Source organism: Paenibacillus sp. FSL H7-0737 (assembly GCF_000758545.1).
In the GTDB taxonomy this organism is placed as follows: Bacteria; Bacillota; Bacilli; order Paenibacillales; family Paenibacillaceae; genus Paenibacillus_AQ.
The window spans coordinates 1787816-1903158 of the sequence record NZ_CP009279.1; the positions used below are offsets into that span (position 1 = coordinate 1787816).

Consider the following 115343-nt stretch of genomic DNA (forward strand, 5'->3'; position numbering starts at 1 on the left):
GGCACCTAAAGAATGGTTGATATAAGCGTACAGGCCAGAAACAGCGGCAAAACGAACGATAAATCCGTGAAGTAGAAAAACATATAACGTACGGGAGCCCCAGTCAGTCAGCCGGCTAAGCGAATAAGGAATCCACCCCATAAACGCTAGTGCAGCAGTGATTTGTAGCCCGTAAACGCCCAGACGATAAATTCCTGCGTACCATTCTTGAAGCCCAAGCTGCATGTAGGTCATACTTCCGTAAAGCCAGCCTATCGGCAACTCTGATCCCCAAGATGCAAACAGAAGGAATAGAAGGATGGAGACTGCGGCAGCGGTAATTCTAATCCATTTTTGAAAAAAACGAGAAAAGGATTGGAACGAAAAATGATAACCTAATACGAAGAATGGCAGGTATACAAAAGTGCGGCTAATGCTGAACCATACGCCATCAAGCTGTAGGTACCCAACGGTAATTCCAGCGGCGACAGCAAAAATGAATTGAGTGGCAGGCGACCATTTACGCATCCCGATCATCAGTATACGCCAGAAGGCATGACTTGCCAGGAACCATAAGAGCAAATAGGGGGCGAAAAAGGAATGATGGATACCCTGCACCTGATATATGGTGGCGTCCAGCACAGAGTAGAGGCTTTGAAAAATAATATACTGCAATCCGATTTGCATGATAATGCGACGGCCTTGTGTACCTGTAAGGTGTTTATTGGCAAAAAAGCCTGTAACGAGCACGAAGAGCGGCATATGAAAGCTGAAGATCCACATATATAAGCTATGCAAGCTGCTCATTGAGCCTATCAATGGTTCTATGGCGTTTCCAACGATTACAGTAACAATGAGAACAAAACGTAAATTTAGAAAAAAGGTCTTTCCAGGCGTGTCTAGCGAGTTTTCCCCTACCATGACTTCCCCCCAAAGATGCTTGATGCTTTAATTTTAAAATACAAGATTTTCTTCAATTGAATTGTGAATTAACTCACTATTGAAAGCGTTATCATTAGTGCCAAATGTGGCGATGTGTTGAAGGTTGTTAGAACAGTGGGTTTCTACTATAATTTTCTTATATGCAGTAACATCCGGGAGTGGAGCATGTTGAAGAAAAGAATAACTAAGCGTCGTATTGGTTTAATTGTACTAATCATTCTTGTTGTAGCCGGATTGCTGATTTGGAAATATTTAACTCCGTATGCACCGGCTGAAGAAGCCGAAACTGCACTGATTTCAAGTGGTGGAGTTACAGTTGAACAAAATGAAAACTGGATTTCGTTCGAACCCTCCATTACTAAGGGGGCCTCGATCATATTTTACCCTGGAGCTCTGGTGAAACCAGAAGCTTACTCCCCACTGGCGAAGGGCATTGCTGCTGCGGGGCATCCGTTCTACATCGCTAAAATGCCGCTTAATTTAGCAGTAACAAAGGGCGATGCTGCAGAAGAGATTATTCGTGTGCATCCAAAGCAATCTTTTGTTCTAGGTGGGCATTCGCTTGGGGGTGTCATGGCGTCACGTTATGCGATTGAGCATGCGGACCAGCTGGAAGGTGTGTTTTTCCTGGCTTCTTATCCAGATGAAAAAGGTAGTCTGCGTGAGACTGCTTTGTCAGTATTGTCGGTAGTGGGTACAGAGGATCAGGTTATTGACAGAGACAGCTACAACAAAGGACGTTCCTATTTGCCAGATAATACGGTTTATAGTTCAATCGTCGGTGGAAATCACGCTCAGTTTGGAAGCTATGGACCACAAAAAGGAGACGGGAAAGCAACCATTTCCGAAGAAGAACAGCAAAATGACACTGTGCGCGCCATGCTGGATTGGCTTGGGAATATCAGGTAGTCTTCGGTCTTTCCAACAAAGGGAGGACACTTATGCCAGAATTACAGATTAACGATGAATGCATACCCTGTTCAGGAATATTGTTCGACAAAGATGGCACGTTATTGGATCTATTAGCCACTTGGGGGAATTGGGCCGAGCTTGTACTGTGTGGAATGGAAAATCAGCTTGCGATTATGGGAACTGATTTTATCGTGGATCGGAGTAAAGTGCTAGGTACCCAGCATGATGCTGCAGGAAAGTTGATTGGTTATGATCCAGCAGGGCCGCTCACCATGGCTACAGAAGAAGAAAGTTATGGTGTGCTTGCATGGCAGCTGTATACTGCGGGTGTTCCTTGGAATGAAGCGTTGACCCGTGTAAAGAGTATAGCTAAGGACGCTATGTATGAATTACGCAAACGCCGCACGGTACAACCTCTAGAAGGGCTTCTTCCTTTTCTGGAACAGTGCGCGGCTGCATCACTCAAGCTAGGGGTGGTTACCTCAGATGGCGCAAAGACCACTCAGGAGCATCTGGATTGGCTTGGTATTGCTCATTATTTTCATTCGGTAGTTACAAGAGACAGAGTATTAAACGGAAAACCCGCACCTGAAATGGCTGAATTAGCCTGCCGGGAGCTGGGGCTGTCTCCTGAAGTGACGATTATTATTGGTGACAGCAATGCAGATATGCAATTGGGTAAAGGTGCAGGCTTACGCCTCGCCGTTGGAATCTCCAGCATGGGTGATGGAAATCACTTGATTGACGCAGATGTGATTATTTCTAGCTATAATGAGCTAAGGATCACCTACTGATCAGCATATTAATGGAAAGGATGTGCTACAACATATGGATCAATTGCAGACACTTGCTTCTTGGATTAAAGACTGTGACAACATCGTTTTTTTCGGAGGGGCAGGTACGTCAACAGAGAGTGGGATCCCGGATTTCCGCTCGGCAGCAGGATTATACCAGACTCAGCACAATTCACCTTATCCGCCTGAAGTGATGCTGAGCCGAACTTTTTTTATGTCCTCACCGGACATTTTTTTTGATTTTTACCGCAGTAAAATGATTCATCCCGATGCTCGTCCGAATGGCGCACATCTGCTGCTTGCAGAGCTAGAACGGCAGGGCAAGCTTAAAGCAGTGATTACGCAAAATATTGATGGCCTACATCAGCTGGCGGGTAGCCAAAAGGTACTTGAGCTGCATGGTTCCATTCATCGTAACTATTGCATGGACTGCTCACGTTATTACGGGCTGGAGCAGCTCCTAAGTACCACTGAGATCGTCCCTCGCTGCCCCGAATGTGGTGGTATTATTAAGCCGGATGTTGTGCTATATGAAGAAGAATTGGACCATTCGGTGCTGGTGAGTTCTGTCGAAGCGATAGCAGCTGCAGATATGCTTATGATTGGTGGAACCTCTCTTACGGTCCAGCCTGCAGCTAGTCTAGTTACTTATTTCCGGGGCAAACGTACGGTGCTGCTGAATGGCGACCCGACACCTTTTGATGATCAAGCTGATCTTCTGGTTACAGATCGGATTGGGAAAGTACTCGGCAGTGTAAAGGATCTGCTTGGTTAGAAGGGATAATCTCATCGCTTGCCGGTTGCCAGATTATTATTGCGCTTAGTAGTTTAAAGATAGGTAGTACAGAAACAGCGCGTAATGAGAGGCAGGGATAAGCAATGGTATATGTAGCAAATGAAGCACGATATGAAGACATGCGTTATAACCGTTGCGGGAACTCAGGTCTTAAGCTTCCGGCAATCTCATTAGGACTTTGGCAGAATTTTGGTGGAATTGATACTTACGAGAATGGCAGAGAAATGATCACTCGTGCTTTTGATCTTGGAATTACTCATTTTGATCTAGCCAACAACTATGGACCACCAGCGGGTTCAGCAGAAGAGCTCTTTGGGAAAGTGCTTGCAAGTGATATGGCTCCATATCGAGATGAAGTGGTGATTTCTACAAAAGCAGGGTACAACATGTGGCCCGGTCCTTATGGCGAATGGGGTTCGCGTAAATATATGCTGGCTAGTCTGGATCAGAGTCTGAAGCGGCTGGGTATAGATTATGTTGATATCTATTATTCGCATCGGCCGGACCCGGAAACACCTCTTGAAGAAACCATGCAGGCGCTCGACCATGCTGTGCGTTCCGGCAAAGCTCTGTATATAGGATTATCTAACTATACCGCGGAGCAGACGCTCGAAGCGGTTAGAATCTTGAACAGCCTAGGAACGCCGCTCTTAATTCATCAGCCGAGTTATTCTATGCTCGATCGCTGGATTGAGGGGAGTTTACAGGGTGTGCTGGAACAGAGCGGAGTTGGCAGTATCGCTTTTACACCTCTGGCTCAAGGATTGTTAACCAATAAGTATTTAAATGGAATCCCAGAAGGATCAAGAGCGGCCAAACCCTCTGCTGCGTTAAATGAAAGCCGAATTACACCGGATGTGAAGCGCAAGATCCACGCGTTAAATCAGCTTGCTGTTTCAAGAGGCCAGAGTTTGGCGCAGCTTGCACTAGCTTGGACACTACGTGATGGGAAGATTACTTCTGCATTGATAGGGGCTAGCAGAATTAGTCAGATTGAAGAGAATATAGCTGCACTTCAGCATTTGGAGTTCTCGCAGGCAGAATTGGATCGCATTGAGACTATTCTTCAAACGGAGAATGGAACTGGATGAAGACGTAGGTGAAGGGATGAGCTGCATCGATGGAGTTGCTTCAAGATGAGAACAAGGTGAAAGAGTGGGCCGAAGCCAACTCGGAATCTATAGGCTTAAATAGGTCGAAGATTGAGGCTAAGTATATTTGGAATCCTGGAGGGTTTGTAAACCAATCTTATCGCATAACGGATGGTCAAACCTTTCGTCATTTAAAACTCTCACAAGAGCAAAAAGCAGTGGGACTTAAACAGTGGGTTAAGATCAGTGAACATTTGACTTATAATTACAAGGCACCACGGTTGATTAGGGAGATTACACAAGAAATAACATCTGGTTATTCTTATGGTTTAGTGTTTGATTTTATCGAAGGTAAACCATTAAGCTCCATTTCCGATCCACTGCCAGTGGTTGAAAAGGTTCTGAGGTCCCTTCATCAATTACATGCAGATAAAGGAATTAGGATGGCAGTTGTAAGTGAGGATGAGGACTACAATTATGCCGCCGCATTTACTGACGAATACATCAACCGATTTGAAGAAGATCTGCAAATTATTAGAGCGGAAAAGCATTTGCTGGACTTCGTAACGGCGGACACTTTAGATTGGTTCGATACAGAAGTGGAAGCTTTGAGAATTATGGTTAGTCAGCACCCTTCTTTTCAGAGAAAGGCGTCCGACATCGTACACAATGATGTGAATTGGCAGAATATCTTAGTCAATGATAATAATGAATTTTGGATTATTGATTGGGATGACCTTACGGTTTTTGGAGACGCTGCAATGGATTATTCCGTACTACTTTGGCCGCTCTATAAATCAAAAGATTGGACTTACTGTAGGGATCTAGTTATTGATTTAGCAGGCCTTGCAATATTGGAACGGATTGAGTTTTATTTTAGAGCGAAGCTCCTTGATGATGTGATTGATGTTCTTGCTGACTATGTTGAAGCGGAGCAAGTGCCAGAACTGAAGGAAATGGCTCAGAAAAGGGCAAAAGAGATACATCTTCGTGCTTACCCTGAATATCTGAGTCTATATGCAACATAACCGAAGCTAACTGAATGATCAGCTTAATAAAGGGATTCACATATTGGACTTGCCTAATATGTGAATCCCTTTTTCAAAGGCTTCCCTTACTGATTTGTCTTTTTTACATGTCTAGTCGTTGTGAGACGGTAAGCGGTGGGTGACTGAGCACAAAACCGTTTGAATTGGCGTGAGAAGTATAAAGCATCGGTGAGCCCCACGGATGCTGCTACCTGTTCCACGGACAGCTCGGGTCGTTCACGCAGCAGCTGTCTGGACTTTTCAATGCGCAGCTTCAGCAAGTAGGTCACCGGAGATAGTCCGGTCTCTTGCTTAAATACACGGGATAGATAGGCTCGGTTATAGCCAAGAGTATCACACATTTGTTCAATGGATACTGGATGAGCATATTGGGAGGCCATGTAGTGGATCATTTGCTTCACAGTACGCTTAACCTGCGATTCAGCTCCAGGAAGACGGGAGAAGGAAGAGAGTAAATCTGCGGCTTCACCTACAATGAGATAAAGATACCCTAGAGAAGTTAGGTGTGCACTTTCTTTGTTTGCTTTGAAGGCTTGCATGATACTGGAAAGGGCACCTGGGATGACGCTATCACCCGTTGTAGTCACCACAGGTTTTTGAGGTGTAAAGCCTGTCTGCAGCACGAGGCTATCAGCCTCACTCCCAGTAAAAGCTGCCCAGCGATAGCACCAGGGCTGATCTTTATCCGAAACATAACTGACCAGCTGTCCTGGATGAATAAGGAAGCAGTCACCTTTTCCCAGTGCATATTGATGATGTTCAGTACGGAAAACACCTGAGCCAGACTCTATAAAGTGAAGTAAATAATAATCGTAAATCTTAGGGCCAGCTTGATGCATAGGAATCGTCTGACTTTGACCAGCAAACAGTACATGGAGATTTTGTTTATCGTAATATACGGGATTAGATCCTACGGAATAAGTATGCTCCATTTGAGACAGCCTTTCTTGTGTTATTGTCATTTTATGGCTTATAGTTTAGGGTGTATCAATTATTTGTGTAATTATTATATTATGGGAAGTCACATTTATCCATACATTACACACATGATTGCATTATCAGAGGATGACTGATTCTATTATAATGAATACATAAAGAACGCTTTACTTATTCCCACTGGCTGAAGCAGCGAAAGGATGGAGTGGCATTAATGAGCACACAGGAACTTAAAAAGAAATTCATCGAAAAGTACGGGGTAAGCGAGCAAGAAGCTCAAGTATTTTATGCACCAGGCCGTGTTAATCTCATTGGAGAGCACTTGGATTATAACGGTGGATACGTGCTGCCGGCAGCTTTGGAATTCGGAACAACATTGATTGTCCGTCCACGTAGTGACAGCAAAGTGAATTTTGCATCTACTAATTTTCCTTATGAAGCATCTATTGATTATAGTGAAATTGGCAAGGCCAAAACTGGAGAATGGATCGACTATCCGGTTGGAGTAATGGTTGAATTGGAGAAGAAAAACACTCCAGTATCTAAAGGTTACGATCTGCTGTTCCATGGTGATATTCCGAATGGCGCAGGCTTGTCCTCATCGGCTTCTCTTGAAGTCGTGACTGCTTATGCTTTCCTAACTCTCGAAGGCGGCGACACGGATACCGTTGAGATTGCACTCTTGTCTCAGCGTGCTGAGAACCAGTACGTAGGTGTAAACTCCGGAATTATGGATCAGTTCGCAGTTGCTAATGGCAAACGAGATCATGCAATCCTGTTAATGTGTGATACGCTTGAATATAATCTGGTACCTTTCATCACAGGTGCTTACAAACTGGTTATCGGCAACACGAACAAACGCAGAGGACTTGTAGATTCCAAGTACAATGAGCGTCGTCAGCAGTGTGATGAGGCCTTGTCTATTTTGCAAAAAGAAGTTCCTTCACTAGCTTATCTGGCACAGCTCAATCATGAACAATTCGAAGCACATCAAGATAAAATCACAGATGAAATTGTTAGACGCCGCGCTCGCCATGTTGTGGAAGAGAATCAACGTGTACTAGAATCCGTTGAGGTCTTAAAGAACAATGATCTGAAGCAGTTTGGACAGTTTATGAATGACTCACATACTTCCTTGCGTGATTTGTATGAAGTTAGCTGTGAAGAGCTAGATATTATGGTTGAAGAAGCACAGCGTATTCCCGGTACACTGGGTTCCCGTATGACTGGTGCAGGTTTCGGTGGCTGTACTGTATCCTTGGTACATGAAGATGATGTAGAACGTTTCATTCGTGAAGTAGGCGAGGCATATACCACAAGATCTGGTTTGGTTGGTGAGTTCTACGTTTGCGGCATCGGTAATGGTGTCCAAGAATTGAAGGGAGTGTAATCAAATGGCAATTTTAGTAACAGGTGGAGCGGGGTATATTGGATCTCATACTGTAGCAGAGCTGTTGGATCGCGGCGAAGAAGTGGTTGTCATCGACAATCTGCTAACAGGGCATCGTGAGGCGCTACTGGGTGGCAAGCTGTACGAAGGCGATCTGCGTGATAAGGAGCTGCTTGGCAAGCTGTTCGCCGAGAATGAGATTGATGCGGTTATCCATTTTGCAGCAAGCTCTTTGGTTGGTGAAAGCATGAAGGACCCAGTGAAATATTATGACAACAACGTATACGGTACACAATGCCTTTTGGAAGCTATGCAAAAAGCTGGCGTGAACAAAATCGTATTCTCGTCTACAGCTGCAACCTACGGCGAACCGGAAAAGGTGCCGATTGAAGAAACAGACCGTACCGAGCCAGCAAACGTATATGGCGAAACTAAGCTGACTATGGAACGCATGATGGCTTGGTTTGATAAAGTGCTGGGTATCAAATATGTAGCGCTTCGTTATTTTAATGCTGCAGGTGCACATGCTAGTGGCAAAATCGGTGAAGACCATCGTCCGGAAAGTCATTTGGTTCCGCTGGTATTGCAAACCGCTTTGAAGCAACGGGAGAGCATCGCCGTATTCGGAGACGACTATCCTACAGAAGACGGTACTTGTGTGCGCGACTACATTCATGTTAGCGATCTGGCTGACGCCCATGTTCGCGCAGTAACTTATCTGCGTAGCGGAAGCAGCAGTAATATTTTTAACTTGGGAAATGGACTTGGCTTCTCGGTAAAACAGGTTATTGAAACTGCGAAGAAAGTTACAGGACTAGAAATCCCTGTAGTTATTCAAGAACGCCGTGCTGGAGATCCGGCAGTATTGGTAGCTTCCTCCGATAAAGCGCGCTCTATCCTTGGATGGAACCCTCAGCATGCTGACTTAGAGAATATCATTCAAAGCGCCTGGAACTGGCATTCTGCCAATCCGCAGGGGTACGGAGAATAAGGGGCTTTAGCATAGCTTAACTAGAGCATGAGACCCTACTTAAGGAGAATTGAAAATGCACAACGAGAATAAGGTTACGCCTGCTGGCCAGAAAGCCTTACATGCGATTGAGCAGCTAGTTTTGTTCGCACTACGTGAGCAGCTCATTGCTCCATCAGATGAAGACTATAGCCGTAATGTGCTGCTAGATCAGTTCGGATTTAGCGAGCCGTTCGTTGGCGAGATCGATCAAAGTCCACTTACAGGTCCACAGATTCCACTGGATGCACTGATTGATTATGGTTTTGAAATCGGATTGATTCCAGAGAATAGCGACACTTACCGTGACTTGCTGGATGCCAAGATTATGGGACTCCTAATGGCCCGTCCATCAGACGTCAATGCGGAGTTCAATCGTTTAGCTGCTGAAAAAGGTATCTCTGCGGCTACAGATCGCTTTTATAAATTAAGCATAGATTCCAACTATATCCGGATGGACCGGATTTCCAAGAATGTCTACTGGCTGCAAGATTCGCCTTACGGTGACATCGAGATGACCATCAATTTGTCCAAGCCTGAGAAGAGTCCAAAGGAAATTGCTATGGCGCGCTTGCTCCCGCCGCCGGTCTATCCAAAATGTCTGCTGTGCCGCGAGAATGTTGGGTATGCTGGTCGGGTTAATCATCCGCCGCGCCAGAACCTGCGTGTCATTCCACTTCAGCTGAATAATGAGAAATGGCTCTTTCAGTATTCGCCATATGTTTACTACAACGAGCACTGTATTGTATTCCATCATGATCATGTGCCAATGAAGCTTACCAAGGATACCTTGAAGCGGCTACTTAGCTTCGTGGAATCTTTCCCGCACTATTTTATTGGCTCGAATGCTGACTTACCGATTGTTGGCGGATCGATTCTGACACATGACCACTTTCAAGGTGGACGTCACACCTTCCCTATTCAGAAAGCGCCTAAGGAAGATACGTTCACGCATGCATCTTATCCGGGTGTCAGCATTAATATCGTAAAATGGCCTATGTCCGTATTACGTTTGAATGGTGAAGATCGAGCGGTATTGCTGGAATGTGGCAATGCACTTTATGAAGCTTGGAAGGCGTATAGTGATCCTGAAGCAGAAGTGTTGGCGTTCAGCGAAGTTGATGGTGAAGTGCAGCCTCATAATACCGTTACTCCAATCGTTCGTCGGGTAGAAGATGGCAGCTTCGAGATGGATCTCGTGCTGCGTAACAACCGGACTAACGAGCAATATCCTGAAGGGATTTTCCATCCCCATCGGGAGATGCACCATATCAAGAAAGAAAATATCGGCTTGATTGAGGTCATGGGACTCGCAATTCTGCCAGGTCGTCTGAAGGAAGAGCTTGATTCTATTGCGAGCATCCTTGCAGGAGATCAAGCACTATTAGAAGCGGTGAAGAATGACCCTAGTCATCCACTTGCGCAGCACGCTGCTTGGGTTCAGGAGCTTGTAGAGCGTTTCGGAACGGCATTACAGCATGAAGAAGCCGTCAAGATTGTGCAGAACGAAGTCGGCATCAAGTTTACACATATTCTTGAACACGCGGGTGTCTATAAACGGACTCCGGAAGGGCAAGCTGCTTTCCGTCGTTTCGTGAAGAGCTTCGGCGCGATCTAAAGTTTGGAAAGGGGATGTCCTTAAGCCTGTAGGCTTAAGGACATCTTTTTTTAGGTTATATATTTGGGGTCCCTGAAAAGTATCTGAGTTTGCATCGAAGCAAAGCACCACTTTGTGGAAATATTTATGTGGCTTGAAGCTAATCCATTTGAATGCGGCAATTCAGAGGTTTATAATACGAGTGAGCAAAACATTCTGAAATAACTAATGGAGGTTTACACATATGCGTAATTTTGATTTTTATAATCCTACCAAGTTGATTTTTGGACAGGGTACGCTGGAAGCGTTGAAGACTGAGGTTCCTAAGTACGGCAAGAATGTATTGTTGATGTACGGTGGCGGTAGTATCAAGCGTAGCGGTCTGTTCGATAAGGTCATGGCTGAGCTTAGCGCAATAGATGCTGTGGTTACTGAACTCTCAGGCGTAGAGCCGAATCCACGCCTTTCCACCGTACATAAAGGTGTAGAGCTGTGTCACGAGCATAATATCGACCTCATCCTCGCTGTAGGTGGCGGTAGCGTGTTGGACTGCGCTAAAGCAGTTGCTGTTGGGGCGAAATATGATGGTGACATGTGGGACTTTGTTGAACGTAAGGCAGCTGCTCAAGACGCTCTCCCACTCGGTACAGTGCTGACGATGGCAGCTACAGGATCAGAAATGAATAGCGGCTCTGTAATCACCAACGAAGTGACCAAGGAAAAAATGGGCTGGGGCAGTATTCATGCATTCCCTGCATTTTCGATTCTTGACCCAGAGAATACCTTCACTCTGCCACGTGATCAGACGGTCTACGGCATGGTAGATATCATGTCTCATGTTCTGGAGCACTATTTCCATACTGATGGCAACACACCGGTACAAGACGGCTTCTGTGAGACTTTGCTACGTACGGTGATCGAAACCGCACCGAAGCTTATTGAAGATTTGAATAATTACGAACTGCGTGAGACGATCATGTATTGCGGCACAATGGCGCTTAACGGTATGGTTAGCATGGGTTTTGCAGGAGATTGGGCGACTCACAACATCGAGCACGCAGTATCAGCTGTATACGATATTCCACACGGTGGAGGCCTGGCCATTCTGTTCCCACAATGGATGAAATATAATATCGATACTGATCCTGCCCGTTTCCGCAAGCTTGCTGTAAACGTGTTTGGAGTTGATCCTGCGGGCAAGAACGATAAGGAAATAGGGCTGGAAGGAATTGAAGCGCTGCGTAGCTTCTGGGATTCCATTGGTGCACCGAAGACACTCGCTGATTATGATATTGATGACAGCGAGATCGGCAGTATGGCTGATAAGGCGGTTCGTTTCGGACCGTTTGGTAATTTCCGCAAGCTTGACCGTGAGGATGTAGTTGAAATTTATAAAATGGCTTTGTAAGTAAATTCTTCTACGAAAGAGACCCTTCGTCTTTAGTCTAGAAGATGTTATAGAACGTCAAAGAAGTGATTCTTCCATAATGGATGAATCGCTTCTTTGCGTTTATGCTCTACTGTGGATTTCTCCTCAACATCGTCCCTGATCTCCGCTGCTGCTGACCGCATTTTTCGTGCGTTTATCCTCAGAATGGAACTTTTATGGGTAAATATCCAAAGTTTGTGAAACCAATGACCTACTTTATTCGTTTAAAGTAATATGACAGTCCTGAATGAAGACAGGAGGAAGTAAATATGCAAACGCTGTATTTAGGCTGCTTGGCGCTAGGCGTCATATTTGCCATAGTCAGCGTCCTGGTGGGTGATGTGATCGGAGATGCTTTGCATGGAGTCTTTGATTTCGTATCCGTAGATTTTCTGAATCCCACCGTACTGGCAGGAGGAATAACCGTGTTCGGCGGAGCGGGCATTCTTCTAACCCGGTACAGTGCTCTGGAAGCTGGGGCGATCATTGCTTTATCTTTGTTAGCCGCCGCTTTTTTGGGAGTACTTATGTATCTAGGGGTGGTTAAGCCCATGGAAAAAAGCGAAATGTCCAATGGTTTCTCTATGAGTGATCTGCCTGGCAAGATCGGGGAAATCACAATTCCTGTTCCCGCCACGGGTTATGGTGAGATTATGGTAAAGTTTGGCGCCGGCAATAGCCTGCATACGGCAGCAAGCTTTGATCATGAGCTGCTTCCGGCAGGGATTAAAGTTGTTGTAGTGGAGGTTAGAGAAGGCGTTGCATTGGTGTCAGAATTCGAAAAGAGAAGAGGAGTGGATCTTTAATGTTCGGTATTCCTGAGTATTTGTTAGTCCCTGCTGTTGTCGTTGCTGTTTTGTTTGTGCTAGGTATCGCATTCTGGGCACGTTACAAAACTGTTGGACCAGATGAAGGGATGATCGTAACGGGGTCGTTCTTGGGGAAAAATCATATTTCAGACGATGGATCTGGTCGTAAAATAAAGATAGTACGTGGGGGCGGGGCATTTATCCTCCCTATCTTTCAGAAGGCTGAATTTATGTCGCTTCTTTCTCATAAACTCGATGTAACGACCCCGGAAGTATACACCGAACAAGGGGTTCCGGTTATTGCTGACGGTGTAGCGATTATTAAAGTGGGTAGCTCGACTGAAGATGTGGCGACAGCCGCTGAGCAATTTATGGGCAAACCGATTGAAGCGCTGAAGAGCGAAGCACAAGAAGTTCTTGAGGGTCATCTGCGGGCCATTCTCGGTTCGATGACCGTTGAGGAAGTATATCGTAACCGTGACCGTTTTGCGCAAGAGGTTCAAGGCGTGGCGGCACGTGATCTTAAGAAAATGGGTCTGCAAATTGTTTCCTTTACTATCAAGGATGTCCGAGACAAACATGGATATCTTGACGCATTAGGTAAACCGCGGATAGCTGCAGTGAAGCGGGATGCAGAGATCGCTGAAGCAGAAGCAGTGCGGGATGCGAGAATTCAAAAGGCAAACGCTGAAGAGCAAGGGCAAAAAGCAGAACTGCTGCGGGATACGAATATCGCCGAAGCCTCCAAGGAAAACCAGCTTAAGGTGGCTGCGTTTAAACGGGATCAGGATACAGCGAAAGCAGAAGCCGACCAGGCTTATCATATTCAAGAGGCACGTGCAAAGCAGACCGTTGTTGAAGAACAGATGAAGGTTGAGCTAGTACGTAAGGAACGTGAAATCGATTTGCAAGCCAAAGAAATTCAAGTTCGCGAGAAGCAGTACGACGCAGAAGTGAAGAAAAAAGCGGAAGCGGATCGTTACGCAGTAGAGCAAGCGGCGGAAGCTGATAAGGCGAAGAGAATGCGTGAGGCAGATGCCTTGCAATATAGTATTGAAACGCAAGCTAAAGCGACAGCTGAGCAGAAGCGTCTTGAAGGTCAAGCGATGGCGGATGCAGAGCTGGCTAAAGGTACAGCGGATGCTGAGGTTATCCGGTTGCGCGGTCTAGCGGAAGCAGAAGCCAAAGAAAAGCTGGCGGAAGCTTTCCAGAAATTCGGCGAAGCAGCCGTGCTCGATATTATCGTCAAAATGCTGCCTGATTTGGCTGGCCAAATCGCGAAGCCGCTGGCATCCATTGATAAGCTTACGGTTGTAGATACCGGTAATGGTGAAGGTGCGGCACGTGTCAGCAACTATGTAACCCAGTTGATGTCTACGGCTCCTGAGATGCTGAAGAGCGTCTCTGGAATTGACGTAGAGGCCCTGATCAAAGGGCTGACGACTAGATCCTCAGGGTCAACTGGAAGCAAGGCTGTTCCGGTCACACCAGTGACCTCCATACAACCTCCAGCAGCATCGGGGGGAGCGAGCAAAGCTTCAACTTCTGTGGCTGAGCAACCTGAAGACTAGTTAAAGCAATAACTACTATAGAATGATTTAACTTAAGGTAAGCTCGGTGATTGCTACCGGGCTTACTCTATGTTTTGGGTCTTAGCTATAGAATAGGAGAGGTGCGCGAGCGTGCAACTAACTTTAGATCATATCCATAAAAGCTTCGATGGTAAACAGGTGATTAAAGATGCAGACTTCATCTTTGAAAGAGGGAAGATCTACGGGCTGCTTGGACGGAATGGAGCAGGTAAAACTACACTTTTCAATTGTTTGAGTGGTGAGATCCAAATGGATAGCGGAGCTGCCTTTATTGGTGAGAAGGATAGTGCCCGTCCGCTTCGTGACGAGGACATCGGATATGTATTTTCCCTACCCATTTTGCCTGAGTTTCTGACAGGTTATGAGTTCGTAAAGTTTTATATGGACATCAACCGTGAGAAGATCGACACGAATAAAAGCATTGAAGATTATTTTTCAATTATTAAGTTTGAGGAAGAAGATCGGCACCGACTGATTAAGGGTTATTCCCACGGGATGAAGAATAAAATTCAAATGCTCTGCTTTATCATTACTCGCCCGCCTTTGATTTTATTAGATGAGCCTTTAACTTCTTTTGACGTGGTTGTGGCTCTTGAGATCAAGAAATTGCTGCGTGAGATGAAGCAGGATCACATCATTATTTTTTCTACGCATATTTTGCAATTAGCCGCCGATTTATGTGACGAGTTGGTTATTCTAAATCATGGAACCCTCCAAGAAATTCCGCGTGAAACTCTGCAAAGTCCAGAATTTGAGGAGCAAATCATAGCTTTACTTCAGGATGGCAACAATGATTAGTACACTTCGCAGCATTCAGAGGATTAGAGGTTCGTCCGGAGCCAATCGGCTGATTTACTATTTCAAAAAGCTGCCTGTTCTTGGCAAACTTTTAAAAGGGGATATTTACTCTAACATTGCACTAAAACAAGTCTTCGCTGGGATAGTACTTGCATTGAAGGTAGTGTGGGGGTTTTTAGGCAAGTTCGCCTATTTGGGAATTGTGATCTATTTGCCAATCGTCCTTACACACAAAGAATTGCCGCACGCCGAACAATATGCATTGTTCTTACATATTTTTATAGTTCTGAGCTTTATAGTGGCTGCGGTTTCGAATGTATTTATATTAGAGCCCAAACGGGATAAATATATATGTGTGAAGCTGATGAGAATTCCGGCGAAACAGTATATGCATGCTACGCTATTGATTAAAGGTTTAACGTTCTTTATTTATTATGTACCAGCATTAACCGTCTTTGCAGGAATTTTTGGAGCTCCACTTTGGCATGGCGTATGGCTTACACTTCTGTTAACGGCCTGGAGAATAGTCACCGAGGCGCTGAATCTTTGGTTTTTTGACAAAAAAGAAATTGTGTTAGTTAAAAAGATGAGCTGGGTATGGTCCGTGATTGGACTAGGTGGCTTACTTGCCTATGTGCCCCTTTATCTAGGGTACGCTTTTGTAAATGATGCGACAGGATTTAGTGTCCCCGTGAGTCTTGTGATCGTTGTACTTGGAGGAATTGCGGCTGTGTATATTGGGAAATATCCTAACTATCGCAGTGCTGTAGATGTCGTTACCAAGATAGATGATCCATTGCTGGATATGAACCGGATGATGAAAGAAGCAAGGGTGGCAGATGTTCAGACTAAGGAGAAGGACTTTTCGTCGGAAGAACTTATGGGGAAAGCTTTTCAAGGAAAGACAGGTTACGCCTACCTGAATGCTATTTTTTTCTCCAGGCATAAACGCTTGTTGATTCAACCCATACAGAGGCGTTTAACGATCATTTGTGTGCTCTTTATAGTGGCTGTCCTAATGATGCTTATTTCGCCGGAGACTTCGTCCAAGTTTACAGCATATCTGCTCGGTGGACTTCCCTTTTTTGTATTTATAATGAACTATACCTCTATAGGTGAGCGCGTATGCAAAGCGATGTTTTACAATTGTGATTTAAGCTTGTTGCGCTATGGATTCTATCGTGAACAAACTGCGATTCTGGACAATTTTAAGATTCGTCTTATTAAATTGAGTGGCCTTAATCTTATTCCTGCTGTCGCCATATGTTTAGCATGTACTCTGCTGTTTCTGCTCTCTGGCGCAGATTGGGGTTTGATGGATGCAGTGATCTTTTGGGTAACGATTCTTTGTCTTTCCTTGTTCTTCTCAGTGCACCATTTGTTCATGTATTATATCTTTCAACCGTACAGCACGGAGCTAAATATGAAAAATCCGTTCTTTTTTATCGTCAACAGCATTGTATTGGGACTAAGCGTCGCTTGTATCGGATTTCCAAAAGCATCGTCACTATTTACGCTAGTTGTTCTTGCGGGAACGATTGCTTATATGGTTATTGCCGTGACGTTGGTATACAAGTTCTCCAGCCGAACCTTCCGGGTAAAATAGAACGCGAGTGTTCTTCTAATATCGGAATGTTGATGATATGATGGTAGCGAGAGTTTTTTAATCGTACCGTTTCATGTTGCGTTTGCTGCTTGGAAGTCAGGTGTTTAGAAATAAAAGAGGTGTCAAAAATGAGTAGCATAACTGTAGCAAAGGTGTTAAATAACAACGTTATCATTGCGGACCATCCCCAATATTCCGAGGTTGTAGTGATTGGCAAAGGAATAGGGTTTAACCGAAAATTGCATGATCGGATTGATCTATCCTCCGTGGAGAAGATGTTTATTCTTCGCAGCCAGGAAGAGCAGGAACAATATAAACAGCTTCTTCCCCAAGTGGATGAAAAGCTGATTGAGATTGTACATGGAATTTTGTTATATATTATGCATAGCAGTAGTCAACCACTTAATGAGCATGTTCATATTGCACTCACTGATCATATCTCATTTGCTATACGGCGTTATGAACAAGATATCCCAATTCACAATCCGTTTCTGTATGAGACTAAGGAAATTTATCCTGAAGAGTATAAGATGGCAGAGTATGCGATTGAGCGGATTAATGAAGGCATGGGCGTGGAACTGCCTGTAGATGAGGTGGGTTTTGTTGCACTTCATATCGTTAGCGCGCTGAGTAATAGACAAATTTCCGAGGTCAGACAGCATTCTCTTTTGATTGGTGATTTGATCGGAATTGTAGAGAATAATCTCGAATATCGAATTCCACGTGATTCACTTGATTATTCGCGGTTGGTGACTCATCTACGATTTGTTCTAGAAAGACTACGCCGTGGAGAATCAGTGCGGGAGACTTCTACACTGGATGGTCTTATGAAACGAGAGTATCCCGAAATGTATACCTTGGCTTGGCAATTAACTAAGGTGATTGAGAACCGAGTGCGAATTCCTGTGTATCCAGCAGAGGTCAGTTATTTGACAGTTCATTTGCAACGTCTTGCCCAGAAGAAAGAGGATGAAGTGGATATGGAGACGAAGCGAGAAATATAAGGATAATGTATAAAGTGAAACTTATACTTTCTTTTATTTTAAAAAAAGCTTGTCACTACAAAAAAACGGTGCTACAATATCGGTGTCCTAATTAAAACAGAATACCAAGCGTGTAACTGATTCGATCAGGCATGAGTGATTTACAGTATTTTGGTTGCTAGTCCCCATCTTGGGGTAATCTAACCTTACCGTTAGATAACAACCTTTATACTGTGTTGCTCATGCCTTTTTTGGCATCTGTTTTACTGAAAATGTGAATAATGAAAGGAAGTGACCATGATGTTCAAAAAGCTTTTCGGCGTTTTACAAAGAGTCGGTAAAGCGCTGATGCTCCCAGTAGCCATACTGCCAGCAGCCGGTCTGCTCCTTGGAATAGGAAACATGCTGGTAAACCCCGATTTTCTACAATACGTTCCGGCACTTGAGAACGATGTAGTTCAGGCAATTGCGAACGTATTGATGAACTCAGGGCAAATTGTATTTGATAATTTATCCTTACTATTTGCCGTGGGTGTTGCCATCGGTTTATCCGGTGGTGAGGGTGTTGCTGGTCTAGCCGCTATTATTGGTTTCCTCGTAATGAATGTTACGATGGGTACTGTAATTGGCGTCAATGATTATGTCCTGAGCCAAGGCGACTTTTCCTATGCTAGCGTCTTAGGAATTCCAACACTGCAAACGGGGGTATTTGGAGGTATACTCGTCGGTATATTGGCATCGTCCATGTACAAACGATTCTTTAAAATCGAACTTCCATCCTACCTGGGTTTCTTCGCAGGTAAACGTTTCGTTCCGATCATGACTGCGGTAACGTCTTTGATTCTTGGTTTGGCATTGACATTAGTTTGGCCGCCAATTCAACACGGTCTGAATTATGTATCACAAAGTATGATTGATACGAATAAAACGCTCGCAGCGTTTATCTTCGGAACAATCGAACGCTCGCTTATTCCTTTTGGTCTGCATCACATCTTCTATTCTCCGTTCTGGTATGAATTTGGTACCTACGTAGATAAAGCTGGGGAATTGGTTCGTGGTGACCAACGGATCTTCATGCAGCAGCTTCGTGATGGCGTAGAATTCACAGCAGGAACATTTACAACAGGTAAGTATCCTTTCATGATGTTCGGTCTTCCAGCAGCTGCTTTGGCCATTTATCATGAAGCTAAACCTCATAATAAAAAACTTGTCGGAGGTTTGATGCTTTCCGCAGCATTGACTTCATTCCTGACAGGGATTACAGAGCCGCTTGAATTCTCATTCTTGTTCGTAGCTCCATTGCTGTTCGCAGTACATGCTGTTTTTGCAGGTTTGTCCTTTATGACCATGCATATTCTTAATGTCAAGATTGGTATGACCTTCTCTGGAGGTTTTATTGATTACGTGCTCTTTGGTATTATCCCGAACCGTACGGCTTGGTGGCTCGTAATTCCAGTAGGTCTTGCCCTTGCCGTAATTTACTACTTCGGATTCCGCTTTGTTATTCGGAAGTTCAATCTGATGACACCGGGTCGTGAAGAGGATACGGGTGAGGTTGAAGATACGAACACAGAAGCCGTTTCTAAAACGGGTGATGATTTACCACGAAACATCTTGTCTGCGTTGGGTGGTAAAGAGAACATCGCTCATCTGGATGCTTGTATTACCCGCCTTCGTGTGGAGGTTAAAGATAAATCAGGTGTGGATAAGACTCGTCTGAAGAAGTTAGGTGCATCAGGTGTGCTTGAGGTGGGTAATAACATTCAAGCGATCTTCGGCACACGTTCCGATACCATTAAATCTCAGATTCAAGATGTAATTAGCGGGAAGACACCTGCGCCAACGCCGGTAGCGGCTACGCCACAGCCTGAAGAAGAACAGCAGGCAGGTGAAGCTGGTGAAGCGATTATCAAAGAAGATATCGTCTCTCCGGTAAATGGTGAACTAGTGGATATCACTGAGGTTCCCGATGCAGTATTCTCCCAAAAAATGACGGGTGATGGTTTTGCTTTCTTATCCGATGATGGAAAGATTGCTTCACCGGTCTACGGTAAAGTGTTTAATGTGTTCCCGAGCAAGCATGCGATCGGCATTATGTCCGATGGAGGTAAGGAAGTGCTCGTTCATATAGGGGTTAATACAGTTAAGCTTAAAGGTCAAGGCTTTACAGTTCTAGTCGAAGAGGGCGACCTTGTAGCTGCTGGACAGCCGATCATGGAAGTGGATTTAGAATATGTAAAAGCAAATGCACCATCAGTAATGTCTCCTGTTATTTTCTCCAATTTACCAGAAGGCTCTTCCGTAACCTTGAAGAAGCCAGGTAAGGTATCCATTGGCGATAAGGATATTATTACCATTCAGTAAAAGTGCAAGGGTGGACGCTTCCTTTAAACATTAAAGGGAGCGAAGCCTTCACTATAAATTTAAAAATATTCTATTAAAAGAAAGCGAGTTGGATAATATTATGCAAACAACATTCAGAATTATCGATGAAGATGGAATTCACGCACGTCCGGCAACTGCCTTGGTAAATACAGCGACGAAATTCAAAGGTACAGAAGCTTATGCAGAAGCAAAAGGCAAAAAAGTTACATTGAAATCTATCCTTGGCGTATTGTCATTGGGTCTAGAAGCTGGAGACACTTTGTCTCTGATTACTGAAGGTAGCGAAGAAGCTGAAGCTCTGAGCGCACTTTCTGATGTAATGATTAAAGAAGGGCTAGGGGAAATCCATGAATAAAATTTCAGGAATCGCGGCTTCAGCAGGGATTGCAGTAGCCCGTGCTTTTATCCTGAAACATCCGGATTATACAATTACAAAAACTAGTATCAGTGATCCTGAAGCAGAAGTCGCCAAGTTGAATGACGCACTTGCTAAATCAAGTGCTGAACTGCAGACCATTAAAGAGCGTACTTTAGCAGAACTAGGAGAGAAGAAAGCAGAGATTTTTGCATCTCATCTGCTGATTCTTGAGGACCCTGAGCTGATTAATCCCGTAATTGATAAAATTCGTCAGGAATCGGTTAATGCGGACTATGCACTAAACGAAGTAGCTACACAATTCATTGAAATGTTCGAAAACATGAAGAGTGCTTACTTACAAGAACGTGCAGCTGACATGCGTGATGTGACCAAACGCCTGCTGAACCACTTGCTGGGTATTCATTATGTTAGTCCTGCAGAAATAAATGAAGAGGTTATTGTTATCGCTGAGGATTTAACACCTTCTGACACAGCACAGCTAAATCGCAAGTATGTTAAAGGCTTCACAACAAACATTGGTGGACGTACGTCCCACTCCGCGATTATGGCACGTTCTTTGGAAATTCCAGCGGTAGTTGGAACTAAGAATGTCATGACAGAAGTGAATTCTGGGGATCTAGTGATTGTCGATGGTCTGAACGGTGACGTTCTTATTAATCCTAGTGAAGCAGAAGTGGCGGAGTACGTTCGCAAGCAGGAAGCTTACGACTTGCAAATTGCAGAGTGGAAGAAACTTCGTGATAAACCAACGATTTCTTCAGACGGTAAGCACGTGGAGCTGGCGGCTAATATCGGTACACCAAACGATGTCAATGGTGTAATTGAGAATGGTGGCGAAGGTGTAGGCTTGTATCGTACTGAGTTTCTATACATGGGCCGCGATAAGCTGCCTTCTGAGGAAATTCAATATAACGCCTATCGTACTGTGCTTGAGAATATGAAAGGCAAACCGGTAGTCGTACGTACACTTGATATCGGTGGCGACAAAGAACTTCCATATCTGGATCTTCCAAAGGAAATGAATCCTTTCTTAGGATTCCGTGCGATTCGTCTTTGTCTGGATCGTCAGGATATTTTCCGTACACAACTGCGTGCTTTACTGAGAGCAAGTGTTCATGGGGATCTTCGCATTATGTTCCCTATGATCGCAACACTTGGTGAATTCCGTGCAGCTCGTGATCTTCTGCTTGAAGAGAAAGCGAAGCTTCGTGAAGAAGGAAAGGAAGTATCTGACAACATTCAGCTCGGCATTATGGTTGAGATTCCTTCCACTGCTGTACTGGCTGACCAGTTCGCAAAGGAAGTTGATTTCTTCAGTATTGGTACGAATGACCTTATTCAATATACAATGGCTGCTGACCGTATGAATGAACGGGTGTCTTACCTGTATCAGCCATACAATCCGGCCATCCTGCGTCTGGTCAAGAATGTAATTGATGCAGCGCATGCAGAAGGTAAATGGACAGGAATGTGCGGTGAGATGGCTGGGGACGCAACAGCGATTCCACTCTTACTAGGTCTTGGTCTTGATGAATTCAGTATGAGTGCAACGTCAATTCTGCCAGCACGTAGTCAAATTTCTAAATTGTCGGCTGCCGACATGAAGGAACTGGCTGCAAAAGCATTGCAACTTGGCACTGCTGAAGAAGTAGCTGCACTTGTTCAAAGCATCACTAACTAACTATTTCCATATGCATTACTCCGTTAAAACGTTTTATAACGTTCCAACTACTATTACCGACTTCCGATGTTTGGAGGTCGGTTTTTTTGTGTTTATATCGATAATTTTATTTCTTACGTTGGCTTAAGTTCATACGTGAGCGTTATACTCAATTTAGAATAATTAAATTCACTTTTTATTTGCTTTATTGCACAGATGTCTATGCCGATAGTAATAGTGATGAGTATAAAGTCGGTAAGGAACCCAAACCTGTAAATATGTCTTACATATAATAGTATGAATCTATAGAAAGTTTATACTCCTTTACCGACTTGCAGAGCTGTGCAAGTATTAATATGATCTAAATTGGAAATATTTGGACTTATAAGCATCCCTATAAGTTAGCCAGGGAGCCATAGGATGGTGTTAACTCATGAGTAAAAATGTTATAAATACAGAATTAATGTTAGAGGTCTATGAAGGTAAAGACCTGGGCTTGACGTACTCGGTGGAGTACAGTGTATTTAAAGTTTGGGCACCTACTGCTTTTGCTGTATCTCTAGTTTTGTACGAAACAGATGGAAATCAACGTAACATTGGATTTGATCCGAGCTCTACAGATAGTGGGCGTATTATATATATGCAGCGTCAGAACGGCGGAGTCTGGCAGACTAAGTTATCAGGTGATTTAAAAGGGAAATATTATATGTACCGTGCTGTATTTGCTGATGGAAATGTGACGGAAGCGGTAGATCCTTATGCAACAGCCGTATCGGCAAATGGTTTAAGAACAGCAATCGTTGATTTGCGCAGGACCCATCCTGAGCATTGGGAGAAGGACGTTGCTCCTCCATTGCAGCATCCTGCAGACGCGGTTATTTACGAGCTGCATGTGCGTGACTTCTCCTCACATGAGAGCTCTGGCATGTACTATAAGGGCAGATTCAAAGCATTTACTGAATTTGGATTAAGAGATTCGGAAGGAAATGCAATAGGTATTGATCATCTGGTTGAATTGGGTATCACCCATGTACATCTGATGCCCGTGTTTGATTTCCAGACCGTAGATGAGTTAAGTGTAATAAAGCGTGGTTCGTCCATTGAACATACCGACTACAATTGGGGATATGATCCTCAGCATTATAATGTACCGGAAGGATCATATAGCACTGATCCTACCGATCCAGGTCTACGAATCCGGGAATTTAAAGAAATGGTTCAGGCTTTGCATAGTCGTGGGATTTCAGTAATTATGGATGTGGTTTACAACCACACGTATGCTGTGGAGAAGGGCCCCTTCGAGCCGCTTGTACCAGATTACTTCTATCGCCGTGACTACTTGGGGCGTTTATCTAATGGCTCGGGAGTTGGTAACGAGCTGGCTACAGAGCGTCCGATGGTACGTAAATATATTAAGGATTCGTTGTCCTACTGGGCTACGGAGTATCATATTGATGGCTTCAGATTTGATCTTATGGGTCTGATGGATAGTGTGACCATGCGTGAAATAACGGAAGAGCTTCGACTTGAGGTGAATCCTAATCTGCTGTTATATGGCGAACCTTGGACAGGTGGAGATTCTCCACTGGCAACAAAGACGCTAAAAGGTGTGCAGCGGGGGAAAGGATATGCTGTCTTCAATGATAACTTTCGTTCGGCGATCAAAGGTGATAGTGATGGATGGGGACGGGGCTTCATTACAGGGGAATACGGCAAAGAAGGGGCTATTGCAGCCGGAATCAAAGGAGCCATCCACGAATTTACAGACTCCCCAGTGGAATCGGTGAACTATGTAACAGCCCATGACAATTTGAATTTATGGGATAAGGTGCTTACCGTTCAAGGGGGATTTCAGGATGCCGTTTCACGGGCTAATCCTTACGTGAATGTAGATCTGGAGAATATTCTCTGCAATGAGACCGTGCGCCGATCCCTACTTGCAAATGGAATCATCCTGACCTCGCAAGGGATTCCATTCCTGCATGCCGGTGATGAGCTACTGCGCAGTAAATTTGGAGATCATAATAGCTATCGTAGCGGTGATACGATTAACGCGATCCGCTGGAACATGAAGAGTATGTTTAAGCCTGTATTTCAATATTATAAAGGTTTGATCGAACTGCGGCGTACACATCCGGCATTTCGTCTACATGGTCGGCAGGAAATTGAGCGTTCGCTGGAATTTCTGCGCTGTGATGGGGGGATCGTGTCGTACCTGCTTAGAAATCATGCAGGAGGCGACCTCTGGAACAATATAACAGTCATCTTTAATGCCAATAATGATCGAGTAAAGCTATCTCTTCCTGAAGCTAACAACGGTTGGAACGTGGTAGTGGATCATACCCGAGCGGGGACAGAAGCATTCCGGAAGGTCGCAGGTAGCGAGGTGGATATTGAAGGCTTGTCGATGATGGTGCTCTATGATGAATGTGGTGAGCCAGCACCGCGGTCCAAAATTATCGAAGTACACTATGAACGGCCAGATGGGAAATATCAAGGCTGGAATCTTTGGGTTTGGGATACAGGAATTCAGGACGGACAATGCGACTTTCGGTATATGGAGGATGGGCGTGCAGTTGCACGAATTGAGGTGTTGCCAGATACCGATTCTATCGGGTATATATTACGACTAAATGACTGGGAAGAGAAAGATGGGGATGGCGATCGCTTCATTGATTGTTCCAAGGATGAAGAGCTGATCAAGGTCATGGTTATAGATCGTGATCAGGAGAATGATGGAATCTCAGATGATCATCTGCAGTTAACCAGTTAAAAAAATAAAAAAGAGCTGCTTCAGGGTTAGTTGTACCCCGGAACAGCTCTTTTTGTTGATCTTATGGTTTTCCGATGATCTGGTTGGATAAACCTACATCTAAAAGCTCGTAGTAGAGATTAGCTTCATTCCCTCCATGGTCTTTGGAAAGGTACATCGCTAGATCTGCGGCACGCAAAAGTTCATTAATACTGCCTCCATGCTCAGGAAATAGGGCTACACCAATACTTGCGGAGGTGTGGAAGCTAGATCCATTGTCAATAGACCAAGATTTGTTGAATAACTTAAGCAACCGTTGTAGCATTTCATCTAACATTTCTGGAGAAGTAAATCGGTGTAGTACCACTGCGAATTCATCACCGCCAATCCGGAACGCCTGGCCTACACCTTTAACCGTTTGCAAAAGCTCTCGAGAGAGCAGCTGGAGAAATTCGTCTCCAGCCAGATGTCCTAAGGTATCGTTTAACTGCTTGAATCTATCACAATCCAGCAATGCGAGTGCAATATTCTTTCTCCGTTCCTCGGGTTGGTTGATGAGATTCTCCATGTACATTTTGAAATGAGCACGGTTGGGAATCGCGGTTAAATGATCATAGAAGGCTAGCTTATGTAATCGTTCTTCGTATTGCTTCCGTTGTGTAATTTCACGGGACACTAACATAAATTGTGCTGGGAAATTATTGCTTCCCCGAACAGGCGACACCTTCGTTTCCAGCCATACCCATTGCCCTTCAGCTCCACGCATTCGTAGCTCTGAGATACGAGGGGTTCCTTGAACGACACTCTTTAGTTTAGCCCAAGCAATTTCCGGTTCACGAATGTAGTTGGAGAGTGGATCACCCTTTTTAGGAACATAGCCGAGAATACTTGAATGTGAAGGGGAGCTATACAGTATCAACCCGTTAGGATCAGTCAAAATAATAAAGTCAGACATGGTTTCACCGATTAGCTGATAGAGTGTTTGTTCCTCTAGCATTTCATTTTTGAGCCAAATGATTTTGCGACCCAGATAAATAATAACTAGAAGCAGAATAAAGAAGACCAATGAGTATAGCGCAAAGAGTGCACTCTTTTTATCTTGGAATCCATCTGTTACTTGTAAAGCGTAGGTGTCTATCAGGTCTTCTGATTGATCTAGATGAGTTCTGACTTCATTTAACTGCATGTTCAGACTTACAGCATGATATGAAGCAGGGTCCCATCCGATCTGCATTCGTTCAGCTATCAATTTACTCCTTGTACTCTTCCATAGGACTAGGGATGTTTCGAAGGCATGGAGCTCGTTCTCTAATTCAGTAAGAATATTTGCCTGTTTCAAATCACTGTAGGGTTTATTGATAGATTTGATGTCTGAACTTGCTAGGCCTACCCGTTCTTGTGCTTGTTGATTATTGTCCTTAAATTCCTGAATGAACTGATCACGTTCAGCGTCAGTGAGGTTCGAGCTCATGGAGGAGTGGAGAGCGATTGCGGCTTGATACAGATCACGATCAGCACTCAGTATGAGCTCAGAGTTCTCAAATACATCTTCATATAAAGAATCTGACATTCTGTTAATGGTGTGATTCAGATAGAGTAAAGAAGCTACACTAATCCCAACCAGTAGAATGGAGATCGCAGCGAAAATAAAGATTAGTTTGCGTGTTACTTTGATATCGAAAAATCCAGCCACGGTCATCTTCTCCCCGCATAAGATGTTTAACAAATCTTATTGCTGCTAACCTATAACCTGCGGAACTTCCATTTGTGGCAGGCGTGTTTTATTTTCAGGCAAAGATGTTGAGAGTGATTATGTAAAAAAAAGAGGTGTTGTAACATAGTGGGAAATGAGGCATGGGAAAGATAAATTGTGTGTGGATCGCTGTTTGTAGTACAACAAGTATATAGGACGTCCTACTTATAGAGCAATCGCTTCCTCAAATAAATATCAATAATAAAAAATTTAAATGATTATGGTATGGGCCTATTGCCTTATCTATATTCAAATCCATAAATCCTATTACCCAACGCCTTCGTAAATGATACCCAGCTCAGCCCCAAAAATATGAGTTCTGTTATGTTAAAAAAGCTGCCTAGTCATAATAATGACTGTGGCAGCTGACTTGAAGTTACTATTCGTTACGTAGTGCATGAATGGGGCGAAGCCGTGCGGCTTTGTTCGCAGGCATCATTCCGAAAATCACACCGATAAGCAAGGAGAAAACAAAAGATATCAGTACCATATCCCAAGCAATGGATACTGTAAGTGAAGTGTACTTTCCTAGTAACCAACTACCTGCAACTCCAATGCCAACACCGATCACCCCACCCAATCCGCTAAGCACAATGGATTCGATCATGAATTGAGCGAGAATATCGAACTTTTTGGCGCCGATTGCTTTGCGGATACCAATTTCTCTTGTTCTTTCATTAACGGATACGATCATAATATTCATAATGCCGATCCCCCCGACAAACAGAGAAATGCCGGCAATTCCCGCAAGTGCCATTGAAAGCGTAGCTGTCGTAGAATTAACAGTTTCCAGCATCTCTTGAGAGTCAAATACACTAAAAGCATTATCTGCATAATTAAATTTAGCATCCAGTGTACTCTCTAGTTTATCTTTTACGGTAGCTACAGTGTCTGCTGAAGTCGTCGCAATTGTGATGGAACGTACGCCTTTGCTTTTTAACTGACGTTCTGCAGTAGCTATAGGGATCAATAAGATATCATCGTTGGAGCCACTTAGACTAGAGCCTTTCGCTTCCAAAAGACCGACGATTTTATAGCTGATCCCGTTTAGCTGTACCTTTTGGCCTACTGGATCATCTGTGCCGAATAAATCCTCAGCCGTACCTGTGCCGATTAGCGCTACCTTCTGCCGGTACTCCGTATCAATATCAAGCAGGAAACGTCCTGACTGCACATGAAAATCCTTAACGTCCTCATAAGAAGGAGTAATGCCCTCAACAGTTACGCTAACATTCTCAGTATTATGCTTGGCTGTAACGTTGCCACTGATCACAGGAGCTACATTTTCTATCCCCTCTATATCTCCAAGTGCCAAAGCTTCTTCATAGGTGAGGGAGGTGGTAGCCCCACGGCCAGTGATGTTTACCGTCAGTTGATTTGTTCCGAGTCCATTAAGCTGCTCCGTAATTTGAGAAGTAGTTCCCTGCCCCACAGAAACGAGGATGATAACGGATGATACACCAATAATAATACCCAGCATCGTTAAAAAAGCTCTTACTTTACTGCTGTAAATACTTTTTAGAGCCATCCGCATACTTTGAAATAATTTCACCTCGCATTCCTCCGATCTTCTACGAGGTTGCCATCTTGAATACGAATGATCCGCTTTGCTTGCTTTGCAATTTCGAGGTCATGTGTGATTAGGATGATTGTATGACCCTGCTCATTTAATTCTCGTATCATCTGCATGACCTCTTGTCCAGTTCGCGTATCAAGCGCCCCGGTAGGTTCATCTGCAAGTAGAATCGGGGGAGATCCAGCCATGGCTCGCGCAATCGCTACACGCTGCTGCTGTCCTCCTGAAAGCTCAGAAGGTCGGTGATGCATTCTCTCCTCCAAACCAACTTTAAGGAGTGCTTGCTGAGCTGTTTCTCTGCGTTCTCGATGTGAGAGGCCACGGTATATTAGCGGAAGCTCCACATTCTCGACAGCAGATAACTTGGGGAGGAGATTGAAGTTTTGAAAGATAAAGCCGATCTTCTCATTCCGGATAACTGCCAGCTTGTTGTCGGATAACTTGCGAACCTCTTGTCCGTCTAGAAGATAGCTTCCTTCATCCGATACATCCAGGCATCCGAGCATGTTCATTAGTGTTGATTTACCAGAACCGGAAGGACCTATAATCGCTACGAACTCTCCGAAGTCGATTGTAAAGGAAAGATTTTTTAGAACTGTCATAGTTTCTCCGGCCATAGTATAGCCATGGGTCATATTCTGGACTTGGATCAGCGGCGTTAAAGCACTCATCTACTGCCACCTCCGCCACCACCAGGTGCTCCGCCCGTGCCACCAGCACCACCTCCACTGAAGCCACCACCGCCACTAAAGCCGCCACCGCCGAAACCGGCGCCACCCATACCGCCCATGCCACCTTGCATTTGCATCTCAGTACTAGTTGTACCTGTTTTGGTAGAGATGACAGTAGGGATGATCACTTTGTCTCCTTCATTAAGCCCACTGACAATTTCAATACTGCTCTCATCATGGATGCCCACTTCGACGGAAACTGTTCGCTGATTACTATTTCCACGGTTTCTTGTGCCAGCTGCTCCGTTAGGCATAGTACCGCCGCGAGCATCAGGCACTCCACTAGGCATAGCGCCATCGCGAGCATCAGGAGCCCCGCTAGGCCTCGGTGCTTGGCCCTCGCTAGAGGCTTTTGAGGAATCGGTTGAACCCGCTGAACCTGCTGAACCCGCTGTTAAAGGGAGAGAAACTGTGTACTTACCATTTCTTTCTTGAACAGCTTCAATAGGTACGGTTAACACATCTTTTTTCTCAGCTGTTGTAACTGAAACTTCTGCCGACATCCCAACAAGGGCACCTTCGGAGGCGGTTAAGCCAACGGTAACATCGAAGAGGGAGACTCCGTTAGAAACGGTGCCTTCCTTAGCAATCTTAGTAACACTCCCCTTGAATTCAGTATCGGGCAGGGCATCCAATGAAATGGTAGCAGGCATCCCTATTTTCACTGTAGGAATATCAAGCTCATCCACCTGCACTATGACGCTTAAATTAGCATAATCGGTGATATCGATGAGCTCAGAGCCATCCATCGCTTTTTCACCGCTGGCTATGTTAACTGCTGTAACAGTTCCGTCAATAGGGGCGGTTAGGGGATCTGAAGGGATCATATCCTCTTGAACAGAAGCAATTTTTTCGATTTGAGAGGCGATATCCGTTTTCGCTTTTTCAATCGAACGTTTGGCACTGGCTAATTCATCCTCGGAGGCACCTGCCACGGCAAGCTTCTTATACTGCTCCTGCTTGTCCTGAAGATCCTCTTCAAGCGAGGTAAGAGAGGTTTGTTCCTGCTTGAGATTGTCGCTCAAATCATTGCCTTCGAAGGTAATTAATGTCTGACCTTTTTTTACATTGTCGCCTTCTTTGACAAGCACCTCAGCTACGGTTCCAGCGTCCTTCGTTTTCACTTTTCCTGTTTCAGTGGCCGTGACGGAGCCTGCTCCAGATACATTTACTACGATATCGCCCTTCGTAACCGTGGCTGTATTAATGGGCACTTCAGCAGCCTGACTGCTCTTATCAGGTAAAAATGTATACACCAACAATCCGGCTGTTACTACAGCTACTACTCCGATGGTCCAGAGCAACACTTTTTTCTTCTTCATTTCTTTCCTCCATAGATCATCAAATTTCTTTTAACTTAGGCCACCCCTCGCATACTAAGTGTCGGATGGATTGTTAGCACTTGAATCGGTGTTTGAAGTGGAATTGTTGTTTGAAGTCGTTGACGCTGCCTGATAAGTGACAACATAGGTCCCAGTTCCCAGCAAATTTCGATGACCTTGGAATTCGTCGTATACATTCAATCGGATCGCGCCGCCACCTAGAGTTTTGTAAAGATTGCTTGTGAATGTTGTGGTGTATGACTTGAAGTTCCCTAATGGTAGATCTGTGCCCAGTGTTAATGTCTTCTCCATCGTTTGTCCGAAGGGGTCGATTAGCTCTAGTACAAGCTTGTGCTCATAGGTACCCGATTCGTAAAGCGTGCTGCTCGACAGGTTGTAGGTTAGGACAGTGCTTAGCGTATCTTTTCCACCAGTGACGGTGGCGACTGCATTTGTAACGGATAGGGTATAAGGGAACAATTCTACATCCAAAAGATTACTTTTTGACTCCACCGCAACATTATTTAGACCCAGTGACACCGTATTGATATAACCCGTTGATTTCCCGCCAGGAGCCGTAAGTTTTCCTTCGGATACCCCTTCACCGACATAAAGAACAAGCTGAGAAGGATCTACTCCAAGTGGAAGCTTAGTCCAGACGGTAACCAGATTTTTTCCGTTAGGGCTCGTGGAAGTGGTAGACTGGTTGACCTCGGCTTCGTAATATTGATTGTCAGGCGTTTTGTAATAAGCTACGAGTTGAGCCTGCTCCGATTTACGTGTTTCCTCACTGTTCATTTCCAGTTCTGTGTACATGATATTGGAGCTCGCACCCTGATAAACCGTTGTCCGGCGCTCTAACACTTCTGCTTTTTTACTTTCAAGGTCAATTTGGAAGGAACTTAGTGCTGCAACTTCCTGAACACGGCTGTCCAACTGATTTGTACTTAAAGAAAGAAAATTAATTTTGCTTTCGCCGGAGGTTTCTTGCAGCGTTATTTTTAATTGATTGAACTGGTAGGTGTAAGGAACATTGGCCACGACATAAACGTCTGCGGATTCATTTGGCCCGAGTATGGTTTGCGTGCTTTCTGTGACAACTTGGGAAGTGCTGCTAATATCACTCTCACCAGCTTTAATGACGCTTGTAAATGCAGGAAGCTGCACAGAGGTCGATTTCGTGTTGCGAATATTGATTTTAGCTACAAGCTGATCTTTGTCTGCCCAAGGTAGCCGCTGGATGTTCTCAAGCTTGACAGCAAATGTGCCGTAACTGTTCTCCACCGCGTATTCTGTATCCTGCCAATTGTTAGTTTGGAGTGTGTAAGGAATCTGATAATAGGCTGTAGGAAAAATAATCTTACCCTCTACAGCGGGTTCAGTCATTTGCAGCTGTAGCGTTCCTTGAGCGATCGTTAGCGGAACTTCTGCACTGAGCTCAATTATTTTTTCTTCAAGGGGTTTGAGTGTAAGGTTTGCGAAAGCCTTCGTGTCCAACGGAAAGCTATATCTTTCAGCGGCTTTAACGGTAAACTCATAAGCAGGCAAAGTAATCGCCTTGTTGCCACTATTTTTTACTCGAAATTGCAGCGTCCAATTCGCGGTGCCGTTGTCGGCATAGACATTGGCGCTTTTTAACTGCGTCTCGACAGTATTATTGTTAATCGTAAGCTTCTTGATGACATTGCTGGCTACGACAAGATCTGGTGTGGTAGCAGCGGGAAGGTTATAGGTGACGATGGGCAAAGCTAATTTTAATGAGGTATCTTCTGCAGCAAACTGCAGAGTCATATTGTCTGTCTTCATATAAGAGGGAATTTCCGTCATGTAGTAGATCGTCTTTTTTTCCTGTGGCTGTACTTTGTAGTTGCTGCTCGCATCATCAAGCGTTAATTCAAATACAGATCCTCCTGCAGATGCGAGGTATCCCTTAAGTCCAGGATCACTTAGCACTTTGGTTCCTTGATTGGTTAAGCTCACACCTACTTTGGCGTATACCTTACCGTTATATTTGTAAATTTGCAGACTTTCCGTTTTGGTTGTTAGGGGCTGATTATTCAAGGTTATCTTTTTACTTTGGCCTCTAGCGACCGCTTGTGAAAAAGCAACAGGCATGGTGAAGGTCCCCAGCTTTTTTTGATAATCGGTACTGCTGAAATCCCAACCGAATACTGAAATCTTCACTCCATTTAAAGATGTGGATTTACCAACGTTTGCGTAATAGGTTACGGATTGACTGCTTTTGGAGGGGATAGATTTGATGGTTGCACTGCTGGTTACTGGGCTTCCTTGGATAACGGTTCCTCCGGCAGTAGTTACTTTAGAGAAATAGTCCACAAGATTAATGCTGCTTCCGCTCCCATTGTTATAGCTGAGGGTGTATGTAAGAATATTGCCGCCATCCTGAGTCAAAAAGCCAACATCGGTCAGCTTCACACTAAAGTTACTCTTTAAAGCTATAGAGCCGAGTTTATCCAGAGTGGATACAGTGGTGGCAGTTGCTGTTTTGGTGGATGAAGTAGTCGTTGATGCCGCGTATGCTCCATACGCTGAAGCTTGACTCAGAACTGCTGCGCTAAGTATGATCACAGCTACTTTTGTTCTTCGTGCATGCATGTAATTCCCTCCCGGTATGAAAGTCCTTGTATTATGAAGGTGATTTATGATTGAGTACAACCATGCCTTCTTAATAATGGAAATTATCAAGCTCCGCTGAACGTTAGCTGAAAAAAAGTCCTCAAAATGGCTCTGAACCTTAAAGCCAGCTTAAAGGCAGATAAAAATTGCCCTAATTATGCTTGAACTTGTCAAAACGACAGATTTTGCATATAATAAACAGACATATCTCTTGCATAAAAGAGATACCTGACAATTAGATTGAATTGTGAAATGCAGTGATGGAGAAGAGTACACAGTGCCTGACTTACAGGGAGGAGACGCCGGTGATTGAGAGCGTTTCTAGGATACAGAGCTGTCGAAGTTCACTCCGGAGCAGTTCCTTGAATTCCTTAAGATTGCCTTGTAAGGAAGCGTAGGGGAAACCGGTCACAGACCGTTATTTCTGTATAAAGTGAGATAGGTATCTGTCCAGCCAAAAGAGGGAATGAAGCTCTTAAGGGGAACAGATCAGCTTGTCTAACAAGGGTGGTACCACGGTCTTTTCGTCCCTTACCGGGAGGAAAGGCCTTTTTTTGTTGAACTAGACAATGATTGAAGGGGGCTGTACACGGCCATGAAAGAGAAGTTGGAAGCATTGAAGGTTGAGGCGCTGGCTAAGTTGCAGGAGGTTATGGATCCACAGGTTTTGAATGACCTAAGAGTGAAATATCTCGGTAAAAAAGGCGAGCTTACAGAAGTTCTACGTGGTATGGGAGGACTTAGTGCTGAGGAGCGTCCGGTTATCGGGCAAGTAGCGAATCAGGTGCGTAGTGCCATTGAGGAGATTATTGGAGCGAAGCAAGAGGCTTTTCAACAGCAAGAGACTCAGCAACGTCTGCAGGCTGAAAAAGTAGACGTAACCCTGCCAGGTCGCCGCATGCAGCAAGGGGGCGTTCACCCGCTTAGCAGAGTGGTTCAGGAAATTGAGGATATTTTCATTGGTATGGGCTACCGTGTGGCTGAAGGTCCGGAAGTGGAGACCGATTATTATAACTTTGAAGCCCTAAATCTGCCTAAAAATCACCCGGCACGCGATATGCAGGATTCCTTTTATTTAACGGATGACCTGCTTATGCGTACTCAAACGTCTCCGGTACAAATTCGTACTATGCAGGCTATGAACGGTGAAGTTCCAGTTAAAATCATTTGCCCGGGTAAAGTATTCCGCCGCGATGATGACGATGCAACGCATTCCTTCCAGTTCCATCAAATTGAAGGTTTGGTTATCGGAAGCAACATTCGGATGAGTGATCTGAAAGGTACCTTGCAGCAATTCGTACAAGAGATGTTTGGCCCGAATACAGACATTCGTCTTCGTCCGAGCTTCTTCCCATTCACCGAGCCAAGCGTTGAAGTGGATGTAAGCTGCTTCAAATGTGGCGGCGATGGCTGCAGACTGTGCAAGCAAAGCGGATGGTTAGAAATCCTTGGCGCCGGCATGGTGCATCCAAATGTTCTGAAAATGGGTGGCTATGATCCTGCTAAGTATAGCGGCTTCGCATTTGGTATGGGTGTTGAGCGGATTGCTATGCTTAAATACGGCATAGATGACATCCGTCATTTCTATAACAACGATATGAGTTTTGTAAAGCAGTTCAAGGGCGTTTAGATTTTTGGTGGGCGAGCTGGCTGGCGGGTTAGGAGTAAGTAGCAATTGGGTTACTGATCTTGCTTAATAAAAGACTATTAATAGAAGGAACGGAGAGGAATTTTGGAACTGTAGAAGCGCCAGCGTTCGCCTTTATCCTCGGATTTCTACCGCGAGAAGCGGTTCTAATCAGGAAATCTGAGGATAACAGCGATCGGAAGTCCAATATTTTTCGTAGTGACTGCTATAAATAGGACGGGTATGAAGCTTTCATCGAGTAATCCTAAATTGTACTACTCCCACAGGAAGCAGATCGAACGGCAAGTAGATAAATACATCTGAAACATAAAGGAAGTGAGCGGACATGAAAGTATCAACCGGATGGTTGGCTGATTATACATCGATTGAAGGAGTAACCGCCGAAAAGCTAGCGGAGAAGATTACCGCTGCCGGCATTGAAATTGACGGAGTAGAGCGCCGCAATAAAGGGATTTCCGGCATCGTAACCGGCTATGTGAAATCGAAAGAAAAGCATCCTGATGCGGATAAGCTGAACGTATGTATCGTGGATGCAGGTCAAGGTGAAGATCTGCAAATCGTCTGTGGCGCAAAGAATGTAGCTGCGGGACAAACCGTTCCTGTAGCTCTTGTTGGCGCTAAGCTGCCAGGGCTGGATATCAAAAAAGCGAAGCTGCGCGGGGTATTATCACAAGGGATGATCTGCTCGGCTAAAGAATTGGGACTCAATGATAAATTGCTTCCTAAAGAGCAGCAAGAAGGAATTCTTGTACTTCCTGAAGGTACAGAGATCGGTCAAGATATTTCAAAGCTGCTGGGTCTAGATGATGAAATTCTGGAATTCGATCTGACTCCGAACCGTTCAGACTGCCTAAGCATGATTGGTGCTGCTTATGAAGTGAGCGCGATTCTTGGACGCGACATTAAATTGCCTGATCCTGCGAGTGAAATGATTGAGATCAGCGGAGCAGCTGCTCAATCTATTTCCGTTAAGATTGAGAATGAAGAACATTGCAGTCATTACGCAGTTCGTTATATCTCAGGTGTAAAACCTGCAGCATCCCCGCTGTGGATTCAGAATCGTCTCATGGCGGCAGGGATTCGTCCAATTAACAACATCGTAGACATCACTAACTATGTGATGCTCGAATACGGACAGCCGCTTCATGCTTTTGATGCAGATAAAATAGAAGGTGGAGAACTCGGCGTTCGTCTTGCTCATGAAGATGAAGTCCTTACTACACTTGATGGCCAAGAACGGAAGCTTGAGCCACATATGCTCGTTATCGCTGATGGAGCTAAAGCAGTAGCTCTGGCTGGAGTAATGGGAGGTCAGGATACGGAAGTTACTGCTGAGACGGTAAATCTCGTTCTGGAATCCGCTAAGTTTGACGGAGGAACCGTTCGTAAAACCTCGCGTCAACTGGGACTTCGCTCGGAAGCATCGCTTCGTTTCGAGAAAGAAGTGGATCCAAATGCAGTAATCCCTGCATTGAATCGCGCTGCAGTACTTATTGCGCGTTATGCTGGCGGATCTGTGCATGAAGGAATTGTGCAAGCAGGAACAGTCGCAGGAGAAGAGAAGGTACTTACTTTGTCCTTGGAGAAGCTGAACCGTTATCTCGGAACAGATCTGTCCTTGCTAGAAGTGAAGACATTGTTTGGTCGTCTACATTTCAAATGCGGGGATACCGCACAAGGATTGATCGAAGTTCAGGTGCCAACTAGACGTGGCGATATCAGCTATGATGTTGACCTTATCGAAGAAATTGCTCGTCTGTACGGGTATGACAATATTCCAACGACTCTGATTGAAGGTGTTACAACGCCAGGCGCATTGACGCATAAGCAATCACTCCGCCGTGAACTGCGTCGCCTGTTGTCGCATGGCGGTTATCAGGAAGTGATGGGTTACTCCTTCATCCAGCCGAAACAAAGCAAAATGTTCCCTGAGTTATCAGAAGGCTCACAAGCGGTTAAATTGGCTATGCCAATGAGTGAAGAACGCAGTGTACTGCGTACTAGCCTTCTGCCACAACTATTGGATATTGCTAGCTATAATACCAACCGTCGTCAAAGCGATCTAGCGTTGTTTGAAATCGGCAATGTCTTCTTCACAGATGAGGAACAGTTGACTCGTCAGCCGCGTGAACTGCCGGTGCTGGGGTTGTTGCTTAGCGGTAGCCTAACCGTGAAGCAATGGAACGTTTCTGCACAGCCTGTAGATTTCTTTGATTTGAAGGGTGCGCTGGAATCAGTATTTGCTTATTTGGGTCTTACAGACAGAATTATCTACGAGGGAGATAGTCCAGAAGGGTATCATCCTGGACGTTCCGCGTCGGTATATTTAGTCGGAGATGAGGGTCGTGTGAAGATTGGAACTATGGGCCAGCTTCATCCGGAACTGCAAAGAGAGCTTGATCTAGTGGATACTTATGTAGCTGAGATTCTATTGCAGCCGCTGTATGATAACACGCAAAGCCGTCTGCAATATAATGAGCTTCCACGTTTCCCAGGTATGGAACGGGATATTGCAGTAGTTGTAGATTCAACTGTACCAGCAGGCGATCTGCTAGCTTCCATCCGTGCAAACGGAGGAACTTTGCTTCAATCCGTGCAGGTATTCGACGTGTACACTGGTGGCAAGTTAGAGAGTGGAAAGAAGAGTATTGCGATCTCACTGCTGTATCGTCACGGTGAACATACATTGACAGATGAAGAGGTTGGAGAGGTGCATGATAAGCTATTATCAGTCCTTCAACAAACTTTTGGTGCAGAATTAAGAAAATAGCAGGAATTGTGTAAAGCCGCAGCGAATCCATTTAGAAACTGAGATTCGCTGCGGCTTTTTCTGGGTAGAGTGAAATGCGGAGGATATCAGCGAGAGTCTATTGATTACAAGGGATTTTGCCAAATGCTTAAGAAAAAAGCTACAATAGAAACAGTAAGACTAACTTAGAATCCGCACACATACAAAGGAGGGCACAACTGTGGCTATGGACCGGACACGTGTCGCCGTGGAGATATACGGAACTTCCTATAAACTCGTCGGAAGCAGCACTGAATATATGAAACAAGTGGCCCGTTATGTTGACGAACATATGCGCACGATTTCTAAATCACACAACAGACTGGATACGCCGCGCATAGCGGTGCTTGCAGCAGTACATATGGCGGAGCAGGCTATTCAGGTTCAGGATTTTAAAAATGAACTCAACATGATGACAGGTGAACGCAGTGAACTGCGATTGGAAGTATCTCGCCTGCTGGAGGTTCAGCGGGAGCGACAAGAAGAATATGAACGCCTTGAAGCGGCGGCTAAAGAAGAAGCTACACGACTGATTGCTGCGGTTGAAGAAGAGCGCAAGCGTCATCTGGAAATTCAGGAGAATGAGCGTAAAGTACATGCTAACCAGCTGCAAGAGGCAACCCAAGCGGCTGAAGCCGCACGAGAGAAGCTGGAAGAGGAGCTGCTTGCGCGTGAGCTGGAGTTGCAGGAACTGCGGGCAAGTTATGAGGCTGAACAGTCTGCTATGCGTGAGAATCATCGAGAGGAACTAGCGAATGCAGAAGCCATCCGTCTACAGCAGTTGGAAGAGCAGAAGGCAGCGCATTTGCAAGAGCTAGAGAACATCCGTGAGACGCTGACTAAGGAGAATTCAGACTCCTTGTCTGCTCTAGAGCTTGAGTTAACCGAGACCAGATCAACCTTAGAGAAACAGCTTGAGGAAACCAAATCAACATTAGGTAAGGAACTCGAGAAGACGAAGTTGACACTGGGTAAGGAGCTTGAGAGCACGACAACGAAGCTAAGCAAGGAATTGGCTGAAGAACGGGAAGCTTTACAACGGGAGCTTGCTAAGAATAAGGAACTTCGTCAGTCACAAGGTACTCAGGAACATAGACATAAGCAAAACATTCAAGAGCTCGAGAAACAGCTGGCTGAGCTTCGTGGTGGAACAGGACAACTTCAGTCTAGACTCCGTTCGGCTGAAGCCAGTCTTAAGAGTGAACGAGATGCTCGTCAGACGCTGCTCGGACAATATGAAGCGGTGGTTAAACGTGAAGAACAGCTCAGTGAAGAGCTGCGTACTGCTACTGAGCTAGGCACGCTGTTGAATGAAGAGCTGGAAGAATTGCGCCAGCGTTATCAGCAGTCTCAGAATGAAGCATCAGAGCTGCGGAAGTCACTACAGGAAACGAATGACAATCTGCACCGTGTTCAGGAAGAACTCGCTGGATCTATGGCGGAGGCAGCAAATTGGCAGGAGCTCTCGGATAAACGGATGGAAGATATTAGTGAGCTTGAAATGAACCTACTGGAGACCGAAGAGAAATCTTTGGCGCTTCAAAAGGAGATTGAGATCCTTCGTGGTCAAGCGGATGGATTAGTACAACAGTTAGATCGGGAAGCTCAGCTTCGTACAGATGCAGAACACGAAACTACAGCACTCCGTGAACAAGGTGGACAGGTTCAGAAGGAACTGTCTGCACTTCGTGAACGCTATGAGGAACTGATCTCTCAATATGATGAAGTGCTGCAAGATGGAGAACGTCTACAGGAAAGATATCAACTGCTGCAAGAAGAAGGCGAAGAGACAGCTCGACGCTTAGAGGAATTGTCTGAAGCTAGCCTTGAGGCCGCTGCTACGGTTGCAGAGCAGCAGGATGTTCTGAGGGAAGCAGAGGCGTACGGCGCTTCATGGAAGCAAAAGTACGAGGAATTATTCGAGCGACAGCAGCAGTGGAGTGATTTGGAAGCGAAGCTGCGTGAAGAGATAGATATTTGGCAGCAGGAGGCCGGTGAAGCTGAGGCTAAGCAGAAATCTATTGAACGTGAACGCAGTGAGGTGCTTCAGCAGCTTGGTGAAGTCGGCGAGAATTATGAATTGGCCCAAGGACAACTTCGTCTGCTACAGGTCCAGTTTGAGATGCATCAGAATGAGCTACAAAAGATGACGGATGAGCATCGTAATCTTCAAGAGGAATATGCCAAGCTTCAGAATGAATATAATGAATGGATTCAACTGATCGAACAGGACAGTTGAATGTCGGATGCAAGAAAGAGGGCTGTACCTGATGTGTAGAGAGATCTATTTCAGGTCAGCCCTCTTTGTTTAATATATTCGAAAGAATAAGTATCACACCATGTCTTATATTTCTCACTTAAATAAAAAGCCGATCGTCAGGGCAATTCCCTAACGATCGGCTTTTTAATGATTCATCTATTCCACAATGATTTTTGCGTTCATGCCGCTATGTCCGGATCCACACATAATCGAACAGGTCATTTCGAATGTGCCGGCTTCCTCTGGAATAATTACTTTCGAGGACTTTTTGCTATTAAGCTGGAGTTCGAATTCAGGGATAAGGATGCCGTGATTGCCGCTATCGTTTTTAAAAATAATTTTGACGGGTACACCTTTTTTTAGATGATATTCTTCCTGATCAAAGCTGTAATTCGTAGCTGTAATTGTAAGTTCTGTTTCTGCCTCGATCTCCGGCTCCGATGTGTTAGCATTGCCAGCAGCACTATCATTGCTGTTTCCACAGGCTGTAAGTGCTATAACGAACACAATTGAAAGTAGAATTGCAAATTTTTTAATGATCCAAACCTCCTCCCAAGAAGTCCAAGCATAGTGAAAATGTGACAATTATGTAGACATCATAACTTAAAATTTAAGTAAGCGCTTTGATTAAATGTGAAAAATCCGTGAACAAGGGAGAGTGTTCAAACTTTGTCGTAAATTGCAAATAAATGATGAAAATATAACTAAAATTTATTATAATGAAAGCTATTACATTAACGTGCAAAAGTAGGGGATACATATTTCAAGCACTAACGATACGCTAAATACGGAGGTTTGGCACCGTAGAATCTTAAAAGGTTATTGGATGGTAGTTATTCTTTTATTAATCTCACAGTTGCTGTTTTTGTCGAATATTGACCGACTTCAAATAAAAACAACCATGGACACGAATCTATGGCACTTATTTATTGCTTGTAATTTACTAATTGTGGTCCTTATGATTACTGCGGAGCTGTGGCTTCGTTATAGTAAACAATCCCCTAAATATGGGGTGGTTAGTTGTGGATTTTTAGTGTCCTACCTTATGTATTTTGTATTAGAGCCTTTTGTCGATGGTGCTCAGATGACGCTCATGATGCCGATTATGGTCGCTCTTATTTATTTTGATCGTAAGCTCCTGTATCTAATGGGACTATTTAGTATTGTGTTTTATGCGGGAGTATATTTCGGGTTGGAACGGCCATTCCTACATAAACCGCTGCTTGAATTCTTAATAGTAGAGTGTGTGTTTATAATATTTGTAGGGATGGCTCTTGCTGTAATTATTCGTGCGCGGGAAGCGCGTGTAAATCTGGAGAGATTAACGAAGGAAGGCCAAGATCTAATGGTGGAGAGGGCTATTTCGGATAAGCTGCTGAAGATAGATGCACTCACTGGACTATATAATCATAAAACCTTTCATGAATATTTGGATTCATTATTGGAGCAATGTGAAAGCAACAATCTTCAACTACAGCTGGCGCTCTTCGATATAGATAATTTCAAGCAAGTTAATGATACCTACGGACATAGGGTGGGGGACCTTGTTCTTAAGGTAATTGCGGACAAGGTGGGCGGTATGATTGAGTTAAATGATTTTGCGGCTAGGTATGGCGGTGAAGAATTCGCTGTGATTTTTACAGACAAAAGTTTTTCAGAGTCTTATGAGGCTGTAGAGAAATTACGGATCAATATTGCTCAAATCGAGCATTTACAGGCTGGAAATAAGCCGATTACTGTCAGCATTGGAATTTGTGATTATCAGCTTGGGGATGGGAAAGAGCTTCTTTTTCGTAAAACGGACAAAGCGCTCTATACCGCTAAAAAGCAAGGTAAGAACAGAGTGGTCAATTGTGCTGAGAGTCATGAAGCGGAGATTGTGTCATATGGATAAAAACAACACAGAACCCTTATTACCGGAAAAAAACCGGAAATAGGGGTTCTGTGTTGTAAATAGCTTTCGTTACTTTGCTGCCTCAAACGGCGTGGATACCGGCAAAAACAAATCGACAATACCGATGACCAACGCCGCCAGGATAGCTCCTAGAATGGAAACGCTGACTCCACTCACTACGAATTGAGCGACCCAGATGACTAATGCACTAACGATGAACCCGACGATACCGCGCCCGAAGGGCGTTGCTTTTTTGCCGAAGATTCCTTCGACAACCCAGCCGAGTAACGCAATCACCAGTGCAAGGATTAGAGCGCTCCAGAAGCCACCAACCGAGAACTGTGGAACAATCCAACTAACGACCATCAGAACAAGCGCTGCTACAATAAAACGACCCACATGACTCAAGAAATTCACTGTACTAACCTCCTTTGGCCCAAGCTAAGGATATGTGCAGTTCTTATTGTGACCTTAATACTTGTTTTTATGCTTTAACCGATACCAAATAGCGAAATTGGCTTGAATTCTGTATAATGGAAACATCTATGAAGGGAGCTGTGACTGTAATTGGACGACAAAATTTTGCATACGCTTGAATATCGCAAGATTTTAAATAAATTAATGCAATATACGCAAACCTCAATGGGGCGAATGACTGCAGAGCAACTAAGACCATCCGGTGATTTTGAAGGTGTGAAGAAGCTACTTCAAGCCACGGACGAAGCGGCTAATGTAGATCGTCTGAAGGGTATTCCTTCATTCGGCGGGATAAGCGATATTCGAGCAGCACTAAAACGTGCCTCTATAGGTGGAATGTTGGGAACAACTGAACTGTTGGCAGTGGGAACTACCATTGGCGGCGCACGAAGAGTCAAACGATTCCTGGCAGCTATGCATGAGGAGGAAAAGATTGAATTCCTATTTTCACTCAGCGATGTTTTATCGGAGCAAAAACATGTAGAAGATGCCATCCGTTTATGTATAGACGAGAACGCAGATGTACTTGACACAGCTAGCTCTGAATTAGCTACGATTCGCCGTGAATTGCGCGGAGGAGAGACCCGAATTCGTGAGAAGCTGGATTCCATGATTCGTTCTTCTTCCGTTGCTAAAATGCTGCAGGATCAGCTGGTAACCATTCGTGGAGATCGGTTTGTTATTCCTGTAAAAGCGGAGTATCGTGCGCATTTCGGTGGGATTGTACATGATCAGTCCGGATCAGGAGCCACTTTATTTATCGAGCCTGAGTCCATTGTGGCGATGAATAATAAGCTGCGTGAAACACGGCTGCGTGAAGAACGGGAGATCGAGATCATATTGCATAGGTTGACAGCGCTTGTAGCTGATATAGCCGAAGAAATGACTTATGATATCGATATTCTTGGTGAGCTTGACTTTATCTTCTCCAAGGCGCGTCTTGCCCGAGATATGAAGGCTACACAGCCTCGTATGAACGATCGCGGGTATTTGAAGCTGCGCAAAGGACGCCATCCACTTATTCCCGCGGAGCATGTGGTTCCTCTGGATGTGGAGCTCGGCAACCAATATAGCTCCATTATTGTAACCGGACCGAATACGGGTGGTAAAACCGTTACACTCAAGACCATTGGACTGTTGAGTCTCATGTCGATGTCTGGGTTATTCATCCCTGCAGAAGAAGGCAGTCAAATGTGTGTGTTTGATGCCATTTATGCAGATATCGGGGATGAACAAAGCATTGAGCAGAGTCTGAGTACATTCTCCAGTCATATGACGAATATTATTTCCATTCTGCGTAGAATGACTCCCAAGAGTCTTATTCTGCTTGATGAAGTGGGTGCAGGAACGGATCCTGCAGAAGGGTCCGCACTGGCGATTGCCATTCTGGAACATATTCACCGGACTGAATGCCGTATGGTCGCTACCACGCATTATAGCGAATTGAAAGCTTACGCTTATGAGCGTAAAGGGGTCATCAATGCCAGCATGGAATTCGATGTCCAGAGTCTCAGCCCTACCTATCGTTTGCTGATTGGTGTTCCTGGACGAAGCAACGCCTTTGCAATTGCAGAGCGATTAGGTCTGCCAGGTGCGATTCTGGAGCATGCACGCGGCGAAGTGAAGGAAGAGGATCTACGTGTAGAGCATATGATTGCCTCTCTCGAAGAGAATCGACTTGGAGCGGAACAGGAACATGAGCGAGCAGAGAGTATCCGCCGCGAAGTAGAGGAATTACGCGGCAGACAGCAGCAAGAGCTGGAGAAGCTGGAAAGTCAGCGAGATAAACGACTGGAGAAAGCGGAGAAAGATGCCAGCGCAATCTTGGAGAAAGCGCGTAAAGAAGCTGAGGAAATTATCAGTGATTTACGACGCTTAGCTATGGAAGAAGGCGCTTCAGTCAAAGAGCATAAGCTGATTGAAGCACGGAGACGTCTAGATGAAGCCGAACCTTCACCGCGTAAGAAAGCCGCTACTCGTAAGCCTGCTAAGACTCCGCGGACGATTGGTCCTGGTGATGAAGTGAAAGTAGATAGCTTAAACCAAAAAGGTTTTGTAGTGGAATTAAGCGGCTCTAAAGAGGCTATAGTACAGTTTGGGATCATGAAGATGAAGGTAAGCCTGGATGATTTGGAACTGCTCTCTTCGAAAGCAGCCTCTGTACCAACGCCCCTTCGGCAGGCGACAACCGTTAAACGCTCCCGTGATGAGAACATTCGTAGAGAACTGGATTTGCGAGGTACGAATTTGGAAGAAGCGATTATGGAGACGGATCGTTTTATTGATGAAGCCTTCTTAGGAAATCTGGGCCAAATTTCTATTATTCATGGTAAAGGCACAGGTGTGCTCCGCACAGGAATTCAAGAATATTTGCGTAAGCACAGACATGTTAAGAGCTATAGGCTTGGAAATTATAATGAAGGCGGCGCAGGCGTAACCGTGGCTGAGCTGCAATAGCGGGATTGCCCGGCAGAAAGAAGGGAAAAGTGTGCAAGGAGATATTGATCTTTTGCTGGGTCATCCGCTAGGTGCCTTGCTTGGCTACTTTGCAGTAGCAATTCTTGGGCTTGTTGTATTTCTGTCTATTTTTGAAATGGTAACGAAATATAATTGCTGGGAAGAAATTCGCAAGGGGAACTTAGCAGTAGCCATGGCTACTGGTGGCAAAATCTTCGGAATTTGCAACGTACTGCGTTTCAGCATTGAATCAGGTGTTTCGATTTATGAGACGATGAAGTGGTCGGTCGTCGGTTTTTTGCTGCTGCTGCTTGCCTATTTTTTATTTGAATTCCTAACCCCAGTGTTCTCTATTGATGAGGAGATCGCTGCAGATAACCGTGCTGTTGGGCTAATAGCGATGCTGATCTCGGTTTCGTTGTCTTATGTGATCGGTGCAGCTATATTTTAAAAAAATAGAAAGTTTTGCACCTCCCTACAAAGGATTCCAGATGAAGCTGGACAAGCTTTGAAATGAGCAGCTCCACTTTGTGGAGTATTAGGAGGATATCATGAAGATTCTTACCCGAGTTCTGTTTGTGTCAGCTATTGCTTTTATAGCAGCCGGTATTATTTATTTAATGATGAACTAAATTTAAACGTGAAGTATGAAGGAGATTATTAAGATGGAAACAACTGTGTGCCCTTGGTGTCATACCGAAATCGTATGGGACGAGGAATTCGGACCCGAGGAAAATTGTCCTCACTGCAACAATGAACTTAACGGATATCGTACAGTTACTGTAGGGATAGACGGCATTGAAGAAGAGGAAGAAGAAGTTGTAGAAGAACCTAAACAAGAGGTTATTAATGATGATGATCTTTGGGGAGACGTCGACAAAGACAGTGTAGTTCCTATTTACAACACGCTCAACCAATTCGGTGACGATTATGATTTGAATAAGTATGAAGAGCGTGTATCGGGCATTTTAGCGATTCAGGAAGAAGCTCCGGAATGTACACAATGCCATGAGTTAACTATCCTTGCTGGTAAACAGCTTGTTAGCAGCTTCGAGCCATCTGCACCGGCTACACTAGGTGGACCTGTATTAACATCTCCATTCTCCCTTAATGTGTATGTGTGCCCGTCTTGTTTCCATGTACAGCACAGTCTAGCGCAGGAAGACCGTATTCAGCTCGTACGTAATCTGAGTACCGATAAAGCATAAGCATCCTCATAAAAAGCTTAGTCCTCTTATTGACCATAAGGGGACTAAGCTTTTTTTTAAAAACTCAATATTGCTTATTCACGTCCGTTTTCTAAGAAGGAGAAGGTTTGGCTGATCGTGTCAATGAGAATAGATCAAGCTCCGGCCGATGTTTACCCGCAATCGTATCGGTTAATAACTCCGCAGCAATCATGCTGTACACCGTCCCATTGCCCCCATAACCCTCGATGAAGTAGCAATGAGGGAACTTGGGATGAGGTCCGATATAAGGAAGCCCATCACGCGTAGAGCCGAATACAGCACCCCAGGAGTATTCTATCTCAATGCCTTTGATCTCAGGAAATAAAGCTTCCAGCTCTTCCAATAACCTTTGACTTTGTGAAATCACTCTGATATCACGGCGCTTTGGATCCGTCAATGGTTCATCTTTACCTCCTGCAATAATACGTCCCTCCGGTGTTGTCCGAAAATACAAATACGGTCGGGCGGTTTCCCAGAGGAGACTCCGCTCATGCCACTTTGGGAATTCCTTCAGAGGTTTGGTCATCATTGCATACGTATTGATCAGCTCAGCGCCTCGGTCTTTTTTAAACTCCTGCGTTTCATAACCCATTGCAAAAATAACCTTCTTCGCAATAATACGTCCGTTCTCTGTGTGGCAAATTACTCCATCTTCAGTGAACTCATAGTGTTTAGCCTCGGTCTGCTCATAAACGTGTACACCATTCATTGCTGCCTTGGCGATCAGGCTGTGAACTGTCCGGAAAGGGTTCGCTTCTGCATCACTGCGTGAATAAAGTGCAGCAGGTTTAGAAAAAGAATACACCGAAGCAATTTTATCCTCTTCCCAGAAATCAGAATCGAATCCGTGAGCAACGAGGTTCTTATATTCTTCTCGCAGAGCAGGTACATCCTCTAGTGTACTGGCATATAGAAGGCTGCTGCGAGGAATGATCTGGGGATCGATATCGAGCTTGGCTGGCAGATCCAAAATATTTCTAACCCCTGCTTGGCATAACTGATAAAAGAGCAAGCCGTTCTTTTCTCCAAAAGTGTTCATACATGAGGTTAACGATTTATCGTTAGATATCTGTAGTAAACCTGTGTTGGCATGTGAGCTTCCGCTTCCGACTCGTCTTTTTTCGATCAGAACAGCCTCAGCTCCGCTTAAAGACAAGCGATAGGATGCCATTGCTCCACCCATTCCAGCCCCTACGACCAAGCAATCACAGTGAATGGTATCCTCTAGCGCAGGATAAGTTGGTGGGTCTTGTAAAGTGCTTCTCCAAGGTGGGGTGCCGCTATTTAGTCTCATGAAAATGATCGCTCCTTCATTTGTTCCATTATTTAGTATGGGCGGCATTTTACCGTCTCATTCGCAGCATGTTCTTATTTCTGTCATAACTCTCTAGTGCTGTTGGGCAAATAAATGGTGTGCTTTGGCGGTATACTAAAGCCTGTTTGGATCAACTACAAGGAGGGACTACAACTCATGCAATCAATGCAAATGCAGGCACTAAGTGGAAAAGAATTGGAATATATCGCAGACTCCATCTCTAATGAGGACTTGCTCCTTAAGCAATGTGCGGCTACCGCCGCGACAACGCAGAACGAGCAGGTCCGACAAGTTTGTTTGCAGCATATCCAAAATCACACGCAGCACATGGATACACTCACTCAGTTACTCCAGCAGCATCAACAGTACGCACCAACAAGCCCACAATAATTGCATTATTAATCTTAAGGAGGTTATAAAATGAATGCACAGAATCCAGCAGCATTTATGCCAGATGAGGATTTAATGAACACCATTTTGTGTGATTTGAAGCGGACGGTCCGTGAGTATGCGACAGCTGCTACGGAATCGGCATGTCCAGCGGTTCGTCGGGTGTTTAACGACATGACCATGAACACGCTTCGACTTCAGGGCGAGCTTTATACGCAGATGTCCCAACTGAATATGTATCCTGCACCTGCAAAAGCATTGCGCCAAGATGTAGACAAACAGCTCCAAACTGCACAGCAATTGCAGCAAAAAGCCGGACAATTTGTTCAGCAAAAAACCGGACAAGCTGGATCCTTTGCTCACAATGCGAACGCTCATCTTCATTCGAATGGGCAACATCAACCGTCTCATTTAATGTAACCAAGATGGTTATGGGATGAAGCATCCTACCTCATTACCTTAAGGCTGACGCCCGTTTATTCCGGAAAGCTCCGGTGTAAACGGGTGTTTTTTGTATATAAATCCAATTAGCTGAGTAAACACAGTCTTCTATGCGGACATCATATGGGGTTATTTTGTTTGCAGAGATGCTCAATTCATGTCATATTAGTATTAAACTCTTTTCGCGGGGCGACGCATGAATAGCGCAACGTCATTTGCGAACTATCCGGAGGGAAGGCATGAAGGAAATGAACGAACTAAAGAGGAAAGTGCTGGAACTGCTTAAAGAGGACGCGAGAAGATCTACTGCACTCTTAGCTACGCTGCTTGGCGAGGAAGAAGAAGACGTAAAGACGGCGATTGGGCAATTAGAGAAGGACCATGTAATTGTTAAGTATGCAGCCGTTGTAAACTGGGATAAAGTCGATGACGAGAAAGTGACAGCGCTGATTGAGGTACAGATTACACCCGAACGGGGTCGCGGATTTGAAGGCATTGCCGAGAGAATCTACCTGTATCCACAAGTGAAATCCGTTTATCTGATGTCAGGTGCTTACGATCTTCTGGTAGAAGTGGAAGGCCGAAACTTACGTGAAGTGGCCAATTTTGTATCCGAGAAGCTGTCTCCAATTGATTCAGTACTCTCAACTAAAACGAATTTTACCCTTAAAAAATACAAACAGGATGGGATCATCTTCGAGGAGCATGAGGAAGACAACCGTCTGATGATCTCTCCATAAAGGAAGTAATCATATGATCACGAACAAAACGCAGCTAACCGGAGAAGACAGCAAATCAATGAATTCTTATTTGGCCCCGCTGGTACAGCAAATTCAGCCTTCGGGTATTCGTAAGTTTTTTGATCTGGCTGCAGGCAGCAAGGATATCATATCACTCGGAGTCGGGGAACCTGATTTTAAGACCCCGTGGCATGTCAGAGAAGCTTGTGTCTATTCGCTGGAAAGAGGATTTACAGGCTATACATCCAACGCAGGAATGCCTGAACTAAGGGAGGGTATTGCGAACTATTTGCACACCCGTTTTGCAGTGGAGTATGATCCTGCCAATCAAATTATAGCAACGGTCGGCGGAAGTGAGGCTATCGATCTGGCTCTGCGCGCTTTGATCACGCCGGGCGATGAGATCCTCATACCAGAACCTTGCTATATTTCTTATTCGCCGATAACGGCAATTGGTGGAGGTATTCCTGTAGGTATCGAAACCATCGGAGAGAATGACTTTAAACTTACTGCAGAGAGTTTGGAAGCGAAGATTACTCCACGCTCCAAAGTTCTAATTCTGTGCTACCCGAGCAACCCAACGGGAAGTGTTATGACCCGAGAGGATTGGGAGCCGATCGCCAAGGTTGTAGAGAAGCATGATCTTATTGTAATTTCGGATGAGATCTATGCGGAATTAACGTATGGAATTAATCATGTCAGCTTTGCCTCATTACCAGGTATGATGGACCGTACGATTTTGGTCAGCGGTTTCTCCAAGGCTTTTGCCATGACTGGATGGAGAATGGGTTATGCTTGTGGTCACCCTGATTTGATCTCCGCTATGCTTAAGATTCACCAGTACACTGTGATGTGTGCTCCTTCTATGGGCCAGGTGGCTGCACTTGAGGCACTGACCAATGGGATGGAAGAGAAGGATCGAATGGTCGATTCTTATAATCAACGGCGGAGGCTGATTGTTAAGGGTTTGCGTGATGCGGGACTGGAGTGCCATGAACCACAAGGTGCATTTTATGCTTTTCCAAGCGTGCGCAAGACAGGACTGACATCTGATCAGTTTGCACAACGATTATTGCTTGAATATAAGGTGGCAGCTGTACCTGGAAGTGTCTTTGGTTTAGGTGGTGAAGGTTACTTACGCTGCTCCTATGCTACATCAGTAGCTCAACTGAATGAAGCTATAGAACGCATTGGTGCTTTTGTCACACAACTGGAACGAGAGAGAATGGAATAGAGAAAATTGGACTATAGCCTATCCTATAATCCTATGGTATTATTTTACTTTGAGAGTAATTAACCCCTATAATAGAACTAACAAGGACGTATTTTACTCTGGAATTAAGCGTTGCTTTGAAGTTGCTTTTATTACTTTAATGACATTTTGTGGCACGCGCTCAATAATACTTTTAGGAGGGATGATTGTGCTTAGTGCCGATTATTACTTACCTTCCTATGGAGGGCAGTGTTTTTCTGGAAGTGGGAAACTGTCCCCCAAGGGTGATGCTTCTGCTCGCATACTCTCTCTGGAAGATGAAATTAGAATACTCCGTAGCAAAATGGAGCAGCTTTTTTTGCAGGAAAAATCATTCACTTCAGATAATGTGATTGAAATTAGCAGTTTACTGGATCTCAAGATAAATGAATACATGAAGGGGCGTCCAGTTGGAAAATAACGTCGCTACATGCTGTTGAAGAGGACCCTAGGGTCCTCTTTTTGTTGTTCCTTTAAGCCCAAATGTCAGTTGCTAACTATACTCTTCATTTGCCATTTTTATATAAGAAAGCTTAAACTAGCATTATGTGATTTGAAGAATGGATAGGAGGAGTAAGCCATGGTGATCTATACACGCACGGGTGATGCGGGTCAAACTTCAGTGATTGGCGGCCGGGTTGGTAAGGACGATGTCCGAGTTGAAGCCTACGGAACGATCGATGAACTGAATTGCTTTGTAGGTCAGGCAAGGAGCCTGATGGAGGACGATCAGTTTGATGATGTACGCGAGCAGCTGCTGGAAATTCAGCATGAGCTATTCGATTGCGGAACCGATCTGGCTTTTATTAAGCTAGGTGATGGTGGTCAATATATGGTAACAAGTGAGATGGCTAAACGGTTGGAGGGCTGGATTGATGAGCTTCAAGCAGAGAATCCACCACTAGAAAAATTCATCCTCCCTGGGGGCAGTCCGTTGGCTTCGGTTCTACATGTGTGCCGTACGGTTTGCCGCCGGGCGGAACGCCGGGCAGTTACACTTGGACGAAATGCAGACATTAATCCGGAAGCGGTTATTTATTTGAACCGGTTATCCGATTATTTCTTTGCACTGGCTAGGACGGCTAATACACGGGCAGGGATTACTGATGTAGAATACATTCGCAGTAAAAAGGTGTTCCGAGACTAATATGACTAGCTATTATTCACCAATTACTTACATTATACCGCCAGAAGAGGATGACTGGTTGCTGAAGACGATCCTGCATAAACGGATGGATGTCTCACGTAAATTGTTGTCACGCCTTAAGCAAACAGAACAAGGGATTACATTAAATGGAGAGCGTGTTTATATCAGCGTACATGTTAAGGCAGGCGATATTGTACAGATTCGCATGGAAACAGAGACTTCGGATGATATTTTACCGCAGCCGATTCCCTTTGAAATTCTATTTGAAGATGAGCATCTGCTCGTAGTAAACAAGGCAGCAGGGATCATCGTGCATCCCACACACGGACATTACACTGATACGCTGGCTAACGGAGTAGTTCATTATTGGGCGCAAAAAAATGAACGTTTCCGCTTTCGACCCGTCCATCGTCTGGACCAGGAAACCTCCGGTGTGTTAGTCATCGCCAAGAATCCGTATAGCCATCAGCATATTTCTGAGCAGATGATTGCGGGTACAGTGGACAAACGTTATGCTGCATTTGTTCATGGGGCTCCTGTGGAGCCTTTCGGCGATATCGACGGACCTATTGACCGTGATCCTGAGGAGCCTCATCGGCGTATCGTGACACCGGAAGGTTATCCTTCTCTGACCCGGTATGAGGTTAAAACCGTATACGCACAAGGTTCAAAAGTTGAACTGAAGCTGGAGAGTGGTCGTACTCATCAGATTCGGGTCCATATGACCTCTATCGGCTGTCCTTTGATTGGTGACAGCATGTATCGTCATGAGCTGTATAATCTACCGGAATTGACTTTAACTCAAAGTGAACAGTTGGAGTCCGTTACAGCACTAGATGCCTCTATAACCCGTCAAGCACTGCACGCGGTGCGTCTGACGTTCAAGCATCCGGTGCTGCTGCAGGAAATGATTTTTGAAGCTCCTTTGCCGCCTGATATGGCGGCCTTGGAGAATGTATTGGAGCAAGGCCCGAAAGCGAATTTGAGGTAAAAATTATCTTAGTGATGTTAAGCGGAGAGGGTGAATTGGTTCTGGAGAAACGGAGTTTCGCCTTTATCCTCGGATTTCATCCGCAACAAGCGGACTAAATCAAGAAATCTGAGGATAACAGCGATCGGAAGAATAATTTTCCAGCGTAGCGCACTCATCACTACCATTAAAGGAGAACAACATGAGCAAGCTAAAAGTATATCAATATCCAAAATGCAGCACCTGCCGCAGTGCAGTAAAATGGCTACAAGCTCAAGGTCATGAGCTAGAGCTTCAAAACATCGCAGAACAGCCGCCTACCGTTGAGGAGCTGCGTGAATTGCTGGCCAATAGCGGACTTGAGCTGAAAAAGTTTTTTAATACAAGTGGTGAAGTCTATAAAGCATTGGGTCTTAAGGACAAAATGGCACAGCTTAGTGAGCAGGAGAAGCTTGAGCTGCTCGCAAGCCATGGTATGCTAAATAAACGTCCGATTGTCACTGATGGCGTTAAAGTTACGGTAGGCTTTAAAGAAGATCAATATGCTGAAGCTTGGACCAATACTTCCAAAGTATAAATCCGTAAAGGGGATGTCCCAACAGTCATTTCATGGCTGTTGTGGCATCCCTTTTGTTATACTCTATTTGAAAAACACAAGAATTATAGATGGAATTACAGGGAGCTAGGTACTCGGGTAAAGCTAATTATCCCCGCCTTAGGAACTGGCACTTCAAGTAATCCTTTGTTGATTTGCTGGGTTTGTAAGCTGATGAGTTGTCCGCAACAATCTTTAACCTGTATCTTGTAGTACGCAGGGGAAAGGGAGCTTCGGATGACTAGCTTTTCGCTATAGGTTCCGTTCACAATGAATAATTGGGAAGCATCCTGATCTATAGGAACAACAGCATCGGCATAGATAGCGATAATTTGTATGTCGTCTTTTCGTGCAGTCACTAAAGGATATAGTAACTCCGGTTGCTGTGGGTATAACGCTCCTCTGAGCAGAACATCGCTATGCTCCCTGCTGAAAGCTAGCCAGAAACGCAGCATAGCTAAATAATCCTCCCCGATGTCATTAAGACGCAGGGAGATTTGCGGAACAGAGAAGATCACGTTGATCAATTGCATGGCCGCACTCTCTAAAGGTTCATTCGGGTTAAACATGATCATATCGGAATGAACAGCTGTATTTCCTGACAGAAGACGCAGGTCAAGTGTACGGACTCTGTTCTGAATAGAATCATTAGGGCAGTCGTTCGCTCGGAACATGTTGCCGTATTTTCGCATCAGAGGGCCTATATAGGTCTGGCGGAATTCAATCAGAATATCAGGTTTGATGGCTTTTAATCGATCCATAACATCGGAGAGCAAGCGGTCAACTGCTTCCGGCACCGATTCGTAATCCCTACCCTCTGCAGTTCCTTCCTTCTGATCTGGACTGAGTCTGAAGCTGTCCACGAAATCCAACTTTAGTCCGTCGATATCCCAGCCTGTAACGGCCTGTTCGTAGGTGTGGATCAAATACTCCCGTACATCTGGGTAACGAGGATCAAGCACGCCGGCGTTTAGTTTTTCATCTACGCGAAGCAGCTTATTCTCAAATTGACCCCATACCTTGCTGCATTTGCCTACAAACGGAACGGAATACCAAAGCATGTATTTCATGTCAAGTCGATGAACAGCTTCGACATGCGATTTCATGTCTGGAATCTTACCATCATAAACCTCCCAGTCGCCAGTAAAAGCGTAACCCCGATTGTTGTCGTCTGTTTGCCAGCCGTCATCGACGATAATGCTGTCACAGCCGAGTTCCTTAGCAAGTCTACATTGCTCCTCTAATTCGGCGGCGTTCAACGCTTGGTGGAAGGAATACCAGGTAGAGTACATAGGACGTAAGGCTACATCAGGGACTACGGCCGGTTTATAGCCGGGTAAGGTCTCCCACCATAATGTTACATCCTCCAACGCCTTATGGTATGGAATATTTCTATGGTCGATCCGAAGTGTAGCTTCATAATGGTCCATCTTCGGTAGGGCTTCTTCGAACAGGGTTACAGAGCATAGGAAGCTGGAATCCTCTTCATGGATACCGGCTTTAATGGACACATTGTTCAAGGCATCACTAAAAGCAAAGGTCATGCGGTTCTGTCCGCTTAAGTTGAACAGGGAAGCTACTGGCGCGAGAGAAGTGCTTTTGGATTGGAAGCCATCGCCCCAATCTACCTGAAAAGCTTTATTTCGGTCCGTTCCCGGATGCCACAGGGAATGGATGTCAACTGCGGGAATAGACCACTCTATACGGCACACGGGCGGATAATCTTTTTGCAAGGCTGTTAACCGGATATGAATCAGAAAAAGATTCTCCTCGATGGTCTCAACAGTGTTAGTGCTCTCAAAGAAAGGGTTGTCGCTAATAAGAGTTACATGGGGACAGTCGTTGTTGATTAAAGTTTTCATAATGCCTCCTAGTTCAAAAAATAGATATTTACTGTTTACCATTCGTTATGAGTATAATATTTACGAAACGTATAGTAAACAAGAATATATAATCTAAATTATTATCTGATAAAAGCTTCATTAATAGCGAAAATAAATGATGAAAGCGATTAAATATAAGTATTGTCAAACAAAATAATCCCTGTTATATTAGAAACACGCATAAGTTCACTGATGTTTAGTAAACAAATATAATTTAGATTGGCAAATGATTGGCTAAACTATAAAATGATTGTGAGGGGTGTTTCCCAAATATGAAGTGAAAAGGTGATTAGTTTTGGCAACTATTCGTGATATCGCAAGTCTGGCAGGGGTATCTGCATCTACTGTTTCCCGGGTGCTGAACGGAGATCCTTCGTTATCGGTATTGGAGGAAACAAGGAGAAAGATTCTGTCCGCTGCGGAACAACTGCAATATAAAGGGAGTCAGCGACGTCCAGTAACTCATGCGGCACATCTGAAAGATTATAAAATTGGGTTGGTAACCTTTTGTTCGGAGCAATTTGAATCAGAGGACCCCTATTATTTATCCATCAGACTGCAAATCGAGAAAGAGTTCAATCAGCTTGGCCTGCATATTACTCGTACTATCCGCTGGGTAAACCATGAATCCTATGAAAGCCTGTCAGGTTTAGATGGACTTATTGTGATTGGGAAATTCGAGTTTGATCCTTATAATTTATTTTTTAGTCGGATACAGAATGTCGTCTTTGTGGACTACTCACCGGATGAGAATCGCTTTGATTCCGTTGTTAACGACTTCGATAAAGTAACTCGAACAGCATTAGATCATCTTCTTGGACTTGGATATACGAGGATCGGTCTAATTAGCTCGCGTGATTTCATTAATCGTTTTGGCTCCAATTCCGGTACAGATTCATTGGATCAGCGGCAAAGTAGCTTTGAAGCTTATATGAAGCAAAAGAATTTGTACATGCCTGAACATGTCCACATCGGCAATAACTTTTCTATGTCCACTGGATATCAGCTCATGAAGGATGCAATTGAGAAGCAAAACTTGCCGGAGGCCTTTTTGATCGGTTCGGACCCGATGGCTATCGCAGCCGGAAGGGCGCTGAAGGAAGCGGGCTTAAAGGTTCCCAAAGATGTAGCCATCGTCGGTATCGATGATATTGAAATGGCCGCCTATGCCAATCCGCCGTTAACGACGGTGAAAATCTATACAGAACAGATGGGTCAGAGCGCGGTAAAGATGCTGCTGGAACGTATCGGTGGTAGAGAAGTACCGTTAAAGATTGTACTTCCATCTAAACTGATCATCAGAAGCAGCTGCGGTGCAGAAACCCATTCATCTGAAGGTAGTTAAACATTCAAAAGGGGGACAACATGATGAAAAAATGGTCTTTGATTGTTTTATCTCTGCTTGTTGTAATTGCTTTATCCGCTTGCTCCGGTAACGGAGGAAACACAGCCCAAAGCTCCTCAAACTCTGGCGGTAACAGTGGGACTCCTAAAGGGAAAATTACGTTTGCTTATTGGGGGGCCCAGTCAGAGGCTGACGCCATTAAGCAAGCGATAGATAACTTTAAGAAGACTTATCCAGATATTCAAGTAGAAAGTCAATGGATTCAAAAGGATTATCTGACGAAATTACAGACGATGATTGCCGGGGGGACTGCACCGGATGTGATGCTGATCTCCGGAGGGGATTTACCTGGTTTTGCAAACGCTTTCCAAGAATTAGAAGTGGATGGATCCGTCTTCAGCTCACCTACACTGCTTGATTCCATGAGTGTAGATGGCAAAGCCTACGCGGCGCCTTTCATTATTAAGCCTAAGGTTATGGCAATTAATGTGGACCTTTTTGAGAAGAATGACATTCCGCTTCCGAGCAAAACGGAGCCAATGACGACTGATGAGTTCAATGATATCGCCAAGAAGCTAACATCTGGTGAGGGAGCTACCAAGGTTTTTGGTTCTGAACCGCTATACCTGGGCAACTGGATCTATTCGTTCGGTGGGCAATTCTATAGTGATGATCTGACCCAATCAGCATTGGGTGAGCCTGAAGCCATTAAAGCCGCTGAGTATATGGTTGCTTCCAAGCAAGAGGGTATTGTACCGAATGATACAGAAAAACAAGGTCAGAACATGATGAACTGGTATCTTGGCGGCAGAATCGGTATGTTCACCGACTTTGGTCCTTGGTACCTACCGCAGATGGCTGAAGTAGAAAGCTTTAAATGGGATCTAGTACCGTTCCCTGGAGGTGGCGGTTCTAAGGAAGTCAACGGTCTGGCACTTAGCAAAGACAGCAAGAACGCGGAAGCGGCTAAGATTTTCATTAATCACCTGACACAGAATGAAGAAACTCAAAAAATTATTGGCGGCAACAAAAATGCCTATGGAATTCCTGTTCTGAGCAGTGCTACTAGTGCATTTGAAGCCATTTATCCGGATAAGAATCTGAATGCCTTCGTTCTTGCTGCGGAGAAGCAGCATGCACAGGAAGCTCAGAAGCGTACGAATGAGATCGGTAACGAGATGAAAGCTATCGACGATACGACCCCGATCGGAATTGGTCAAAAGGATGTTAAGGAAGTATTCCCGCAGGTAGCAGAGAAGATTAATAAGATCCTACAACAAAACTAACGGGAGAATACTATGAATGGAATAATAGAAGGGATTTACAATTTCTATGAAGGAATGGGGATGCCGGCAGATTTACTGCCGCTTCTCCCTTTTCTGACCGTGATTGCGCTGGTCTTCATTGTTATTTTTGTATTGATGAGAATGCTGGTGAAGAAGAAGATTATGCATACCAAAACGGCTAGCTTTTATATGTTCGTTTCGGTCTGGATTATCGGTTTTCTATTGTTTATGGTAGGCCCGATGATCTTCTCGTTCTATATCAGCTTCAATAAATGGGAAGTGGTCAGTGATCCGCAGTGGACGGGGCTGGACAATTACCGGATGCTGTTCAAAGACACACTTTTCTATAAATCGTTGTCCGTTACTTTTTATTACACATTGGTAAGTGTTCCGCTGCAGGTCATTTTGTCGTTTGCTATTGCAATCCTGATGAATCTGAAGCTTCGCGGTATTTATATTTTCCGTACGATCTATTATCTCCCTACACTGGTGCAGGGTGTTGCACAAATGGTACTGTTCATCTGGATCTTTAATCCGAATGTCGGTCTCGTGAACTCGCTGCTGCGTTTGGTTGGCATTGAAGGTCCTGGTTGGTTCTCCAGTCCGGATTGGTCGATGCCTGCGGTAATTATTATGAGCCTTTGGACCGTTGGCGGTAATATGATCATTTATCTGGCCGGCTTGTCAGACATTCCGCAAAGTTTATATGAAGCGGCCGAAATCGATGGTGCCACTGCCGCGAGAAAAATATGGCATGTTACTCTGCCTCAGATCTCGCCTATCCTTTTCTTCAATACAGTCACAAGTATGATAGGCGCCTTCCAGACGTTTACCCAAGGTTTCATGATCAACGGAGGGCCAGATAATTCATTGCTGTTCTATGCTTATTACCTATATCAAAATGCCTTTATGTGGTTCAAAATGGGCTACGGTTCTGCGCTGGCCTGGGTACTCTTTGTAATTATCCTAGTGTTCACCGCGATTGTATTCCGCAGCAGTGCTTTATGGGTGTACTACGAAACAGAGCAAACCGGAGGGAGGAAGCGTCGTGTCCGTCAAAAAAGAGCGTAATTCTGCTAAGAAAAACTGGCACTGGCTGGCCTATCTTCTGCTGCTGATCGGGAGCGTTGCGTTCCTGTATCCATTTGTTTGGATGGTCTCTGCCTCATTGCGAAGTCTAGAGGAGCTTGCAGTTTCGGGGATGAGTATTTGGCCGGAGCACTGGCGTTGGGCCAACTATGCCAAGGCACTCACCGCCTTTCCATTCCCGCAATATTTGCTTAATACCTTGATTACAACCGTTCTGCCCATTATAGGTACGGTGCTGTCCTGTTCGCTTGTCGGCTACGCGTTTGCTCGGTTAAAGGTTAGAGGAAGCGGATTCCTATTCGTACTCGTCCTCTCAACCATGCTGCTACCCGGTGAAGTAACGATGATCCCACAGTTCATTTTGTTCAAAAAGCTGGGCATGCTCGATACACTTTATCCATTGATCGTTCCGGCTTTCTTTGGCTCAGCATTCTATATTTTCTTATTGCGCCAGTTTTATTCCCGGTTGCCTGTTGGGCTTGAGGAAGCGGCAATCATCGACGGATGCGGTTACTTTAAAATTTGGCGGACGATCTTCCTCCCGCTGTCCAAACCGGCTTTGATGGCTGTTGGCGTCATGGTCTTCATGGGATCCTGGAACAACTTCATGGGGCCGCTGATTTATATTAACAGCGATAAATGGAAGACGCTCACGCTCGGACTCGCTGGATTTCAAGGCACCTATGCCACAGATACCAATTTGTTGATGGCTGCAGCAGTCGTAATAACTCTGCCATGTATACTATTGTTCTTTACATCGCAAAAGGCATTTATGGAGGGTCTGACCTTCTCGGGTTCTAAGGAAAGCTAAACAGAATAACAGGAGTGACTTTGAGATGACTCATCTGAATGAAATAAAGTCTAAAGCAGGTGCAGTAACTTTCCAATCCTCTGACAAAGAGTTGAACGAAGGTTTTGTCTGGGCCAAACAGCAGGCACTAGCATATGCCCATTTTGGTGAAGATGACGTTGGGCTATGGTATGAGGCAGCATTGCCTGAACGTGAAGCTTTTTGCATTCGTGATGTTATGCATCATAGCAATGGAGCTGCTGTACTGGGGCTTCGACTTCATACTAAGAATATGATCATGCGTTTTGCTGAGAACATTGCGGAATCGCGGGACTGGTGTACATACTGGGAGATCACTAAGGACAATGTGCCTGCCCCAGTTGATTATGATAATGACCAGGACTTCTGGTACAATCTCCCTGCAAACTTCGATATTATCGACACAAGCTGGCGACAATACCAATGGACGGGCGATAACTATTATTTAAACGATAGCAAGCTGCTGGAATTCTTCGAATTAACATTAAATGAATATACGAAGACTTGGGATAAAGATGGCGATGGTCTATTGGAGTATTATCCGGAGTATGGCCGAAGAGGTTTGGCGACTTTCAATGAAGCTGGACTTCATCCGCTGCTCGGCGGTGATATGATCGGCGCACAGATTTCTGGATACCGAGCGTTTGCCCATCTCGCTAGTCTTAGAGGCCAAGCTGGAGAAGCGAAGCAGTATGCCGACAAGGCGAAAGAACTGGAACAGCTTTACGAGAAAGACTGGTGGAATGAAGCAAAAGATCGTTTCTACGGTGCGATGCTGCAAGACCGGTCCTTCGTAACGGACTACCATGCTGAGGGCAACTTTCTTCCACTCTATTACGGTTCGATCAGTAATCAGGAAAAACTGCGTATGGCGCTGGAGGATGTCAAAGTCAATCGTGTAGCCAATGTCGAGGGGAAAACCTATCTGCCGGATATTTTCTATCGGTATGGAGAGAAAGAGGAGGCCTTCAACGAGTTGAAGGAGCTGGTTGACCCTACTCTAGATCGCCGGGATTACCCAGAAGTGTCTTATTGCGTGATTGGTTCCATAGCTACCGGATTGATGGGAATTGCGGCGAATGGAGCATCTTTAATCAGCACACTGCCTGCCCTTGCACATTCTCTGGAATGGGCGGAGATGGGGGAGATCCCAATTCTCGACCGTACTCTCACGGTTAAACACAATGGCAACACAGAAAGTGCAATTACGTTGCAATCTGGAGAGCCTTTTGTCTGGAAAGCGGCCTTCCCTGGAAATGTTAGTAAGTTATACCATAACGGCACTGCCATCACAGCAAAGCAGGAATCAACTGATGGTAGAGGACTAATTAGCTTTATTACACTTGAAGTAGCTGAAGGTGAGACACACCGTGTGTCCGCTGTGCAATAATCGTATCTAGCTAAACAACAAAAGGCCATGCTTCTCATTTTGAGAGCGTGGTCTTTTATATTAATTTCAAGGGATAAGAATAAGCTCCCATATGTGTAACTATATGATCCCTTATCAGATCAAGTATTTTCTGATAGAATACTCTTTGTGCAATAACATGGACAAGCGCTTAATAACAATACAATGAACGATTAAGGGAGAGGTTTATACATGAGAGCAGAAACAACGGGCCGTGTAATGCTTGTAGATGGAATGGCTCTGCTGTTCCGGGCCTTTTATGCGACCTCTTATGGAGGATATATTCGCAAGACAAAAGCTGGATTGCCGACGAATGCGGTGTATGGTTTTTTGCAGTATTTTTTCGATGCGGTAAGCACATTTGAGCCTTCTCACGTCGTATGCTGCTGGGATATGGGCAAAGGAACGTTCCGCACCGAGAAATACGATGGATACAAATCGAATCGGATTGAAGCCCCGTTAGAGCTGATTCCACAGTTCGATCTAGTAAAAGATGTAGTAGCTGAGCTTGGGGTGCCGAATATTGGACTTGCAGGCTATGAAGCGGATGATTGCATTGGTACGCTGGCTTCTTGTTACAGTGAAAACTCTGAGGTATATATTTTGACGGGTGACCATGATATGCTTCAGCTCATTGATGAGAATGTTAAGGTCGTCATTATGAAAAAGGGACGCTCTAACTATAAAGTGTATGACCTTGCAGAATTGCTGGAGGAAAAGGGTCTAACGCCTAGACAGGTGATTGACCTGAAAGGCTTTATGGGCGATACCAGTGATAATTATCCCGGCGTAAAAGGGATTGGTGAGAAGACTGCGCTGAAACTGCTGACCGAATACGGAACAGTTGAAGGTGTAATTGAGAATTTGCATTTGCTCCCTAAAGGTGTGCGTACCAAAATCGAAGCAGATCTGGATATGCTGCATTTATCGCGAGAGTTAGCGGAAATTCGATGCGATGTGCCGGTGGTTTGCGAGCTGACGGAAGCCTTGTGGCAACTACAACGGGAAACAGCTGCACGCAAATTTCAGGAGCTAGAGTTCGGCAGCTTGATGCATTTGATTGCTGAGGTGCAGGACGAACGAGGAATTGTACAGATTGAGTTAGGCGATTTGGGTTAAAGAAGACACCCTTCATGCAAAGATGCATGGAGGGTGTTTTGTTAAACTATAAGAACGTATAAGTTTCAAGCTATACATTATCCTTATCTTTCTCTCTTAAACGCCTTTTGCGTCCTTATAAGGACGCAAAAGGCGTTTATACTTGTTGTGATAGCGCTTCATTCGACGTATAATTAGGGCTGGTGATTGCTTTTTTTAATGATATTATTCATTTGTGTATGGGTAGCGTTTCAACTTCTAACTAGAGAAAGGGAGAGAATTGCTGTGAAGCTATTGGGAGCGATTGAAGCAGGCGGAACAAAGTTTGTATGTGGGATTGGTTATGAGGACGGTACCATTGTTGACCGAGTTAGCTTTCCGACAACAACACCGGAAGAAACGATGGGACTAGTAATAGACTATTTTAAAGAGAAGAATGTAGAAGCATTCGGAATCGGATCTTTTGGACCGATTGATCCCGTACTGGACAGCCCTACTTATGGTTACATAACAACGACACCAAAACCTCACTGGGGACAATATAATCTGGTAGGCACAATGGCTGAGCAATTTAACGTTCCGATCGGCTTTGACACGGATGTGAATGGTGCAGCGCTTGCGGAAAGTAAATGGGGAGCGGCTAAAGGTTTGGACAGCTGTCTTTATATTACGGTTGGGACAGGCATTGGAGCAGGAGCGGTTGTTGGCGGCCAGATGGTCCATGGATTGTCACATCCTGAGATGGGACATATTCTAGTTCGTAGACATCCAGAGGATACGTTTGAGGGTTACTGTCCTTATCATGGCGATTGTCTTGAAGGATTAGCCGCAGGTCCGGGGATCGGCAAACGCTGGGGACAACCGGCAGGAGAGCTACCAGTGGACCATCCGGCTTGGGAAATGGAAGCTCACTATCTTGCACATGCACTCATGAACTATGTGCTGATTCTGTCTCCTCAAAAAATCGTAATGGGCGGTGGTGTTATGAAGCAAAGCCACCTGTTCCCGTTAATTCGCACTAAGCTGCAAGAGTTATTGAGCGGATATGTTCAGCATCCATCGCTTAATATTGACATCGATAATTATGTTGTCTCACCAGGTCTTGGAGACAATGCAGGGCTTGCTGGAGCGATTGGATTGGCTACATTAGCTCTAGCTAGAAGCTAGTATAAAAAGACATTGACTGTTCGGTAATATATGGTATTCTAGGATCTAACAGTATAGCATTTAATGAGGGAGCACCTCTTTCGCGTTTATCGTGAGAGAGGTGCTTTTTTGCGTTCGGGGTCGGATTGAAAAAGGATTTGTTCGCTCCGAAGGAGGCTCTTCCCGGAAGGTTATTGTGCTTGCTGTAATGTTGAGAAAGGTAGGGATGAATATGCAAATTGTGTTTATGAACCGTTTATCCAGAATATCTGGAGTGGATCAAGAGGTGTACGCCCAGCTGTGGATTGGAGAGGAAGAGGGGATCTGGAGTTTGGGCTGGCGTGATTTTTCAGGTGGGGAGAATTACATTGAGAATTTGTGGTATGAAGGTGGTTCATGGAATGAGATGCTCTGTGTATACAGGCATGAGCTAGCAGTGAAGATGGGAGATGGCTATCGACCCTTAATCGATGGGATATTCCACGAGGAGGATAGTCTTACTGGGCGTAATCAGGAACAGCTGAAGCTTCAATATTACAGCGAACATTATGGCAATGAAGCCATTTATGAAGAGTTATGTGCTTGGCGCCGTGGTAAGGCTTCGAGTGAACGGAAGGCGCCCTATATTCTCGCCAGTAATCGTCTGTTGCGCTTGTTAAGTACATTTCTACCGCATACGCCAGAGGAACTGATGCAAATTCCGGGTGTTGGAGAAGGCAAGATAGCGCAGTTTGGGGCTGATTGGCTGGTTATAACTACTGCGGTGGCAAGGGAACATGCTTTCCCTCTAAATTGGGTGCATGAAGTAATTGAAGAGGAGTCTTTCGTCTCTTGGCTTTATAAACAGAAAGAAGTCAAATATAAGAAGCAGCTAGAACGACTGCGCTTGCGGAGGATTTTGCTGCAGGGGATCGAGAATGGGTTGGGCTTGGAACAGCTTAAGGTGAATAGTGGAGTGAACCGGCGTGAACTTATAGAAGCGGTAGAGGAGCTAGAAAGAGAAGGTTATTCCGTCGAGAAGCTAATCCATGTAGAGCTTGGCAATATGCCGCAGAATGAGCAGGATGCGATATGGAATGCCTATGTGGAGCTCGGGGATCTCTTCCTAAAACCGGTGTTACATAAGGTGTATGGTGACGACTTTTCCGCTGCTGAAGGATTGGATATTTATTATGAGCGTCTGCGATTGATCCGCATCCGTTTCCGTCGAGAGCAAACGCATAAAGTGGGCATAGCGACCAGTTTTTAAATTTGCGCATACCAAAAAGACGAAGGCTTCCTTATACCTTACGGTTACAGGTCCTTCGTCTTGCTTATTCGTCCGGTTCGTTTCATAGCCATTCCTTCTTGCGGAAAACATACAGCATCCCACAGCCTAACGTCAACATAACGCCTATAACGCCATAATAGCCATATTTCGTATGAAGCTCGGGCATATGATCAAAGTTCATACCGTAGATTCCGGTAATTACGGTCAGGGGCATGAATATTGTTGTAATCGCAGTAAATACTCTCATAATTTCATTCGCGCGGTTGGCGATACTGGATTGGTATGCCTCTCGTAAGTTGCCCATGAGATCGCGATACGTCTCAAAGGTTTCAGATATTTTAACCGCATTTTCATAAATGTCGCTAAAATATTTCTGCAGCTGATCATCAATCAGACGGAGGTCTTTTTTATTTAGGGTATTGATCACTTCTTTTTGTGGCCCCAGCATTTTCTTCAACCATAGAATTTCACTTCGCAGACCGATAATTTCACTGAGATGTGACTTCTTGGTATGCATGAGGATATCTTCTTCCAGCTTCTCAATCCGAGCTTCAATTCGGTCGCCGACGGAGAAATAGTTATCAACGACAAGGTCAATTAGCAAGTAAAGGAACATATCCGGTTCACTTACTTCTTGCTCCCAGAGCATAGGCTTCAGGATTCGTAGTTCATTGATCTTTTGTTTCGTGACAGTGATGATGTAATGTCTTCCAAGGAATACATTGAGCGCCCGTAGGAAAATTTCTTCATCGTCAAAGCGGATGCTATTTACAACTATAAAGTAGTGACTTTCGTATATTTCGATCTTTGGACGCTGATCCTCTTCGCTAAGGCAATCCTCAACAGCAAGATCATGTAGGTTGAACAAGGGCTGAAGCAGCTCCAAATCCTCAACATCGGCGTCAATCCAATAGAACCCTTCCGTTGGGGGTGTTAGTGTTTCATCAATTTCATCAATAGGTGTAAAAACCCCTGCATTTACCAGCCGGATTTTCATCTGATTTCACTCCTCCTATCCCCAGGTCTTCACTAGGGACTGCTAAATTAAGCACAGAGAAAAAAATCAGCTTGGCCGGCGGTACAATCAATACATAGGGCCAAATGACGTTTCGAGGGCATGAAGAAGAACTGCTCCCGCCGCCGGCAAGCTGATGATTATCCTGTGTGGTTGCTCATTCTGTACACATATTTGCGAGCTCGGGTCGCCTTCCATCCTTCTTCTCACCTCTTCTTTTCGTTCAGGTATGAAATACTTGTCTAGTATAACAACGGAGTATGCCTCTTTCAAGCAAATTTATTGTGATTTTGAGGCTTCTTCAGCATTGTATGGACTTGACGAAAAGGAGGTTCATGATTTAAAGTGAATTTTAAAGTAATTTAATTGAATACAGCTAAATCTTATCAAGAGCAGGTGGAGGGACTAGCCCTATGAAACCCGGCAACCGGCGTGTAAACGCACGGTGCTAATTCTTGCGGAATTTCTGCAGACGTCTAATCGTTTTCAGGAACATTCTGGCAGATGAGAGAGGCGCATATGACTGTAGATATGACCTTTCTCGATTTCCGAGGAAGGTCTTTTTATGTTCAGCAAGCCGCAGTGCGGCAAAATAACTAAATTCAGCTAAGGAGTGGAAAGACAATGCCAATTAAAATTCCCGACAGTTTACCGGCGAAAGAAGTACTATCCGGAGAAAATATTTTTGTGATGGACGAAAGTCAGGCTTTCCATCAGGATATCCGTCCACTACGGATTGCTATTCTGAACCTCATGCCGACTAAAGAGACGACAGAGACTCAATTGCTGCGTTTAATTGGAAATTCGCCACTACAAGTTGATGTTACTTTATTGCATCCGCGTTCCCATATTTCCAAGAATACTTCTGCTGAACATTTGAAGAGCTTTTACAAAACCTTTGACGAGATCAGCCACCGCCGTTTGGATGGTTTAATCGTTACAGGTGCTCCTGTAGAACAAATGGAGTTCGAGGAAGTATCGTATTGGGAAGAACTGAAAGAGATTTTTGAATGGAGCAAGGACAATGTGACTTCAACCATGCATATTTGTTGGGCGGCACAGGCAGGCTTATATCATCATTTTGGTGTTCGTAAAGTGGCATTGCCTGAGAAATGTTTTGGCGTCTTCCCTCATACGATTAATCAAAATAACATTAAACTGTTGCGCGGCTTTGACGAGGTATTCCATGTACCACACTCTCGTCATACCGATGTCTCCCGTGAAGATATTGAGAATAATCCAGATCTGCAGATTCTGGCGGAATCCGAAGAAGCTGGTATGTATCTAGTGGCTACAAACGACGGTAAACAAATATTTGTGACCGGACATTCCGAATACGATCCTCTATCCTTGAAATGGGAATATGACCGTGATGTGTCTAGAGGGATGGAGATGGCTTTGCCGAAACATTACTTCCCTAAAGATGATCCAGAACGTACACCTCCAGCAGTGTGGCGTGCGCATGCTAATTTATTATTCTCTAACTGGCTCAATTACTATGTATATCAAGAAACGCCTTATGATATCGACCCGATTGTTTACTAATAATAGCGCTACAATATAAATTAGGAGGCATTAATCATGGATGACAAACTTAGGATTGAAAGTAGACTGGCTCAAATAGGTTCTCAAGAAGATCCAGCCACAGGAGCAATTAATTTTCCGATTTATAATGCAACGGCATTTCGTCATCCAAAACTCGGTCAGAGCACAGGGTTTGATTATAGCCGTACCAAGAGTCCGACCCGTTCAGTGCTTGAGAATGCAGCTGCAGAACTGGAATCCGGAGATGCAGGATTTGCTTGTAGCTCAGGGATGGCAGCGATACAAACGGTGCTTACCTTGTTTGCTCAAGGCGACCATCTGATCGTTTCGCTGGATCTTTACGGCGGTACCTATCGTTTGTTGGAACGGATTATGTCCAAGTTTGGAATCACTGCTTCATATGTAGACACGAATGATTTGGATGCACTGGAAACTTCGCGTCGTCCAAATACGAAAGCTGTATTTATTGAAACGCCAACGAACCCACTTATGATGATCACGGATATTGAAGCCGTGTGCACTTGGGCACGTCATCATGGGTTACTTAGCATTGTAGATAATACGCTGCTGACTCCATTCTTCCAACGGCCTATAGAATTAGGTGCGGATATTGTAGTTCATAGCGCTACTAAGTATTTGGGTGGTCATAATGATGTACTGGCAGGCCTGATTGTATCCAAGGGTGTAGAATTATCAGCTGAATTAGCTATTCTACATAACTCTATTGGCGCCGTGCTCGGACCAACAGACAGTTATCAGTTGATGAGGGGCTTGAAGACATTGGCGCTGCGTATGGAGCGTCACGAAAGCAATGCATTAGCGATCGCTCACTACTTATTAGAGCATCCAGCGATTGCGGAAGTGTTTCATCCAGGATTGCCTGATCATCCAGGACATGAAATCCAGAATCGCCAATCTTCAGGCAATACCGGTATTTTTTCTTTCAAATTAAAAGATGCCAGATACGTAGAGCCGCTTCTTCGTCATATTCGTCTTATTGCATTCGCAGAAAGCTTGGGCGGTGTAGAGTCACTGATGACTTATCCGGCTGTACAAACGCATGCTGATATTCCTGTGGAGATTCGAAATGCTGTGGGTGTAGATGATCGTTTACTGCGCTTCTCCGTCGGTATTGAACATGCAGAGGATTTGATTGCTGATCTTAGCCAAGCACTAGAAGCCGCTAGGGCAGAAATTGAGTCCAAGTAACAGGAAGAAATGTTCAATCGAGTGTTAGTGGAGAAATAGAGTATAACTAGCAGTATCGCTTAGTGCGATGCTGCTTTTCTTCTGGATAGGAATTTGCGAAGAATGTAAAAGCATTTTTCAAGCTGTTCAGATTGTGATACGATGAGGAAATGAACTGTTCAATTGTATGAGAAAGGGTTGTCACCTTGAAAAAAGAGACAACGTTTTTTCTTCCTGTAATTTTGTGATTCTACCATACCCCTAAGGGTTTAGAAGGAGGATGCGAACGATGAGTGCGATAGATCTTATTTTGGACAAAGCCCTACGGGGTGAACGTCTCCAATTGGAAGATACCATCCGGCTGTTCGAGAGCAACGAAATTGAGAAAATGGGTGCAGCTGCAAACACCATAATGGAACGCTGGCATCCAGACCCGATGGCCACGTTTGTAATTGGTCGTAATATTAACTATACGAATGTATGTGATGTCTACTGCCGTTTCTGCGCATTTTATCGCAGACCGGGCTCTGATGAGGGTTATGTATTGCCGGATGAGACGATTTACCAAAAAATCGCTGAGACTATCGCTGTAAATGGTACAGAAATACTGATGCAAGGCGGTACGAACCCAAATCTTCCTTTCAGCTATTATACCGATATACTTCGCGGAATTAAGCAACGTTTTCCTGAGATTACAATGCATTCCTTCTCTCCTGCTGAGATTATGAAGATGAAGGAAGTATCTGGATTATCGCTCGAGGAAGTTGTGCGTGAAATCCATGCTGCTGGCCTGGATTCACTACCAGGTGGTGGAGCGGAAATTCTCGATGATCGCACACGCCGCAAGATCAGCCGACTTAAAGGCTCATGGCGCGAGTGGATGGATGTCATGCAGACAGCGCATAAGATCGGTATGAATACGACAGCTACGATGGTCATTGGACTTGGTGAAAGTATGGAAGAACGGGCATTACACTTACTTCGTGTGCGTGAGGCTCAGGACGAGTGTATTGCCAACAAGTATGATTCAGAGGGTTTCTTGGCCTTTATCTCTTGGACCTTCCAACCGGACAATACCAACCTGAAGCTGGATAGACAAACGCCTGAAGAATATCTGAAGACGGTAGCCATAAGTCGCCTTGTTCTAGACAATATTAAAAACTTCCAGTCCTCTTGGGTAACAATGGGACCAGAGGTCGGTAAGCTTTCCCTTCAATATGGCTGCAACGATTTCGGTAGTACGATGATTGAAGAAAACGTAGTATCTTCTGCGGGCGCGACCTACAAGGTCAATATCGAATCGATTACTCAGCTGATCCGCGAAGCAGGCAAAATCCCGGCACAGCGGAATACACGCTACGATATTCTGCGCGTGTTCGATGATGCTAATGCGAAGATTGATAATGATTTCATCATGCAGAACTAATATATAAATTAAATCAACGCTTGTTGCTCGTTAATCCGTTTAGTGGATGATTGAGCAGCAAGCGTTTTTTGTATGGTTAAGATTTCGAAGGTTTATTTTACCTGTGAACATAAATTCATTATTTTATTACATTTCTGTATACACATTATTATCCAAAAATGATATCATAATCATATCAAAAGAATATCTTATGGGGGTGCTTTTTTATGAAGGAGAAAACGCTTCGTCCTGTCAGCGGATTTTGGGTTATCGCATTAATTGCAGTTTGTTTGGCTGGTGGAATCTATGGTGCTGTTCAGGAGTATATTGCAGTACCGGTCATTCTGTTCGTTGTATCAGCAATACTATGTACGAGTATTACGGTTGTACAACCTAATAAGTCGGTTGTAGTCACCTTTTTCGGCAAATATGTAGGGACTATTGCAACGAGTGGACTGTTCGCAGTTATTCCGTTCAGCGTACGTAAGACGGTTTCCCTACGCGTTCGTAACTTTAACAGTGTGAAGCTCAAGGTCAATGATGTTGAAGGTAATCCGATTGAAATTGCTGCAGTTATCGTCTTTAAGGTGATTAACTCCGCTAAAGCCCTCTTTGATGTAGATAAATACATGGCTTTCGTAGAGATTCAGAGTGAAACGGCGCTGCGTCATGTGGCCAGCAAATACCCTTATGATAACTTCAATGAATCTGGGATGTCTCTGCGTGCCAATGCAGATGAAATTGCTAAAGAGTTAGCGACTGAGCTTCAAGAGCGTTTGTCCTTATCTGGTGTAGAAGTCATTGAAGCCCGGCTTACACATTTGGCTTATTCAACAGAAATTGCCAGCACCATGTTGCAGCGGCAGCAAGCTTCTGCCATTCTGTCTGCTCGTCAAATCATTGTTGAAGGTGCAGTTGGTATGGTCGATATGGCGATTAAACAGCTTAAAGAGAGCGGTGTAGTGGAGCTTGACGAAGAACGTAAAGCGGCCATGATTAATAATCTGATGGTGGCGATCGTGTCGGAGCGCGGAGCGAGTCCGGTCATTAACGCCGGCTCGTTGTATTAAGGCGGTGCATCATGGCGGCCAAGAAAAGCTTTCCATTGCGGATCGATCCGGATCTGCATGAGGCGTTGGAACGTTGGGCGGGAGAGGAATTTCGCAGTGTAAACGGACATATCGAATACTTGCTGCGTGAGTCTTTGAAACGTGCAGGCCGCTTACCTGGGAAACGCCGAGAAGAGTAACCTGTTAAGGACAGTTCTAGCGCTATTTCCTGGCTGCAGAACTGTCCGTGTAGGTGACTGTTTCCGCTGTTTACAAAATTTTGCCCCCTCTACAGACTTGACTGTCAGAGAGGACAGATTTATAATTACTCCATAATTCACGTTAACAGCTTTGACAAAGATATGAATGGATTGTTCTGGACCGTATCAGAGAGAGGGAACATAGGCTGTAATTTCCTCCGGTATCCTACTATCGATTTACCCCTTTGTAGCTGCGGTTATGAATTCCCTGAAATGGGATAGTAAGAACCGCCGGTTCATGGTCGTTATTCCATGCTTACGAAGGATTCTGACTCGACTCTGCTTTAGAGCAGATTGAGAGAATCGAATTTGGGTGGAACCACGGGTGCAAACGCTCGTCCCTTTGCGGGACGGGCGTTTTTTGTATGCGTGGATATTTCCGTTTCGAAAAATTTAAAATTGTTGTTTGGTTTAAGGAAATGAAGGAGGAAATTAAAATGGTAAGTATTAAACTTCCGGACGGCTCCGTTCGGGAATACGCAGAAGGTAGTAATATTGATGATGTAGCGGCTTCTATTAGTAGTGGACTTCGCAAGAATGCGGTGGCAGGGAAATTGAATGGTATTGTCGTGGATCTGTCCACTCCGCTAGAGGAAGGCGCATTGATAGAAATCGTAACTTTGGATTCACCTGATGGCTTGGAAGTTATGCGTCACAGTACTGCCCACTTGATGGCGCAAGCTGTAAGACGTTTATATGGAACAAAGGAAGTTAAGCTTGGTGTAGGTCCTGTTATCGAAGATGGCTTCTACTACGATATGGATTTGGAACATCCGCTTAATCCTGAGGATCTGCTAAAGATTGAAAAGGAAATGGATCGCATTATCTCTGAGAACCTTCCAATCGTACGTAAGGAAGTTAGCCGTAAGGAAGCGCTCCAAATATTCGGTGAGCTAGGCGATCCTTACAAACTTGAACTAATCGAAGCATTGCCTGAAGATAGTGTGATTTCGATCTATGAACAAGGTGAATTCTTCGACTTGTGCCGTGGACCACACTTACCGTCGACTTCTAAGATCAAAGTCTTTAAATTGATGAATGTAGCTGGTGCTTACTGGCGCGGCGATAGCAAGAATAAAATGCTTCAACGCGTATACGGTACAGCTTGGATTAAAAAAGCGCAGCTCGATGAGCATCTTCGTCTGCTTGAAGAAGCGAAGAAACGCGACCACCGTAAGCTGGGTAAAGAGCTTGAAATCTTCACATTTAATCAATTGGTAGGCCAAGGCTTGCCGATCTGGCTGCCTAAGGGTGCTAAACTGCGCAGTATTCTGGAACGATACATTGTGGATCTGGAAGCAAGTCTAGGATACCAGCATGTATATACTCCGGTTCTTGGTAATGTTGAACTATATAAAACTTCTGGACACTGGGAGCACTATCAAGAGGACATGTTCCCTAAAATGACTATTGATAATGAAGAATTTGTACTTCGCCCAATGAACTGCCCGCATCACATGATGATTTATAAGAGCTCCATGCACAGCTATCGTGATCTGCCGATCCGTATTGCTGAACTGGGTATCCAGCACCGTTATGAAATGTCAGGAGCATTGACTGGCTTGCACCGTGTGCGTTCGATGACTCTAAATGACTCCCATATTTTCTGCCGTCTGGATCAAATTAAAGGCGAGTTCATTCGTGTAATCGAGTTGATTAAACAGGTATACAGTGACTTTGGTATTAATGACTACCGTTTCCGGTTGTCTTATCGTGATCCTAAGGATACAGAGAAATATTACGCTAATGACGAAATGTGGGAAACTGCACAGCGTATGTTGCGTGAAGTTGTAGAAGAAGCTGGTCTGCCATTCTACGAAGCAGAAGGCGAAGCTGCCTTCTACGGTCCGAAGCTGGATGTGCAGATCAAGACTGTACTAGGCAAAGAAGAAACTCTCTCCACTGTACAGATCGACTTCTTGCTGCCTGAACGCTTTGAATTGGAATATATCGGTGACGATGGTCAGAAACACCGTCCAGTCGTTCTACACCGCGGTATTTTAGGTACAATGGAGCGCTTTGTTGCTTTCTTGTTAGAGAACTTTGCAGGATCACTGCCGCTTTGGCTGTCTCCACAGCAGGTTAAAGTTATTCCTGTTTCGACTGCCTTCGACGATTATGCTAAGGAAGTTACAGACAAGCTGCGTCGCCGTGGTATCTCTGCTGAGGCAGATTTACGTAATGAGAAGCTTGGCTATAAGATCCGTGAAGCTCAGCTGGAGAAGCTACCATACATGTTCGTAGTTGGAGAGAATGAGATGAATGCCGAGACAGTTTCCATCCGTAAGCGTGGAGAAGGCGATATGGGAGCTAAGCCACTTCAAGAAGTGATTGAACTGCTGGCCCAAGAAATTGCTGACCGTGTAATCTCCTAATTACTTGTAATAACCAACACCAAAAGTACGTCTAATAATGACCTCTGTCATATGCCCATAAGGATTGAAAATTGATCTTTATGTATAAAATTTTGTGAATCGGGAAACCTTCGCTAATAAGGGGGAGGTTTATCACATGAACAAAATGGGCATATTTCAGAGGTTTTGGTGTCTTTTCGTCACAATAGTCCTACTGTTGACTGCTGCAGGTATCATTCCTGAATCCAAGCATCAAGCAGTTGTGGCCAATGGGACAGGAGACACATTACAGCACACAGATATTAGCAAAACGCTTTCGAACGAATTGCAACATACTCAGGCTAATTCTGGTTCAATGAGAATCAAAGATCAACAAGCTATTCTCACCACTGGCCGTGCTACCTTGTTATCAAACGAGCCATATTCCAGCGTACCGATCGTTCCTGCGACAACAAAAAATAAACCAGTAGCTACAAAGTCACCACAGAGCACTAAAGCTCCAACTACCAAAGGGAGTGGGGGCACGGGCTCTTCAAAATCGCCGAATTCTGTTCCTGTAGCTGCACCAGCTCCTGACCAGATTATTACTTCAATGAAAGTGATGGCGACGGGTTATACTGCGGGTTATGAATCTACAGGTAAAACATCTAAACATCCCGAATACGGAATCACCTATTCAGGTGTTAAAGTACGTAGAGATAAGAACACAGTCTCGACTATTGCTGCTGACCCTAAGGTAATCCCGTTAGGGAGTATACTTTATATACCTGGTTATGGATACGGCATCGTCGCTGATACAGGATCTGCCATTAAAGGGCGGAAGATTGATTTGTATTTTGCTACTACGAAACAGGTGTATAAGGAATGGGGCAAAAAATCAGTTGTAGTTCAGCTCATTAAGCGAGGAAACGGTACATGTACAGAAGTGATGCTGAAGAAGCTCACTCAGGCAATTGAGACTTATAATGCTGTACCGCAATCCCTGCTGGAAGAATCCATTTAAGATCTAGCGGTTATACTTCAATGAATTTGGTGGATTGAACTTAATTTCACTTGGTCATGCATAATAGTGACATCACCTTGCCATAATACGGACTGGGGCAGAGCATTAGCCTCATCCGAGATTTTCTCTTAGTAAGCATTATCTATGCTGCATAAGGGATAAGGGAGGTGAATTACGTGGCTAATAATAAAAAATCTAAAGTTCAAGAAAACTACAAAACACCGAATGAAAAATACAATGCTGAGTTTGCTGTTGAGAATGACGGCGCAACTAAGCAAAGTGGAAATACTTCTAAGCCAGCTCAGAAACCGCAACAATAATGCGCTTCTGAAGCAGAAGACTGCTGAATAAAGAGACTGTCCCAATCAGTTTATAACTGAGGGACGGTCTTTTTTTCATTTTTCATATATAATGAAGTAAATGGAATATTACCCCATTCGTCTCCGTCTAGAGACTGAGTGGAAGTTCCTTCTCTCGCCGCTGTTTATGAGCGCTTCCTTCCTGTAGACTAAGGCTATAAGATTGAAGAAGAGAGCGTTCCACTAATTTAAAGGGGAAATGGAATATGAAAAGAAGGTTCACCAGTCAGATTTTTGGCGGCTTGATCCTGATAGGGATTGGAGCCATGTTTCTACTTAGACAATTGGGTTACACCGATTTCAGCTTAGGTTATTTAATCTCAAATTATTGGCCTGTTATCTTGATCCTCATGGGGATGAAGCGACTCCTGGGTACGGGAGACGAACATCAAAAAGGTGGATCTTCACCTATCGGCGGTTTTTTCTTTCTGGCGATCGGAGTGTTCTTCCTTGGACGAAATTTGGACTGGTTCGATATTTCAGCCGGGGATTTTTTCAAAATGTTCATTCCAATCATGCTTATTGGTGGCGGTCTTTATGTGATCTTTAAACCACGAGGTTCAGTACCACCAGTGCCACCTGCGCCACCGTCACCACCTGATTACTTTCCTCCAGGAAAAAGCTCACTGGATGTGGAGCCGCCAACGCCGCTGGATTCCACGCTTGATGAACAATTCGAGCAGAAATTCGGCAAACCTTCTGGAGAGCGAGACTGGAATATTAATCTTCAAAAAGATGAAGAAGAGGATGAGGACGGAACTGGAGCTTTTAAGTCCACCGCTGAATCACGTTGGCAGGAGAAACAGGAGCGTCATGAGCGCAGACGCCAAGAACGTCATGAGCGTCATGCTAGAAGACATGGGGAATGGCATGAGGAGTTCCATAAGACAGAGAGTAGCAGCAAGGAGTCAACTAATCGCTCTGCTTTTATTGGGGATGTCCACATGGGTCGCGAGCATTTCCAACTGAAGAATACAAATGTCTCGCAGTTTATAGGTGATACTGTACTGGATCTGACGAACGCGCAGATTGCTTATGGAGAAACGAAAATTAATATCTCCGCTTTTATAGGTGACATCAAGGTGTACATTCCGAATGATATGGATCTTGGAATCTCAGTGAACAGTAGTTCATTTATCGGCGATATGGAAGTTTTGGATCAGTCTCGGAGTGGATTTATGAGCAGTGTTCAATGCAAGACGCCTTATTATAAAGAAGCGGGCAAAAAGGTCCGCATTAACGTAAGTGCTTTTATAGGTGACATTAAAGTTAAAACGGTGGGTTAGATGGGAACAATCTTTAGTAATACCAAATGGTTGTTGTTGTTTTACTTTTTGCTCACTGGAGCCGTAAGCGCCGGGTTGATGTATGCAGGCACTTGCCTTGGGTATATCGAAGTAATGGATTATCGCATGTGGCTGTACTTATGTCTGGGGATCGTGTTGTTCACTGTTGTAATCGGCTATATGGCAGGTCAGCGCATTCAGCGCCGGATTGATCATCTGGATCTAAATATGCTGCAGGTGGCAAAAGGGAATCTGTCCGTTCGTATGCCAGAGAGTGATGACCAGTCTTTTGCGAGAGTGTACCATGAATTTAATGTCATGATGGATACGGTTGAGAACAAGATGCAGCTTCTGCAGCGATTGGGTGAACAAGAGGTTATTGAGAAGGAACAGGCAGCGGAGAGTGCGGTGTTGGAGGAAAGAAGGCGTATGGCCCGGGATTTGCATGATACGGTGAGCCAACAGCTTTTTGCCATCCATATGTCGGCTTCTTCGCTGCCTAAAGTGCTGAAGGTTAATGAAGCTCAAGGTCAATTGGTAATGGATCAGTTAATTGCAATGTCACAGATGGCACAAAAGCAGATGAGAGCACTTATTGCACAGTTGCGACCGGTGGAGCTGGAAGGCAGGAATCTTTTCGAAGCACTGGAAAAATGGTTCCCTGATTATTGCCGCCAGAACGGCTTAAAAGGAATGAAGGAGCTTGAGCTGCAAGGAGAATTATCTGAGGCTATTGAACATCAGTTATTCTTGATTATCCAGGAGGCTATGGCGAATATTGTGAAGCATGCTGAAGCTAGACTGGTCAGTTTATCACTGCGTGAAGGGTCAAGACAGGTTGTGCTGAGTATTAGCGACGACGGTCAAGGTTTTGAACATATACAGCAAAAACAGGGATCATACGGTCTTACCACCATGCGCGAACGTGCGGAGAAACTGGGTGGACAAGTGGAGATTATTAGCCGTAAAGGTGCGGGAACGACCATACGCGTACATATCCCTAAGTTTGTGCAAGGGAACTCTGAGTTAGAGGAAAAAAGAGCATTAGGAACAGATACAGAGGACGAGGAGGAATAGAGCATGAGCGTCATAAGAGTGTTGCTCGTGGATGATCATGATATGGTGCGGATGGGTCTTAAAACATATCTGATGCTGGAGCCGACGTTTGAGGTTATAGGTGAGGCAGCAAATGGACAGGAAGCGCTGGAGATGCTGCGTGCTGGTGGACATGAAGGCTTACCCGATCTCGTGCTGATGGATCTGATGATGCCTGTGATGAATGGTGTGGAGACTACTCGTGCAGTGCTATCGGAATTTCCTGGTCTCAAAATCGTTATCTTGACCAGCTTTTTAGAGGATGACCTCGTCGTGGACGCTATAGAGGCTGGAGCAGTCAGCTATGTGCTCAAAACTGTGTCTGCAGAGGAGCTGATCTACGCACTGCAAGGCGCATTTCGAGGTATGCCAGTTATGACTGGTGATGTATCGCAAGCGCTGACACGTGGCATTCGCCAGCGTACCGTGCAAGGTGATTCCTCCGGCTTGACGGAGCGTGAGAAGGAGGTCCTACTGCTCATTGCTGAGGGCAAGACCAATAAGGATATCGGCGAGGAACTACATATCAGCATCAAGACAGTGAAGACGCATGTCAGTAACCTGCTGATGAAATGCGAGCTGGATGATCGAACCCAGTTGGCTATTTATGCTCATCGAAAGGGTTGGGCTCAGGGTTAGGTTTGTTATTCAAGATGATTTGGGGTAGTTTATGGGGGCTTAAAAGTAAGTTATAGGGAAAACTTCCCTTTAAACTTGAGTTTTAGGCTTGTATACAGGATTATAGGGAAATCCTCCGTATAAATTCCTTGTTTTTCTCATAAATAGCTATATTGCTGAGAATTATAGGGAGGTATTCCCTTTAAATCTTGATTTCTTATGGTTTTTGGTTAATTATAGGGAGTTTTTCCCTATAATTATTGATCGTTGTTTGTTCCTTGTTCTTGGACTTCGTTCATGGACGACGTTCTAGGATTTTGTTCTAGGTTGTATGTTGGAAGTTCGGGCCGCGTTGTTTTCCGCGCCCGAGCTTCTTTTTTACTTCCCTGCCTAGGGATTGGGTATCAGAGCGAAAAGTTTACGTCCGCCCTTGAAATCATGTTCCACTCGCAGTGTCAATTCATAGGAACATGATTTCAACAGCGGTGTAGCCTGAAACCCATTCCCGATCAACAGCGTGCGCCTTTTGAACCAAATCCCGTCTATTCGCCTATATCTTTTATCTCCGCTTAAATTGTTTTTAATGTGACCTTAAGGTTTAAAGTACAAAATAAGAAACAAGAAAACAAATTAATCCTTGTCAGGCGACAGGATGCAGGAGGTAAATAAACATGGACGATAACAAAAACAACTTTAATCGAGACAATGGACCAGCACCAGATCGGGATTGGGACAATAATAACCATAATAGCAATAATAATCAGTCATCCGAATCCGGATCATCATACTACTATTCTTATGGACCATTTAAATCATTGAACAAAGATGAAAGTAACGTAGACGGAAGTGCTCAGCATTACAACCGGATGGAGCCGGAGCGGGTCGAGATTACACCTCCACAGCCTGTAAAACAACTTCCATATAACAGTTCATATCGCAGTACAGGCTTTGATGGTAATGGCGGTGGACGTGGAGGAAACGGCGGAGGCGGTTCTGAAGGTGGCGGTGGCTGGCAATTTAATAAAAAGCCAAAAAGCTCAGTGAAAACAATATTTGTTTCCTTCTTAGCGGGTATGGTCGTTCTCTCAGGTTCTATGTTCATGGCAGATCGAGGCAACTGGTTCACAGGAGATGCAGCTTCAACCATTGCGAGCTCAGAATCGAATGGAACGGCGAAGACGACGAATGAGAGTGCTAGTACTACACCTAATACTACCACTACATCATTGGTGAAAGGATCTCGTGATGTGACTGGCGTAGTTGATGCGGTTGGACCAGCAGTCGTCAAGATTGAGACGTTAGTGAAATCTGGTTCGCGTAATGGAAGTTCATCCAGTCCGAACTTAAGTGATCCGTTCTCTCAATTTTTCTTCGGGGATCAATACGGTGGAAGTGGTTCTTCACAAAATGAGCAGGACTCGAAGTCAGGTTCAAATTCTTCATCGCAGCTCATCCCTTATGGAATTGGAACAGGCTTCATTTATGAGAAATCCGGATATATTTTGACCAATCAGCACGTCATTGAAAATGCCGATGTTATCCAAGTTACAGTGGATGGCGTGACCAAACCATACGAAGCGAAATTGCTAGGTTCTAGCAAAGATCTGGATTTGGCAGTACTGAAGATTGAAGGAGATACTGATTTTCCTACAGTTGCTCTGGGAGATTCGGATAGCTTGAAAGTAGGCTCAGAAGTGGTTGCTATCGGTAACCCGCAAGGCTTCGACCATACAGTAACCTCTGGTGTTCTTAGTGCAAAAGGACGCAGCATTGATATTAACGAAGAAGATGGTAGTGGAACACGCAACTACAAAAACCTGCTGCAAACAGATGCTTCTATCAACCCTGGTAACTCCGGTGGTCCGTTGCTCAATATGAATGGACAGGTAATTGGTATGAACGTAGCTGTTAGCACAGATTCCCAAGGTATAGGTTTCGCTATCGCTGTGAATACGATTAAAGAAGTCGTAGATAAACTCGAAGCGAACCAAGCGATTCCAAAAGAACCCGTACCATTCATTGGTGCAACGCTTATGACGATTACAGATGAAGTAGCTAAGCAAATGGGCACGGATATTAAAGAAGGTTCTGTAGTTGCAGACATTATCTTTAAATCGCCAGCGTATGCCGCTGACTTGCGCCCTTACGATATCATTACAGGTGCAAATGGCACAAAATATGCAACAAATCAAGATCTGATCGCTTTCATTCAAACGTTAAAAGTCGGTGACAAAGTAACGCTGAATGTGGTGCGCGATGGTAAAAACATGGATCTTTCCGTAACAATCGGCAACAAGAATGATTTTGATACGACTACTGGGCAAAGTCAGAAGTAATAACACCGGACGGTGAATAACGCGGAAGGGGCAACCCTTCCGTTTTTGTCTAATCATGGTGTGACTGCTACAATATAAATAAATAGAAATGAACAATGGGGGCTGCTTGATGCGACCGAATATTCTTATTATTGATGATGATGAAAAAATTATTTCCATGCTGCGCCGGGGGTTAGCTTTTGAAGGCTACGATGTAAAGACAGCGGTGAATGGAGCGGATGGTTTACGAGCAATCCTAAGCAGCGATCCGGATGTGGTGATTTTGGATGTTATGATGCCTCAGGTAGACGGATTTGAAGTCTGTCGTCGTTTGCGAGAAGGGGGCAGTAATGTACCTGTTCTAATGCTTACGGCCAAGGATGAAATTGAGCATCGTGTGAAAGGGCTTGATCTGGGTGCGGACGATTATCTAGTTAAACCATTTGCGCTGGAAGAGTTACTTGCGCGTGTGCGAGCATTGCTTCGGCGCAAGAGTGAGCAAAGTGGCGGCAGTGAGCAAGCGGTTACTTACGAGGATATTACCTTGGATGTGGATTCACGTGAAGTGACACGCGCCGGCAAGAGACTGGAGCTGACAGCGAAGGAATTTGAGCTGCTGCATCTCTTTATGCAAAATCCGAAACGGGTGCTTTCGCGGGATCTGATCATGGATAAAATATGGGGTTATGATTATAGCGGTGAATCAAATGTACTTGAGGTATACATAGCTATGCTACGTCAAAAGACGGAGGAGCATGGCGGTAAACGCCTCATTCAAACGATCCGGGGTGCCGGTTACATTCTAAGAGGTGACAACTAACATGTCTATAAGATTGCGGCTGACTGCTTGGTATTCAGGGATTTTGGCCGTTATGCTGCTGGCCTTATCAGCCGCAATTTACGGTTTTGTCTATTTTAATACGTATGGGGACTTGAAGGATCGTCTGAAGGTACAATCTGAGCAAACGAAACTTTTATTTAGCGTTGATCGCTACAATGGTGAGCTGAAACTTGGCGGAGTCGGTCCTGAAAACTCCAATTTATATACGCAGATTTATACTTATGGCAGCAAAAGCTTGTCACAATCGACAAATATGATTAACTTTGGCCTACGGTTTGATTATCCTGCTAAAGATAAAATTGCAAAAGGATTTCGTAATGTTGTTGTGGACGGCAATCAGTTTTTGATCTACGAGATGCCTATCGAACTAGAGCATTATAATAATAATCCAGTGGCTGTATTACAAGTCGCTGCCTATGTGAATGAGCAGAATAAGCTATTGGAGCGTTTGAAAAATATATTGCTTGTCGGTTCTTTTGCTACCTTGATCGCGGCATTTACCTTTGGTTTATTCCTGGCACGTAAAGCGATGAGTCCTATTGGGAAAGTGATTGAAGCTGCAAACGGTATCCAGACTGGGACAGACCTAAGCTCCCGTATTGAATATGATGGACCTCCGGACGAAATAGGTCGTTTAATTGAGACTGTCAATAACATGCTTGGGCGGATGGAAGGATTCTACACAGAGTTAGAGGATTCTTATGCAGCTCAGCGTCGATTCGTTTCCGATGCATCACATGAGCTGCGGACTCCACTAACAACCATTCGTGGGAATATCGATCTGTTGCAAAAAGTTTGGGAGATGGAACCGGGCGAAGGGAAGATGAGCGAGGCTGAAATTCGCCAGCTCTCGATGGAATCGGTGAAGGATATCGCGGACGAGTCTAAGCGAATGAGCCGACTTGTAGCAGATATGCTCTCGCTCGCTCGTGCTGATACAGGGCGAACCTTCGAGATAGAGCCGGTGGCACTGGAACCAATGATGACTGAGATCGCGCGTAGGGCATCCTTCCTGCCTCGTCAAGCGGAGTGGGTTACAGGGGATATGTCCGTCTTAAATGGAAAATATGTTGTGGGTAATAAAGATTATTTACAACAAATGTTATTTATTTTTATTGATAATGCTTTTAAATACACGCCTTCTGGTGAGGTAAGTTTAGATACGATTTTCTATCAGAATCAGGTCGGTATTCGGATCACCGATACGGGGATAGGTATGGATAAAGATGAGGTTCCATATATTTTCGACCGTTTCTATCGTGCAGATGAATCACGTGGAATTACTGAAGGAATTGGGCTTGGTTTATCCATTGCTAAATGGATTATTGACGAGCATGGTGGGTCTGTGGAAGTTGTTACACGCCAAGGCGAAGGAACTACTTTTGTGATCTGGTTGCCGCTTCTCTTTGCTCCACCGCTGGAATAGGGTATAATTTAAAGTGTGTCCTATTACAGAAGTCAACGAAAGCAGAAAGTTGGTGAAGTCATGGAAGTCATTAAAATTTCTCCCCGGGGATATTGTTACGGAGTAGTCGATGCTATGGTAATGGCACGGCAGGCTGCGCAAAATCTCGATCTTCCCCGGCCGATTTATATACTGGGCATGATTGTTCATAATAGTCATGTCACGAATTCGTTTGAGGACGATGGCATCATTACCTTGGATGGTCATAACCGTCTGGATATTCTTGATAAAGTAGACAGTGGAACCGTTATATTCACTGCTCACGGAGTTTCACCTGAGGTACGCAAGATGGCTAGGGATAAAGGATTGACTACGGTCGATGCTACCTGTCCTGATGTGACAAAGACGCATGATCTCATTCAGGAGAAAGTCGATGACGGTTATGAGGTTATTTATATCGGCAAGAAAGGCCATCCGGAACCGGAAGGTGCTGTCGGCATTGCGCCAGAGCATGTGCATTTAATTGAAAAAGAAGATGAGATTGCAACTCTATCCATTCCTTCTTCACGGATTGTAATTACGAATCAGACCACTATGAGCCAGTGGGACATTAAGAATATTATGAAAAAGCTTCTAGAGACCTTCCCAGGTGCTGAAGTGCATAATGAGATATGTATGGCTACTCAGGTGCGTCAAGAGGCTGTAGCGGAACAGGCGGGTCAATGCGATCTAGTGATTGTCGTTGGCGATCCACGAAGCAACAACTCTAATCGTCTGGCACAGGTGTCGGAAGAGATCGCAGGTGTGCCTGCTCATCGGATTTCTGATATCTCTGAACTAAACACCGACTGGCTGAAGGGTGTAAATATTGTGGGGGTTACCTCTGGCGCGTCTACACCTACACCAATTACCAAAGAAGTTATTAATTATTTGGAGCAGTACGATTCCGAGAATCCCGAGACATGGGAGATCAAACGTACTGTGAATATGGCGAAATTACTTCCTCCGGTTAAGAATAAGAGCACAAGCACTACTTAATGCGCTGTAAGCGAACTTATATATTTGTGTTATGGCAAAAGCGCGTAACCTCATCTATCGAGGTTACGCGCTTTTCTATTTAGAAAAAGCGGTTTCATCTTATAAATCAGGAAATAGGATTGACGGTAAAGGATTTTTAAAGTAAAATCGCTTTATCGGTTAAAAGCATAAAAGCTTAAAAGCTTAAAAGCTTAAAAGCGAACACGCGTCGTAGTGCGAGTGTATTGAGCGAAATTATTATAAATTTTAAGTGTAGAGAGGAAGTTATTAAAATGATCGTCATTACATCCAATCAAACGCCAGAAGAGCAGGTTAAAGATATTATTGCAGTTATCGAAAAAGAGGGTCTGCAGGTACATCTCTCTAAAGGTGCAGATCACACTGTTATCGGTTTAGTAGGAAGTGTAACTCCTAAGCTTGCAGAGCATTTGCGGCAAATGAAGGGAGTAGAGAACGTCGTAAAGATCTCCAAGTCTTATAAGCTAGCTAGCCGCGATTTCCATCCAGAGGATACCATTATCGATATCAAGGGTGTGAAGATTGGTGGAGAGAATCTGGTGATTATGGGCGGACCATGCGCCGTTGAGTCTCCAGAACAGATTGATGAGATTGCCCGTCTGGTTAAAGCTTCAGGTGCTCAGGTACTGCGTGGAGGCGCGTTTAAGCCGCGTACAGGTCCATACAGCTTCCAAGGTGTAGGTGTAGAAGGTTTGACTATGATGGCTGAAGCAGGAAAGCGTCATGGCCTATTAACCATTACAGAGGTTATGACACCAGAGTATGTGGATATTTGTGCAGAGCATGCTGACATCCTCCAGGTGGGTACACGGAACATGCAGAACTTTGATTTGTTGCGCAAGCTGGGTACTTGTGGAAGACCTGTCCTTCTGAAACGCGGCTTCAGTGCAACCTATGATGAATTGCTCAATGCAGCGGAGTACATTTTGGCAGGCGGAAATAAGGATGTAATGCTCTGTGAGCGTGGTATTCGTACATTTGAGACTTACACACGCAATACGCTGGATCTATCGGCTATTCCGGTTTTACAAAGCTTAAGCCACCTTCCGGTAATCTCTGACCCAAGTCACGGCACTGGACGTCGTGAGTTAGTTGAACCTATGGCTAAAGCTTCGGTTGCAGCTGGTGCAAATGGTCTAATCATCGAAATGCACACAGATCCGGACAATTCTATGACAGGTGACGGTGTTCAATCGTTATTCCCCGAGCAGTTCGATAATCTGCTTAAGGATCTAGAAAAGCTTGCTCCGATTGTTGGACGTAAGTTTTCAACTTCGCCAGAAACCGTTTCGGCGCTATAATTTTTAAGAATTTAACAACCTTGGAAGTCCTCTAAACCCGCGGTACAGCGGGATAGTAGGGCTTCTTTGCTATTGGATAAGTTAGAAATGTTATGAATATTAGCGAAAATAATGGATTTCACGAAAGCGTTAGAATATCTTACATTGCTGAAAGAAATACCTGACATAAGCATTGACGATGTTAGGTATGAGATTTATAATGACGACAGCAAATAAAAATGAAACAAGAACATTTGCATACTGTGAGGGGCTTAATGTTCGGAACTTGGGGGAGGAAAAATTCATGTCGGTTGAAAAAGTGTTGCAAACAATTAAAGAAAACAATATCGAGTGGGTAGATTTTCGATTCGTAGATTTAGGTGGCCGTGCTCACCACATTTCTCTGCCTGCTTCTGAAGTGGAAGATGAAACTTTTGTAAATGGGGTAGCATTCGACGGTTCTTCCATCAAAGGATTCCGTGGTATTGAAGAATCAGACATGGTTATGATGCCTGATCCGAACAGTGTGTTCATTGATCCGTTTACAGCTCATCCAACGCTGAACGTTATGTGCGACATTTTCACTCCTGATGGTGAACGCTATGAGCGCGATCCTCGCGGTATTGCTGTGAAAGCAGAAGAATTCCTTCAGAAGAGCGGAGTTGGAACATCAGCATTCTTCGCACCTGAGTCTGAATTCTTTATCTTTGATGATGTTCGTTACGAGAGTGGTATGAACAGCTCCTCATTCTTCGTAGACTCTGAAGAAGCGGCTTGGAATACGGGTCGTAAAGAAGAAGGCGGCAATCTTGCATTTAAAGTTGGCGTTAAAGGTGGATATGTACCTGTAGCACCTGTGGATTCCCAACAGGATATCCGTAGTGAAATGTGTCGTCTGCTTGCTGAAGTGGGACTGCGCATTGAGCGTCATCACCACGAAGTAGCAACTGCAGGCCAAGCGGAAATTAACTTCCGTTTTGATACCTTAAAGAAAACTGCTGATAATCTCATGACTTATAAATATATTGTACAAAACACTGCACGTCAGTACGGCAAAGTAGCAACCTTCATGCCAAAACCACTGTTTGGCGATAATGGTAGCGGAATGCACGTACACCAATCGATCTTTGACGGAGACACTCCTTTGTTTTACGAAAAAGGCGCTTATGCTAACTTGAGCGAAATGGCTCTTCACTATATCGGCGGTATTTTGTACCATGCACCAGCCTTGATCGCTTTGACTAACCCAAGCACCAACTCATTTAAACGTTTGGTTCCTGGTTACGAAGCACCGGTCAACTTGGTATACTCCAAAGGAAATCGTTCTGCAGCAGTTCGTATTCCAGTAGCGGCTGTGACACCGAAGGGCTGTCGTATCGAGTTCCGTACACCGGACTCCACCGCTAACCCTTACTTGGCATTCTCCGCAATGCTGATGGCAGGTCTGGACGGAATTAAGAACAAGATCAACCCACAAGAACTGGGTTACGGTCCTCTGGATAAGAACATCTACGAATTGTCCGATGCAGACAAAGAAAAGATCCGCAGCGTTCCAGGTAGCCTGAGCGAAGCACTTGATTCTTTGGAAGCTGATTACGAGTTCCTTACAGAAGGCGACGTATTTACTAAGGACTTCATTGATAACTATATTGCTCTGAAACGTTCCGAGGCTCAAGAGGTTGCGATTCGTGTTCATCCACATGAATATTCTCTGTACTTCGACCTGTAAGATTGCTCAAATCATATAAAGCTTTAACCAATAAAGGTGTTCCTAAGTCATGGAAATGACTTAGGAACACCTTTTGTATTGATCCTAACAAAAATGAGGATATCTTTGGCCATTGATATGGCTAAGGATATCCTCATTTTAGCTTCTATAGTTTAATATTCTGCCCTGTAGTTCCGCTTTAATTAAGTAGAGGTATCACTTGGGGATCTATACTAAACCCCGCTCAGGAGCTCCGCAGGATTCTCTTATGATGAGCTCTGGCTCGACGCTGAAAGAGCTCGTGCCTGATTGATTGTTTATTAGATCATACAGCATTAACGCGGCTAGACGACCAATCTTATCTTTATTTTGTTTAATCGTAGTCAAGAGTGGTGTTGTGTAATTGCAGGCTTCGATATCGTCACAGCCAATAATCGCGACGGTTCCAGGAACAGCAATAGCAGATTCCTTTAGGGCACGCATAGCCCCAATAGCTAACTGATCAGAAGCCGCGAAGATCGCTCTGGGCAAGTTTCCATTCGAAATCATTCTACGCATGGTTTCATAACCGCTGGCTTCAAAGAAGTTGCTGCCGTTTAAGAACCAGTTTTCGTTGATCGGTAGACCTAAATCTTCAAGCGCTTTGCGGAAACCACTTTCACGTATATTGGAGATTTCTGACTCAGAGGAGCTGCCGATATAACCAAGTTCTCGATAGCCTAATAAGTAAAAGTGTTCGACTACCTTGGTAGACAACTTAAAATTATCAGACATGATATAACCCGAATTGTCGCCTGATAGCTTTAAATCTACGCCGATGCATGGGATAGAACTATTATCCAATTCGCTGATGGAGGTTTCTAGCTCTTGTCCGGTAATAAGTAGGCAGCCATCCACATTAAAATGCAAACAACGGGCAAGATAATCATTGGTATCGCCACTTTGGAATTTTTCGTTAGAGAAAAAGATCAGATCGTAACCTAGCAGTCCCATTTGTTTTTTGAAGGAATTTAGAACTTCGATGAAAAAAGGGTGGGTAAAGTCAACGTTCAGCATTCCTGCAAAAATAACTCCAATTAGATTCGATGATTTTGTAGCTAATGTTTTTGCTGAATTGGAGGGAGTATATCCAGTTTCCTTTATGATTTGTTGTACCCTAGTCTTGGTGTCTTCCGAAATGTCGCTGTAGTTATTTATGATTTTAGATACTGTCGAAACAGAAACTCCAGCTATTTTCGCTATGTCTTTAATGTTATAGGCCAACTTTAGTCCTCCTTATGATGCGAAATACTCCGTAATCTATGATAAAAGTATCGTTGAGTTAAACTTTTTATGGATTTCAAATATGAATTACGAAACGTTTTCGTAAATGATTTTATAATTATATAGGTAGATAGTCAATGGGATGTTTGGCGTTCAAGCAGATATATCCTTTATTTTAAAGGGTTTTGGAGAATTTCAGTTCAAGAATAGTTCAAAGATAAAGAATAAAAAAGACTTTACAAAGATAAATAACGATGTAATAATAAAAACAACGAAACCGCTTTCTGTATTATAATCGCTAAAGTTTCGTAATTTCAATAATTAAGATGGTGTTTCGTTAAGAGGTCATACAAATCATCTGGGGGGTAACAAAAATGGTAAAGAAGCTTTCTGCGGTATTGTTGAGCTCAGCGCTAGTGCTCTCATTAGCAGCATGTGGAAGCGGCAACAACACAAATGGTGAGGCTACTTCGGGCAATGGAACAAGCAAGCCCGCAAATGGTGAGAAAAAGGTTATTAAAATCTTGCACTGGAAACAAGAAAACATTAACAAGGTTATTACAGACATTAATAAGAAGTTTGAAGAGAAATATCCAGAATACAAGATTGAGTACACGACGACAGGTCCGGACGATGAATTTAAACAAGCACAAAGAGCAAGAATTACAGCTGGTGACGTAGACGTCCTTGCTGATTTGTCCGGTATGAGATTGTCTCCGAAAGATTGGACACCAGGTGCGAAAGTGCCAGACTGGCAACAATGGATTGATTCCGGTTTGATTGCTGATCTGAGCAACGAAGCTTTCGTTAAAAACTACAATGCGAATGATATTGCCAAAGCGGGTACTTACAACGATAAAGTGTATGCGATCCCAACCGGTAAAGTAGCAATGTCAGGTTTCTTCTATAATAAAGAAATTTTTGAACAAAACGGTTTGACTGTTCCAACAACATGGACAGAGTTCATCAGTGTTCTAGATACTTTGAAATCCAAGAGCATTGTGCCAATCGTAGTGGCTGGTAAAGACGTATGGCCTTTGAAACTGCCAGTGTTCGGCTTGCAAGCTAAGATTCTAGGCGGCGGCGACCAACAAAAATGGATTGAAGGCGTTTGGAAAGGCACTTCGGCGTTCAACGATGCTGAGGCTGTAGAAGTTTTGGATAAAATGAAGACCCTTCAAGATAACTACATCATCGATGGTTTCTTGGGTATTGACTATGCAACAGCACCTTCGTACTTCGCAACAGGTAAAGCAGCTATGATTGCTGACGGAACTTGGGATGCACCTACAATCGCTGCGGCAAATCCTGATGTGAAATTCGGATACTTCCCAATCCCTGCTACTGAAGATGCTGCTAAGAACGCTTCTCTTGTCGGCAAATACGATGTAACTTGGTATGCAGCAGAAAAAGGTCCGAACAAAGAAGGCGCATTGAAATGGTTGGAATTCTTCTCTGAACCAGAAAATTACACGGAATATGTTAAGGCTGCCGGATTCGTGCCAACACAAGATAACATCGCAACTGGCAGTGACTTCATTGATAACGAACTTGCCCAATACATGGCAGAAGACTTTGAACTTGCTTATGAAATCATTATGATTAACCGCGACAATGTAGGCGAGCACATTGCTGCTGAAGGCGTTCACACTGAATACTTGGCACCAGGCGGCGAATTCAAAACCGCTAAAGAACTTGCAGATGTACAACAAAAAGAATGGGAAGCAGCAGCTCCTAAATAAGCTGTTATCCTAATAAACAGACATCTACAACATACTGTGCACCATCATGTACTACAACATCGGGGTCTGTTCGTACAGACCCCGATCATTTTATTGAATTAGGATTGGGTAGGTGAGAGAAATGTATCCGTTCGGAAAAGGTATAAAAAGATATTTACCGCTTCTGCTGCTTATGATTCCATTATCGTTGTACGTTATTTTTTATTTTGGACCCTCTATGATGACGGTCATTTATTCATTTACAGATATTACTAACGTTCCAGGAAGCAAATTGAATTTCGTAGGCCTTGACAATTATTACAGTGTTTTTAACTCCGGAAATTCAGGCGAACGATGGGATTCCATTATACGAACAGTTTATTTCATGGTCATTGTTACAATCGTACAAAACGGTGTCGGTCTCCTTATGGCCGTAGTGATTAATCAGAAGCTGAAAGGCGATTATTTTTATCGCGCAGTTTTCTTTTTGCCGGTTGTGCTCGGTGTATCGGTAGTTGCACTGGTATGGGGCTTGATGTTCGATCCGCTAAGTGGTCCCGTAAATCAACTGTATGATTCGTTGTTCGGTTATAAAGATATGTTCTTTGGAAGCTTCACCCATGCGTTTGGTTATATAATATTCACGCAAATTTGGATGTACATGGGTTACTCCATGCTGATTTTCCTTGCAGGTCTTCAATCCGTTCCGAAAGATCTGTATGAAGCTGGATATATTGATGGTACCACGAAGTGGCAATCTTTTAAGAACATTACGTTCCCACTTATTGCTCCATCGTTCACCATTAATATTATTTTGTCCATTATCGGTGCGATGTCGACCTTTGATATTATTCTCGCAACTACGGACGGTCGCTTTAACACAAGAACGATGGCTTATGACGTGTATAAAGAGACGTTCCGTGGTTCTCTACAGATGGGACTTCCATCCGCGCTTTCTGTGGTGCAGTTCCTTATGATTCTGGTCTTCGTTGTATTTGCAGTTAAACAAATGCGTAAGAGAGAGGTGGAGTATTAATGAAAGATTCCAAAACCGCCAAAACTCTCTCCTATATTCTGATTGCAGTATTGCTTGTTTTGTATATCATGCCACTATTGTTTGTAATAAACATTTCATTCAAGTCTTTTTCGGACTATTTGCTAGACCCGATCGGACTTGTGAAAAGTATTCAATGGGATAATTACAAGGAAGCTTGGTTAAAAGGTAATTTCTCTAATTATTTCATTAACAGTTTGCTGTACACAGTTGTAGCAACAGTGCTAACACTAATCGTATCGTTATTCGGAGCTTTCCCGGTGGCGAGAAATTATGTGAAGTGGAGCGGGTTTATTTATTTATTCTTCTTGATGTCACAGTTCTTGCCTAACCCTATGGTTGCACAGTTCAAATTGATGCTTACCTTGAAACAAGAGCTTGGATTCGTGGGCTATGATACGAAGCTGGGTTATATTCTCCTAAAAACAGGAGGAACAGGGATCGTCTTCATGATGTTCGTAGGTTATATTAAAGGGATCAGCCGTGAGATGGATGAAGCTGCAGGTATGGATGGTGCTGGGTATATGCGGTATTTATTCCAGATCATTATGCCACTGATGAAACCTGTTATCGCAACAGGTGTTATCCTGACGGCGATTACCATTTGGAATGACTTTGTAGGTCCAATCATGTATTTGCCAAGTCCGGAACATTATCCAATTACCTTCGGGCTTAAAGAATTCCGCGGTCAATACGGAAACAACTGGCCTATGTTGGCGTGCGGTATCATGATCGTATCCGCACCACTTATCGTCCTGTACACCTTCATTCAAAAGTATATCGTTGACGGTGCATTGGCAGGTGCGGTTAAAGCTTAAGTAGATGTGTAAATGAGAGGATGGGGACAATGGACCGCAAAAAAATTCAAGGCTTTGAATTCACCGGAAAGGACGGGGAGTTCAAGCTTCAGCAACCGGATCATAGTAGTTTCTTATACTTCCCTCTAGTAAATGAGGGGGGAATGATGTCGACTGTAACCCCGAAGCTTCATGGTCAGGCGACAACAGGTCATAATACATTTTTAACACCGCCATTATCTGTTGAAGATTTGCATAATTCACGCGCCTCGCGTAATTTCTGGGTTTACGTCGATGGCAAAGGTGCTTGGTCTGCAGCTGGAAACTCTGCTAAGCAAAATGCAGCGTTCTACACCCCATCTGCTGATGATGCAGTACTTGAGGCTGGATTTCTATGGCATCGTGTGACTCGCAGCAACTCTGAGATGGGTGTCAAAGCTGAGATTACCAGCTTCGTACCTAGCGGTAACGACAAGGTAGAACTTATGAAAGTTACGTTGACGAATACGGGAACAGAGGAGCTTACTCTTACGCCAACGGCGGTAGTTCCCTTGTATGCCCGTTCCGCAGATGATCTGCGCGATCACAGACATGTAACTTCACTGCTGAACCGGATTTACACCTCAGCTTATGGTGTTGAGGTTCAACCTGCACTATCTTTCGATGAGCGTGGTCATCGCATTAATCACACTTCTTACGGTGTATTTGGTGCAGAAGGTGATGGCAGTCAGCCTGATGGTTTCTTCCCGATTCAAGAAGAATTTATCGGTGAAGGTGGAAGTCTTGACTGGCCAGAAGCTGTTATTCTGAATGCTACGCCAGAGATTGGTAAAGGTGGAGGAGTGGATAGAGAGGGTTATGAAGCCGTTGGTGGTCTTCGTTTTGCTTCAATTACCTTGTCTTCTGGTGCAAGCCATTCTTATGTCGTAGTTATGGCAATTGATAGTGATAGAATTAACGTTGAAGCGTTGATGAGTAAATATGGTACATCTGAAGCTTTTGATCATCTGCTAGAGGAAACTAAAATGTTCTGGGCAGACAAAGTGAATATGGTTGAATTTCATACCGGCGACTCGGATGCAGATCAATGGATGAAATGGGTAACCATCCAACCAGTCCTTAGAAGACTGTATGGTAACTCCTTCTTACCGTATCATGATTATGGAAGAGGCGGACGTGGCTGGCGAGATCTTTGGCAAGACTGTCTGGCACTGCTCATTATGGAGCCTGCCGAAGTTCGTAGCCTACTCTTCAACAATTACGCTGGTGTGAGAATTGATGGCAGTAACGCAACCATTATCGGTCAACAGCCAGGTGAATTTATCGCTGACCGTAACAATATCCCTCGTGTATGGATGGATCATGGGGCATGGCCATTTTTAACAACGATGCTCTATCTGGATCAGAGTGGTGATCTTGATTTCTTGTTGCAAGAACAGACTTATTTCCGGGATACTTTTATGAGTCGTTGTAAGGAACGTGACACTTCATGGAATACCTCTGTAGGCAGTGATCTTAGAACAGTTTCTGGGGAAATCTACAAAGGTACAATTCTGGAACACATTTTACTGCAAAATCTAGTTCCGTTCTTTAATGTAGGAGAACATAATAATATCCTGCTCGAAGGCGCGGACTGGAATGATGGCCTTGATATGGGGGCGGATCGCGGAGAGAGTGTAGCATTTACATCTTTCTATGCTAGCAATCTATTGGATATTTCCCGGGTCCTACGTAACCTTAAGACTTCTAAAGGTCAGGAAACTGTTGAATTAGCCGAAGAAATGCAGCTACTGCTGGATACCCTTAACGAGTCTGTGGATTATGGTTCTGTATCAGGTAAACATGAGAGATTGGATCGATATTATGCTGCCGCACCAAATAAGGTGAGTGGAGTTCGTGTATCTCTCGATATTGATAAAGTAGCTGACGATCTGGAACAAAAAGCGGAATGGTTATTTAACCATTTGCGTAGCAACGAGTGGGTACAGAGTGAGAATGGCGATGGCTGGTTTAATGGTTATTATAATAACGATGGTGAACAGGTAGAGGGTGAATTTTCTGAAGGCGTTCGTATGACGCTTACGGGCCAAGTGTTCCCGCTTATGGGTCATGCAGCGGCTCCGGAGCAAATTCCACACATTATAGCTGCTGTAGATCGTAATCTATTTGATGATAAGATTGGATACAGGCTTAATTCACGTTTCGGTGGGATTCAGCAAAATCTGGGTCGTGCTTTTGGTTTTGCTTTTGGCCATAAAGAAAATGGGGCCATGTTCAGTCACATGACCATCATGTACGGAAATGCGTTGTACAAACGTGGTTATGTAAAAGAAGGTCATAAGGTCCTCGAATCTCTTTACAGCTTGAGTACGGATTTCGAAAAAGCTCGTATCTACCCAGGTATTCCTGAATATATTAACGAGCAAGGCAGAGGGATGTACACGTATCTAACAGGCTCCGCAAGCTGGCTCTTGCTAACCATGGTCACTGAAGTATTTGGTGTGAAGGGCAAGCTGGGAGATCTATTGTTAGAACCTAAATTAGTAAAAGAACAATTTGATTCCGAGGGTAAAGCATCAATTAAGACGATCTTTGCAGATCGTGAGTTTGAAGTGGTCTATAAAGCCACTGGAAGCTTTAACTACGGAGAGTACCAAATACACTCCGTTACGTTGAACGGCAGCGAGGTGACGCTGCAGCGCGGCTCAGGAAGTGCGATTATTCCACGTGAGGAGCTACTTGCTCTGCAGACAGAGAAGCTTCACGTGATTGAAGTGACTCTGGCGTAATCTTAACTAGAATTTTTATAAACGTCTGCACCGTTATGAATAGCGGCTGCAGACGTTTTTTTGAAAATTATAAAAACTAAGGTTCTTCATAAATGATATAATGGGGCTAATTTACTTATTTGTTGAATGATTGAAAGGGGTTTGTGTAGGATGGGTTACAGGCTGTCAAATGGCGTATTATCTGTGGATATCGCTGATATTGGAGAAGATTATAAAGGGACTCGTTTTGACTGGACGGGGTTTATCACACAGGTTACGTTAGAAAAGGGTAACCATACGTTTTGTGTGCCAGAGAGCTTGAAGGAAGGCGAGGGTACTGGCGGAAGTGGACTATGCAACGAGTTTGGCATTTCCCGGGCAATTGGGTATGATGAAGCGCCGATCGGAGGCTGGTTTCCAAAGCCCGGAATCGGATTGTTACAAAAGCTGGATTCGCAGAGCTATAGCTTTCATAATAAATATCCACTAACCCCCTTTGCTGTTGATATGGAGGTTAGGGATGATTCGATTACATATACTGTCCAGCCGATGGAAAGTAATGGATACGCGATGCTTTTGACCAAAACGATCTCTATAAAGGACGACCAATTGAAAATTGCATATGAATTGCATAACAAGGGGGATAAGCCAATCCTAACCGAGGAGTACATCCACAATTTCGTAGGAATTGATGGTTTGAATATAGGTTCGGATTTTGAGTTGCGCCTCTCGAATGGGCTCAAAGTAGTAGAACCAGAATCTCAATACACGAATAATTTGCTAGAGGTATCTGGTAATACCCTTACTTGGTCAGAAGAGCCAGATCGGTCATTTTACTGCAAGCTGAGTGGCTGGGGAGGCCCAGAGGCTGAGTTCAATTGGGAGTTGGTTCATAAGCCTAGTGGAACAGGAGTACGCGAGAGCGGAGATTTCCCAGTAGCACGAATGGCGCTATGGGGAGAACGCCATGTGGTCTCACCTGAAGTTTTTGTGAACATTAGTCTTTTACCGCATGAAAGCAAGTCCTGGAGCCGAACTTATCATTTTTTCACGTCATGATAAGCAGTAATCAAAGCTTTTATGTGAATAATTATACTTGCTGGTGTGTGAGATTATTGCTATCATAAGCGATATCCATATTGATAGGAGAGAAAGGGTGGGGAGTAGTTTTGAATAAGAGAGCATACAATTTTAATGCCGGACCGGCAGCATTGCCGCTTACGGTACTGGAACGCGCACAAGCGGAGTTTGTTGATTTCCGAGAAAGTGGAATGTCTATCATGGAGATGTCGCACCGTGGAGCAATCTACGAATCCGTGCATAATGAAGCGCAGGAACGTCTGCTTTCGCTCCTCGGCAATCCGAAGGGCTATAAGGTATTATTCGTACAAGGTGGAGCAAGCACACAGTTTGCTATGATCCCTATGAACCTGATTTCCGAAGGCCAAGTAGGTAGCTATGTTATGACAGGTAGCTGGGCAGATAAGGCTTATAAAGAAGCTAAATTGGTAGGGGGCGCTCATGTTGCTGCTTCTTCCGAAGACAAGAAATTCTTAGCTATACCTGAATTGAGTTCGATTAAAGCTGCGGAAAATGCTGCCTACCTTCACGTTACTTCCAATGAGACCATTGAAGGAACGCAATATGCAGAATATCCGGATGCTGGCTCGATTCCGCTCATCGCAGATATGTCCAGTGATATCCTTTGCCGGCCAATCGATGTCAACCAATTCGGAATGATCTATGCTGGAGCACAAAAGAACCTTGGTCCTTCCGGTGTGACTGTAGTTATTGCTAAAGAGGAATTGCTCGCAGAATCACCTTCTAACATTCCAACTATCATGCGTTACAGCACTCATTACAAAAATAACTCTCTTTACAATACACCTCCATCTTTCTCTGTATATATGGTTAACGAAGTATTAAAATGGATTGAGGAGCAAGGTGGTCTTGCTGGTATCCATTCCAAGAACCTTGAAAAAGCGGGTCTATTATATGATCACATCGATGGAAGTGACGGCTTCTACAGTGGTGTTGCTGAGAAGAGCAGTCGCTCCATTATGAACGTTACCTTCCGGATGCAATCGGAAGAACTCGAAAAACGGTTTGTTAAAGCTGCTGAACTGGAAGGTTTTGTCGGCTTAAAGGGACATCGTAGTGTGGGTGGCTTGCGCGCTTCCATTTACAATGCAGTTCCTTACGAAAGTGTTAAAGCACTTTCTGATTTCATGAACCATTTCCGGCAAACTCAAGGTTAATGAACTCTATCGTAAACCTTCCGCCTATGGGTGGAAGGTTTTCAGTTTGTTTGGAGAAGCTATGGTTATGCAGTAGAGTAAAACATCTGGCTATTAAGCCTTTAGAGAGGAAGGAACCATATAATGGCACTCCATATCGTATTAGTTGAGCCGGAAATACCGGCCAATACTGGAAACATTGCGCGTACCTGCGCAGCAACAGGCACTCATCTTCATTTGGTTCGCCCGCTCGGATTCCGTACAGACGATGCTACATTGAAAAGAGCAGGATTGGATTACTGGCACGCTGTTAACATTGAATACCACGACTCTTTTGCTGAGGTACTTGAGAAGTACAGTGAGGGACGTTTCTTTTACGCAACGACGAAAGCGGAGAAGAGATATAGCGATTTTGATTTTCAAGATGGAGACTTCTTTGTCTTTGGTAAAGAAACGAAGGGGCTTTCTGCTGAAATTCTGGAAGCGGGTAAAGAAACAAAAATGCGCATGCCAATGAGTGATGCCGTGAGATCGCTTAATTTATCGAATTCTGCAGCTATTATTGTATATGAAGCCCTTCGACAGCTGGATTTTCCTAATCTTGTTTAGAAAAAAGACATTTTTTTTGTTTTTTTCAGCAGGATTCGACATTTTAATAACGAAATATAATGAATGAGCCGAAATATATAGTAGCTACAAATTATTAGTTGAACAGGAGAGGTGTACGTTAGATATGAAACCTGCTGGTGTAGTTCGCAAAGTGGATCAGCTGGGTAGAATTGTTCTGCCTAAGTCCCTGCGTAAAAGGTATCAGATGAATGAAGGCGACCCGGTTGAAATTTTGGTACAGGGTGACCATATCATCTTGGAGCGTTACCGTCCAAAATGTGTTTTCTGCGGATCAATGGAAGGTGTGAGTGAATATAAAGATCGTTATATTTGCGCTGCATGCCTCTCAGAAATGACGCAATTGCCAAGACACGCCTAGGAAGTACATATTTACACATTTAGAATTCTGACAGCCAATAGTTTTCTAAAAAAAGAAACTGTCCCATTCGTAGATTTCTCTACTTATGTGGCAGTTTTTTTGTTTCAGGCTTATAAAAAATGCCTCAGAGCCAAGTGGCTGCTGAGGCATTTCTTGCTTATAGACCTTTTGTTTTGTCGTCGTTGTAAGATGAGGTAAGGATGCCGACCATAAATAACACAAATACGATAGTTACGATCCAAAAGGTTAATGAGAACGACATACTGGCACCTCCATTAGCAAATGTATTCGTTATCAAGATTATACCCTGCAAATCAATAAAAATAAACGCAAATGTGATATGTTGCATAGACATTTTACTATAATCATTTAAAAAACAGGAAATTGGTTGGTACAGCTCTAAGATTTCCGTCTGATGGCTTGTTGACTACTCTTCCATTGAAGATGAGTGATGACGATCCTCCACCATCCAGATTATAAGCATCCATGACACCCATGTTATATAGCTTGTTCTGAATTTCCTCTAGTCGGGCACCAGAGCTGCCAAGCTCATTATAGCCATCCGCTACAAAGATGAGAAGCTGATCATCCTTATAATTACCGATTACTGTACGTGGCGCCCGATTGGGGGATGTTTTCCACTTTTCCGGGATCGGTACTTTGACGTTATTCTTAAGTAGAACAGGCACAAAGGTTGCACCAAATACGGGTTCGAGTTGATCTAACTGTGCGCGACTGTAAAATTTCCCGCCGATTAACTGTCCGGACTTGTTCAGACCTACGAAGCTGAGATCCTTGAATGTCGGCTCGAAACCATTGAGATACTTTCCATCAACCACAGTAGTGCTTAAGGGATAGCGTTTTCCGGCTTTATCCGCAAAACCTCCAGCATTAATACCTGCAATAGCACCATGACTTTGTACAGCGTGCATAGTGGTTTCTGCGCCACCAGTAGCTTCCTTCGCAAGACTCATTTGCATCGCAGTTGGATCCTTCAATTTGATCTTCAAAGCATAGGCCTTATAGTTACCTGGATTCAGCTTATACAGCTCGATTCTAATCCGGTCGCTAGTAAGGACCTCAGAAGGTATTCCAAGCTTGGCAGATATCCGGCGGTTATAGATAAGCTCAGGACGGCTCGCTTGAGTCTTCGCTGTCTCGACTAACTTATTCATAGCAGTAGTGGTTCCTTTATATAGCTTAGCGCTAGCGCTGACTGCATCTATGGTGTAGGATGCAGTGCCTTCGGCTAGGGTTAAATCCTTTTTTAGGACAGCTGTTTCATTCAAAGGCCCTGAGATAGGTGCGAATTGTCCTACATCAAGATCCAGCTCGAGCGGAGGTCTATACCACCACATACATATCAGTAAACCTAAAAAAGGTGCGGTCAGAAGCATAAAGAAACGGTTCACTCTCTTGACTGGCGTCATCATTTGATCAGATCCATTTCTTTCTTCAAAGCTTCTAACTGTTTGCTAACTTCGCTCAATTGCGTATATAGCTTATTACTATTGTCTGTCTTGGCACTTGCATTATCTTTAGTGAAGGTTAATAGTTCGTTAAAACTTTGTACTGTATTCTGCAATTCCTTCACTTCTTCAGTGAGAACGGCAATTTTCGACTCATAGTCGGTCTTCAGAACGGTAAGCTGCTGCTGGCTCTGATTGCTAAGTTCGCTCAGCACTTGCTGCTTCAAATGGTTTGTGTAGCTGTATACAGCATATACACCGATTCCAATCATCACGATCCAGAACAGTAAAAACCATTTTACGGAAGGGCCGCTTCTCACAGCAGCACGGCGCGAGTGTACCGGGGACGTTTCCGCTAGCGGTTGCATTTGATCACCTCGGGTTGGTCTTTTTTTCAAGTCCCCATTCTATCAGACTTTGACTAGTTTCGCAAAAATGTAAGAGAGTGTGAAAACTAGAAAAAGTAATTGCATCCTATTAAACTACTGCGATACAATTTCTATAGATTGGAATTTCTGATAGACGTACTCAAGGTAACCAGCGAGAGAATAAACGAACAAGTCATCATACTTCCTTGCTTGCGTTTAAACCGGAAACGCTGCGGCGCTTTCCTTTCTGGATGATTATATAAAGCAGGGGGTCTGGGCATTAATGATGAAGGTTTGGCAGGTGGTTATTGTGGGGTGTCATCCTACAAGTATGCTGGGGACAAAATTGATTTTGGAAGAGGGAGGAGAGCTTAAAGTTCTAGGAATGTATTCAACTTGGGACGAAGGCGCTTCCATCGTAAGGGAAAAGAATCCCGAGCTAGTGCTGGCAGATTATCATATGCCTGAAGGTAATATTGAGAGTGTGCTGTTAAATATGAAAAAAAGCTCACCAAACTCACATTTTGTCGTAATGACGGATGAAGACGGCAGGGATCTGCTTCAGCCCCTCATAGAGCTGGGAGCCAGCGGGATCTTCTCCAAAGGAGCTTCTCCTCATCAGCTTTTACAGCTGATCCTGGGTTTGCGGGTGGGTTTTCTTTCAATGCCGCTAGAATGGATAGAAAAAGGATCCTGGCCGATTTCGACTTCTAAAGGACTGGATGATGTTCTTCAATTGACACAGACAGAGATGTTTATTATGGAGCGAATCGTTCAGGGGATTACTTATGATAAAATAGCGCTTGAAATTGCAGTAAGTCGTCGTTCGATTGACAATTACTTGCGCAAAATTTATGTGAAGCTTGATGTTTCGACGCGAGCGCAGGCCATTGAGAAATTTGCTCTCTTTTCAAGACAAAACAGGCAAATCTACGCATAACCCAAGCTATACGACATAATGACGGGAAAGGCGGAATATTCTTGAAATAGAAGAAAGAAAGCATATCACGTTTAATGGATAATCGTTCTCGAAAGAGGATAACTTAGCCATTTCTACTTGGTACTAGGGAAGGGGGATTTCGCATGCTTTACCAATTTTCTGCTCGCGCGCACACACTGCTATCGTCACCGCTTCTAAGTATTCGCACCCAAACACGGAGAAGCTCCATGATATCGCTTGCTGAAGAATTACCAGCGGAAGAACTGTTCCCATTATCGCTGCTTGCCGAAGCAGCCTCTACGGTGATATCTGCAGATGCAGGAGCACTTCAATATGGTGATCCTGCAGGGTATGGTCCACTTCGGGAGTGGCTTGCCGGGGATTGGCTCAGAGAAAAAGGGGTAACTGTTACTGAGGGTGGAGTTCTGCTAACAACGGGGAGCCAGCAAGCGATTGATTTGTTGTCGCGGGTGTATATTGATCCGGGAGATCGTGTATTAGTAGAAAATCCGACATCTCCAGGATTCTTACAAACTCTTCGGATGCAGGGTGCCATCATTATTCCTGTAGAGGGTGACTTGGACGGGCTTCATCCAGATCATTTGCGGAGGCAAATTGAACTGCATAAGCCTAAGATGTTGTTCGCAACACCAAGCTTTACGAATCCAAGTGGCATCCTATGGAGCTTAGAGAGACGGCGTGAGGTGTTGGATCTTTGCATCGCGTATAACATCCTGATTGTAGAAGATGATTCTTATGGTGATCTACATTTCCAGAAGTATGGTGAACATTGGGCCACAAGATATCCATCCTTGTATGCGCTGGAAAATATAAGTGATGGCGGACACGTATTATATATCGGTTCGTTCAGCAAGACCGTTGCGCCCGCGCTGCGGACGGGCTGGGCTGCAGGTAGCCGGGAAGTGATCGGGATGATGGCTGCTGCCAAGCAGATGGCAGACTGGCAATCGAGCGCATTAAATCAGCGGCTCTTGCATCATTTATTGGATGTGACCGCTTTTGATCTTCGTGAGCATATTGCGCAGCTGAACCGAGAATATAACACCCGACTGAAGTTAATGGTTGAACTGCTAAAACGTCCAGCTTGGAAAGGAAGCTCCTACGACCTGCCGTCAGGAGGTATGTTTCTATGGGTATCTCCACCGGAGGGGATGGATGTTATGGCACTGCTAAAATGTGCGCTAGGTAAGGGAGTGGCATTTTTGCCAGGACCGTTATGTAGCGTAGATGGAAGCGGAAATCACATTCGTCTTAACTTCAGCCATCCCGGCCGGGATGAGCTGCTTCTCGGCATGAATCTGATGAGCGAGGCGGTTAAGGAGTTCACGGCTCGGAGTTAGGTGGGTGCTGATCCATTGTACCGTGAAGAGTGTGCTTAATGAATGTTTAAGGAATCTGATGGATCGGACATCAAAATGTGATGAACAGGTTGATGAGCGGTCAAATGCAAAGGCAGATGTGCGATCAGATGCGCAAGGTGATGTGTTGCAGGTTGAACTGGCAGCTCAATTTATGACACACCGGAAAATCATAACAGACAGAGTGAGGCATTAGGCAAGGAGTAGAGTGCGAGGGGTTCATTATAGGGGATTTCTCCCTATAACTGGCTGATTTATATTCTGGAATGGAGATTATAGGGAATCTCTCCCTATAAATTTCAGAAAAAGCCCTTTTTGTGGAGTAATCTATGCATTTATAGGGAGGAATTCCCTATATATCGGATTTTAGTGCGTATATTGAGTAATTATAGGGATGATTTCCCTTTAATTTAACTTATCAGCTTGAGACTAATACTTCGAAGGTTAGTTCTGTTTCTATGGCTTAACGGATTGGAACACAAAAAGCATCCCGTTGATGGGATGCTTTTTGGCGTTACCTAGACATTGTTACGTGTGCATTAGAATAATAAGTTTAAAGTCCGAGTGAAAGATCAGAACCTGATTAAAAGACGAAAATCGAAGTGAAAGTTCAAAATCGGATAATGATAAAAGTCAGAGTGAAAGATCAAAAGCAGAGAAAAAGATAAAGGCTCCAGCAAAAAATTGAAATTGAAAGAATTTTTTGCTTAGCATAGGCGAGCTAATTACTGTGATGATTGCTGTCATGGGGTACGCCGCCAGTTATAGCGGCGTATTCTACTAGCGCGGCCTGACCGGCTGGAGTCAGGGTATAGCGCCCACGGCTGACACGGTGGAACCAGCCGTAGTAGTTGTGCTGCAGCATAGCGGCGGCGTTCGGTACGCCGCTACGCTTCCGCAGTTCGGCCGGAGAGATCCCGGCCGAGCGGGCGCTTGAGGCAGCGCTAGGGGCACCGCTTCGCGTGCCAGCCGCCGCTGCCTCCCGTGCTGCCGTGTCCCCGGCAGCACGCCCCTCCGGCGCTGCGCTCAGCGCCGGAGCCTGTGCAGCGGTGCTCGCCGCTGCACGTTTGCCCGCTGCGAGCGAAGCCTTCGCAGCGGCCTTCTCGGCAGCGACGGCGGCTTCCGCCTCCGCTGCCTGCAGAGAAAGCGCGACACGCAGCGCTTTCTCTCGGTAGGCCGTCACGAGCTTGACGCGCGTGCTGCCGCCGATGTTGTAGTCTCCGCTGCGCTCGCGGAACTCATAGAGCAGGCGCTCGCGCCGCCGCTTGTTGCTGCGCTGCGCAGGTGGCGTCTCGTCCGGCTCGACGAGCACCTCGACCAGCGGGGCCTTGGTCTTATAAAAAACAACGGTGATCAGCCCGAGACCAAGACGGCGGCACAGTCCGCTAAGCTCGCCCCAGCGCTGGTTTACCGCCCCTTTTTTATCACGGACACGTTCTACTGCGAGATAGACCGTAGGACTGAGCTTTAGCCGTTCTACCCCTTGCAGAAGCAAGGCGAGGTTGAACGATTTTTTCATCTCTACGATTAGAGGGTGCTCTAAATCCTCACGAATACCCACCAAATCACAAGTCCGAACCTCACCCTTGATGCTGTATCCTTGCTTTTCAAAAAAAACCTTCAAAGGAGCATACAGCTCCGTTTCATGTCGTACCGCCATAGTGTCACTCCCGTAGCTCTTTTTTTCGGGTTCTCATTAAGGTTTTACTGCGATTTTATGATTCTCTATTATAGCACAGCAAAAAAGAGGTCAACTATTCTGCGCTTGCCGCATAGGTATGTAATACACTTTTTAACGCTATAGGAGAGCAAGTAGGAGCGCAAGAGGAGGCAGCGAGCAATGGATATTTTTGAGCGAATAGCTTCGTATCGGGCTGAGAACGACCGTTTGGCGTGGAGCGGGACCTTCAAGCAATATATAGAACTTTTGAAAAAAGACCCCTCTCCCGCAAAAACCGCTCACTCCCGCGTTTATGACATGATCAAGTCGCATGGCGTAGAGGACATAAACGGACGCAAACGTTATAAGTTTTTTGAACAGGAGATTTTTGGACTTGATCGTGCAGTCGAAAAGTTAGTGGAGGAATATTTTCATTCTGCAGCACGCCGGCTAGATGTTCGTAAACGGATTCTGTTATTGATGGGACCTGTCAGTGGGGGGAAATCGACCCTAGTCACGCTGTTAAAAAGAGGGTTGGAACAATACTCGCGGACGGATGCGGGTGCGGTATATGCGGTTGAGGGCTGCCCGATGCATGAGGACCCACTACATTTGATCCCCCTGGAGCTTCGTCCAGAGATTGAAAAAGAACTCGGTGTGCGTATTGAGGGCAACTTGTGCCCGTCCTGCCAGATGCGGCTGAGAAATGATTATGCCGGAGATATTGAGCAGGTTAAAGTGGCTCGTGTCATTTTGTCAGAAGAAGAGCGGGTAGGGATTGGTACTTTTAGTCCATCCGATCCGAAGTCGCAAGATATCGCCGATTTGACAGGAAGTATCGACTTTTCGACCATTACTGAATTTGGTTCGGAATCCGATCCACGCGCTTACCGTTTTGATGGAGAGCTGAACAAAGCTAACCGTGGGCTGATGGAATTTCAAGAAATGCTCAAATGCGATGAAAAGTTTCTATGGAATCTGCTGTCACTGACGCAAGAAGGCAATTTCAAGGCTGGCCGGTTCGCGCTGATCAGTGCGGATGAAATGATCATAGCTCACACCAATGAAACCGAGTATAAGTCGTTTATTTCTAATAAAAAGAATGAAGCGCTCCAGTCCCGTATGATTGTTATGCCTGTTCCGTATAACCTCAGAGTATCGGAAGAGGAAAAAATCTACGCGAAGCTGATCGCCCAGAGTGATATGAACCATGTGCATATTGCGCCGCATGCGCTGCGTGCCGCTGCTATTTTCTCGATCCTGACCCGTCTGAAAGAAAGTAAAAAGCAGGGCATGGATTTGATCAAAAAGCTTCGCATGTATGATGGTGAAGAGGTCGAAGGCTACAAAGAAGCAGATCTCAAGGAGATGCAAACGGAGTATTTGGATGAAGGCATGTCCGGAATAGATCCGCGGTATGTTATCAACCGGATTTCCAGCGCTTTGATCAAAGGTGATCTGCAGTGCATGAACGCACTGGATGTGTTGCGTGCAATTAAAGACGGCCTGGATCAGCATCCATCGATTACAAAAGAGGAGCGGGAGCGTTATTTGAACTTCATCTCCATTGCCCGCAAAGAATATGATATTTTAGCTAAAAGCGAAGTGCAAAAGGCCTTCGTCTACTCCTTTGAGGAGTCCGCCAAGACATTATTTGAGAATTATCTCGATAATATCGAAGCCTTCTGCAATTGGTCCAAAATCCGTGATCCGCTGACGGATGAGGAGATGGAGCCGGATGAGCGGTTAATGCGTTCGATTGAAGAGCAAATCGGTATCTCTGAGAATGCGAAAAAAGCGTTCCGTGAAGAGATCCTGATCCGGATTTCCGCGTATTCACGCAAAGGGAAGAAATTCGAGTACAACAACCACGACCGCCTACGGGAAGCGATTGAGAAGAAGCTATTCACAGATCTCAAAGATATCGTCAAAATCACCACCTCGTCCAAAACGCCGGATGAAAGTCAGCTTAAACGGATCAATGAGGTGTGCGCTAGACTTATTGATGGGCATCACTATTGCCCAATTTGCGCTAATGAGCTGCTGAAGTATGTGGGCAGTCTGCTTAATCGGTAAAAGAATACAAGTACATTTGCGGCCACCATTTGGTGGTCTTTTTTTTGTGATAGATATTTTTTACGTGTTTCAATACGTGATATTGTGTGGAATTAGGCTTTGGTCGCGCGACCGAAAAGTAATGCACGAACAATGAAAAGTAGCAGGGGAGCAGACGCCCATACAGGAAAAAATTGCAAATGTATATTATTTTATATGGCATAGCTCTTTAAGTTAGTAATTCCGCAAATCTGCAGCTTTTGAGCTAGATGAGGGCGATATCAATGTAAAAAACTGCACATTTGCAGGTTTTTATGACAGCTAACTAAAGAAAGTGTTAGATCATACAACATCATACAGCTCAGCAAAACAGGAACAATCCTACTTGCTTGCAGTTGATATAATGAAATCACCGTACGGGGGAAGGCTGGTGCTGCACTTGAATTACAGTAAAGATATAGAGAAATGTGTTGAATATATTGAAGCTCATATCAAAGAAAATATAACAGTGGAAGAAATAGCCGCTGAGGTTGGATATTCGGTGTATCATTTTTGCCGAGTGTTCAGCTTATGCAAGGAAATGTCCGTGATGGAATATGTGCGGAGCCGGAAATTATCTTTAGCGTCCATTGAATTGTTTGCCGGCAGAAGAATCATTGATATCGCGCTGGACTATGGTTTTGAGACACAAAGTGGTTTCACTAAGGCCTTTCGTAAGGCTTTTGGCTATAGCCCGACACAGTATGCCGCACGGATGGACGGATTTACTAAAGGAAAAACACTAATTGAAATCGGAGGTTTTATAATGAACCCTGTTATTGTTCGCAAGCCTGCATTTAAGGTCGCTGGGTATGGGATCCAAACTAATGTTGCTGGAAGTATGTACACCAAGGATATTGCATCTTTTTGGAGTCATTATGAGGGTGAGAATCTGGAGTCCAAAATGTATAAAATACTAAACCCGCCTAAACACGGAGAAGTCGGCTTATGTATTCCTTCCTCAGATAATGGCAATGCGACTTATCTTCTAGGTGTTATTGTAGAGGACTACTCCAAGGTGGAAGATGATATGTTGACGATGGATGTGCCAGAAGCCGAGTATGCTGTGTTCACAACGCCGCCAGTGGATACATCAACGGATACAGAGCAAATACAGTTTGCACAGGTTATAAAAAGCACATGGAAGTACATCTTCGAAGAATGGTTTAAGGATAGTGGCTACGATTATGATGATAGTAAGCTGGATTTCGAATTCTATGATGAACGCTGCCACTCGCGGCCGGATACGGTGATGGAGATTTATGTTCCTGTGAAAAAATCGACCGAATGATGTGTTAGGGCAAATGCTGCTCCGTGATGATCGTAACTTCGGGGAATGTTTGGACTTTCGGTCGCTGTTGTCTCTGGATTTATTGATTATTCCTTAGCGGATTAAATCCAGAAACAAAGGCGAACGCTACGCTCCTACAGTTCCAAACTTCCCCTACGTTACTTTCACCTCTGCAGCATTTGCAAAGTTCAATTATTCAGTCGATACGGGGTGTCGACGTAAGAAGGTCCGCAGCGGGTTATACGCTGCGGGCTTTCTCATTTATTGTAGGTTGATTGACGCTTATCCCCTCCCGTAGTCTAATAGATTAAATAGACGTGTAACTTGATAATCTCGGGGAGTGAAACAGATGATTAGAGAAGCAAAAGTAGAGGACTGGAAAGACATATCCGAATTATTAGAGCAGTTGGGTTATTCAGAGACAGAAGCGTTCATGCAAGAAAAAATAGAAAAGCTAGTCCTGCATCCGGATGAGGAATTATTAGTTTTCGAGGAAGATCATAAAGTAGTCGCTTGCATTTCCATGCATTACATACCTCAATTAGGGCTCACAGGGGATACTGCAATTATAAGCTATCTTGTGGTAAGTAATGCCATTAGGAGTAAGGGAATTGGACGGATGCTTGAGGAATATTGCACTGATTTAGCTAGAAAAAGAAACTGTGACCGAATTCAAGTTCATTGCCACTCCAGAAGAACTGATGCGCATAGATTTTATGCCCGACAAGGATTTACTGAAGCTCCAAAATATTTTTCAAAGATGTTAAATGAATCCGAATAATAAACAGACCAAATAAAGAGCGGCAGACCAGGGACGTACTACGCGTCCAGTTCTGCCGCTTTATTATTCAAGCAATAGAGCACTGTTCACTTATTCCTCTTTAAATAAACTTCCGTTGCACCTTTTTGCCATCATACGAGAACCGCGCCTTTTTGTCCTCCACGACGGTCTGCAGATGAACGGTGCGCCCCCATAATGAGTAGATATGCGGGAGTGTTCGCTCCAGGTACTTCAGATCCAGCTCGATACTTTCATAGCGGTGGGTGATAAATAACTCGCCATTCTTCTCGAAGTCGGCATCCTCTATGACCAAGTAAGGTGACCCGCCATTGACTCGAGCGAGCACCAGTTGATCCCGTACGTTTTCCCATGCTTTGTCGGTGATTTTCCATTCCGGCCCTTTTTTCTCAAAAACATAAAGATCGAGGTCGTTCACCAGTTCTTTGGACAGATAGCTGCGGATAAAAGAAGTATCAGACTCCAACTCGCGAACCTCAAATATTTTCTCTCGGTCCCAGCGGCGTTCGATGTCTTCGAAGATTTTTAGACCAAGATAGTATGGATTCAGGCTTTGCCGTGAAGGCTGCACGACGGAGGAATTTAGTTTAGCGTATTCTACGGTTTCTTCTTCGGTCAGATCCAGTTCACGAACGATGCGCTGATGCCAGTACGAAGCCCAGCCTTCGTTCATGATCTTCGTCTCCATTTGTGGCCAGAAGTAGAGCATTTCATCATGAAGCATCGTCATAATATCGCGCTGCCAATCCTCCAAGACGGTGGAATATTGCTGGATGAACCAGACAATATCTTTTTCCGGCTCAGGTGGGAACGCACGATTTCCGGATGATGCTTCCTGTGGTCCAGAATTTCTCTTGTCTAGATTCCATAACTCGTCGTACGGATTAGCTGGTTTGGAGCCACCCGGAGGGGCATCCTTGAGTTCTTTCATTTTGGCTTCCAGCAGATGGGTCTTACCTAGCTTGCGCGGCTGAATCAGGCTGGGATCTATATGCTCTTGAATGGCCAGCACCGAATCAATGAATTTCTCCACAGCATCGGTGCCGTAGGTTACTGAATAACCCGCGATTCGGTCCGCAGTAGCCGACATGCTCTCGACCATATCCCGGTTGGACATGGAGAAACGCATGTTATTTTTGAAAAAATCGCAGTGCGCCAGCACGTGAGCTACGATCAGTTTGTTCTGAATCAGCGAGTTTCCGTCGAGCAGGAAGGCATAACAAGGGTTGGAGTTAATGACGAGCTCGTATATTTTACTCAGCCCGAAATCGTATTGGGATTTCATTTTGTGAAATGTTTTTCCGAAGCTCCAATGACCAAATCTTGTCGGCATTCCATACGCACCGAATGTATAAATAATATCGGCAGGACATATTTCATAACGCATGGGATAAAAATCCAAGCCGAAGCCAGTAGCTATTTCCGTAATTTCTGCAATCGCCCGCTCCAACGCATTAATTTCTTCGCTTGGCATGATTCTGTACTCCCTCCTATAATTCTGTAGATCCAACCTGAATAAACCCTCACGAAATGGGGTTTGGCTTCATATAGATGGGTCGATCAATGTAGTTCATATTATGTATATGGGTAGGGGGAGGGCAATATGACGAACTCTTCCTCGCTGTCACTATGGCACAAAACTATCGAATGCCGGGAGTATCCATTGTATATTTCTCAATATGAAAGCTACAGCATTGCATATTTAATTTAATTAAATATAAATAAGTTTAAATGAACACCGTTTTGGTATTTACAATCGCCTATGCATGTGCTACTTTAGCGATGTAACCGTATTCATATATACATTTATTAAATAATTAATAAAAATGTAAATCTTGTTTGGACCATTCCTTATTCAGCCTAAATCTAACAAGTGGGAGTGGTAAGGATGGAAATCCTACTCGGTTGACGTTGTTGAGCTATAGGAATGAGCAGATGAACTGAGTATAGCTGCACATCCCAGTGCTACTCCTCAGTGATTATGATTATGGAGGTAAAAATGCGTAAATTTAAAATAAATATTTTATGGAAATTTCTACTTTCATATATCATTGTCTTGATGCTGCCGCTTTCTGTTATTATCTTTTATTACTATCCATATTCCAATTCGATTGTGAAGAATAAAATATTGGACTGGAATACACATATTACCGAGCAAGTAGCCAGCAGTATGGATCTGTTTATGCGGCCCATCTATTCTCTCCCAACTTCGATTGTAGCTAATCCTGAGATCAAATTATCCTTATTAAAAAATGATGCATACCAGCGATACGTCGTGGCTAATGAGATGAAGAAATACAAAACAACGGATACCCTCTTGAATGATACTTTCTTATATATCAAACAAAGTGGGTATCTGTTCTCAAGTACAGGGTATATCTATGAGTTGGAGCGCTTTATGAACCCCAAGAATGGTTATGTTTATACGTCTTGGAGTCAAGAGCAGTTCAGCCAAGAGATCAATGTAATCAACGCTATTCAAGTTCGCCCTTCAGAGGATGTTGCCATTCTTGGCGAAGGACGCGTTAAGATGATTACGGTGATGATTCCTCTACCTCTAGGTGTCGACCAATCCGAAGGCTGCGTCATCTATATGATCAGGCATGATACGATCGAGCGAATGATGAAGTCAGTGTCTAATAGCTATACAGGAGATTTCATCATCCTTGATCAAAATAACACCCCTATCTTCTCCCTCAACCAACGTGATGATTTGCGTCAGGCAAATTTCAAGCAATTTATTAAGCAGCTGCAAGCATCGCCATCAGGCGGTGAAATGGATTATGACGGAGAAGCTTATATTGCCTCCCAGACCGTATCCAAGCAGAATGGCTGGAAATACATAAGCATGAATCCGCTGGAATCGGTACTTCTGGAGACGAAGGAAACGCAGCGCAACACAATTATTCTGGTTATATCCATCCTGCTCACTGAGATTATTATCATCTATTTATCCATCCGTAATAATTATGCCCCGATTAAGTCTCTTGTCCAATTCTCCAGACATGCATTTAAAGGCAACACGGAAAGTGGTGGCAATGAGTTTGATATTATACGCTCTACAATCCAGAATCTGTTCCAGTCGAAAGAGCAATTAGATCGGAATGTCCAAAGTATCGTTCCGAAGTTACGTGATAATATTCTATATGAAATCATAAGTGGACAGTACTCTTCACTTCAAGACATGCTGCTAGAGGCAAAGTCCTATGGCATCACCTTTACGTATGCGAAATGCACGACTGTGGTCATCAATGTGATTGGAGATATCGAGCAAGTATTTGAAATTGTGAAGAGCGTTAAATTACAGCCCGAGGATGCAATGGAAGGGTATTTTATTCGGAGTATTCATAATGATGATATTCTATTTATTTCCACACATACAGCGGAGCAAGCATTACGGGAGATGTTCATGAAGCTGCAGGGTGAGATTGAATTGGTTACTGGCGCTAAGCTTGTGATCGGAATAGGAAATACCGTTGATAGCCCAGGCGAATTTCATGCTTCTTATATTAATGCGCTTAGAACAGTCGAACATTTGCGCATCAAGAATGAAGATTCCATCCTGTCCTTTCATGATCTGATGCAGCAGAGGAATGAGCCTGTTCCTTATCCGGCTGAAACGATTCAATCACTGGAATTGTTTATCATGACGGGTGATGTCTCTGAAGTGCAGAAAACAGTTCAAAGACTCATTGAATTTCTCCAACATGATCGAACACCTCCCTATATGATTCGGGCTGTATTTGTAAATATCTCGACCATTATATTAAACAATCTGATCCGTTTGAAGCATAAGGAGAATATGGAGCAGCTTGGGATCACATCGTTTCATAATCGTATTACGGTAGCCCAGATCACTGAGATTTTAGAGAAAAGTGCGGATATATTATGTGAATTGATGGCTAGTACGCATACTTCCTCTAAGGCAGCTACATTGGATGAAGTGCTTAAATATATTCAAGAGAATCAGTTTGATATCAACTTCTCACTACAAGCTATTGCCGATCACTTTGGAATGTCGGTGTCGAATTTTAGCCACTATTTCAAGAAGAACGCCGGACAGAACTTTAAAGATTTTATGGATGGGCGCCGAATCAATCATTCGAAGCAGCTGCTTATTCATTCCGATGAAACTATTGATTGGATTGCAGGCAGGGTGGGCTACACTAACCCTTCCAGTTTTATTCGCGCCTTCAAAAAACATGTAGGGGTCACACCTGGGCAATTCAGATTGTTTAACAAGTGAATATCTTCTTGTCTATTGCAGATATAAGCTACGGGGGGATTCAATATGCGAGGAATGAGACGATGGGTTATATGTGTATGTATGCTACCGGTGATTATACTGCTTCAGGGATGCAGTGCGAAGAATGAGTCTGACCATACTACAGAGCGCAATGTAGAGCTGCTAGACAGGGTACAGATTAGCGTGATGACACCTACACATCAGCTATCCAAGAATCTTCAGGATATTCCTTATTTGAATCGCATCGCTACTGACGCAAAAATTCATGTGAACTGGATGCAGAAACGTAACGGATGGGAAGAAGCGAAAAGCACTGCTTTGACAAGCGGAGAAATGCCTGATGCTTTTTTGGCTGGATTGACCGATCAGGATATTATCGCGAATAAGGATAAATTCGTAGACCTTAGTGAATATATCGATAAATATGCCCCGAATATCAAGAGAATGTTTGAGGAAGTTCCCGAAACCAAGCGTGTGAGTACATTTCCCGATGGGAAGATGTATTCTCTTCCCGGTGTAAGACCAATTAATACAGATAGCTATAATGTCTTGATGATTAATAAGAAATGGCTGGATAAGCTTGGACTGACAGAACCGACTACGCTGGATGAACTGCGTGAGGTATTAACCGCCTTTCGCAATGGAGATCCCAATGGCAACGGGAAGCAGGATGAGCTTGGAATGGACTGGTGGGCAGGTGCTGGAGGAAGTCTGGGGAGCAGAGGTCTATTTAGTGTGACCAGTTTACTTGGGGCTTATGGAGTGACAGATAATTTCACCGAAGAGATGATCGGAGTGACGAAAGGGCAGATCTGCTTTTTGTTCGAGAGTGATGAATATAAGAGCTTAGTCTCTTACCTGGCAGAGCTCTGGAAGGAAAAGCTGATCAATCCGGACGTGTTCACGCAAGATTATTCCGGGATGAAAGCGAGTGCGCAACAAGATGATGTGGCAACGGTTGGTGTGACCTTCGGTTGGTCATTAACAGACCGCGTTGGTAAATGGGCCAACGAATATGTGGCTTTGCCACCGCTGCGTAGCGGTAGTAATGTGGCGCCATTATGGCCAATGAGTCCTTCTCGCGTAAGAATAACAACCAATCTGTTTAGCATGACAACAGCTAATCCGCATCCTGTCGAGACCATTCAATGGATTGATCAATTCTACTCCGAGGAAAATTCGATCCAAGGCTATTACGGCTCCATGCCTGATTATGTGACTAAGGAACTTGACGGTATATATACCATAGTTCCCGCTCCAGAAGGTGATCAAGATACACAGCAATGGACGAATGCTCTCGTGGATAATGGTCCGCTATACTTTTCGCAATCATTGGAGAACAAAACGATTGTTCCTCCCGCGGTAACGATCCGAAGAGAATTGGACAGCATCTATAAAGCTTATGAGCCTAAATCAGTGGACATTTATCCGATGATTAAATTTTCGTCAGAAGAGCTTAATGAAATGGCCTTGGCAAAATCAGATATATTTAAGCTGGTCGATGAGAAATTTGCGGAATGGATTATGAATTCAACGGTAGATAAGGAATGGGATCAGTATATTAATCAGCTGAAACAAATGGGACTGCCAGTACTGTACAGAATATATCAACAGGGTTATGAGGATTATTATGCTCAACCAAATTTGAACGTCAACAATAATTGAAAACGCATTCAAAAAACGCCCAAAACCATTGAATTGTTAACGCTTTCAAATATTGCGAATGCTTAAATTCTTGTTCGTATACAGCCGCCTCAACCCCGGGTTAAAGTTGCGATGTAGCCGTCATGTGAAATGCGAGCAGTAAGAAGCAATAAATTGTATTCCAATTGCTTGCCTCGCAGCTTGAACGTGCGCTTTAAACCAAAAAGGGAGGTTCGTTGTATGAGGGAATATTTGTTAAAGGTAATGAAGCCCGTATTAGCACTTAGCCTATTTGGAACAATTCTTGCGGGGTGTGGAGGCGGGAGTAATGATGGTGCCTCTTCTTCTGATTCAAGTTCGTCAACGAATTCTACAACCGGTACAGTAAAACTAAAAGGGATCATGCTGAAACATCCTCTTACGCAAGAATTCTCCAAAATGGAATGGTTGACCAAGGTTGAGGAGCAAGTGGGGGTAGATATTGAGTGGCAAGAAATTTCAGCGGACTGGGATCAGAAAAAAGGCGCTTTGTTAGCCGGAGGAGATATTCCGGATATCCTTATAGGACCGAATGTGATCACGGATGCTGATTTTGCCCAGTTCACCGGACTCTTTCAGGATTTAACCGAGCTCATTTCAACAGGCGGCCCTAACATTCAACAGATGTTTACTGAGAAGCCGGAGACCAAATTAATCGCTACACAGCTGGATGGGAAAATATACGGTTTACCAAAATATCAACGATTCTGGCCGGATACGGTAAGTCGGCAATATATCAATAAACAATGGTTAGACAATTTAGGTCTCAAGGAACCGACTAATTGGGATGAATTATATAATGTGCTCCTGGCGTTCAAAGAGAAGGATGCCAATGGGGACGGTGATGTAAATGATGAAATTCCTATGGATTTCGCTCCGGTGGGGACGACAGGATTTGGTTATTTTCAGCCACAAATATTGCTTGGCAGTTTAGGTATTACATTAACGGATAGTAGTGGTCAAGGATATTTCACCGAGGGTGGCCAGATTAAAAATTACTTTGTGGATGATCGATACAAGCAGTTCGTGGAATTCATGAATAAGTGCTGGCAAGCTGGCTTAATTAACCCGGAAGCCTTCACGCAGGATTATTCCAAATTCCAATCGGTTGCGCGCGGCAGCGGGGACAAAGCGAAGGTCGGCTTTTCATGGGGTTGGGAAGTAACGGACCGCTTTGGCAACACCTTGGCTCCACAATATGAGTCGATCGCTCCGCTTAAAGTGTCGGCGGATTCAACGATTAAGCAGTCCTATGACTATGACGGTTATTCATTGAATTTCGGCGGTAATATGGTCGTCATGTCTGCTAAGTCCAAGAATAAAGAAGCGGCAATGAAATTTATTAATGAGCTGTATAATCCTACAGTTAGTATGCAGGTACTATTCGGATCACTTGGTACGAACATTAAAGATAATGGAGATGGAAGCTACGCGGTCCTGCCACCTACTGACAGCCAAATGGACCCAGGCACATGGAAGTGGACATCAACCTGGGCGGATAATGGACCTACCTTTATCTCCGATTCATTGAAACTGACACTTGGAACTGATATGCAATCTGTTGGCAAACAGACAGAGCCGCTGCAGGCGGTCCTCAGTGGGATTGACAAGGATAACGATATTTTACCAAGCATGTTCATTAAATATAACCCGGAAGACAACAATGCCATGGTGTTAGTGAATACGAATATGATTAATCTGGCGATGTCTAAGTTCTCGCAGTGGGTTACCAAAGGGGGAGTTACCAAGGAATGGGACTCCTATGTGAGTAACATTAAGCAGATGGGGCTGGATAACAACTTGTCCACTATGCAGAAATACTATGATGATTACAAAAGTAAGAAATAAGCTGTAAAGATTTATAGAACATCCGGAGACGGCTTTTCTTTACAGGATGAAGAGAAGCTGTCTCCTTATAAAGGAGGCTTATGATGTCCTCAATAACTCCCAATAAACATAGAAGAAATCTAATGGAGCTTAAACGCGACTATCAATTATGGATTATGATAATTCCGGCGATCGTTGTAGTTATCATCTTCAACTATATTCCAATGTATGGAATTCAGCTTGCCTTCAGGGATTATGATTTTTCGCGTGGATTGGCAGGTGGGGCCTGGCGCGGTCTGCATTATTTCTCACAATTCATCAATAACTATCAGTTTTGGGATTTGATGAGAAATACTGTGATTATTAGCATCACAACAATCGTTCTTGGATTTCCAGCACCGATCATACTAGCGCTCATACTGAATCAAGTGAAATGGTTTCGCACTAAGAAGCTGCTGCAGACCATCGTATATATGCCTCATTTTATCTCAATTGTAGTTATGGTTGGATTGCTGAATGTTCTCCTGTCACCGAATACAGGAATCCTTGGTCAACTGATCTCCAAGCTTGGCGATACGGACATTAATTTGCTGGCCTCCACGAATTCATTCGTCCCGGTGTTTGTGATTTCGGATATATGGCAGCATGCTGGATGGAACAGTATTATTTATCTGGCCGCATTATCAACAGTGAGTCCAAGTCTCTATGATGCTGCCAAAATTGACGGAGCGAACAAATGGAAGATGATTCTGCATATCGATATCCCTGCCTTGGTTCCGACAATTATCATATTATTTATTCTGAGTATGGGGAATGTACTGGGAACCGGATTCGAGAAGGTATTCTTGATGCAGAATTCATTGAACCTTCCCGTATCAGAGGTCATTTCCACCTATGTTTATAAAATCGGTATTCTTTCCAATCAATTCAGTTATTCGTCAGCCATCGGATTATTTAATACCGTCATCAATTTTTTCTTTCTGGTTACCATGAACTGGATTTCCAAACGCAACTCAGATATTAGCCTCTGGTAAATGGAACGAACATCGAAAGGTGATGCTTATGCAGGCAACAACTAATCACAAGCGCAGCACGGGTGAGATTCTATTTGAT

Annotated in this window: 94 protein-coding genes, 1 riboswitch and 1 other annotated feature (2 of these 96 running past the window's edge); of the genes, 77 read left to right on the top strand and 17 right to left on the bottom strand. The window is 44.3% G+C overall.

Going from position 1 to position 115343, the window contains the following annotated elements:
• Positions 1-900, bottom strand: the 5' portion of a protein-coding gene (locus tag H70737_RS07765) for an acyltransferase family protein (protein ID WP_042186126.1). The gene continues 141 nt to the left of window position 1, outside the view; only the first 900 of its 1041 coding nucleotides appear in the window; the start codon lies at positions 898-900; the stop codon falls past the left edge of the window.
• Between the two features lie 186 nt (positions 901-1086).
• On the opposite strand from H70737_RS07765, the gene H70737_RS07770 reads away from it, so the two are divergent.
• From H70737_RS07770 to H70737_RS07790, 5 genes are all read left to right on the top strand, one after another.
• Positions 1087-1830 (top strand): alpha/beta hydrolase, encoded by a 744-nt coding sequence (locus tag H70737_RS07770; RefSeq protein ID WP_042186128.1) that lies wholly within the window; start codon positions 1087-1089, stop codon positions 1828-1830.
• Between the two features lie 32 nt (positions 1831-1862).
• Complete coding sequence (locus H70737_RS07775; protein WP_042186130.1) at positions 1863-2627, top strand: HAD family hydrolase; 765 nt, start codon at positions 1863-1865, stop codon at positions 2625-2627.
• A 34-nt stretch (positions 2628-2661) separates the two neighbouring features.
• Positions 2662-3402 (top strand): NAD-dependent protein deacylase, encoded by a 741-nt coding sequence (locus H70737_RS07780; RefSeq protein WP_042186132.1) that lies wholly within the window; start codon positions 2662-2664, stop codon positions 3400-3402.
• 104 nt (positions 3403-3506) lie between these two features.
• The gene (gene mgrA, locus H70737_RS07785; RefSeq protein ID WP_042186134.1) at positions 3507-4514 is read left to right on the top strand and encodes an L-glyceraldehyde 3-phosphate reductase; all 1008 of its coding nucleotides are present in this window, start codon (positions 3507-3509) and stop codon (positions 4512-4514) included.
• A 29-nt stretch (positions 4515-4543) separates the two neighbouring features.
• Positions 4544-5542, top strand: a complete 999-nt coding sequence (locus H70737_RS07790; RefSeq protein ID WP_042186136.1) for an aminoglycoside phosphotransferase family protein — start codon at positions 4544-4546, stop codon at positions 5540-5542.
• An 86-nt stretch (positions 5543-5628) separates the two neighbouring features.
• Here the strand turns inward: H70737_RS07790 and H70737_RS07795 are convergent, their stop codons facing one another.
• Positions 5629-6495, bottom strand: coding sequence for an AraC family transcriptional regulator (locus H70737_RS07795; RefSeq protein ID WP_042186139.1), 867 nt, complete (start codon positions 6493-6495; stop codon positions 5629-5631).
• Positions 6496-6713: 218 nt separating this feature from the next.
• Here H70737_RS07795 and H70737_RS07800 point away from each other — a divergent pair, with 218 nt between their 5' ends.
• The 13 genes from H70737_RS07800 to pulA all read left to right on the top strand — a co-directional run bounded on the left by H70737_RS07800 (position 6714) and on the right by pulA (position 24909).
• Positions 6714-7889 carry a galactokinase gene (locus H70737_RS07800; protein WP_042186141.1) on the top strand — a complete coding sequence of 392 codons (1176 nt, stop codon included), beginning with the start codon at positions 6714-6716 and terminating at the stop codon, positions 7887-7889.
• A 4-nt stretch (positions 7890-7893) separates the two neighbouring features.
• Entirely contained in the window at positions 7894-8880 is a 987-nt protein-coding gene (gene galE / locus H70737_RS07805) for a UDP-glucose 4-epimerase GalE (RefSeq protein WP_042186143.1), read from the top strand.
• Positions 8881-8935: 55 nt separating this feature from the next.
• Positions 8936-10516 (top strand): UDP-glucose--hexose-1-phosphate uridylyltransferase, encoded by a 1581-nt coding sequence (locus H70737_RS07810; RefSeq protein ID WP_042186144.1) that lies wholly within the window; start codon positions 8936-8938, stop codon positions 10514-10516.
• 223 nt (positions 10517-10739) lie between these two features.
• Complete coding sequence (locus tag H70737_RS07815; protein WP_042186146.1) at positions 10740-11903, top strand: iron-containing alcohol dehydrogenase; 1164 nt, start codon at positions 10740-10742, stop codon at positions 11901-11903.
• Positions 11904-12193: 290 nt separating this feature from the next.
• Complete coding sequence (locus tag H70737_RS07820) at positions 12194-12730, top strand: NfeD family membrane protein (RefSeq protein ID WP_042186148.1); 537 nt, start codon at positions 12194-12196, stop codon at positions 12728-12730.
• Positions 12730-14304 carry a flotillin lipid rafts scaffold protein FloT gene (locus H70737_RS07825; protein ID WP_052404202.1) on the top strand — a complete coding sequence of 525 codons (1575 nt, stop codon included), beginning with the start codon at positions 12730-12732 and terminating at the stop codon, positions 14302-14304. The genes H70737_RS07820 and H70737_RS07825 overlap by 1 nt, the downstream gene beginning before the upstream one ends.
• Positions 14305-14415: 111 nt before the next feature.
• Positions 14416-15123: an ABC transporter ATP-binding protein gene (locus tag H70737_RS07830; protein ID WP_042186150.1), complete on the top strand. Its 708-nt coding sequence runs from the start codon at positions 14416-14418 to the stop codon at positions 15121-15123.
• Positions 15116-16729, top strand: coding sequence for a hypothetical protein (locus tag H70737_RS07835; protein ID WP_042186152.1), 1614 nt, complete (start codon positions 15116-15118; stop codon positions 16727-16729). The genes H70737_RS07830 and H70737_RS07835 overlap by 8 nt, the downstream gene beginning before the upstream one ends.
• A 128-nt stretch (positions 16730-16857) precedes the next feature.
• Positions 16858-17733, top strand: a complete 876-nt coding sequence (gene glcT / locus H70737_RS07840) for a glucose PTS transporter transcription antiterminator GlcT (protein WP_042186154.1) — start codon at positions 16858-16860, stop codon at positions 17731-17733.
• Positions 17734-18012: 279 nt separating this feature from the next.
• On the top strand, positions 18013-20076 hold the full coding sequence (ptsG, locus tag H70737_RS07845) for a glucose-specific PTS transporter subunit IIBC (protein ID WP_042186156.1): 2064 nt from the start codon (positions 18013-18015) through the stop codon (positions 20074-20076).
• A gap of 100 nt (positions 20077-20176) precedes the next feature.
• On the top strand, positions 20177-20452 hold the full coding sequence (locus H70737_RS07850) for an HPr family phosphocarrier protein (RefSeq protein ID WP_042131974.1): 276 nt from the start codon (positions 20177-20179) through the stop codon (positions 20450-20452).
• Positions 20445-22157, top strand: a complete 1713-nt coding sequence (gene ptsP / locus H70737_RS07855; RefSeq protein WP_042186158.1) for a phosphoenolpyruvate--protein phosphotransferase — start codon at positions 20445-20447, stop codon at positions 22155-22157. Before H70737_RS07850 ends, ptsP begins: the two co-directional genes overlap by 8 nt.
• Positions 22158-22569: 412 nt before the next feature.
• Positions 22570-24909: a type I pullulanase gene (gene pulA / locus H70737_RS07860; RefSeq protein WP_042186160.1), complete on the top strand. Its 2340-nt coding sequence runs from the start codon at positions 22570-22572 to the stop codon at positions 24907-24909.
• 61 nt (positions 24910-24970) lie between these two features.
• Here the strand turns inward: pulA and H70737_RS29705 are convergent, their stop codons facing one another.
• From H70737_RS29705 to H70737_RS07885, 5 genes are all read right to left on the bottom strand, one after another.
• On the bottom strand, positions 24971-26581 hold the full coding sequence (locus H70737_RS29705) for a diguanylate cyclase domain-containing protein (RefSeq protein WP_052404203.1): 1611 nt from the start codon (positions 26579-26581) through the stop codon (positions 24971-24973).
• 439 nt (positions 26582-27020) lie between these two features.
• Positions 27021-28193 carry an ABC transporter permease gene (locus H70737_RS07870; RefSeq protein WP_156113076.1) on the bottom strand — a complete coding sequence of 391 codons (1173 nt, stop codon included), beginning with the start codon at positions 28191-28193 and terminating at the stop codon, positions 27021-27023.
• A complete protein-coding gene (locus H70737_RS07875) occupies positions 28190-28888 on the bottom strand; it encodes an ABC transporter ATP-binding protein (protein WP_042186162.1) in 699 nt (232 codons plus the stop codon). Before H70737_RS07875 ends, H70737_RS07870 begins: the two co-directional genes overlap by 4 nt.
• Positions 28885-30270 (bottom strand): efflux RND transporter periplasmic adaptor subunit, encoded by a 1386-nt coding sequence (locus H70737_RS07880; protein WP_042186164.1) that lies wholly within the window; start codon positions 30268-30270, stop codon positions 28885-28887. Before H70737_RS07880 ends, H70737_RS07875 begins: the two co-directional genes overlap by 4 nt.
• Positions 30271-30324: 54 nt before the next feature.
• The gene (locus tag H70737_RS07885; RefSeq protein WP_042186166.1) at positions 30325-32886 is read right to left on the bottom strand and encodes a hypothetical protein; all 2562 of its coding nucleotides are present in this window, start codon (positions 32884-32886) and stop codon (positions 30325-30327) included.
• A gap of 269 nt (positions 32887-33155) precedes the next feature.
• Positions 33156-33442: a binding site (T-box leader), on the top strand.
• A gap of 60 nt (positions 33443-33502) precedes the next feature.
• Here H70737_RS07885 and pheS point away from each other — a divergent pair.
• The 3 genes from pheS to H70737_RS07900 all read left to right on the top strand — a co-directional run bounded on the left by pheS (position 33503) and on the right by H70737_RS07900 (position 39582).
• Positions 33503-34537: a phenylalanine--tRNA ligase subunit alpha gene (pheS, locus tag H70737_RS07890; protein WP_042186167.1), complete on the top strand. Its 1035-nt coding sequence runs from the start codon at positions 33503-33505 to the stop codon at positions 34535-34537.
• Between the two features lie 343 nt (positions 34538-34880).
• Positions 34881-37325 (top strand): phenylalanine--tRNA ligase subunit beta, encoded by a 2445-nt coding sequence (gene pheT, locus H70737_RS07895; protein ID WP_042186169.1) that lies wholly within the window; start codon positions 34881-34883, stop codon positions 37323-37325.
• Positions 37326-37524: 199 nt separating this feature from the next.
• Entirely contained in the window at positions 37525-39582 is a 2058-nt protein-coding gene (locus H70737_RS07900; RefSeq protein WP_042186171.1) for a cell division protein ZapA, read from the top strand.
• A gap of 177 nt (positions 39583-39759) precedes the next feature.
• On the opposite strand, the gene H70737_RS07905 is transcribed toward H70737_RS07900, so the two are convergent.
• Positions 39760-40188, bottom strand: coding sequence for a cupredoxin domain-containing protein (locus tag H70737_RS07905; protein ID WP_231573404.1), 429 nt, complete (start codon positions 40186-40188; stop codon positions 39760-39762).
• A gap of 241 nt (positions 40189-40429) precedes the next feature.
• On the opposite strand from H70737_RS07905, the gene H70737_RS07910 reads away from it, so the two are divergent.
• On the top strand, positions 40430-41497 hold the full coding sequence (locus H70737_RS07910) for a GGDEF domain-containing protein (RefSeq protein WP_052404204.1): 1068 nt from the start codon (positions 40430-40432) through the stop codon (positions 41495-41497).
• A gap of 69 nt (positions 41498-41566) precedes the next feature.
• Here the strand turns inward: H70737_RS07910 and H70737_RS07915 are convergent, their stop codons facing one another.
• The gene (locus H70737_RS07915; protein WP_042186173.1) at positions 41567-41914 is read right to left on the bottom strand and encodes a phage holin family protein; all 348 of its coding nucleotides are present in this window, start codon (positions 41912-41914) and stop codon (positions 41567-41569) included.
• 150 nt (positions 41915-42064) lie between these two features.
• Here H70737_RS07915 and H70737_RS07920 point away from each other — a divergent pair, with 150 nt between their 5' ends.
• The 3 genes from H70737_RS07920 (at position 42065) to H70737_RS07930 (ending at position 45639) form a co-directional block, all read left to right on the top strand.
• Positions 42065-44431: an endonuclease MutS2 gene (locus H70737_RS07920; RefSeq protein WP_042186176.1), complete on the top strand. Its 2367-nt coding sequence runs from the start codon at positions 42065-42067 to the stop codon at positions 44429-44431.
• A gap of 31 nt (positions 44432-44462) precedes the next feature.
• Positions 44463-44882 carry a DUF350 domain-containing protein gene (locus H70737_RS07925; RefSeq protein WP_042125581.1) on the top strand — a complete coding sequence of 140 codons (420 nt, stop codon included), beginning with the start codon at positions 44463-44465 and terminating at the stop codon, positions 44880-44882.
• 214 nt (positions 44883-45096) lie between these two features.
• Positions 45097-45639 (top strand): hypothetical protein, encoded by a 543-nt coding sequence (locus tag H70737_RS07930; protein ID WP_052404205.1) that lies wholly within the window; start codon positions 45097-45099, stop codon positions 45637-45639.
• A 91-nt stretch (positions 45640-45730) separates the two neighbouring features.
• Here H70737_RS07930 and H70737_RS07935 read toward each other — a convergent pair whose 3' ends face one another.
• Positions 45731-46954 (bottom strand): NAD(P)/FAD-dependent oxidoreductase, encoded by a 1224-nt coding sequence (locus tag H70737_RS07935; RefSeq protein ID WP_042186179.1) that lies wholly within the window; start codon positions 46952-46954, stop codon positions 45731-45733.
• A gap of 177 nt (positions 46955-47131) precedes the next feature.
• Between H70737_RS07935 and H70737_RS07940 the strand changes: the two genes are divergently transcribed.
• The 8 genes from H70737_RS07940 to H70737_RS07975 all read left to right on the top strand — a co-directional run bounded on the left by H70737_RS07940 (position 47132) and on the right by H70737_RS07975 (position 52492).
• Entirely contained in the window at positions 47132-47365 is a 234-nt protein-coding gene (locus tag H70737_RS07940; RefSeq protein WP_042186181.1) for a spore coat protein, read from the top strand.
• 30 nt (positions 47366-47395) lie between these two features.
• A complete protein-coding gene (locus tag H70737_RS07945; protein WP_042186183.1) occupies positions 47396-47785 on the top strand; it encodes a spore coat protein in 390 nt (129 codons plus the stop codon).
• A 260-nt stretch (positions 47786-48045) separates the two neighbouring features.
• Positions 48046-48546 (top strand): Lrp/AsnC family transcriptional regulator, encoded by a 501-nt coding sequence (locus H70737_RS07950; protein WP_042125589.1) that lies wholly within the window; start codon positions 48046-48048, stop codon positions 48544-48546.
• Between the two features lie 13 nt (positions 48547-48559).
• Positions 48560-49780 carry an aminotransferase class I/II-fold pyridoxal phosphate-dependent enzyme gene (locus H70737_RS07955; protein ID WP_042186187.1) on the top strand — a complete coding sequence of 407 codons (1221 nt, stop codon included), beginning with the start codon at positions 48560-48562 and terminating at the stop codon, positions 49778-49780.
• A 250-nt stretch (positions 49781-50030) separates the two neighbouring features.
• Positions 50031-50219, top strand: a complete 189-nt coding sequence (locus tag H70737_RS07960) for an aspartyl-phosphate phosphatase Spo0E family protein (protein WP_052404481.1) — start codon at positions 50031-50033, stop codon at positions 50217-50219.
• A 159-nt stretch (positions 50220-50378) separates the two neighbouring features.
• Positions 50379-50945, top strand: coding sequence for a cob(I)yrinic acid a,c-diamide adenosyltransferase (locus tag H70737_RS07965; protein ID WP_042186191.1), 567 nt, complete (start codon positions 50379-50381; stop codon positions 50943-50945).
• A gap of 1 nt (position 50946) precedes the next feature.
• Positions 50947-51936, top strand: a complete 990-nt coding sequence (locus H70737_RS07970) for an RluA family pseudouridine synthase (RefSeq protein ID WP_042186193.1) — start codon at positions 50947-50949, stop codon at positions 51934-51936.
• A gap of 181 nt (positions 51937-52117) precedes the next feature.
• Positions 52118-52492 carry an arsenate reductase family protein gene (locus H70737_RS07975; protein ID WP_042186196.1) on the top strand — a complete coding sequence of 125 codons (375 nt, stop codon included), beginning with the start codon at positions 52118-52120 and terminating at the stop codon, positions 52490-52492.
• Positions 52493-52587: 95 nt separating this feature from the next.
• On the opposite strand, the gene H70737_RS07980 is transcribed toward H70737_RS07975, so the two are convergent.
• Positions 52588-54372: a glycoside hydrolase family 36 protein gene (locus tag H70737_RS07980; protein ID WP_052404206.1), complete on the bottom strand. Its 1785-nt coding sequence runs from the start codon at positions 54370-54372 to the stop codon at positions 52588-52590.
• A gap of 316 nt (positions 54373-54688) precedes the next feature.
• Here H70737_RS07980 and H70737_RS07985 point away from each other — a divergent pair, with 316 nt between their 5' ends.
• The 8 genes from H70737_RS07985 to H70737_RS08020 all read left to right on the top strand — a co-directional run bounded on the left by H70737_RS07985 (position 54689) and on the right by H70737_RS08020 (position 63843).
• Positions 54689-55738, top strand: coding sequence for a LacI family DNA-binding transcriptional regulator (locus H70737_RS07985; protein WP_042186198.1), 1050 nt, complete (start codon positions 54689-54691; stop codon positions 55736-55738).
• Positions 55739-55758: 20 nt separating this feature from the next.
• Complete coding sequence (locus H70737_RS07990; RefSeq protein ID WP_081951063.1) at positions 55759-57024, top strand: ABC transporter substrate-binding protein; 1266 nt, start codon at positions 55759-55761, stop codon at positions 57022-57024.
• Positions 57025-57036: 12 nt separating this feature from the next.
• Positions 57037-58095, top strand: coding sequence for a carbohydrate ABC transporter permease (locus tag H70737_RS07995; RefSeq protein WP_081951064.1), 1059 nt, complete (start codon positions 57037-57039; stop codon positions 58093-58095).
• Complete coding sequence (locus H70737_RS08000) at positions 58073-58924, top strand: carbohydrate ABC transporter permease (RefSeq protein ID WP_042186202.1); 852 nt, start codon at positions 58073-58075, stop codon at positions 58922-58924. The genes H70737_RS07995 and H70737_RS08000 overlap by 23 nt, the downstream gene beginning before the upstream one ends.
• A 25-nt stretch (positions 58925-58949) precedes the next feature.
• Positions 58950-60332: a glucosidase family protein gene (locus H70737_RS08005; RefSeq protein WP_042186205.1), complete on the top strand. Its 1383-nt coding sequence runs from the start codon at positions 58950-58952 to the stop codon at positions 60330-60332.
• Positions 60333-60542: 210 nt separating this feature from the next.
• Positions 60543-61469 (top strand): 5'-3' exonuclease, encoded by a 927-nt coding sequence (locus H70737_RS08010; protein ID WP_042186207.1) that lies wholly within the window; start codon positions 60543-60545, stop codon positions 61467-61469.
• Positions 61470-61733: 264 nt separating this feature from the next.
• Positions 61734-62615, top strand: coding sequence for an ROK family protein (locus H70737_RS08015; protein WP_042186209.1), 882 nt, complete (start codon positions 61734-61736; stop codon positions 62613-62615).
• Positions 62616-62826: 211 nt separating this feature from the next.
• Positions 62827-63843, top strand: coding sequence for an HRDC domain-containing protein (locus H70737_RS08020; protein WP_042193503.1), 1017 nt, complete (start codon positions 62827-62829; stop codon positions 63841-63843).
• Positions 63844-63925: 82 nt separating this feature from the next.
• Here H70737_RS08020 and corA read toward each other — a convergent pair whose 3' ends face one another.
• Positions 63926-64861, bottom strand: coding sequence for a magnesium/cobalt transporter CorA (gene corA, locus H70737_RS08025; RefSeq protein WP_042125638.1), 936 nt, complete (start codon positions 64859-64861; stop codon positions 63926-63928).
• 398 nt (positions 64862-65259) lie between these two features.
• Positions 65260-65390: riboswitch (SAM riboswitch) on the top strand.
• A 113-nt stretch (positions 65391-65503) separates the two neighbouring features.
• On the opposite strand from corA, the gene metA reads away from it, so the two are divergent.
• The 17 genes from metA to glnA all read left to right on the top strand — a co-directional run bounded on the left by metA (position 65504) and on the right by glnA (position 85667).
• On the top strand, positions 65504-66424 hold the full coding sequence (gene metA / locus H70737_RS08030; RefSeq protein ID WP_042186211.1) for a homoserine O-acetyltransferase MetA: 921 nt from the start codon (positions 65504-65506) through the stop codon (positions 66422-66424).
• 36 nt (positions 66425-66460) lie between these two features.
• Positions 66461-67633 carry an aminotransferase class I/II-fold pyridoxal phosphate-dependent enzyme gene (locus H70737_RS08035; RefSeq protein WP_042186212.1) on the top strand — a complete coding sequence of 391 codons (1173 nt, stop codon included), beginning with the start codon at positions 66461-66463 and terminating at the stop codon, positions 67631-67633.
• Positions 67634-67901: 268 nt separating this feature from the next.
• Entirely contained in the window at positions 67902-69038 is a 1137-nt protein-coding gene (gene mqnC / locus H70737_RS08040; RefSeq protein WP_042125644.1) for a cyclic dehypoxanthinyl futalosine synthase, read from the top strand.
• Positions 69039-69244: 206 nt separating this feature from the next.
• Complete coding sequence (locus H70737_RS08045) at positions 69245-70087, top strand: SPFH domain-containing protein (protein ID WP_042186213.1); 843 nt, start codon at positions 69245-69247, stop codon at positions 70085-70087.
• An 11-nt stretch (positions 70088-70098) separates the two neighbouring features.
• The gene (locus H70737_RS30190; RefSeq protein ID WP_042186214.1) at positions 70099-70266 is read left to right on the top strand and encodes a type II toxin-antitoxin system antitoxin; all 168 of its coding nucleotides are present in this window, start codon (positions 70099-70101) and stop codon (positions 70264-70266) included.
• 497 nt (positions 70267-70763) lie between these two features.
• Positions 70764-72701 (top strand): threonine--tRNA ligase, encoded by a 1938-nt coding sequence (gene thrS, locus H70737_RS08055; RefSeq protein WP_042186216.1) that lies wholly within the window; start codon positions 70764-70766, stop codon positions 72699-72701.
• A gap of 415 nt (positions 72702-73116) precedes the next feature.
• Entirely contained in the window at positions 73117-73683 is a 567-nt protein-coding gene (locus H70737_RS08060; RefSeq protein ID WP_442950257.1) for a 3D domain-containing protein, read from the top strand.
• A 176-nt stretch (positions 73684-73859) separates the two neighbouring features.
• Positions 73860-74003 (top strand): hypothetical protein, encoded by a 144-nt coding sequence (locus H70737_RS30655; protein WP_156113077.1) that lies wholly within the window; start codon positions 73860-73862, stop codon positions 74001-74003.
• A gap of 245 nt (positions 74004-74248) precedes the next feature.
• Positions 74249-75328 carry a cell wall-active antibiotics response protein LiaF gene (gene liaF, locus H70737_RS08065; RefSeq protein ID WP_042186218.1) on the top strand — a complete coding sequence of 360 codons (1080 nt, stop codon included), beginning with the start codon at positions 74249-74251 and terminating at the stop codon, positions 75326-75328.
• Positions 75329-76405 carry a HAMP domain-containing sensor histidine kinase gene (locus tag H70737_RS08070; protein ID WP_042186220.1) on the top strand — a complete coding sequence of 359 codons (1077 nt, stop codon included), beginning with the start codon at positions 75329-75331 and terminating at the stop codon, positions 76403-76405.
• Between the two features lie 3 nt (positions 76406-76408).
• Positions 76409-77062: a response regulator gene (locus H70737_RS08075; protein WP_042186223.1), complete on the top strand. Its 654-nt coding sequence runs from the start codon at positions 76409-76411 to the stop codon at positions 77060-77062.
• Between the two features lie 650 nt (positions 77063-77712).
• Entirely contained in the window at positions 77713-79377 is a 1665-nt protein-coding gene (locus H70737_RS08080) for a S1C family serine protease (protein WP_042186226.1), read from the top strand.
• 109 nt (positions 79378-79486) lie between these two features.
• Entirely contained in the window at positions 79487-80176 is a 690-nt protein-coding gene (locus H70737_RS08085) for a response regulator transcription factor (RefSeq protein WP_042125657.1), read from the top strand.
• Between the two features lies 1 nt (position 80177).
• The gene (locus tag H70737_RS08090) at positions 80178-81623 is read left to right on the top strand and encodes a sensor histidine kinase (RefSeq protein ID WP_042186227.1); all 1446 of its coding nucleotides are present in this window, start codon (positions 80178-80180) and stop codon (positions 81621-81623) included.
• 60 nt (positions 81624-81683) lie between these two features.
• Positions 81684-82640 (top strand): 4-hydroxy-3-methylbut-2-enyl diphosphate reductase, encoded by a 957-nt coding sequence (locus H70737_RS08095; protein ID WP_042186228.1) that lies wholly within the window; start codon positions 81684-81686, stop codon positions 82638-82640.
• Between the two features lie 272 nt (positions 82641-82912).
• Positions 82913-83959 (top strand): 3-deoxy-7-phosphoheptulonate synthase, encoded by a 1047-nt coding sequence (aroF, locus tag H70737_RS08100; protein WP_042186231.1) that lies wholly within the window; start codon positions 82913-82915, stop codon positions 83957-83959.
• A gap of 283 nt (positions 83960-84242) precedes the next feature.
• Positions 84243-85667 carry a type I glutamate--ammonia ligase gene (gene glnA / locus H70737_RS08105; protein WP_042186233.1) on the top strand — a complete coding sequence of 475 codons (1425 nt, stop codon included), beginning with the start codon at positions 84243-84245 and terminating at the stop codon, positions 85665-85667.
• A 207-nt stretch (positions 85668-85874) separates the two neighbouring features.
• Here glnA and H70737_RS08110 read toward each other — a convergent pair whose 3' ends face one another.
• Positions 85875-86909 (bottom strand): LacI family DNA-binding transcriptional regulator, encoded by a 1035-nt coding sequence (locus H70737_RS08110; RefSeq protein WP_042186234.1) that lies wholly within the window; start codon positions 86907-86909, stop codon positions 85875-85877.
• A gap of 374 nt (positions 86910-87283) precedes the next feature.
• Between H70737_RS08110 and H70737_RS08115 the strand changes: the two genes are divergently transcribed.
• The 8 genes from H70737_RS08115 to H70737_RS08150 all read left to right on the top strand — a co-directional run bounded on the left by H70737_RS08115 (position 87284) and on the right by H70737_RS08150 (position 96474).
• Positions 87284-88651 carry an ABC transporter substrate-binding protein gene (locus H70737_RS08115; protein ID WP_042186235.1) on the top strand — a complete coding sequence of 456 codons (1368 nt, stop codon included), beginning with the start codon at positions 87284-87286 and terminating at the stop codon, positions 88649-88651.
• A gap of 121 nt (positions 88652-88772) precedes the next feature.
• Positions 88773-89666 carry a carbohydrate ABC transporter permease gene (locus H70737_RS08120; protein WP_042186236.1) on the top strand — a complete coding sequence of 298 codons (894 nt, stop codon included), beginning with the start codon at positions 88773-88775 and terminating at the stop codon, positions 89664-89666.
• On the top strand, positions 89666-90502 hold the full coding sequence (locus H70737_RS08125) for a carbohydrate ABC transporter permease (protein ID WP_042186238.1): 837 nt from the start codon (positions 89666-89668) through the stop codon (positions 90500-90502). The genes H70737_RS08120 and H70737_RS08125 overlap by 1 nt, the downstream gene beginning before the upstream one ends.
• Positions 90503-90531: 29 nt before the next feature.
• Positions 90532-93270 (top strand): GH36-type glycosyl hydrolase domain-containing protein, encoded by a 2739-nt coding sequence (locus tag H70737_RS08130; protein ID WP_042186240.1) that lies wholly within the window; start codon positions 90532-90534, stop codon positions 93268-93270.
• 150 nt (positions 93271-93420) lie between these two features.
• A complete protein-coding gene (locus tag H70737_RS08135; protein ID WP_042186242.1) occupies positions 93421-94308 on the top strand; it encodes an aldose epimerase family protein in 888 nt (295 codons plus the stop codon).
• Between the two features lie 110 nt (positions 94309-94418).
• A complete protein-coding gene (gene serC, locus H70737_RS08140) occupies positions 94419-95507 on the top strand; it encodes a 3-phosphoserine/phosphohydroxythreonine transaminase (RefSeq protein ID WP_042186243.1) in 1089 nt (362 codons plus the stop codon).
• A gap of 123 nt (positions 95508-95630) precedes the next feature.
• The gene (gene trmL / locus H70737_RS08145; protein WP_042125678.1) at positions 95631-96095 is read left to right on the top strand and encodes a tRNA (uridine(34)/cytosine(34)/5-carboxymethylaminomethyluridine(34)-2'-O)-methyltransferase TrmL; all 465 of its coding nucleotides are present in this window, start codon (positions 95631-95633) and stop codon (positions 96093-96095) included.
• Positions 96096-96219: 124 nt separating this feature from the next.
• Entirely contained in the window at positions 96220-96474 is a 255-nt protein-coding gene (locus H70737_RS08150) for an AbrB/MazE/SpoVT family DNA-binding domain-containing protein (RefSeq protein WP_039871533.1), read from the top strand.
• A 365-nt stretch (positions 96475-96839) separates the two neighbouring features.
• Here H70737_RS08150 and H70737_RS08155 read toward each other — a convergent pair whose 3' ends face one another.
• The gene (locus H70737_RS08155; protein ID WP_143759516.1) at positions 96840-97907 is read right to left on the bottom strand and encodes a phosphodiester glycosidase family protein; all 1068 of its coding nucleotides are present in this window, start codon (positions 97905-97907) and stop codon (positions 96840-96842) included.
• On the bottom strand, positions 97904-98311 hold the full coding sequence (locus H70737_RS08160) for a hypothetical protein (RefSeq protein ID WP_042186244.1): 408 nt from the start codon (positions 98309-98311) through the stop codon (positions 97904-97906). Before H70737_RS08160 ends, H70737_RS08155 begins: the two co-directional genes overlap by 4 nt.
• A gap of 283 nt (positions 98312-98594) precedes the next feature.
• Between H70737_RS08160 and H70737_RS08165 the strand changes: the two genes are divergently transcribed.
• The 3 genes from H70737_RS08165 (at position 98595) to H70737_RS08175 (ending at position 100826) form a co-directional block, all read left to right on the top strand.
• Positions 98595-99251 carry a DNA-binding response regulator gene (locus H70737_RS08165; protein WP_042186245.1) on the top strand — a complete coding sequence of 219 codons (657 nt, stop codon included), beginning with the start codon at positions 98595-98597 and terminating at the stop codon, positions 99249-99251.
• A 143-nt stretch (positions 99252-99394) separates the two neighbouring features.
• On the top strand, positions 99395-100612 hold the full coding sequence (locus H70737_RS08170) for an aminotransferase-like domain-containing protein (RefSeq protein WP_042186247.1): 1218 nt from the start codon (positions 99395-99397) through the stop codon (positions 100610-100612).
• Between the two features lie 4 nt (positions 100613-100616).
• Positions 100617-100826 (top strand): hypothetical protein, encoded by a 210-nt coding sequence (locus H70737_RS08175; protein ID WP_042186249.1) that lies wholly within the window; start codon positions 100617-100619, stop codon positions 100824-100826.
• 525 nt (positions 100827-101351) lie between these two features.
• Here H70737_RS08175 and H70737_RS08180 read toward each other — a convergent pair.
• Positions 101352-102290: a DUF2161 family putative PD-(D/E)XK-type phosphodiesterase gene (locus H70737_RS08180; protein WP_042186250.1), complete on the bottom strand. Its 939-nt coding sequence runs from the start codon at positions 102288-102290 to the stop codon at positions 101352-101354.
• Between the two features lie 180 nt (positions 102291-102470).
• Between H70737_RS08180 and H70737_RS08185 the strand changes: the two genes are divergently transcribed.
• The 3 genes from H70737_RS08185 to H70737_RS08195 all read left to right on the top strand — a co-directional run bounded on the left by H70737_RS08185 (position 102471) and on the right by H70737_RS08195 (position 106456).
• Positions 102471-104366, top strand: coding sequence for a PrkA family serine protein kinase (locus tag H70737_RS08185; protein WP_042186251.1), 1896 nt, complete (start codon positions 102471-102473; stop codon positions 104364-104366).
• Positions 104367-104748: 382 nt separating this feature from the next.
• Positions 104749-105675, top strand: a complete 927-nt coding sequence (locus H70737_RS08190) for an AraC family transcriptional regulator (RefSeq protein ID WP_231573406.1) — start codon at positions 104749-104751, stop codon at positions 105673-105675.
• 349 nt (positions 105676-106024) lie between these two features.
• Positions 106025-106456 (top strand): GNAT family N-acetyltransferase, encoded by a 432-nt coding sequence (locus H70737_RS08195; protein WP_042186252.1) that lies wholly within the window; start codon positions 106025-106027, stop codon positions 106454-106456.
• 100 nt (positions 106457-106556) lie between these two features.
• Here the strand turns inward: H70737_RS08195 and H70737_RS08200 are convergent, their stop codons facing one another.
• Positions 106557-107948 carry a SpoVR family protein gene (locus tag H70737_RS08200; protein WP_042186254.1) on the bottom strand — a complete coding sequence of 464 codons (1392 nt, stop codon included), beginning with the start codon at positions 107946-107948 and terminating at the stop codon, positions 106557-106559.
• A 525-nt stretch (positions 107949-108473) separates the two neighbouring features.
• Here H70737_RS08200 and H70737_RS08205 point away from each other — a divergent pair.
• From H70737_RS08205 to H70737_RS08225, 5 genes are all read left to right on the top strand, one after another.
• Entirely contained in the window at positions 108474-110720 is a 2247-nt protein-coding gene (locus H70737_RS08205; protein ID WP_042186255.1) for a helix-turn-helix domain-containing protein, read from the top strand.
• Between the two features lie 45 nt (positions 110721-110765).
• The gene (locus tag H70737_RS08210) at positions 110766-112385 is read left to right on the top strand and encodes an extracellular solute-binding protein (RefSeq protein WP_042186256.1); all 1620 of its coding nucleotides are present in this window, start codon (positions 110766-110768) and stop codon (positions 112383-112385) included.
• A gap of 219 nt (positions 112386-112604) precedes the next feature.
• On the top strand, positions 112605-114251 hold the full coding sequence (locus H70737_RS08215; protein ID WP_081951067.1) for an extracellular solute-binding protein: 1647 nt from the start codon (positions 112605-112607) through the stop codon (positions 114249-114251).
• A 122-nt stretch (positions 114252-114373) separates the two neighbouring features.
• Positions 114374-115264, top strand: a complete 891-nt coding sequence (locus H70737_RS08220) for an ABC transporter permease (protein WP_231573407.1) — start codon at positions 114374-114376, stop codon at positions 115262-115264.
• 28 nt (positions 115265-115292) lie between these two features.
• On the top strand, positions 115293-115343 hold the beginning of the coding sequence (locus H70737_RS08225; RefSeq protein ID WP_156113080.1) for a carbohydrate ABC transporter permease. It continues 852 nt past the right edge of the window; only the first 51 of its 903 coding nucleotides appear in the window; its start codon is at positions 115293-115295; its stop codon lies off the right edge, out of view.

Excerpts from the sequence above, each read along its gene's own strand:
- H70737_RS07770 (WP_042186128.1), top strand. The coding sequence starts at position 1,087 with ATGTTGAAGAAAAGAATAACTAAGCGTCGTATTGGTTTAATTGTACTA.
- H70737_RS07775 (WP_042186130.1), top strand. The coding sequence starts at position 1,863 with ATGCCAGAATTACAGATTAACGATGAATGCATACCCTGTTCAGGAATA.
- H70737_RS07780 (WP_042186132.1), top strand. The coding sequence starts at position 2,662 with ATGGATCAATTGCAGACACTTGCTTCTTGGATTAAAGACTGTGACAAC.
- mgrA (WP_042186134.1), top strand. The coding sequence starts at position 3,507 with ATGGTATATGTAGCAAATGAAGCACGATATGAAGACATGCGTTATAAC.
- H70737_RS07790 (WP_042186136.1), top strand. The coding sequence starts at position 4,544 with ATGGAGTTGCTTCAAGATGAGAACAAGGTGAAAGAGTGGGCCGAAGCC.
- H70737_RS07795 (WP_042186139.1), bottom strand. The coding sequence starts at position 6,495 with ATGGAGCATACTTATTCCGTAGGATCTAATCCCGTATATTACGATAAA.
- H70737_RS07800 (WP_042186141.1), top strand. The coding sequence starts at position 6,714 with ATGAGCACACAGGAACTTAAAAAGAAATTCATCGAAAAGTACGGGGTA.
- galE (WP_042186143.1), top strand. The coding sequence starts at position 7,894 with ATGGCAATTTTAGTAACAGGTGGAGCGGGGTATATTGGATCTCATACT.
- H70737_RS07810 (WP_042186144.1), top strand. The coding sequence starts at position 8,936 with ATGCACAACGAGAATAAGGTTACGCCTGCTGGCCAGAAAGCCTTACAT.
- H70737_RS07815 (WP_042186146.1), top strand. The coding sequence starts at position 10,740 with ATGCGTAATTTTGATTTTTATAATCCTACCAAGTTGATTTTTGGACAG.
- H70737_RS07820 (WP_042186148.1), top strand. The coding sequence starts at position 12,194 with ATGCAAACGCTGTATTTAGGCTGCTTGGCGCTAGGCGTCATATTTGCC.
- H70737_RS07825 (WP_052404202.1), top strand. The coding sequence starts at position 12,730 with ATGTTCGGTATTCCTGAGTATTTGTTAGTCCCTGCTGTTGTCGTTGCT.
- H70737_RS07835 (WP_042186152.1), top strand. The coding sequence starts at position 15,116 with ATGATTAGTACACTTCGCAGCATTCAGAGGATTAGAGGTTCGTCCGGA.
- glcT (WP_042186154.1), top strand. The coding sequence starts at position 16,858 with ATGAGTAGCATAACTGTAGCAAAGGTGTTAAATAACAACGTTATCATT.
- ptsG (WP_042186156.1), top strand. The coding sequence starts at position 18,013 with ATGTTCAAAAAGCTTTTCGGCGTTTTACAAAGAGTCGGTAAAGCGCTG.
- H70737_RS07850 (WP_042131974.1), top strand. The coding sequence starts at position 20,177 with ATGCAAACAACATTCAGAATTATCGATGAAGATGGAATTCACGCACGT.
- ptsP (WP_042186158.1), top strand. The coding sequence starts at position 20,445 with ATGAATAAAATTTCAGGAATCGCGGCTTCAGCAGGGATTGCAGTAGCC.
- pulA (WP_042186160.1), top strand. The coding sequence starts at position 22,570 with ATGAGTAAAAATGTTATAAATACAGAATTAATGTTAGAGGTCTATGAA.
- H70737_RS07875 (WP_042186162.1), bottom strand. The coding sequence starts at position 28,888 with ATGAGTGCTTTAACGCCGCTGATCCAAGTCCAGAATATGACCCATGGC.
- H70737_RS07880 (WP_042186164.1), bottom strand. The coding sequence starts at position 30,270 with ATGAAGAAGAAAAAAGTGTTGCTCTGGACCATCGGAGTAGTAGCTGTA.
- H70737_RS07885 (WP_042186166.1), bottom strand. The coding sequence starts at position 32,886 with ATGCATGCACGAAGAACAAAAGTAGCTGTGATCATACTTAGCGCAGCA.
- pheS (WP_042186167.1), top strand. The coding sequence starts at position 33,503 with ATGAAAGAGAAGTTGGAAGCATTGAAGGTTGAGGCGCTGGCTAAGTTG.
- pheT (WP_042186169.1), top strand. The coding sequence starts at position 34,881 with ATGAAAGTATCAACCGGATGGTTGGCTGATTATACATCGATTGAAGGA.
- H70737_RS07910 (WP_052404204.1), top strand. The coding sequence starts at position 40,430 with ATGGTAGTTATTCTTTTATTAATCTCACAGTTGCTGTTTTTGTCGAAT.
- H70737_RS07930 (WP_052404205.1), top strand. The coding sequence starts at position 45,097 with ATGGAAACAACTGTGTGCCCTTGGTGTCATACCGAAATCGTATGGGAC.
- H70737_RS07935 (WP_042186179.1), bottom strand. The coding sequence starts at position 46,954 with ATGAGACTAAATAGCGGCACCCCACCTTGGAGAAGCACTTTACAAGAC.
- H70737_RS07940 (WP_042186181.1), top strand. The coding sequence starts at position 47,132 with ATGCAATCAATGCAAATGCAGGCACTAAGTGGAAAAGAATTGGAATAT.
- H70737_RS07945 (WP_042186183.1), top strand. The coding sequence starts at position 47,396 with ATGAATGCACAGAATCCAGCAGCATTTATGCCAGATGAGGATTTAATG.
- H70737_RS07950 (WP_042125589.1), top strand. The coding sequence starts at position 48,046 with ATGAAGGAAATGAACGAACTAAAGAGGAAAGTGCTGGAACTGCTTAAA.
- H70737_RS07955 (WP_042186187.1), top strand. The coding sequence starts at position 48,560 with ATGATCACGAACAAAACGCAGCTAACCGGAGAAGACAGCAAATCAATG.
- H70737_RS07965 (WP_042186191.1), top strand. The coding sequence starts at position 50,379 with ATGGTGATCTATACACGCACGGGTGATGCGGGTCAAACTTCAGTGATT.
- H70737_RS07970 (WP_042186193.1), top strand. The coding sequence starts at position 50,947 with ATGACTAGCTATTATTCACCAATTACTTACATTATACCGCCAGAAGAG.
- H70737_RS07975 (WP_042186196.1), top strand. The coding sequence starts at position 52,118 with ATGAGCAAGCTAAAAGTATATCAATATCCAAAATGCAGCACCTGCCGC.
- H70737_RS07980 (WP_052404206.1), bottom strand. The coding sequence starts at position 54,372 with ATGAAAACTTTAATCAACAACGACTGTCCCCATGTAACTCTTATTAGC.
- H70737_RS07990 (WP_081951063.1), top strand. The coding sequence starts at position 55,759 with ATGATGAAAAAATGGTCTTTGATTGTTTTATCTCTGCTTGTTGTAATT.
- H70737_RS07995 (WP_081951064.1), top strand. The coding sequence starts at position 57,037 with ATGAATGGAATAATAGAAGGGATTTACAATTTCTATGAAGGAATGGGG.
- H70737_RS08005 (WP_042186205.1), top strand. The coding sequence starts at position 58,950 with ATGACTCATCTGAATGAAATAAAGTCTAAAGCAGGTGCAGTAACTTTC.
- H70737_RS08010 (WP_042186207.1), top strand. The coding sequence starts at position 60,543 with ATGAGAGCAGAAACAACGGGCCGTGTAATGCTTGTAGATGGAATGGCT.
- H70737_RS08020 (WP_042193503.1), top strand. The coding sequence starts at position 62,827 with ATGCAAATTGTGTTTATGAACCGTTTATCCAGAATATCTGGAGTGGAT.
- corA (WP_042125638.1), bottom strand. The coding sequence starts at position 64,861 with ATGAAAATCCGGCTGGTAAATGCAGGGGTTTTTACACCTATTGATGAA.
- metA (WP_042186211.1), top strand. The coding sequence starts at position 65,504 with ATGCCAATTAAAATTCCCGACAGTTTACCGGCGAAAGAAGTACTATCC.
- H70737_RS08035 (WP_042186212.1), top strand. The coding sequence starts at position 66,461 with ATGGATGACAAACTTAGGATTGAAAGTAGACTGGCTCAAATAGGTTCT.
- mqnC (WP_042125644.1), top strand. The coding sequence starts at position 67,902 with ATGAGTGCGATAGATCTTATTTTGGACAAAGCCCTACGGGGTGAACGT.
- H70737_RS08045 (WP_042186213.1), top strand. The coding sequence starts at position 69,245 with ATGAAGGAGAAAACGCTTCGTCCTGTCAGCGGATTTTGGGTTATCGCA.
- H70737_RS30190 (WP_042186214.1), top strand. The coding sequence starts at position 70,099 with ATGGCGGCCAAGAAAAGCTTTCCATTGCGGATCGATCCGGATCTGCAT.
- thrS (WP_042186216.1), top strand. The coding sequence starts at position 70,764 with ATGGTAAGTATTAAACTTCCGGACGGCTCCGTTCGGGAATACGCAGAA.
- liaF (WP_042186218.1), top strand. The coding sequence starts at position 74,249 with ATGAAAAGAAGGTTCACCAGTCAGATTTTTGGCGGCTTGATCCTGATA.
- H70737_RS08070 (WP_042186220.1), top strand. The coding sequence starts at position 75,329 with ATGGGAACAATCTTTAGTAATACCAAATGGTTGTTGTTGTTTTACTTT.
- H70737_RS08075 (WP_042186223.1), top strand. The coding sequence starts at position 76,409 with ATGAGCGTCATAAGAGTGTTGCTCGTGGATGATCATGATATGGTGCGG.
- H70737_RS08080 (WP_042186226.1), top strand. The coding sequence starts at position 77,713 with ATGGACGATAACAAAAACAACTTTAATCGAGACAATGGACCAGCACCA.
- H70737_RS08085 (WP_042125657.1), top strand. The coding sequence starts at position 79,487 with ATGCGACCGAATATTCTTATTATTGATGATGATGAAAAAATTATTTCC.
- H70737_RS08090 (WP_042186227.1), top strand. The coding sequence starts at position 80,178 with ATGTCTATAAGATTGCGGCTGACTGCTTGGTATTCAGGGATTTTGGCC.
- H70737_RS08095 (WP_042186228.1), top strand. The coding sequence starts at position 81,684 with ATGGAAGTCATTAAAATTTCTCCCCGGGGATATTGTTACGGAGTAGTC.
- aroF (WP_042186231.1), top strand. The coding sequence starts at position 82,913 with ATGATCGTCATTACATCCAATCAAACGCCAGAAGAGCAGGTTAAAGAT.
- glnA (WP_042186233.1), top strand. The coding sequence starts at position 84,243 with ATGTCGGTTGAAAAAGTGTTGCAAACAATTAAAGAAAACAATATCGAG.
- H70737_RS08115 (WP_042186235.1), top strand. The coding sequence starts at position 87,284 with ATGGTAAAGAAGCTTTCTGCGGTATTGTTGAGCTCAGCGCTAGTGCTC.
- H70737_RS08120 (WP_042186236.1), top strand. The coding sequence starts at position 88,773 with ATGTATCCGTTCGGAAAAGGTATAAAAAGATATTTACCGCTTCTGCTG.
- H70737_RS08125 (WP_042186238.1), top strand. The coding sequence starts at position 89,666 with ATGAAAGATTCCAAAACCGCCAAAACTCTCTCCTATATTCTGATTGCA.
- H70737_RS08130 (WP_042186240.1), top strand. The coding sequence starts at position 90,532 with ATGGACCGCAAAAAAATTCAAGGCTTTGAATTCACCGGAAAGGACGGG.
- H70737_RS08135 (WP_042186242.1), top strand. The coding sequence starts at position 93,421 with ATGGGTTACAGGCTGTCAAATGGCGTATTATCTGTGGATATCGCTGAT.
- trmL (WP_042125678.1), top strand. The coding sequence starts at position 95,631 with ATGGCACTCCATATCGTATTAGTTGAGCCGGAAATACCGGCCAATACT.
- H70737_RS08150 (WP_039871533.1), top strand. The coding sequence starts at position 96,220 with ATGAAACCTGCTGGTGTAGTTCGCAAAGTGGATCAGCTGGGTAGAATT.
- H70737_RS08155 (WP_143759516.1), bottom strand. The coding sequence starts at position 97,907 with ATGATGACGCCAGTCAAGAGAGTGAACCGTTTCTTTATGCTTCTGACC.
- H70737_RS08160 (WP_042186244.1), bottom strand. The coding sequence starts at position 98,311 with ATGCAACCGCTAGCGGAAACGTCCCCGGTACACTCGCGCCGTGCTGCT.
- H70737_RS08165 (WP_042186245.1), top strand. The coding sequence starts at position 98,595 with ATGATGAAGGTTTGGCAGGTGGTTATTGTGGGGTGTCATCCTACAAGT.
- H70737_RS08170 (WP_042186247.1), top strand. The coding sequence starts at position 99,395 with ATGCTTTACCAATTTTCTGCTCGCGCGCACACACTGCTATCGTCACCG.
- H70737_RS08180 (WP_042186250.1), bottom strand. The coding sequence starts at position 102,290 with ATGGCGGTACGACATGAAACGGAGCTGTATGCTCCTTTGAAGGTTTTT.
- H70737_RS08185 (WP_042186251.1), top strand. The coding sequence starts at position 102,471 with ATGGATATTTTTGAGCGAATAGCTTCGTATCGGGCTGAGAACGACCGT.
- H70737_RS08190 (WP_231573406.1), top strand. The coding sequence starts at position 104,749 with ATGAAATCACCGTACGGGGGAAGGCTGGTGCTGCACTTGAATTACAGT.
- H70737_RS08195 (WP_042186252.1), top strand. The coding sequence starts at position 106,025 with ATGATTAGAGAAGCAAAAGTAGAGGACTGGAAAGACATATCCGAATTA.
- H70737_RS08200 (WP_042186254.1), bottom strand. The coding sequence starts at position 107,948 with ATGCCAAGCGAAGAAATTAATGCGTTGGAGCGGGCGATTGCAGAAATT.
- H70737_RS08205 (WP_042186255.1), top strand. The coding sequence starts at position 108,474 with ATGCGTAAATTTAAAATAAATATTTTATGGAAATTTCTACTTTCATAT.
- H70737_RS08210 (WP_042186256.1), top strand. The coding sequence starts at position 110,766 with ATGCGAGGAATGAGACGATGGGTTATATGTGTATGTATGCTACCGGTG.
- H70737_RS08215 (WP_081951067.1), top strand. The coding sequence starts at position 112,605 with ATGAGGGAATATTTGTTAAAGGTAATGAAGCCCGTATTAGCACTTAGC.
- H70737_RS08220 (WP_231573407.1), top strand. The coding sequence starts at position 114,374 with ATGGAGCTTAAACGCGACTATCAATTATGGATTATGATAATTCCGGCG.